This window comes from Tessaracoccus bendigoensis DSM 12906 (assembly GCF_900141915.1).
Taxonomy (GTDB): domain Bacteria; phylum Actinomycetota; class Actinomycetes; order Propionibacteriales; family Propionibacteriaceae; genus Arachnia; species Arachnia bendigoensis.
Map to the genome: position 1 here is coordinate 1 of NZ_FQZG01000005.1, position 115343 is coordinate 115343.

Here is a 115343-nt window from a genome sequence, read left to right on the forward strand (position 1 = left end):
TGAGCACTAACCGGAAAATGACTTGGGGGTGGGCAGGGTCTTGCGCCCCGGGGGTGGGTTCCGGGGTGTGAGGGTTGTTAGGGGTCAGGCCATGGGTTGTAGGGAGACTTGGTAGCCGAGTGCTTGGAGGTCTCTGACGTGGTTTCGGACCTTTCGGTTACCGTCCACGCGGGTGGCGTAGTGGTCTGCTCCGAGTTCTTGGTACGGGGTTTCGGGGTTGGCCAGGAGGTGCCAGATAGAGACCAGGATCGAACGGGCGACCGCTACCAGGGCTTTGAGTTTGCCGCGGCGTTTCACAATACGGCGGTACCGTTGGCCGTAGAAGGTGTGGGTTCTACCTGCCGAGCTGGCTGCTTCACCGAGGACCCCTTTGAGGTACGGGTTACCTTTGCCGGTGCGACCGTTGGTTCGTTTCGCTCCGGATTGGATGGTACGAGGCGACAGTTTCGCCCAGGACACCAGATGGGCTGGAGTGGGGAACCGGCTCATGTCGAGGCCGATCTCAGCGATGATGGTCTGGGCGCTACGAGTGGCGATACCAGGGATCTTGCTGAGACGCTCAACAGCAGGCGAGACCACGGCATCGGGTCCGGTGCCGATGCCCGGGCCGGTGACGCCATCTCGATCGGTTCCCTGCGCTGCCGGGATCTGATCGATCAACTCGGTCAGCCGGCCGGTGATCTGGTCGATCTGACGGGTCAGGGAATCGATCTGGTTGAGCAGGATCCGGGCAAGTTCACCATGATGGGTATCGAACCGGCCGGTGAGAGCTTCGACCAGTTCAGCATGCTTGACCTTCATCCGGCCCCTGGCCAAACCAGCCAGCACCTTCGGGTCCCGCTCGCCAGCGATCAACGCTTCAATCATGTCGCGTACCGAGAGCGTGTCCATCGAACTGGCCACGGCCGATACCTTGATCAGAGCATCCTCGAGCAACTTCTCCAACCGGGCATAGTGGCGGGTGCGTTCATGGGTCAGATCGACCCGCATCCGGGAGTAGTCCCGCAGCACCCGAATCTCAGTAGGAGGCACGAACGAGGGCCTCAGCATTCCCCGCTCGGTCAGCTTCGCTAACCACACCGCGTCCAACTTGTCGGTCTTCGGACGCCCAGGAGCCTGTTTGACGTCATGGGCCCTGACCAGCTGCACATCCAACCCGGCAGCCTCCAGCAGATAGAACCAGATCCGCCAGTAATCGCTGGTGGCCTCCAAAGTGACCTTCATGACCTGCTCCTGGACCAACCGGTCACACATCTCGATCACCGCGTTGGTCGTGGCAGGCACCTCCCACACGCGATTGGATCGTTTCTGTTTGACCGGGTCAGGTACCCGTAGGCACACCATCCCCGAAGCCTTACCAACATCGACAGCAGCCACCCGCTCCAGGATCTGCTCATGATCCTCATCCGAGAACTCCTCAGGCTCCATCATCGCCGCACCCTCCCTTCCGTTGAACAGCAGCGAATCACTCAACAACGGGTGCCCAGGGGGCCAAGTCAGGTAAAAAGCTGAACTCTAACCGGCGTGCTCGTAGCAACAGTGCGCGACCCGAAGGGTCAAGGCCCAACGCCAGACTATCCGACGGGTTCCAGTCCCAAAGTGTGTCACCGGCGTCACGGGCACCCAGCCCCATTTTCACGCCCGCGCGGCGTCCACGGAAGTGGAAAGATGGACTATCCGGGGTTCGATGGGCCAGGAGCGCTCCAAATGGCCAATTCGGGCATCGAACCCGGACTAGTGCTCAACGCCAACTCAACCCGAGCGCTCCACCCGAACGGGGAAGCCCCCGGGTCGGGCGGGCCGACTACTTCTTCTTGTGGGAGATGACGCCCTCGGCGACGTCGCGCATCGACTTGCGCATGTCCATCGCAGTCTTCTGAATCCAGCGGAACGCCTCCGGCTCGGTCAGGCCGAGGTCGGTCTGGAGGATGCCCTTTGCCTGGTCGATGATCTTGCGGCTCTCGAACCGGTCTTCAAGATTGGCCAGCTCATCCTCGATCGCGGTGATCTCCTGGAAACGTCCCATTGCGATCTCGATCGCGGGCACCACGTCGGACGCGCCGAACGGCTTGACGACGTAGGCCATCGCCCCCGCGTCACGGGCCCGCTCGACCAGATCGCGCTGGCTGAAAGCGGTGAGCATCACGATAGGTGCGATGCGCTCCTCCGCGATGATCTCGGCGGCGCTGATGCCGTCCATCTTGGGCATCTTGACATCCAGGATGACCAGATCGGGGACGAGTTCCCTGGCGAGCTTGACAGCCTCTTCGCCGTCCGAGGCCTCGCCGACCACGTCATATCCCTCTTCTGTCAACAACTCGACCAGGTCGAGGCGGATCAGCGCCTCATCCTCGGCAACGAGCACGGTTGGTTTCTTGTTCATGTTATTTGGCACCTTTCCCTCGCCCCGGGAGGCGAGCTTCGCTGGTCAACCCCCGTGAATACTACCGTTCACAGGCGAGTTTGCCCACTGAGCGCGCAACCCGGTTTTATGGCTAGAATGATCCCTGCCCTGCCCGGGTGGCGGAATGGTATACGCGGACGGCTCAAACCCGTCTGGCCGAAAGGCCTTAGGGGTTCGACTCCCCTCTCGGGCACGAAAGAAGGCCGGGACCCAATGGGCCCCGGCCTTCCTGATTCAGGTCACTGATCCTCGAGGGTGTCCTTGACCTTGTGCACGCGCAGGTTGTTGGTCTTGCCAGGCACGCCCATCGGGGAGCCGGACACGATGACGATGCGCTCTCCGACCTCGATCATGCCCTTGTCACGGAGCTCGCGGTCGACGGCTTCGACCATGTCCTCCTGCTGGGTGAACTCCGGCGTGATCTGCGTGTCGACGCCCCACGTGACGGTGAGCGTCTGCCTGGTCGACTTCTCGGGAGAGAACACCAGCATGGGGATCGGGGACCGCAGACGTGCGAGCCGACGACCCGTGTCACCGGACTTGGTGAACGCCACCAGGTAGCGCGCACCGACCCGCTCGGCGACCTCGGTTGCCGCCTTGGCGAGGATGCCACCGGTGGTGTGCGGGTCCCAGTCGATGATGTGGATCTCGGCGTGGCCCTCGCGCTCGGTCTTCTCGACGATGCGCGCCATGGTGGCTACGGTCTCGACCGGGAAATCTCCGACGGAGGTCTCGCCCGACAGCATCACCGCATCGGCGCCGTCGAGGATGGCGTTTGCCACGTCGGAGGCTTCGGCGCGCGTGGGGCGCGGGTTCGTGATCATCGACTCAAGCATCTGAGTCGCGACAATGACCGGCTTCGCCCACTTGCGGGCGGCGCGGATGATGCGCTTCTGGACCAGCGGCACCTCTTCGAGGGGCAGCTCGACACCCAGGTCGCCACGGGCGACCATGAACGCGTCGAACGCATCGATGATTTCCTGCAGGTTAGCGATGGCCTGCGGCTTCTCAAGCTTCGCGATGACAGGTAGGCGACGGCCAACCTCATCCATGATCTCGTGGACCCGCTTGATGTCGTCGCCGGAACGCACGAACGAAAGGGCGATCATGTCGACGTCCTGGCCGAGCGCCCAGCGCAGGTCACGCTCGTCCTTGTCGGACAGGGCGGGCACCGAGACAGCGACACCGGGCAGGTTGATGCCCTTGTTGTTCGACACCGGGCCGGGGACGGTGACCTCACACACGACATCGGTCTCGGTCACCTCAAGCGCACGCATCCCGACTTTGCCGTCGTCGATGAGGATCTGGTCGCCGACATTCACGTCGCCCGGCAGGCCCTTGTAGGTGGTGGAGCAACGCTCCTGGTCCCCCATGATGTCGTCGACCGTGATGGTGAACCGGTCGCCACGCTCGAGGTGGATCTTGGCATCGTCGGCGAACCTGCCGAGACGGATCTTCGGACCCTGTAGGTCGGCGAACACGCCGATGGTCTTGCCGGTGAGTTCCGAGGCGGCACGCACATTCCTGAGGCGGGTGCCATGCTCGTTGTAGTCGCCGTGGCTCATGTTGAGTCGCGCGACATTCATGCCGGCGTTCACGAGTTCGACGAGGCGGTCAACTGTCTCGGCCGACGGGCCGAGTGTACAAACGATCTTTGCTCTACGCACGGCCATAGCCTACCCGAACGCGCGCGCCTACCCCATAGAGGTCGGGTTACCCGGCCCTGACCATCCCGAGCGCGTGCGCGAGATCTGCCGGGTAGGGAGATTCGAAGTGGACGAACTCCCCGCGGGTAGGGTGCGTGAACCCCAGCCCGACCGCGTGCAGCCACTGCCGCACCAGCCCCAGTTCGGCCGAAAGCCCGGGGTCGGCGCCGTAGAGCGGATCACCGACGCAGGGATGACCGATCGCAGCCATGTGCACCCGGATCTGGTGCGTGCGACCGGTTTCGAGGTGGACCTCCAGCAGCGTCGCGGCCCGGTGCGCCTCGAGCGTCTCGTAGTGCGTCACAGAGTGTCTGCCACCGTCGACGATGGCCATCTTCCAATCCGCGCTGGGGTGTCGCCCGATCGGCGCCTCGATGGTGCCGACGAACGGGTCGGGGTGGCCTTGGACGAGCGCGTGGTAGGTCTTTTCCACCACGCGGTCGCGGAAGGCCTGTTTGAGCACCGAGTAGGCGGCCTCTGACTTGGCGACAACCATCAGCCCGCTCGTGCCGACGTCAAGTCGGCTGACGATCCCCTGCCGCTCGGCGGCCCCCGAAGTCGACACCGCCACCCCCGCCGCCGCGAGATGCTCGGTTATGGACGGGCCATCCCACCCGAGGCTCGGATGGGCCGCTACTCCGACCGGTTTGTCGACCACGACGATGTCCGCGTCCTCGAAGACGATGCCGACGCCGTCGGCCAGTTTGGGCTCGACACGCTCAGGGGCCGACTCCTCGACCAGTTCGAGGAGCTCGCCACCAGTGACGCGCTGCGACCCCTTCACCACGACGACGCCGCCAAGGAAGAGCGAACCCGAGTCGATCAGCGACTCCACCCTTGACCGGCTGTAACCCGACACGCGGGCCGCTGCCACGTCGACCCGTTCCCCTGCCAGGGCGTCGGGCACGATGAAGAGGCTCAACTCTGCCCCTCCGGTCGCCTGTCGCCCACGAAGCTCATGATCACGATGATCACGGCCGCGAACGTGATGCACATGTCGGCCACGTTGAAGATAGCGAAGTTGGGCAGTTGGAACATGTCCACGACGTGACCGTGCAGCGGAGCGGGCGGCTGGAGGATCCGGTCGATCAAATTGCCAGTAATTCCGGCCATCAGCAGGCCGAGGGCGATCGAATGCCAAAGCCGCGTAATGCGGGGCAACGCATAACCGAGGCATGCGAGCAGCGCGATGATCGCGAAACTGGAGAAGACGACAGTCGCGTTGGCCCCCATCCCGAACGCGGCGCCGGGGTTCCGGATCAGGTTGAGCTTGAGGAGCGGGCCGAGAACCTCGACGGGCTGGCCCGGGGTCAGGTATGCGACGGAGGCCCACTTGACCAGTTGGTCGAGGCCGATGCCCAGGATTGCGATACCGCAGGCGATCAGGCCGACACCGCGGTGTCGGAAACTCAGCGTCGTTCCTCTCGTTGCTTGCACGAGACGCACAAAGTGGCCCGTGGGAACACCTGGAGGCGGCCCTTGCCGATCGGCTGGCCGCAGACCTCACAAAGGCCGTAGCCGCCCTCGTCGAAGCGGGTGATGGCGAGCCTGAGCTGTTCGGCCATCTCGCGCACGTTCGCGGCGAGGGAGACTTCCTGGTCGCGCTCGAAGTTGCTCGACCCGACGTCTGCGGGATCGCGGCCTGCGCCGTCGGTGCCCCCCCTTCAGAAGGGACTCCAACTCCGCCTCGGTGACGGCGATCCGGCGCTCGACGCGCGAGAGTTCATCTTGGAGGTCGGCGCGCTGTTCGGCAACCTCCTCGTCGGTCCACGGATCCTCCCCATCGAGGACAGGGAGGACGACCGTAGGCTGGTCGGCATTCTTGGGCGTCGACATGACTTGTTTCTTTCTCGGGTCCGGACTGTTCGCCGAAGGCTACACCAGAAACGGGCCAATGCAAGACCAGATCTGGGACAAGAGAAAAGTCGGCGCCGAAGCGCCGACTCTCCAATGGATTTCCGCCTCGGCTACGACTGATCCGCGTTCGCCAGCGCATCAAGTCGAGGGGTTTCGGAGCGCTTCTGCGCCAACTCGGGCACGCCGAGCGGTTCTGGGCGGTCCTCATTGAGCGAGCCGAGGAGACGCTGAAGTGAGCCGGTGAGGTTTTGGCGGTAGGAGCTCTCGAAGTCGCGCAGCGCATCCACCTTGTCGGTGAGTTCGCTCTGCTCGCGCTCCAGGTCGGCGAACAGATCACGTCGACGTTCCGCGGTTTCCGCGTCGAGCGCAGCGGCCCGCTCGTCTGCCTCGCGAGTGGCCTGTTCCGCGTTGATCCTCGCCTCGGACTCGACACGGTCGGCCTTGGTGCGGGCATCCGTCTTGATCTCGGTGGCGCGCTCTTCGGCTTCGTAGATCTTGCGCTCTGCCTCGGTCTGTGCCTCGTCGACAAGCGTTGTCGCCTGATCGGTCGCCATCTGAAGCAACCTTGTGACGGCCGGGGCCGCCTCCGCGCTGGCGGTGACGACCAGGTGCTCGGTTCCTGAGGCCGCCCCGGAGGTAACGTGCTCGGTGCGAACCCGGTCGAACTCGGTGCGGACCTGCTCAAGCTGGTTGCGCAGCGAATCGTTCTCGGCGGAAAGCTCACGGATACGACCCTCGGCGGCTTCCTGCGCCGCCGAAGCATTGCCGGACGATCCGATGACGCCGCTCAGCCGCTCGATCTCGGCCTTGAGCTGTTCAATCTCACGGTCTTTGCCTTCTACGGTGCTGCGCAACTCCTGGTCGTCGGTGCCCTCCGGCTGCACGGCCGTGCCCGATGCCGAGTCGAGCTCACGGTGCAGCCGCTCGCGTTCCTTATCGAACTCGTCGAAGGTCAACTCCACCTTGTCGATGAAGGAATCGACGTCTCCGACCTGGTAACCGGACTCGCCGCGACGCGTCATACGGAAGCGGATCTGACGGACCTCATCGAGGGTCAAGCTCATGTTTGCTCCAAGTTAACTGTTACTGAGTGGGTGACCGGTGGTCATGGATAGCCTAGCCGCCCCGGAGTACGCCAGAAAAAGCACCCACCCCAAGGCGCGCAGGCGACTCAGCTCTGGTTGAAGAACCCGCCGGTCGCGATGCGTTCCTTGTCCTCCGGGCCGACCACCAGGTGCTCTGGACAAAGCAGGAACACCTTCGAACTGACCCGTTCGATATTGCCCCGCATCCCGAAGATCAGCCCGGCCGCGAAGTCGACGAGGCGCTTGTCCTCACCGTCTTCCATATCCGACAGGTTCATGATGACGGGGATCCCGTCGCGGAAGTTCTCACCGATGACCCTCGCTTCGTTGTACGAGCGGGGACGCACAGAGACGATGCGGCTCAAGTCGGCAACCTCCTTCTCAGCGACAGGGACGATCTGAGGAGGTCGGCGGGCGGGAAGCTGCGCCACCGGAGGAGCCTCGCGGACAGGCTCCTCATCGACGTAGACATCGCTGGTGAGTTCGCTGTCAGCGTCGAACGATTCGTTGTCGTAGCGACCGTCCTCGACGAGCCCCATCCACGCAGCAAGCTTGCGAACGCCCACGATGCCTCCTTAATTGGTATCAGTGGAAGGTTAACCCGCCCGACCGACTTAGGAAAATGCGACGCGCCGCATCACTTCATGAAGTCGGGAACATCCAGGTCGTCGTCGTCGAACCGGGGAGCAGGCCGGGGCGCCGGTGCAGGCGCAGGGGCGGGGCGCAGGGTCGGCATCGGGCTGGCCTGAGGCACTGAGGAGTTCATCGCCTGCCTGGGCTGCGCCAGCGGGCGGGACTCCGCCGGACGCAGCTGCCGCTTCTGCGGCTGACCGCCGTCGAACCCGGCCGCGATCACCGTCACGCGGACCTCGTCTCCGAGCGCGTCGTCGATCACGGTGCCGAAGATGATGTTGGCCTCGTCGTGCGCCGCCTCCTCGATCAGTTCAGCGGCTGCCGAGACCTCGAAGAGGCCCAGGTCGGAGCCACCGGCAATCGAAAGGAGAACCCCGTGGGCGCCGTCGATGCTGGCCTCAAGCAGCGGGGAGGAGATGGCCATCTCCGCGGCGGCGCGCGCGCGGTCCTCGCCTCGCGCCGAACCGATGCCCATGAGGGCGGAGCCGGCCTGACTCATGATGGACTTGACGTCTGCGAAGTCGAGGTTGATGAGACCGGGGGTGGTGATCAGGTCGGTGATGCCCGAGACACCCTGCATCAGCACCTGGTCAGCCTGCTTGAACGCCTCGAGGATGGCGACCTGATGGTCGGTCATCTGGAGGAGCTTGTCGTTGGGGATGACGATGAGGGTGTCAACCTCTTCCCTCAACGACTCGATGCCAGATTCGGCCTGAGTGGAGCGGCGACGCCCCTCGAAGGAGAACGGGCGGGTGACGACACCGATCGTCAACGCGCCGAGCGAACGGGCGATCTTTGCGACGACAGGTGCGCCGCCGGTGCCCGTGCCACCGCCCTCACCCGCGGTGACGAACACCATGTCGGCGCCCTTGAGTGCCTCTTCGATCTCGTCGGAATGGTCCTCTGCGGCCTGACGGCCCTTCGACGGGTCCGCCCCGGCGCCGAGACCGCGGGTCAGTTCACGGCCGATGTCGAGCTTGACGTCGGCGTCGCTCATGAGGAGCGCCTGCGCATCCGTGTTGACGGCGATGAACTCGACGCCGCGGAGCCCGGCTTCAATCATGCGGTTGACCGCGTTGACGCCGCCGCCGCCGACTCCGACGACCTTGATTACCGCGAGGTAGTTCTGTGATGCGCTAGCCATGGCCGCAAGGTTATGTGAGCTTTCAAGCCCTAGTCCAACCGGCCGCGTGTTTCGGGCCGGATTGACCTAAAGCTGCACTTCAGGGTTTATGGAGGGTTCGCCGTTTAGCCTTGCTGGGGTGTCTCGGCGCCGAATTGGGGTGCATCCGTGGTGCCCGGACTCACTTCTTGGTTATCGGGCTTCTCGGAGCAGAGACGTCGTAGACGCTGGCCTCGACCGACAGCAGAGCCGCCAACACCTCCGACTTCAGCTCCGATTCCTCGGCACTGCCCCAGATCACCTGTCGACCGTCCGTCAGCTTGAACGAGATCCGGTCCACCGACGGCGCGGTGAACTCGACGACGTCGCCTCTCACAGCGTCTGGTAGGTGCGTGACCACGGTGGCGATGTCGGCGCGTAGGCGGTCGTTCGGATCGCTTGACGAAACCTGGATGACGCCGTCGCTCGCTTGCGGCGAGGATCCGAACACCACACCCTCGGCGTCGACCCACTGCACGGACCCGCTCCCCACCAACTGGTAGAGCAGGGTTCGCTCCTCGACGTTGACGATCACCGAACCGGGCAGCGCCGTCACGACGCTGACGTCGCGCACCTCAGGGAGCGTCCGCACCCGCTCCGCGATCGCGTCCCCGTCCTGTCGCAGCACAGGAACGCCGAGTTCGACGTCGGCCGCGGTGCGCACCTCGTCCGCCGTCAGGAGTTTCGCACCCGTGACCTGCACCTCCCGGGTGGCGAACACGGGCGAGAACCAGAACAGGTAGATCAGCACCCCGATGGTGAGCACCAGGCCACTGGCGATACCTGCGGTCCACAGTCGTCGTCGGCGCTGCCTCTCGCGCTTGTCTTTCAGTGCCCGGGCGAACGCCCCCGGGGGCAGAGGCTGGCTCACCTGGCGGCGTCCGGGCGCTCCTTCAGGAGCTTAGCCAGCAGCGGTCCGACGATCGTGACATCACCGCAGCCGAGTGTGATGATCAGGTCGCCAGGGCGGGCCATGTCGTTGAGTGCCGCTGGCAGGTCGTACTTCTCCTTGACGTAGACCACCTCGCGGGCGCCGTGCCTCTTCGCCGCGTCGACCACCAGCTCGCCGGTCACGCCGGGAATCGGATCCTCGCGGGCCCCGCACACATCGTTGATGACGGCGACATCGGCCAACGTCATCACCTCACCGAACTCGTCGGCGAAGTCGACGGTGCGGGTGTACAGGTGCGGCTGGAAGCAGGCGATCAGTCGGCCGGGCAGCCCTGTCGCCTCGTTGCCTGCCGCCGTCGCCCGCCTGGCCGCGGTCAGCGCCGCCCGGATCTCCGTCGGGTGGTGTGCGTAGTCGTCGTAGACACGGATGCCCGCAGTGTCGGTGATCAGCTGAAAACGACGCAGCGTGCCCTCAAAGCGGCCGAGTGCCTCAACGGCCCTGGCATGGGTCAGACCGAGCAGCCGACCCACCGCGTACGCGGCGCATGCGTTGGCCAGGTTGTGGTTGCCCGGCACCTGCAGGATGATCGGGCCCGATTCGTCCCTGAAGGTCAGGGTCGCCTCGACCCCGCCGCCGTGTGCCAGGACATCGGTGAAACGCACGTCTGCATCCTCGGCCTCGCCATAGGTGACGACGTCCTGCCCGTCAGCGATCAGTTCCTCGGCCAATGCCCGCGAGCCGTGGTCGTCGACGTTGATCACGACATGGCGCACGTGCGGCAGGGTCGCGAAACTGTGGAACCCGGCGGCGTAAGCCGATGGGGTACCCCAGTTGACGAGGTGGTCGGCCTCGATATTGGTGATTACCGCGATCTCGGTCGGGTACTGCAGAAACGACGCATCCGACTCGTCGGCCTCCACCACGAACGCATCCCCGGAGCCGATCGACGACGAGACACCGGTGGTCGACAACGGCCCACCGATCACGTAGGACGGATCTTCTCCGGCCTCGCTCAGCATCACGGCGGTCATTGCGGTCGTGGTGGTCTTGCCGTGTGTGCCCGCCACTGCGATGCCCCGTTTGCCGAGCATCAGCGCAGCGAGCGCGGCGGAGCGGTGCCAAACCCGCAGCCCACGACGACGGGCCTCCACCAACTCGACGTTGTTCTCCCTGATCGCCGAAGAGATCACGACGGTTCTGGCATCTCCGATCTGCTCGGCCGAGTGACCGACGAAGGTGCGGACGCCGGATCGGGCCAGGCCCTGCAGCGCGCGGGAATCGGACTGGTCGGAGCCGGACGTCGCCACCCCGAGCTCGGCATACAGGCGGGCGACCCCGCTCATCCCGGAACCGCCTGCCGCGATGAAGTGGATGGGGCCGACCTGATCGGCGGGGACTACCTCAATCGGTTCGAGGAGCATTCATCTTCCCTTTCTGAGCGGCCGCGAGAACCGCGTCCGCAAGCACATCCGCGGCGTCCGAGGGGTACATCCCCCGCGCAGTGGCCGACATCCGGACCAACCGCGCGGGATCCCCGAGCGCGTCGCGCACCAGTTCGGCCAGTTTATCGCCGTCCAGATCGCCATCCTCGACGAGCCATCCGGCGTCGGCGGCGATCAACTCGGCGGCGTTCCTGCCCTGTTCCCCGTTGCCCCAGGGCAGAGGCACGAAGATCACCGGAAGCCCGCTGACGGCGGTCTCCATCACCGTGCCCGCGCCGGCCCTGCCGAGCATCAGATCGGCTGCGGTGTAGGCCACCGCCATGTCTGAGACGAATGCGACCGGCACGTACCGTGCCCCGTCGGCATGCGCGATGACCACATCGGCGTCTGTGAAGTTCTTGGGTCCGAGAACGTGCAGGATCTGGACCCCTGCGGCCAGGATGCCCGGGCGGGCCTGCTCGACCGCCCTGTTGATGCTGACCGCGCCCTGGGACCCACCGCTGACCAACAGTGTCGGGCGGTCGGGGTCGAGGCCCAATTGGCGGCGGGCCTCGTCCGGCGACATCTCGGGATGGGTGATGGCGCGACGCATCGGCATTCCGATGAGTGCCCCGCCACGCATGACCGTCTCAGGAAAGGTCGTGCCGACGTAGCTGGCGAACCTCGCGCCGACCTTGTTGGCGATACCGGGCAGCTTGTTCGCCTCATGCACCACGACGGGCACCCGCATGGTCCTGGCAGCCAGGTAGGCCGGGATCGATACATAGCCACCGAACCCGACCAGGACGTCTGCCTGCGCCCGCTTCAACACCGCCCGGGCCTGCCGAACCGACCGGGTAAGGGTGAAGGGAAGCTTCAGTAGATCGAGATTCAGGGTGCGCGGTAGCGGGACCGGGTCGATCAGTTCGAGCTTCAGCCCGGCCTCGGGGATCACCCTCGTCTCGAGCCCTTTGGCCGTGCCGATGCAGACCAACTCGGCCGACCCACGCTGCGCGATGGCCTGAGCGGTGGCGATCAGTGGCGAGGTGTGCCCGGCGGTGCCTCCGCCGGCGAGTACGACGCTGGTCATCTTCAGTCCTCCCTGGTGGCTGCCATGACGCTGGTCATCCGTGGCCGCCGCCGGCTCCTCCTGGCAGCCAGATGCGCCCGTGCAGCAGGCGTATCACGTGCGAGCGCCAACAGTACCCCGGTGCCCATCAACGTGGCCAGCAACGCGGAACCGCCGTAGGAAATGAACGGCAACGGCACACCCAGCACCGGCAGAAGGTGCATCACGACAAAGATGTTGATCACGGCCTGCGTGAGGAACCAGCCCGTGATCCCCGCCGCCACGATCTTGTTGAATAGCTTGTCCGAGCGCATCGCGACGGCCAGCCCCGCCCACCCGAGCATCGCGAACAACGCGATCACCAGCAACACGCCGAACAATCCGAGTTCCTCACCGATCACCGCGAAGATGTAGTCGGTGTGTGCGCCCGTCTTCAGACCGCCGTACTTCTGCCGACTCGCCCCGAGCCCCAGCCCCCACCATCCGCCGCTGGCCAGGGCATAGAGCGCCGACATGGGCTGCGACGAGAGGTCCGTGTTGGACTGCGGGTCGAGGAAGATGGCGATCCTGCTCATCCGGTTGCCCGAGCCGTAGACCAGCAGCGCTGCACCGCCCGCGATCAGTGCCCCGATGGGCGCCATGATCCGCAGCGGGGTGCCGACGAACCACAAGATGAGCACCATGATCAGGCCGAGGATGATGCCGGTTCCGAGGTCCCGACCGGCCAGCACCAGCAGGATGATCACCCCGCCAAGCAGGACTACGGGCAGCAGGACCCTCAAGGGTTCATCCAGCCTGCCGCGCTTGCTGTGGAGCACCGCGCCGCTCCACAGGATGAGCGCCAGCTTCGCGAACTCCGACGGTTGGAACTGTATCCCGGCGATCGAGACCCAGTTCTGGTTTCCGTCGACGCTCTCGCCGATCAGCACCACCAGGAGGAGGAGGAGGACCGTGGCACCCCAGGCGAGCCAACCCAATCGCCGCAGCACGTCCGGCTTCAGACGGCTGACGATGATGGCACAGATCGTCCCGACCGCGAGGAACCTCAACTGCCGGATGACGTAGAAGTAGGGGTCGACGCCCCTGTCCAGCGCGAGCACGGACGAGGCCGACAGCACCATCATCGACCCCAGACTGACGAGCACAGCGACGCTGAAGACGATCGCCCAGTACGGGGTCATGGGCGAATCGGCGAGAGTCCGCCACTGGGACCGGATGGTCCCCCGTGCCGGGGAAGCCGTGTCGGTCGCCATGTGCGATGCCCCTTTCTACCTTGCCAGGTACCTCTTGACGGCACCGGCGAAGCTGTCTCCGCGGGCAGCGTATCCGTCCCACATGTCGAGGCTCGCACAGCCGGGTGACAGCAGAACCGTGTCGCCAGGTCGTGCCATCGAGCCCGCGAGCCCGACGACCTCGTTCATCACCTCAGTGTCGGTGCTGTCGAGCACAGTGACCGGGACATCGGGCGCGTGTCGCGCAAGCGTTTCCGCGATCAGTTGCCGGTCGACCCCGATCACGACGGCACCACGGAGCTTTTCACGGTGCGCGAGGACCAGATCGTCGAATGTGGTGCCCTTTGCCTGACCCCCGGCGATCCACACGAACGAATCGTAGGCCTGCATTGCGGAGTTCGCGGCGTGCGGGTTCGTGGCTTTTGAGTCGTCTACCCAGGTGATGCCGCCGGCCTCGGCGACCTTCTCGATGCGGTGCCCGGCCAACTGAAGCCGCCTGAGTCCCGCCGAGACGGACCCGGCGGCCACGCCGTAGCTCCGGGTGAGCGCCGCGGCTGCGACCGCATTGGCAAGGTTGTGCGGCGCGAAGGGGTGCACGTCTGACACCTTCGCCAGTTCGAGCGCCGAGTCGCGACGTTGAGGCACGAACGCGCGGTCGACGATCAGGTCGTCGACGACACCGAGCATCGAGAGGCCGGGGATGCCGGTGGTGAAGCCGATGGCCCTTGCCCCCTCGACCACGTCGGCCTTCTCGACCATCTTCTCGGTCACCGGTTCGGCGACGTTGTAGATGCAGGAGTTGGTTACTCCCTGGTAGATCTTCGCCTTGTCGGCGGCGTAGCGCTCCATCGCTGCGTCCCCCTCGTACCATTCGAGGTGGTCAGGATGGAGGTTCAGCACCACGGCCGAGTGCAGGTGCACGTTGTTCATCCAGTGCAGCTGGAAGCTGGACAATTCCACCGCGAACACGTCGTAGTCGACGTCGTCGAGGATGGCCTCGATGATCGGGCGGCCGATGTTGCCGACCGCTGCCGCCTTGCGTCCATCTGCGATCAGCATCGACTCGACCATCTGGGTGGTGGTGGTCTTGCCGTTGGTGCCGGTGATCCCGAGCCACGGGATCACCCGATCCGGCTGCATCATCCGCCACGCCAGTTCGGTCTCCCCCCAGACAGGCACCCCCTCGGCGGCGGCCTGCCGCAGGAGAGGCGCCGAGGGCCGCCAGCCGGGCGAGGTGACCACCAGGTCAGTGCCGGGCGGCAGTTGCGCCGTGGCGCCTGAGCCCAGCCGTACCGTCACGTCAAGGTGTTCGAGGAGCAGTGCCTTGTCGGCATATGCCTCCGACTCGTCGAGCACCGTGATCCTGGCACCCAGCGACATCAGTCCGTCCGCGGCTGCGAACCCAGAGATCCCGAGGCCCGCGACAACCACGTTTGCAGAAGGCCAGTCCGAGAGCCGGTTCGCGGCCGCCATCCACTGCTTCGTCACTGCCCAGTCACCCATTCCGCGTAGAAGATGCCGAGCCCGAGGGCGACGCAGAGCCCGCAGATGATCCAGAAGCGGATCACCACCGTGACCTCCTGCCAGCCGAGCAGTTCGAAGTGGTGGTGGATCGGCGACATCTTGAAGATCCGTTTGCCCTTCGTGGCCTTGAAGTAGCCGACCTGCAACGCGACGGAGCCGACCTCGATGACGAACAGGAGCCCGAGGATGACCAGCAGCAGTTCTGTGCGGGTCATGATCGACAGCCCAGCCAGGGCGGCGCCGATGGCCATCGACCCGGTGTCCCCCATGAAGATCTTGGCAGGCTTGGCGTTCCACCAGAGGAACCCGAAACAGGCCCCGGCGAACGCGATGGCGACCATCGCAAGGTCGTTCGGGTCGCGCACCTCATAACAGCGGGGCCCGGTCGTGGACAGGCGACCGCACCACTGGTTGTATTGCCAGATGTTGACGATGGTGTAGGCGGCGAAGACCAGGGTCGCGCTTCCGGAGGCCAGGCCGTCGAGGCCGTCGGTGAGGTTGACGGCGTTGGACCAGGCTGAGACGAGGAACACGATCAGGACCACGGCCAGGATAAGCGGCAGTGTGAGCCACGAAATGTCTCGCAGGAAAGAGATGGCGGGTGAGGCGGGCGTGACCCCCCGTGCGTCAGGGAAGTTCAGTGCCACGAGGCCGAAGACGGCACCGATCAGCACCTGGCCGATCAGCTTTCCCCTGGGGGTCAGCCCCAGACTGCGCTCTTTGGAGATCTTGGCCCAGTCGTCCAGGAACCCCAGGAAGCCCATCGCCACCGCGAGTCCGAGCACCAGGATCCCGGACAGCGAAGGGGTCTGCCAGCGGACCAGGTGCGTGAGTAGGTAGGAGAGCACCACAGCACCGATGATGACGAGGCCGCCCATGGTCGGGGTGCCGCGCTTCACGTAGTGGGCAGTCGGGCCGTCTTCCCGGATGAACTGGCCGTAGTGCCGCTTGGTCAAGAACTTGATCAGCATCGGGGTGCCGACCAGCGCAAGTACCAGCGACAGCCCGCCTGCCAGCAGGATGTTGATCACGACGTCTCTCCGTCCCGTGCAACCAGTTCGGCCGCAACAATTTCAAGGCCGACGCCGCGGGATCCCTTGATCAGGACGACGTCACCGGGCCCCAGACTAAGCGACGAGGCGACCTCATCCCGATTCGCCGCTCGTGCCGCATGTCCAGAAGAGGTGGCCCCGGCGACGATCTCGTCGGCGAACGAGCCCACCGCGACGACCTCGTCGACCCCGAGTTCGGCGGCGAGCACGCCGACCTCCCGGTGCAGCTGAGCAGAGGCGGAGCCGAGTTCGAGCATGTCGCCGAGGACGGCGATCACGCGGGCGTCGGGGTGCTCGATTCGGCTCCCGATGGCAAGTTCCACCGCAGTGCGCAGCCCGGCCGACATCGAGTCGGGGTTTGCGTTGTAGGCGTCATTGAGCACCAGTACCCCGCCAGGGCTGCGCGTCAGCTCCATCCGCCAGCGCGACCGGCTGGTTGCTCCCGAAAGGGCCTCCGCAACGAGGCCGAGGTCGAGCCCGGCGGCCAGCGCCGCGGCGGCGGCGGCGAGCGCGTTGGCGACCTGGTGGCGTCCGATGACCCCGAGCTTGACGGCGGCGGTGCGTTCGCCTTCCCCATCGGAGACGACCAGGGTGAAGGACGCCTGGCTGAGCGGGTTGAGGACGACATCACGGGCGGTGACCCGCAGATCGCCCCCCACGGGTTCGTGTTCGCCGAACCAGGCGATGCGGGCGCGGGTCGCGTCCGCCATCCCTGCCACCAGGGCGTCGTCGGCGTTGAGCACGGCCCAACCATGTTCTCCCACGGCGGCGACGATCTCGGACTTGGCCTCGGCCGTGGTCTCCATGTCGCCGAACTCGCCGACGTGGGCCCGCCCGATGTTGAGGCACACCCCGATGTCCAGACCGATCAACGAGGTCAACCACGCGATGTGGCCCACGCCGCGCGACCCCATCTCGGAGACCAGGTAGGCCGTGTCGTCGGCGACCCGGCACGCGGTCAGAGGGACGCCGATCTCGTTGTTCTGCGACCCCTTGGGTGCCACGGTCGGGCCGACGGCCTCGAAGACCTGCGCCATCAGGTCCTTCGTGCTGGTCTTGCCCGAACTGCCGGTGATCCCGATGCTGAGCATCCCGCGTGCGCGGGCCTCCGCTACCACTCCCCTGGCGAGCCAGCTGAGGGCGTCCACCGAGTCTGCGGCGAGGATGTGTGGGACGTCGGCGTCCGTCAGGTGCATGCCGACCACGCCCGCCGCCCCGGCCGCGACCGCGGCGGGTGCGAAAGAGTGCCCGTCGACGCGTTCACCTGGCAACGCGATGAACAAGGCACCGGGCGTCGCGTCACGGTTGTCGATGACCACGTCCGGGCCGACGTCGGCGTCGTCCCCGACGAGCTCAATCGCCGCAGGCTGCATCAGCTCGATCAGTTCGCTGATCCTACGAACGCGCATTCTTGTCCCCTTCTTCCCTGAGCCGACGCCAGGCCAGCGTCGCCTCCTCGACGTCGTCGAAGTCGACCGTGCGGTCGGCGAGAATCTGACCGCGCTCGTGCCCCTTACCGAGGATCGCCACGACGGAATCGGATGTGGCCCGACGGAGGGCCTCTTCGATGGCGGCACGCCGCCCGGCGACCTCGACGACCTCCGCGCCACCCACGCCACGGGCGCCCGCAAGGGTCTGCGCGCGGATCGCGGCCGGGTCCTCGGTGCGGGGGTTGTCGTCGGTGATGATCGTTACCCTGCTGCCCCGCGCGGCGGCCGCGCCCATGCCTTCGCGCTTCTCTGGGTCCCGGTCGCCCCCGCAGCCTAGAACCGAGATGACGGGGCCGACGTCGGAGAGTGATCCGACGGCGGCCTCCACCGCCTGCGGGGTGTGGGCGAAGTCGACCACGACCGTCGGTGCGTCGTCACCGAGGTGGACCCGCTGCATGCGGCCAGGCACCTGGGCAACGGCCAGCCCCCGCAGCGCGGCGTCAGTCGGCACGCCCACGGCCTCAAGCATCGCCAGGGCGACGACGGCGTCGACCATGTTGTATTCGCCCGGCATACCGATCCGCAGTTCCAGCGACTCTCCGCCACGTGCCACCACAGCACGGCCGCCGAACGCGCCGTCGGCCCGGTAACCGGACGGCCGGTAGTCGACGCCGGGGGCGGTACCGACCGTGACGAGCCTGGACCGCCCGTGCGCGAGCACCCGGCCCGCCAACTCGGCCCCGTGCTGGTCATCTACCCAGATCACGCTGACGGCGGAGCGGCCCGGTTCGAACAAGCGCGCCTTGGCCTCGAAGTAGTCCTCCATCGACTTGTGGAAGTCGAGGTGGTCACGGCCCAGGTTGAGGAACCCGACCACATCGAAACCGATCGCGTCGACCCGGCCGAGCGCGAGCGCGTGCGAACTGACCTCTAGTGCCACCGCCCCGGCGCCGCGTCGCTGCATCACGGCCAGCAGAGACTGGAGGTCGGGCGACTCGGGTGTGGTGACGGTGGTGCGCGAGGAGCGCAGTTCTTCAGCGTCGAGCCTGAACCCGATCGTGCCAATGGTGCCGGTGTGCACGTCGGCCGCCATCAGCCCGCTCTGCAGTAACGCGACGGTGGTCGTCTTGCCATTGGTGCCGGTGACGCCGAGCATCGTCATCTGCCTGCCCGGCTCCCCGAAGAGGCGGGCCGACACAGTGGCCATCGCGGAGCGGACGTCGAGGGCCGCCACGACCGGCACCAGCGAAGCGCCGATGAGTTCGCGCCCGGCATCGTCAGTCAGGATGGCAGCCGCCCCGGCTTCGACGGCCGCCTCCGAGAACGCGGCGCCGTGCGCCCGGCTCCCGGGCAGCGCGACGTAGAGCCAACCCGGTTCGACGCTGCGGGAGTCGAGGGTGATACCCGAGACGGCAACCCGGCTGTCAGTGTCGCCCACGAGACCGAGCCCCGCCACCAGGGATCCGAGGGTCGCCGGGGGCAGGCTGCTGGGTCGAAGCGGAGATTCCATTACTCGAACGTTAGCGGCAGATCGGGTGCCTCGGTTGTGGACGGGGCCACGTTGTAACGGGGAAGTGCCAGCCGCAGGACGTCGTTGACGACGGGAAGGGCCAGCTGACTACCGAGGTTACCGTTGGTGGGTTCGTCGAGGACCACGTAGACAAGAATCTGCGGATCCTCCGCCGGCGCAACGCCGACATAGGAGGAGGTGTAGCCGTTGTAGCACTTGCACTCGGGATCGAAACGCTGCGCGGTTCCCGACTTGCCGATGGAGCGGTAGCCGTCGATGGCGCGCTTCTCGCTCAGGGTGACCACCGACTCCATCATCTCGACGACCGAACTCGACGCCTCCTCCGAGATCACCCGGCGCGAGACCGGTGTCGGTAGTTCCACCTCGGTGCCGTCTGCCCTGGTGGCCGACTTCAGGATGGTCGGCTGGTGGTAGGTGCCGCCGTTGACCACAGCCGCGACCGCCGCGGCCATCTGGACGGCGTTGACGCTGAGGCCCTGCCCGAATGCGATCTGGTCGCGGGTGTAGTCGGCCATGTCCGGGCCGGGCAACTGCCCGGAAGACTCGCCGGGCAGACCGATGCCGGTCTTGGCCCCCAGCCCGAATGAGGACAGGTACTTGTTCAATTCAGCCTTGTCCAACTGCCTGGCCAGTTCGATGGTGCCGATGTTGGACGACTTCGCGATGATTCCGCGGGCCGTCAGTTGGATGGTGCCGTGGGAGAACGAGTCTCGGACCGATCCGCCACCGGAAGCGATGCTGGGCGGAACGACCACCTCGGTGTCGGGGGTGACGAGCCCCTGGTCCGCAAGCGCGGCCATAGTCAGGACCTTCTGCACCGAACCGGGTTCGTAGGCCTCGGTTACCGCCCGGTTGCCCAGGTCGTCGGCGGCGGCCTTGCTGGTGTCGGCCGAATCGAAGCTGGGCCCATTGGCTAATGCGAGTACCTCACCGGTGTTGACGTTCATCACGATCAACTTGCCGGTGCTGGCACCCGCATTCGTCATGCCTTGGGCCAACGCCTGCTCCGCCATCCACTGCAGGTCGGAGTCGATCGTGGTCTGGTACGAGACGCCGTCGACCGCGGGTTCCATGATCGAGGTGCCCAGTGGGATTCGCCCGTAAGTGGAGGCATCGTAGACCTGCTTGCCGGGCGTGCCGGTCAATTCGTCGTCAAGCGCATACTCAAGGCCGGAGGCGCCCTCTCCCTCGGCGTTGACGAAGCCGATCACGTTGGAGGCGACGGTGCGGTTCGGGTAGGCCCGTACCGGGTCGCTGGTGCCGTAGACGCCGTACCAGGGCCGCTTTCCATCGCCGTCGAAACCGAGTTTCAGGTCCGCCTGGAGTTCGGTGAAGGTGTTGGCGCTGACCCGGCGCGCAACGACCGCGTACCTGGATTGCTTGCCGGTCTTCTCTGAATCCGCGTCGGCGATGAGCGCGAGGTAGGTCTCCTTCTTCCCACCGAGGTGTTTGACCAACAGATCGGCGACGGCCTCGGGAGCAGCCGCGGCCTCCGCCTGCTTCCTCTTCGACATGGGATAGCGTTCGTCGGCGCCGTTGGTCCGGATGATCATCGGGTCGATCGAGACCAGCATCGCCGGCTCCGTCGTGGCCATCACGACACCGAAACGGTCGGTGATATCGCCACGCGTCGCGGGCAGTTCCTTTGTGGACTGCATCTTCTCCGCGGCCTTGGCCGCATAGGCCTGCGAGTCGAAGCCCTGCAACTGGACGGCGCGCACGCCGGCGGTGCCGAGCAGCAGGGCCACCACCAGCGTGAACACCCGGATCCGGACGCTCATGCGCCCCATGGGGAGCGGGATGGTGCGCTTGTACCTGCGAGGTGTCCCCGGTGCTCCCGGCTTCCCCTGGGTTGAACCCGGTCCTGGCCGCGCGGCGGGGCGTTTCGTCGACGCGGAGCCTGATGACGAGCGTGGGCCGGACGGTCCCCGCGATGTGGGCTGCCGGGGCGGCTCCTGCCGGGTCACGGCTGGCCTTGCCCCGGCGCCGCGGCCGAGAGGTCATCCGGCAGTGCCTCCTCGGCCGCCGGGTCTGCCGGTGCGGCGACCGCGGCCGCCGCATCCGCGGAGGGCGTCGCCGTCGGTATCGCACCGGTCAGGAACGGCAGCTCGTCACCCACGACCGGGGTCGGGACCCCGGTGACGGTGCCGTCGGACAGGTTGATGAATGCCGGATACGGGTTGGGCACCATGCCGAGCCCCGTGGCTCGCAGGGCCAGCGCGCTGGCGCTGGAGACCTGCTGCAGCTCGGACTCGAGCGCCGCCGACTTGTAGCCGAGTTGCGTGGCCTCCCGCCGCAGGTCGGAGAGTTCGTTGGACTGGGTCCCGACCGAAGTCGTAACGATCAACACGGCGGCGAGCCCGACGGCGATGAGCACGCCCACGAAGACGATGAACCCGAAGGTGGACAGCGACGCCTTGGGGCTCGGGACCAGCGTCAGCCGTGGCGGCTTCCTGGTCTGCGCCTCGGTCGTCGTGACGGGTACGGCGCTCATGCGGCCTCCTTGATCCGTTCGGCGGCGCGCAGGCGCGCAGATGCGGCCCGCGGGTTTGTGGCGATCTCCTGCTCGTCTGGCCGTTCGGCTCCCCTTGTCAGGAGCCGGAACGAGGCCTTGAGGTCGTCCGGTACGACGGGCAGGTCTCGGGGAGCCCGGTCGCTGGCCGCGCGGGTAAGGGCGCGCTTCACTGGGCGGTCCTCGAGGGAATGGTAGCTGAGAACCGCTATCCGGCCACCCATGCTCAGCGCATCGAGCGCGGCGGGCAGGACGCCCTCAAGTGCCGCCAGCTCCCGGTTGACCTCGATCCGCAGCGCCTGGAAGGTGCGCTTGGCCGGGTGGCCCCCGGTGTGCCGTGCAGCCGCCGGGATGGCTGCTGAGATGACTTCGACGAGCCGGGCGGAGTTCTCGAACGGCGCTATTTCGCGGGCCGAGACGATCGCCCTGGCAATCCGGTCGGCGAAGCGCTCTTCGCCGTACCACTTGAGAAGATTCGCCAGTTCCCTGACCGGATAGGTGTTCAGGACATCGGCGGCGGTCGGTCCCCCGGTCGGATTCATCCTCATGTCCAGCGGCGCGTCGACACGGTATGCGAAGCCACGCTCCGTGCGGTCGATCTGCAGCGATGAGAGGCCCAGGTCGAGCAGGACCGCCTCGACGCTGGCGATCCCGAGGTCGTCCAGCACGTCTGGCAGTTCGTCATAGACGGCATGCACGAGCCTCGCTCGCTCCATGAGTGGCCCGAGCCGCTGCTCGGCGACCCGGTGAGCGTCAGGGTCACGGTCGATACCGATCAGCCTGGCCTCCGGGCATGCTTTCAGGATCGCGATGGAGTGACCGGCCAGCCCCAACGTGGCGTCGACGAAGATCGCGCCCGGTCGGGAGAGAGCCGGGCGCAACAGTTCGACGATCCGGTCGAGCATGACCGGATCGTGAACGTCGGCAAACCCCTGCGTCACTGATTTCGACCCTTCTTGTTCTCTATCACCGCTTGTCACCCGGAGATTCCCTTCCGGATCGGACCTGACATCGGGGAAGTGAAGTCAGGGCCGGGCCGGCCGGGTATCACCGGGTGGAGTTCACAGCCCCGCGAGAGCCGTGAACTCGTTGTCCATCTCCGAGAAGCCCTCTTCGCTGCTCTCGGAATACTTCTCCCACGCTGCGGCGTCCCAGATCTCGGCGCGGTCGCCCGCCCCGATAACCACGACGTCGCGGTCCAGACCGGCGTACGAGCGCAGGTTCGCCGGGATCGTCACCCTGCCCTGCCGGTCCGGAATCTCATCGCTGGCGCCCGCCATCAGCATGCGCTGATAGTCGCGGACCTCTTTGACCGTGCTCGGTGCACTGAGCAGAGAGGTCATCTTCGCCTCGAAGGTCGCTCTCGGGTAGACGGCCAGCGCCCGGTCCTGGGTCTTCGTCACGACCAGACCCTCGGCAAGTGCCTCGCGGAACTTGGCCGGAAGGATCAGGCGGCCCTTCTCGTCCAGCTTCGGCTGATATGTCCCCAGGAACATTGATCAGGCACCTCCTTCCTCCCTCAGTCACCCACTTTGCCCCACCGAGCACCACATTACCCCACTTCACTCCACTCACCAGCCATTTTCGCCCCTCTCGCGACACGCTCCACCCATTCGGCCAGGCCGGGGCCCCGGCAATGCAATTGGGCGCGGTCCGAACACGGGTTCGGCCCACTTGTAGGCTTGGCGTCGCCGCACATCTCCCAAGATCCAAGGAGCCCAGGTGATCCAACACGCCACCCCCTCACTGCCAGAGGTGTCCCAGCTCGCCAACCGCATGTCAGAAGAGATGGGCCGCGTCATCGTCGGCAAACCGACACAGATCCGGATGGCGGTGACCGTTCTGCTTGCAGAGGGGCACCTGCTCATCGAGGACGTGCCGGGTGTAGGCAAGACGGTGTTGGCCAGGGCGCTCGGGCGGGTGATCGCGGGCGAGGTCAAACGCATCCAGTTCACCCCTGACCTGTTGCCGAGCGACGTGACCGGCGTGTCCGTCTTCAATCAGTCGACCCGCGAGTTCGAGTTCAAACAGGGCGGCATCTTCGCCCACATCGTCCTGGGCGACGAGATCAACCGGGCCTCACCGAAGACCCAGTCCGCATTGCTGGAGGCCATGGCGGAGAACCAGGTTTCGGCAGATGGGCACACCTACCGGCTCTCCCGCCCGTTCATGGTGATCGCAACGCAGAACCCGATCGAGATGGAAGGCACCTATCCCCTCCCTGAGGCACAGCGTGACCGCTTCATGGCCAGGATCACGATGGGGTACCCGGCCAGGCAGTCCGAGGTGGCGATGCTGACCGCACAGGCCGGTGGCGACCAGTTGAACACGGTCCAACCGGTGACCGACGCGGCCACGGTCGAGGCCGCGATCAAGGCCATCCGCGCCGTCTATGTGGCCCCGGTGATCAACGACTACATAGTGGCCATCTCCGAGGCCACCAGGACCCATCCCGATCTGCGTCTGGGCGCCAGCCCCCGAGCATCGCTGCACCTGATGCGTGCATCAAGGGTCGTAGCCGCACTCGCGGGGCGCGACTACGTGATCCCCGAGGACGTCGGCTCGCTCGCCGTCGAGGTGCTCGCGCACCGGGTGCTGCCCACGGTGGAGGCCCAGGTCGCGCACCGGGAACCGGCCGGCATCATCGCCTCGATCGTTGCGTCGGTCCCGACCCCGGCGCGGGGGTAGGGCACGTTGCGGGGAGGTGCACGGCTTACGGGCCGAGGCATAGCGCTACTCATCATCGGTGGTGTGGCGGCAGTGGCGGCCGCCGCCATCGGTGAGATCGACCTGCTGGCTCTCGCGTTGGCGATCACGGTGCTGCCGCTGCTTTCGTTCCTCTACCTGGTGCTCGTACCGCCACGGTTGCGGCATCAGCGCTCGCTCGAGCCTTCGACCATGCCAGTCGGTGAAACCTCCCGCGTCGTGCTGCGGGCAGTCAACGACGCTCCGGCGCAGGCAAGCCCACTGCGGATCAGCGACGCCGCCGATCAGGCGGTGGGCGGCGGTGCCTCCTTCGTGATCGCCCGAGGCTTCGGCCGTTGGCAGCAGGGGGTCAGCTACAGCGTGGTCGCCGACTCGCGCGGCCGTTTCCAGATCGGGCCGCTGACGGCCAAGGCCACCGATCCGCTCGCCATGGCGAGCCGCACCGTCACGTCCGCCGGTTCGGATTCCACGCTGCGGGTCACACCGAAGGTGTGGGAACTGAACGAACTTCCCTCAGGAGCCGGGTTGGGGGCCGCAGGCGACGCCACCCCGCAACGGATCGGACAGGCAGGCGCCGATGACGTGCTGGTCCGCGAACACCGGCACGGCGACGACATGCGCAGGGTGCACTGGAAAATGTCCGCCAAGCGCGACGACCTGATGGTGCGACTCGAGGAACACCCCTGGGACCCGTCGAGCACCCTCATCGTCGACACCCGTCTCTCGGCGCACGCCGATCACGGCCCGCGCGGTTCACTCGAGTGGGCCGTCTCGGCGGTGGCCTCCGTCGCGAGGTTGCTGCTGGTAGGCCGGTACCGGCTCTCGATCGTTGCTCCATCTGGCACCGTCTTCGAGTCCGGCCATGCCGTCGGCCCGCTCGCGAGGCAGGCGATGCTCAACGCCCTCACGGACCTGGCTTCCTCCGAACACACCTGGCTGGGTGAGGCCTTCAACGATCCGGAAGCCGTCTCGTCGGCTGCCTCGGTGGTAGCGGTCACCGGCCTACTGTCGGCGGCAGATGCGGCCGCGCTGAGCGCGGCCGGCGCGTCGGCCCGCAGCAAGATCGCGCTCGTGCCGGACGCCCCGACCTGGGGAACACCGTCCGCCGAACACGAGGACGCCTGCCTCCTGCTCGCCAAACACGGCTGGACGGTTGCCACCTACGCACAGGGCGAAACCGTGCCCGAGGCCTGGGGCCGGGTGAACGCATGAAATTCACACACCATCCGTTCTCCAGCCTGCTGATCGCAGTGGCCGTCTGGCTCTCGCTGCTTCCGCTGGCCCCACTCATCGAGCCCTTGGCCTACAGCATCGAAAGCGTGCCACTGCTCGCGGCCGCGGCGCTGATCGGGCTGATCCTCGCCCGGATGCGCGCTCCCCGCGTCCTGACCCTGGTGGCGCAGGTGATCGCCCTGCTCGGGGTCCTCCTCTGGCGGGGGCTGACCCTCGCCGGGCCGGGCGACCCGGCCGGGTCACTCAGGACGCTGACGCTCGACGGGATAGAAGCCATCCGGTCGCAGGCCGCACCGCTGACCGCGACACCCGGGACAATCTGGCTCTGCCTGCTCCTGGTCACGCTGCTCATCATCGTGGTCGAACTGCTTGTCAACGTCCTGGAACAACCGGGCTGGTCGATCGCGCCGCTCTCGTTGTCGTTCGGGATCTCCGCCGTGATCCTGCGCGACGACCTACCCCTCTTCGACCTCGTCCCCGTGATCGGCGCCTACACGATCGTGCTCCTGAGCGTCGCGGGGGTGGGCCCGACCACCGGCCGGGCCTCGCGGCAGAGCCCGTTCCATATTTCGAGGGTCATGACCGGTCTCGGGTTGGCCTCCATCGCCGTGGCGGTCTCACTGTTGGTCAGCCCGCTGGTCCCCCTTGGCCCCAAGCAGCCGTGGAACTCGGGCACGGACGGGCCGATCCAACTCAGCGACCCACTGGTGCGGCTCGACCAGGACCTGCGACGTCCAGCCGACACACCGGTGTTGACGTACCGGCCGAGCACCGGTGAGCCGACCTACCTCCGCACCGTCGCGCTTTCGAGCGTCACGGCCGACGGTGCCCGGTTGGTGCCCATGCAGTTGAACAGGTTCGGGCTGCGTGACCTCGATGCCCCTCCCGGCACCGAAGTGACGGTGGAGACACAGATGGCCGACGTGCCTTCCGAGTACCTGCCGGTGCCGTTCGCCGTCACCGACATCGATGCGGCCGGGCTATGGTCGTATGATCCTGCGACCCTGACCGTCGTGGCGGCAGGCGAAGACCGCACCGAGCAGACCCGCAACCTCAGTTACACGGCCCAGGCGGTCATGCCCAACCCGTCGAGGGAACAGATCGAGGCAGCGGAGGCCGGAAGCGGGCTCGACCCCGTATTGTCGGAGGTGCCCTCGGAACTCTCTCCTGAGGTCGCCACCCTCACCGCCGATGTCGTCGGGGACGCGGTGACCGCGGGGCAGCAGGCGCTCGCGATCCAGTCGTTCCTGCGCTCCGACGAGTTCACCTACTCGCTGGACGCGCCGAGTTCGGCCGGCAGTTCCGTCATCGACGCCTTCCTACTGTCCGACCGGTCCGGTTACTGCATCCACTTCGCCACGGCCATGGTCACGATGGCCCGGATCCAGGGCATTCCCGCCCGGATGGCGGTCGGATTCACGCCCGGCGATTCGCTGGAGGACGGCAGCTTCGAGGTGACCTCGCACGACGCGCACGCGTGGCCGGAACTGTTCCTCGACGGCCTCGGCTGGGTGCCGTTCGAACCGACTCCCGCTTTCGCGGGCAATCCCGGATACACCGACCCGGCCGCCCAGCCTTCCGCCGAGCCGTCCCAGGAACCCTCTCCGTCTGTGCCTCCGGCGTCGTCGCAACCGACGGTCGCCCCACCCAGCCCGACGGCAACCCCCACCGCCCCTGCCACATCCTCCGGGGGAGGCGGCGCCGGGCTCGGGATCGGCCTTGGAATCGTGTTGCTGATCGGGCTCGCCTTCGCGCCTGCCCTGGTGCGGTTGGGCCAGCGACGCGTGCGCCTGCGCGGTGGGGTGTCGTCGGCTGAGGCCGCCGACGGCGCCTGGAACGAGACGCTGGCCACCCTGCGCGACCACGGCATGACGTGGCCCGGAGGGTCCCCCGTCCCCGGGGCCTTGGCGCTTTCCGAGGATCTTCCCGACGAGGCTGCAGAGACACTGGCAGGGATCGCCCACACAGTGGAGCTCAGTCGCTACTCACGCGAAGGGGCGGTGACCGGTGGACTAGCCGGACAGGTCCGGGCCCTGCGTGGCACCCTGTGGGGTGTGGCCCCGTGGGGGCGGCGCCTCCGGGTAACCTTCGTCCCGCCGTCCGTCTTCACCCGATCGCCACGTAAGGGGACCCATGCCACATCCGATTGACTGGGCGCATAGAATGGGCTCAACAAGCACCCGAGGGAGTTGAGATGGCCCTTTCTGAGCAGGAGCGCAAGCTGCTGGAGCAGCTTGAGGCGTCCCTTATGGCCGACGACCCTGGTCTAGCCGAGAAACTGAGCGGATCTACCGAGGTGCGCGTGCACCGCAGGCGAGCCGCGCTCGCCGGGTTGTGCTTCGTCATCGGCGTCGTGGTGCTCGTGGCTGGCGTGACCGTGCATCCGGTGGTCAGCGTCGTGGGCTTCCTCATCATGTTGGCCGCCGCACTCTTGGGCATCAACTCGTGGCGAAGGGTCGGCGACGACGGTGGCCAGCCGAGCAAGCCCCACCCGGCCCCGCCGAAGCCGAACCCGCCACCCTCGTCGGGCAGCGATTTCATGGAGAAGTTGGAGGAACGCTGGCGTCGGCGCCAGGACGGCGATAACTGAACCTGATTCGCCGGTCTGGGCCCGCTGGCGTTACCAGCGCTAAGTCCCCGACACCATCGCTAAGTCCCCGATACCAGCGCTAAGTCCCCGACACCAACGAAATGCCGCGTCACCAGCGAAATACGGCAGGTATCCAGACATATCACTGGTAACCGCGAAAACTGCTGGTGACGACCAAGGCCACCGACACCTCCCATCGGTCCCTCCCCAGATCCGGTCAGGCTGACGTGGCTTCACCCCGCAGCGGTGAGCATCTCGCCACGCCGCGTCAACCGAGCCCGCTGCACCGCCTGCGGGCCGAACCGAAGCACCGCCGCGTCGATCGCCTCCTCAGCGTCCTCCCAACCATGGGACGGCTCATCCAGCACGGGCTGCCGATACGTCTGCGACTTCGGCACCAGCTTCTCGGCCCGGACCCCGACCCGTCGGATCCGGGCTCGTTGCAGCCCAAGCTTCTCGAACAGCCTGAGCGCCTCGGCGTAGATGTCGTTGGTGCGGTCGGTGTAGGCCTTCAGCGTCCCGGTGCGGGTGATCGTCGTGAAGTCGGCGAACCTTACCGAAAGGGTCACGGTCTTACCGACCATCTCCTGCGCCCGCATCCGGCCGGCAGTGCGGTCTGCCATCCGCAGGATCTCGGTGACCACCAATGCCGGATCATCGGTGTCGCGGCTGAAGGTCTCCTGCGATCCGACACTGTGCTCTGAGGGCTCCTTCGCGAGCACCGAACGGTCGTCGCGACCCCAGGCGAGGTCGAACAGCAGCGCACCCTGCCCGTCGCCGAGTGCCCGCTGCAACGTAGGTCTCGATGTGTTGGCGAGGTCTCGAACCGTCGTGAGACCCAACCGGTGCAGCCTACCGGCGGTCGCCTCCCCCACCCCCCAGATCGCCTCCACCGGAAGCGGATGCAGGAAGGCGATGACTTCCTCCTCCTGCACCCTGACGAGCCCGTCGGGCTTGGCCTGCTTGGAGGCGAGCTTGGCGATGAACTTGCTGGGGCCGATGCCGACCGAGCAGGCGATGCCCTGCTCGTCCATCACCTGGGCCCGGAGCTCCTCCCCGACCACGACCGGGTCGCCGCCCAGGCGCCGCAGCGCCGTGGTCAGATCGATGAACGCCTCGTCGATGGAAGCCATCTCCACCCGGTCGGTCATGGTGTCGAAGATCTCAGCGACCCCCACCGAGACGGCTGAGTAATGGTCGAAATCCGGAGTCACCACCGCCGCCTGGGGACACAACCGCCGCGCCCTGCTCGAAGGCATGCCCGCGGTGATCCCGAACCGTCTGGCCGGATAGTTCGCCGACAACACCACCCCCCTGCTGGAACCGCCGACGAACATGGGCACTTCCCGCAGTTCAGGGTGGCGCGCCATCTCGACCGACGCGTAGAAGGCGTCCATGTCCACGTGTGCGATCACCGTCACGGCCTCACCTCCCTGCGCTCCCGGGGCTGGAGTGCCACAGCTTGCGCGGTGCTTCCGCAGCTCCGGTGCCAGCGGGCTTGATGTCGGAGTAGGGCGACTGTTTGAAACCGCTGGCATGCACCAGCACTCGCCGCTGCCCCATTCCGCCTGCACGGGTGTGGTTCTGCGGGTCTGGTGGCGGCTCGAAACCCTCGGGTGCGGGCTCCCCCTCCTCCGGCTCGGCAGCAGGATCCTGAACGGACCGACTCGGCTCCTTCCAGGCACCGACCAGACAATAGCCTTCTGGCACATCGTCGAGGATCGCGGTTACGTCCGCGACGGCCTCATCCTCGGTAGCACCCTGGTTTAGGGCGGCCCGCCACGCCTCATCCAAGATGCCCAGATCCCAGGCTCCGGTGGCGCGGATCGAGATACCCCGCGGCCCGGTACGCCGGATCTTGCCCCGGACCAGCAGCATCCAGGATGAGAACACGGTGGATGCGTACGGCCCCTGCACGTCCTCGAAGAAGGTGGTGTCGACGGGGCCGGTCGAGTCATCGAGAGTCAGGAAGATCACACGCCGCCCAGAACGCACCGGTGGGGTCTGCGTCGCGACCTTTACTCCTGCGACCAACACGTCGGCCTGGTTGCGGTGCTGCAACAGGACCCGGGAACTGGATGCACCGAGCGCGCGCAGCAGCGGCAGGTAGCGGCCCATGATGTGCTGGCTGGCGTCGAGCCCGAGGATCTCCAATTCGGCCTTGAGTCGTTCTTCGTCGTCCATTTCGGGCAGCCCGGTGACCCTGACGTCGGAGGTCGGTTCGTCGCCGTCCTCCTCGAAGTCGAGCGCGACCTGCACGGCCAGCGCGCGACGGTCGACCTGACAGCTCTGGGCGCGGGCGAGGTCGGCCGGGTCGTCCGTCGACACCTGACGTCTGCGCCCCTTCGCGCGCGCCGCGACCCGTTCGTCGGCCCTGCTCGCCCGGTGCAGGTCGGCGAGCGCGAGCAGCAGGTCGCGTCTGGTCACCCGGCCGTGCCGGGCGACGGAGGTGCTTCCTCCGATGCCGTAGATCCGGTCGAAGGCCCCGGCGAGGATGAGTCGCTCGACGACGGGCTCACTCACCCGGGCCCTTGCCCAGAAGTCGCTGAGCGAAACAAACGGTGCGCCCGCGACGATCCGCTCAATCTCGGCCTCCGAAATGCCCTTCACGTCTGCCAGGGACAACCGGATGCCCCAGCCGTCGACGTGCGGCAGCCCGTCCGTCGCCGACGGTGCCCCCATCGCGAAGTGTTCCGGCAGCCGCAGCTCTTCCTCGTCCATTTCCAGCCGTTCGGCACGGTACTGGCCAGAGCTGCGGTTGACGTCGAGCCCCAGCACCGCGATCTCCATCCGCCTGGCTTCCTCCAGCAGCAGCCGCTTCGGATACATGCCGGGGTCGTGCGTCAGGATGCCGGAGAGGAAGTGGGCCGGGTAATGACGCTTCAGCCAGGCCGACTGGTAGGTGGGTAGCGCGAAGGCCGCCGCGTGTGCCTTGCAGAACCCGAAGGAGGCGAACGATTCGAGGATGAACCAGATCTGTTCGACCAGAGGCTCGGCATAGCCCCGTTCGTCCGCCTTACGTGCGAACCAGTCCTTCACCCTGGCCTGGCCGTCACGGTCACCCAGCGCGCGGCGCACCTCGTCACCCTGTGCGAGGCTGCATCCTGTGACGGTGGCGATGATCTCGATGAGCTGTTCGTGGAAGACGACCACCCCGTAGGTCTGCTCGAGCGCCGGGATGAGGCTCTCGTGCAGATAGCTGGGCTGCGTCCAGCCTTGTCGACCTTCAAGGAACGGGGTGACCATGTCGGATTTGACCGGCCCGGGTCGGAACAAGGAGATGTCGACGATCAGGTCGTGGAAGTTCTCGGGCCCGAACTTGCCGACCAGTTCCCGCTGGCCGGGCGACTCGATCTGGAAGCAGCCGAGCGTGGCGCGGTGCGCGATCATGTCGTAGACGGCCGCGTCGTCGAACGGAGCGAGCGCGTCGATGTCCGGGGTTGGGCCCTCGGCCCCGGTTCGGCCGATCTCACCCAACGCATGTGCCATCGCCGACTGCATCCGGATGCCGAGCACGTCGAGCTTCAGCAGACCGAGGTCTTCCACGTCGTCCTTGTCGAACTGGCTCATCGGATACCCGCTGAAGCTGGCTTCCAGGGGGGTGCGCTGCCCGAGCGACGAGTCGCTCAGAATGACGCCGCAGGGGTGCAACGCGATATGACGAGGCAACCCGTCGAGCGACTCGACCAGACCGAACAGCAGTTCGAGGCGCTGCTCCCCCAGCCCAGCGGCACGCAGTTCGGGCAGGTCGCGCAGCGCGGCGCGGGCATCACGGGCCCGGATGTGCGGAAACGCCTTGGCCATCGCGTCGATCTCTACGGGGGGCAGGCTGAGCGCGGCGCCGACGTCGCGGACGGCATGGCGGACCCGGTACGTCTCGATCATGGCGACGCAGGCGACCCGCTGCCCGCCGAAGGTCGCCAGAATCTTGTCGTAGACCTCGGTGCGGCGGGCCGATTCGACGTCCAGATCGATGTCGGGCAACGCCTGCCTGAGCGGGGAGAGGAAGCGCTCCATGATGAGGCCGTAGCGGATCGGGTCGACCCCTGAGACGCCGAGCGCGTAGTTGACCAGGCTACCCGCGCCAGAGCCGCGGGCGGCGCAACGGATACCCAGGCCCCGGATGAGGCCGACGACATCGGCGACGGTGAGGAAATACGACTCGAACCCAAGCCTGCCGATCACGGCCAGTTCTTCGTCGAGCCGGTCGAACACCTCGCGGCCGGGGGACGCGTAGCGCTCGGAGACACCCGCCTCGCAGCGGGCCCGCAGCACCGACGGCGCCGCCTCGGGCGTGGTGCCGAGCGTTTCGAACTCCGGCAGCCGGATCTCACCCAGCCCGATGTCGCCGATCGGATCGAGCCGACAGCGCAGCGCGAGGCCGCGGGTGTCGCGCAGCAGGGAATCGGCGTCGGGTCGTCCCGCCAGCCGTGCCGCTTCTGCTGCTGCGACGCGCATGGCTTCGCCCGATTTGAGGTGGCCCTCGGCGTTACGCCGGTCGATGTTTCGCACGTCGAGCGGCACGAGGCGGCGCGCCGCGTCGAGCACGTCGACGGTGGCGCCCTGGCCTCGCTTGGCCATCCGCACCATGTTGGTCAGCACCACCGGCACCCCCATCGCGTCGGCCAGGTGGATGATGCCGCCGGCCTGGTGGGCTGAGGCGGGGCCGCGGCCGCCGGTGTGCTGGTTGGTGGCGGCCAGTACCAGGCCGGGCCCCAACTCGGAGCGCCACCGGCGGACTGCGCTCCTCGCGTCGTCGGGTCGACCGGCCGACACGAGCCCGCCGACCTCGGAATCCGCGCCGAGCAGGACGAACGCGTCGCGGCCTGCGCAGTGCTGCGCGATGGTTTCAAGCGTGACCACCGGGTCGGAGCGTTCACCGTTCAACTGGGCGGCGGTGATCAGGGCACACAGCACCCCCCACCCCGCACGCGAGGAGGCCAACACGACGGCGCGGGGCAGCCGTTCGTCGCGCAGCTGGCCCCCGCGGGCCGCGGCCGGGCGACGCGCGGTGCGCCACCCGTCCGGCCGGACGGCGAGGTCGACGCCGACGATGGGCGCGATTCCGGTCCGTAGGCACGACTTCGCGAACCGGACGGCGCCGTAGAGGCCGCCGCGGTCGGTGATCGCCAGCGAGTCCATGCCGTGCGCTAGCGCCTCGGCCACCAACTCACCCGGGTGGGAGGCGCCGTACTGGAAGGAATAGCCGGAGGCGACCCTGAGGTGCGTGAACGGCTCCATTACCCGGCCTCCGCCAGGATTTCCTCGCGTCTACGCAGCCAGCCGACGGCATCACCCATGAAGCCCTGGGCATCACGGATCAGATCGGCGGCGCCACGTTCGGAGACGAGGGCACCGGCCTGCACCGCGGCCACCGTCGGCGCCACGGCCGAGAAGAAGTCGGCCCACTCGGCGAGTTCGGGGGCAGCCGAGGTGAGCAGCCTCCAGACGTCGGAGCGCCCCCGCGCCCGGCCGGGAGCCGCCGCGATCACCGCGAGAGCCGCCTGTTGGGCCGACTGGTAGGCGCCGACGAAGCGGGCTGCGGGAGGCTCAGCCAATTCGGCCTCCAAAATCAGCCGTCGGCTGTAGGTGAGGTCGATCATCAGTCGAGCACCGCCTGGAGCACCCAGTCTTCGGCGTTGACGGTGCGGGCCAGTTCGTAGACCCCGCGCTGCCTGCCGTTGCCGGCCTCGACACGCCACACTTCTCGTTCGGCCAGCGGATCGGGCTCGACATCGTCGACGGCATCTCCGCGCAGTGCGCGGGCCTGACTCCCCGACCACCAGGGTGTGGCGCGGCTCCAGCGGCCCTGGATCTCCTTGACCAGCAGCAGCCGGTCGCGCCAGATGAACTGGCGTGGCTCTTCGGTGAAGAGCACGTGGATGGGTTCGTCATAGGTGCGCACGGTGGCCTCCGAGATCGTCCGACTACTTTGAAAACTGCTCATTCGACCCGTGCGCCGCGGCGGGTCGGCCGCGACGGGTGGACCGTGAGCCCCGGACCGGCGCAGGGGTCGAATCCACGCCGGGCCGGGGCGGCCCACCACCGAAATGCCTGTTCAAACCAGAGCTTCCGAACTAATCGAACAGGCGTTCGGACAAGAACCACTATATGCCTTCCCTCCGACAAGACGTCAAGCCCTATCCTTGGCGCCATGCTGATCATCCGGGGGGCCACGCTGGCGGGCGTCGCGGCCGCCGCACGGTTGGCGAGGTTGGGCCACGAAGTGACCCTCGTCACCGACGGCGACCAGGTAGGAGGGGCGGGGGCGCTCCCCGACGTGATCGCCGTCCCGGCCGCTTGGCGGGACGTGTTCAAGAAGTCCGGCGGCCACCTGCAGGCTGAACTGAACCGCGTCCACGTCGAGTTGGTCGAGGCCTTGCCGCGCGAATACGTCCTGGCGGACGGGTCGACCCTCCTCCTGCCGGGCGAGCGAGGTGCCCAGTACCGCGCGGTCGCCGAACGGTTCGGCGAGGCCGAGGCAGCCCGCTGGCGCGCTCTGGTCGACGACCTGGATGACCTGTGGCACGCGTACCGCCGCCACGCCCTCGAGGGCATCGCCCCGGTGGCCGATGCCCGGGACCGCGCCGCGCTGTGGCTCGACGTCACCGTCGGGCAGTTGGCAGAGCGGGTCGACGACCGTCTGGCGCCCATCGTGCTCGAGGCGGGCGGGTCGCCCGCCGCACCCGCCGTCGAAGCGCTCTCGCTGAGCGCCGAACGCAGGTTCGGGCGTTGGCGGTTGGTCGACGGGGATGGCGGTGCGCTGCCCGGCTCGCTGCTGCTCGACCTGCTGGCCCGCCGTATCGAGGAGCGTGGCGTCAGGCTGGTCGAGCGGTGCGAAAGCTCCCCCGACCTGGACGCGACCCTGCCCGACCGGCCGCTGCGTGCCGTCAGCGCGGAGGACTGGTTGACGCGGGTCCCGATCGTCGGTTCTGACGGCGTCGTGCGCGCCTCGGCCTGTTCACCGGCCGGCCCGGCCCCCTGGGCCGAGTTGGGCAGCGCGGCGCTTGCGGTCTACGAGTTGCACGAGCGGCTGACCGGCGAGGACTGCCGCCCCACCAACGTCGCCTTCAAGCTGCCCCGGCTCGCCTGACGCGCTCGGCGCAGGTGAGACTTTGAGCACTATTCCGGGTTCGTTTGCCGATTTGACGCCCAGTTACGGCGTGTCGCGGATCGAGTCCGGGATAGTGCTCAACGCCCACCCGACCCAGGCCCCACCTTCGGACGCGACAACCAACGCCACGCAATGAGCCCGACGGCGACGGCGACGATCCCGATCACCAGGGTGTCCGGCACCGCCGCACCGACCTCCCTCAACCAACCTTCCAGCCGGTACTGCCCGGTCGCGCCGAGCAGGCCGCCCATCCCGGAGGTCGCGTCGGTGAGCAGGAACAACAACCCGACGGCGACGAACAGCAGGCCCGCGACCATCCCGACCACCGACGTGCTGAACGGGCCGACCCTTAGCGGACGGGGCTTCAGCCGCTCCCCCAAGCTGAGCCGGTCCCACAGCAGGGAAAGTGCCAACAGAGGCACGACCATGCCAGCCCCGAAAGCGGCCAGTAGCAGAGCACCGTAGAGCGGGCTGCCGCCGGTCGCGGCGACGGTCAGGACGGCGCCGAGAAGGGGCCCCGTGCAGGCGCCCGCGAGCCCGTAGGTCGCCCCGAGCAACACCGCGCCGAGCGCCGAGCGCGGGTCGCCGCGTTGCCGCAGCCCCGGCACCGGGAGCCGGATCCCGAGCGCGGTGACCAGCCCGAACACGATCAGGATCGAGCCACCAACCAGCGACAGCGTCTGACGGTGCACCGTCACCAGCGACCCGAGTGCCCCCGCGCCCAGGCCGAGCGGCACCAGGGTGAGCAGCAGACCAAGATAGAACAGGGCCGTCCGGCCGAGCAGCCGGGCGCGGTTGCCGTCGAAGGCGTAGGCAAAGAAGGCAGGCAGAAGGAGCGCGGCGCACGGGCTGAGGATCGCCGCGACGCCGCCGAGGAACGCCCCGGCGTAACCGATCAACATCAGCCTTGCAGCGCGGCCTGCTGCTCGATCAACTGCTGAAAATACTCAAGTGGCTGGGCACCTGACAGGAACTGCGAGCCGACCACGAAGGACGGCGTCGAGCTCAGCCCGAAGCCCTGCGCCTCCTGGGAGTCGGCCTCGACTGCCTCCGCATGAACGGGGTCGGCCCAGTCCTGCTTGAACCGGTCGACGTCGAGCCCGAGGTCGGCGACGATGCCCAGCACCAGTTCGTCGGGGACATCCGGGTGCCCGTCGTTGGGCAGCGCAACGTATAGCTCGTGCGCGAACTCGAAGAACTTGCCCTGCACGCCCGCGGCACGTGCCGCCGTGGCGGCCTTGATGGATTCGTCACCGAAGATCGCGAGGTCACGGAACTCGACGCGCAGCGTGCCGTCGTCGATGAGGGGTTGCAGGTACGGGAGGGTCTCCTCCGCGAACACCGAGCAGAAGGGGCAGCGGTAGTCGGCCCACTCCGTCAGGACCACCTTGGCGTCGGTTCGCCCCATCGCCAGCGGATCGCCCTCCTGGCGCCGCGGCAGGTCCTCAAGAAAGAAGCGTTCCTGCTCCAACTGCTCGGCCGACTTGGCCGCCGAGGTATCGATGACGGCGGCCGGTTCGCTCGAGTTGTCCTTGGCACCCGGATCGGCCTGCGAGGAACCCCTCTGCAGCTGTGCAATCACCCCGATGAGGACGACGACCAGCGCGAGCAGTGCGACGATCGCGACCTTGTACCCGTTCCTGGTGGTGTTCGCGGGTGCGGTGGGCATGGGAATCAACTCAATCTGGCTAGGCATTGTTTCCTCCCACTCTGCCCTACCGCCTGACGCCGCCCCAAACCGGGGTCTACATGGGCAGGTGCCCGTCGTTCCGGTGTGCGCGGGCAACCGGAGACCCGGTCGTCGGATGTCCCCCCGTCAGAGGGCGCAGCGAGCCGACCATGGAACTGGGATCGTGCACGGCTCGACAGACCCCGACGCCTGGGTGGGTGGTTTCAAACGCTGTCACCGGCGAGGATGTGCCGGGCGGGGAGATCCAACCGCACGAGGCCCTCCGAAAATCGACCACTGGCCGATACTCAGCGCCAGACACACCAGAATCGACCACTGGCCGATTTTCGCGAGGCGGGCGAGGCCCGCAAGCCCCCTCACCCGACAAGCACTGGCCGATACTCAGCGCCAGACACACCAGAATCGACCACTGGCCGATTTTCGCGAGGCGACCGGAGGCCCGGACACGAGCGCGAACTGGGAGCGACCGGAGGCCCGGACACGAGCGCGAACTGGGAGCGACCGGAGGCTCGGACACGAGCGCGAACTGGGAGCGACCGGAGGCTGAGGGCGGCCGGAGGCTGGAAGCGGGCATGACCCCAGCGCGAGCCAAGCGCCCAGACGACCTCGGTATCGCCCCCACTTTCAAAAGGGACCGGTTCCGGGCGTTCACCGAGAAGTAGTAAGCTTGACTGTCTGTCTCAACCGAGGATGAGTGGTTTTGAGTAATTCGCGCGCTGACCTGAATCGCGAGATCGCCCTGGAACAGGCCCACGTGGACCGGGTTTACGACAACCTCAACGTGGCAACCGCCAGCGCAAAGTCACTGGCCGAATCCGGGCGTGAGATCTACGTCTCCGACCGCACCAGTTGGACGCGGGAGGAGGACAGCACCGCACTGTTCGAGCGCGACGCATTCGCCTATCAGGCGGCCAGACGACTCGCGATCCTCGACGCCGAGCACGAGGGGCTGGTGTTCGGCCGCATCGACCTGGCCGACGACGATGCGCGCTACATCGGGCGCATCGGCGTGCGCGACCGCGACTACGAACCCCTCGTGATCGACTGGCGGGCGCCCGCCGCCGAACCCTTCTACCGTGCCACCCCCACCGCACCGATGGGTGCGATCCGCCGTCGTGTGCTGCGCTGCCGCGACGACAAGGTCATCGGCCTTGAGGACGACCTGCTGGATTCGACCAGGGCGACGAACCTCCCCATCATCGGCGAGGGAGCCCTGATGGCTTCCCTCACGCGTGCCCGCGGCCGCACGATGCGCGACATCGTCGCCACCATCCAGGCGGAGCAGGACGAGGCAATCCGAGCCCCCTACCAGGGTGTGACGATCATCGCGGGCGGCCCAGGCACCGGAAAGACGGTCGTAGCGCTGCACCGTGCCGCTTACCTCCTCTACACCAACCGTGCGCGGCTCGAACGCGGCGGAGTGCTGGTCGTCGGCCCCACGAACGTGTTCATGAACTACATCGAGCGGGTGCTGCCCAGCCTCGGTGAGGAATCGGTGACCTTGAAGGCGATCGGCAGCGTCGCCAGCGACACCTTGGGCATGTCGAGCGAGCGGATGGACAACGCCGAGGCCGCCACCGTCAAAGGCAGCCTCGCCATGGTGAAGCTGCTGGGCGCCCTGGTTCGCACGCCGCTCAATGACCACCCGGAGGCACTTCGGGTGCGGGTCACGGTCAAGGGAGAGGTCCTCACCCTCGACGCCGACGCCCTGGCCAGGATCCGAGACCAGGTGCTGAGCCAGACGAAGCTGAACCGGGGTCACGACCTGGCGTTCAACCTGGTGGTGTCCGCGCTCAAGGCAAAGCTCCCCGAGGATGTCGAGATCTCGCCCGTGGAGCTCGACGAACAGGTCAGGGAGCACCCGAGCCTCACCCGCTTCATGGCCTCCTGGTGGCCAGCGCTCAGCGCGACCAGGGTTCTGGCGCGGCTCTCAGACCCCCGACTCACCCACCGGCTAGCGACGCAGTTCACGCCGCAGCAACGGGAATCGCTCTCCGGGTCCTACGCGTGGCTGCGCGGCTCCGAGTCCGACGCGGACACTGGGCGCGGCTGGTCGATCGCCGACATCGCACTCCTGGACGAACTCGTCCACATCCTCGGACCGGTGCCCGACGAGAAGGACCGGGAACTCGACCTTTTCGCCGAAGGCGAGGTCGCCGAGGTGCTGACCACCGCCGACCTGCTGCGCCTCGAACGCAGCAAGGACCCGGCGGAGGATCCCCAGTCGACCTACGCACACATCCTCGTCGACGAAGGCCAGGACGTCACCCCGATGCAGTGGCGGATGCTGCGACGCCGCGGGCCGCAGTCGTCGTGGACCATCGTCGGCGACCCGGCCCAGAGTTCGTATCCATTCCAGGACCAGACGACCAGTGCGCTGGACGAGCTGATCGGGAGGGCGAAACGCCGCACGTTCACCCTCTCGACCAACTACCGCTCCCCGAGCGAGGTGTTCGACCTGGCCGCCCGGGTCATCACCAAGGTCTATCCGGACGCCGAACTGCCCCGGGCCGTCCGCTCCACCGGCATCGAACCACTGCTCACCGGCACCGACTCCGCGGGGCTGCCCGGGGCGCTTCGCAAGATCCTGTTGGATCTGGCCGGCACCGTAAACGGCACGATCGGAATCATCACTCCGCCTTCCCGGCTACGGGATATCCAGTTGCTGGTGCTGGGCGACGAGCGGCTCCGTGAGTTCGAGGACCGGCTGATCGTGGTCACCGCCCTTCAGGCGAAGGGCCTCGAGTACGACGGCGTGGTGGTCGTCTCCCCGGACGAGATCGTCGCCGAGGCACCCGGCGGGGCGCGCGTCCTCTACGTGGCCCTCACCAGGGCCACGCAACGGCTGGTGACGCTCGACGTCGAGACCAGTCAGTGGCGCGGCCTGCTGGACTGAGTGGCCTCAGCCTCCATCTCGTCCTTGAGTTGCGCAAGCACCTCACGGGTCGCCTTCGACCGGTTCTGCGTGAAGAACTGCAGACCGGGCGCACCCGCGGCGAGCAGGTCGCGGCACATCTGGAGGGCTGCTCCCAGCCCGATCTCCCGTACCTCCTCCTTCGACCCGGCGGCACGCAGCCGCGCGACGAAGTCGGCTGGCAGGGGCCGACCCGAAAGGTCCGCGAAGCGTTCGATCTGAGTGATCACGGTCAGCGGCATGATGCCAGGGATGATCGGGACGTGGCAGCCGCGCCCGTGCATCCTGTCCAGCAGTTCTGCGTAGCGCTCAGCGTCGAAGAACAACTGCGAGATGGCGAACTGCGCCCCTGCCTCGACCTTGTCCTCGAGGATCGCGGCATCAAGTTCCGGATCGTTGTTCGCCTCATGGGGGTTGGGGAACGCGGCCACACCGACGCAGAAATCGCCTTGCTCCTTGATGAAGCGGACCAGATGCGTCGCGTTGCGAAGCCCGTCGGGGTGCGGCACCCAGTCGCCACCACCCGGCATGTCGCCACGGATCGCCAGGATGTTGGTGACCCCCACCTCACGGTAGGCGTCCAATGCGGCAGCGATCTCGGCCTTCGACTGGTCGACGCACGTCAGATGCCCAACCGTCAGAGGACCGCCCGAGGCCGCGATCCGTCTCGTGGCCCTGATCGTGCGATCGCGCCGCGATCCGTTGGCACCGTAGGTGACCGACACGAAGTCGGGCGCCAACGGCGACAGCGCGTCGACGGCGCGCCACAGGATCGGCTCATCCTCCTCGGAGCGTGGGGGGAAGAACTCGAACGAGAAGAGGGGCCCTTGGGCCGAACCGAGCAACTCGGCGACGGTCCCGGAGCGTGAATCGGGATGAAGCATGCCCCCACAATAGGGAATCGTTGCAGGGGTACGACTAAACTGCCCACGTGAGACGCCCGCTAGACCCGACGACCCCGCTTGGCGACGATTTCCTGTCTGCGGTCGGCGAAACCATCGAATCCTTCCTGACCTCCCAGAGCCCCCTCATCGACGAGGTGGGGGTGCCGGAACTGCTGCGAGTCGCGAGACTCACCACCTCCGGCGGTAAGCGCCTGCGCCCCGCGTTCTGCTACTGGAGCCAGGTGGCGGCGTCAGGCATCCCCGACGATGACACCGCGCTGCTCGCCGTAGCGTCCTCGCTGGATCTGCTCCACGTCAGTGCCCTTGTCCATGACGACCTGATCGACGATGCGGACACCAGGCGGGGCGAACCCGCTGCCCACAAGCGCTTCGAGCGTTACCACCACGCCTCGGGAGGCAGCGGGGACCCGGCCGCCTTCGGTGTCTCGTCCGCGATCCTGCTCGGCGATCTGCTGCTGATGTGGAGCCTCGAACTCGCGGAGACCTCCCTCGCCAGGAACCTCCAGAGCGCCAGGTGGCTGCTCAACGCAATGCGGGCAGAGGTGACCGCAGGGCAGTTCCTTGACGTCAGCGCCCAGTACCGCGTCACCGGCGCCGCGTCGGTGGCGGAGGAACTCGATGTCGCACGGCGCGTCCTCGAGTTCAAGTCGGCCAGGTACTCGATCAGGAGGCCCGCGCAGATCGGTGCCGCGCTCGGCGGCGCCGACGACGTCCTGCTGGGTGCTCTCGGTGAGTTCGGCTCCGTGATCGGGCGCGCGTTCCAACTACGAGACGACGTCCTTGGCGTCTACGGCGACCCGACGGTCACCGGCAAACCGTATGGCGGCGACATCCACGAAGGAAAACGCACCGTGTTGGTGCTCTCCGCCTTGGCCAACGGATCGCCCCGCGAAACCGCCGAGCTTGCTGCGCTACTGGGCGCGTCAGGCCTGACCGACGGCGACATCGACCGGGCGGCCGAGCTGATCGAACAGACCGGCGCGAAGGCCGGGGTGGAGTCGATCATCGAGGAAAACCTCAACCATGCAGAGCGGGTACTCGAAACCACGCCGATGACCGGAGAGGGACGAACCGCCCTGGCCACCCTGGCGCACAAGAGCGTCAAGCGTGCCAGCTGAGTTGGCCGGACTCACCACGGCACAGGTCGACGAGCGGATCGCAGCCGGCCAGGTGAACACGCTGCCGTCGCGTTCGGGACGCTCGACGCGCGACATCATCCGAGCCAACGTCCTGACCAGGGTCAACGCGATCCTCTTCACGCTGTTCGTCTGCGTGGCCGTCACCGGTCACCTCATCCAGGGGGTCTTCGGTCTCCTGATTGTGATCAACTCCGCGATCGGGATCGTGCAGGAGTTGCGGGCCAAGCGCACCCTCGACACCCTCGCGGTCATCGGGGAGGCGCACCCCAGGGTGATCCGCGACGGCCACTCCCGGCAGATCGTCCGCGACGGCGTCGTGCTGGACGACTTGATCCAGGTCGCCCCAGGCGAGCAGATCGTGGTCGACGGAAGGGTCCTGACCGCCGACTACCTTGAGGTCGATGAATCACTGCTCACCGGCGAGGCCGACGCGGTTCTGAAGGAACCGGGCGACGAGGTCCTCTCGGGCTCCTTCGTGGTATCCGGCAACGGCACCTACCGGGCGGAAAAGGTCGGGGCGGAAGCCTATGCGGCGCAGCTGACCGCTCAGGCCGCCAAGTTCACGCTCGTTTCCTCGGAACTGCGCCAGGGAATCAACAAGATCCTGAGATTCGTCACCTTCGTCCTCATCCCCGTCGGCGTCCTCAACGTGATCGTGCAGTTCTCGCAGCCTGACGCGACGTGGCAGGAGTCGATCCTGCGCACCGTTTCGGCGCTCGTGCCGATGGTCCCCGAGGGGCTCGTGCTGCTGACCTCCATGGCGTTCGCCCTCGGCGTGATCAGGCTTGGCCGACGCAACTGCCTGGTGCAGGAACTGCCGGCGATCGAAGGACTCGCCCGGGTGAGCGTGGTCTGTACCGACAAGACCGGCACGCTCACCGCGAACGCGTTGACCCTCAGCGAGGTCATCCCTCTGGACGACACCGACCCGGTGCCTGCACTCGCCCAGCTGGCTGCGTCCGATCCGACCCCCAACGCATCCATGCAGGCGATCGACGCCAAGGTGCCGGCCCTGGACGAACCGTGGCAGCTGCGGTCCAGAGCCCCCTTCACCTCCGCGAAGAAGTGGTCAGGGGCCACCTTCGAACGCCACGGCACCTGGCTGCTGGGAGCCCCCGACGTGCTGGCTGACGGCGAGATCGCCGCCAAGGCCGAGGCGATCGGCGCCTCCGGGCGGAGGGTGCTGCTGCTGGCAGAGGGGTCGGTGCCCGTCGACGACCCTCAGGCACCTGGTGAAGTGACCCCCAGGGCGCTGCTGGTGCTCGATCAGGTCCTCCGGCCAGATGCCGCCGAGACCCTGCGCTACTTCGGGGAACAGAATGTCGCTGTCAAGGTCATCTCCGGCGACAACGCGGCCTCCGTCGGCGCCGTCACCCGCTCATTGGGCGTCGACGCCGAGCTGGTGGTCGATGCGCGCGAACTGGCGCCAGGGCCCGGGTTTGTCGACGCCGTCAACGACGGGGCGGTGTTCGGGCGGGTCACCCCGGAGCAGAAGCGTCAGATGGTCGACGCGTTGCAGGTCCGGGGCCACACGGTCGCGATGACCGGCGACGGCGTCAACGACGTGCTCGCGCTCAAAGATGCGGATCTGGGCGTAGCGATGGGCTCCGGGTCGTCGGCCACCCGCGCGGTCGCGCAGATCGTGCTGCTCGATGACCGGTTCGGATCGCTCCCGCACGTGGTTGCGGAGGGCCGTCGCGTCATCGGCAACATCGAGCGGGTCGCGAAGTTGTTCCTGACCAAGACCATCTACGCCGCGCTCCTGGCCCTCAGCGCTGGGATCCTCGGGCTACCCAACCCGTTCATGCCTCTTCAGATGACGGTGGTCGGCTGGTTCACCATCGGCATCCCTGCCTTCCTGATGAGCCTCGCCCCCAACAGGGAACGGGCCCGCCCCGGCTTTGTCCGCCGGACGCTGGCGGTCGCCGTCCCCGGAGGGGTGATCGTCGCCGCTGCCGCGCTCACCACCTACATCGCGACGCGCGGGCTCGACGAGGTGAGCGACACCGTCCAGATTCAGGCCTCCACCGCCACCCTGATCGCGCTGATCATGACGGCGACCTGGATGTTGAGCGTGGTGGCCCGGCCGTACGTGTGGTGGCGGGTCGTTCTCGTGTGCGTGGCCTACGCGTTCTACTTCGCCGTCTTCGCGTTGCCGTTCGCCCACCGGTGGCTGATGCTGGATCTCACAAACCTGCACACCGTCACGATCGGGGTGCTGGTCGGGCTGGCAGGCATGGCCGCCATCGAGGTGCTGTGGTGGGTCACAGCGATCGTGCGCGGCGAACTGCCCCGCCTCTGGGCCCAGCCGCAGCCGTAGATACACCGGTCCCGTCGGGAAGCGCATGGCGACTCGCCGGTGCACGAGGAGGTGATCCGGCGACAGCGCGCATACAATCTAAGCGCAGACGGGCTGGCACGGCCTCCTTCCCCGACCGTGTATGGAGTGGTATGAACAGCACTTTCGACCCGCTGGTCGGCCAGGTGCTCGACGACCGCTACGAGATCGTGGCGAAAGTGGCACGAGGCGGAATGGCGACGGTCTATCGCGCGCGCGACCTGAGGTTGGCGCGCGTGGTGGCGGTCAAGGTGATGCGCAGCGACCTTGGCGAGGACGACGAATTCGCCGCGAAATTCGACCGGGAGGCCCGTTCGGCGGCGGTCCTGAGCCATCCGAACGTGGTGAGCATCTTCGACCAGGGCAGTTCACATGGGCAGCCCTACATCGTCATGGAGTTCATCGAGGGCTTGACTCTGCGCCGCGTGATCAGCTCCGAGGCTCCCCTGGCTCCTGCCCGGGCCCTCGAACTCTTCGAACAGATCGCGGCGGCGTTGGCCGCCGCCCACGAGGCCGGTGTGGTCCACCGCGACATCAAGCCCGAAAACGTGATCCTCACGGATCGTGGCCAGGTGAAGGTGGCCGACTTCGGGTTGGCCAGGCAGGTCGGGTCGCCGCAGATGACCGCGACCGGGGTACTGGTGGGTACCGCCAGTTACCTTCCGCCCGAACTTGTCACGCATGCCCGACCCGACGGCCGCAGCGATGTGTACTCAGCCGGGGTGGTCCTGTTTGAGATGCTGACCGGCAAGAAACCTCACACCGGCGAGAACAATTACCAGATCGCCTACCGACACGTGAACGTCGACATCGAGAAGCCTTCCGAGAGGTTGCGCGAGCTCGGGAAGGGCAACGAACGGCCGATCCCCGACTATCTGGACACGCTGGTACTGGCGGCCACCCGTCGCGACCCCAGGGCCAGGATCGCCGACGGGCAGGAGCTGCTCGCCGCCGTGAGGAAGGTGCGCGGCGAGATGGCCCGCAACTCCAGTGGCGACAACCCTGAGCTGGCCGCTTCCCTGCTCCCGGACAGCCCTTCCGAAGGACTCACCGAGCGGTTACGGCCCGCAACCCGCCCCCGTCCCGTCTCCGGCCCTACCCCCGAGACCGTGATCGTGTCGCGTTCCGAGTGGGGCGTCGCCGACGCCTCAGCACAAACCCCGATCCCACCACCTGAGCCGGTCGCACCCCGGACGGCCACCTCCCAGTCGCCGACGAGCCAGCGGACCCCCGTCTTCCCACCTCTTCACATCTCGCACGACCCGGTGCACCAGCGCCGCAGAGGAGTCATCGCAGTCCTGCTGGTCGTGCTGCTCACCATCGGCGCAGGGTTCGGCTCGTGGTGGTGGATGTCGGGCCGCTACACCACGGTGCCCGCGGTCGCGGGCATGAACGAGACCAAGGCGCGGGAGGCTGCCTCGGCCAACGCGCTGCGGGTCGAGACCCGTGATGAGTACTCGGAGACCGTCCCCGTCGGGGTCGTCATCGACACCGATCCCCGCTCCGGCGAACGGCTGGTGCGCGACTCGCAGTTCACTCTCATCATGTCGCTCGGGCCAGAGCGATACCCGGCCCCGCAGCTCGTCGGCCTCACCAGGGAGGAGGCCGAGCAGGCCATCACGGACGGGCACCTGAGCCTCGGGGAGGTCACCGAGGACTGGTCAGAGGACCAGCCGGCCGGGACTGTGTTGTCGGCCTCGGAAGAGGAGGGCGCGCAGTTGAAACCGGACACCGCGATCGACCTGACCGTCTCGAAGGGCAGAGAGCCCATCCGTATCCCCGACCTGACCGACGCGACGACCGCCGCCGCCACCGAAGAGTTGAAGGGGCTCGGGTTCGAGGTCACGGTAAAGGAGGAGAACTCCACCACAGTCGCGAAGGGCGACGTCATCCGACAGGACCCGGCCGACGGCACCGCCTACCGCGGCGACACCGTCACGATCGTGAGTTCGCTCGGCCCGGTGATGGTGACCATCCCGGGGGTGTGGGGCAAGGGCACCGACGATGCCAGGAAGCTGCTGGAGGACCTCGACCTGAAGGTCGAGATCCGCAACGACTCCGGATTCGGTCTGCCGCTCAACCTGGCTAAATCGACCGATCCGGCCGAAGGCACCCAGGTCGCGGTCGGGAGCACCGTGACCCTCATCATCGTCTGATCCACGGATCAGACGAGCAAGCCACCGATCACCGCTCCGGCCTCGACGCAGTCGGCTCCGCTGACATCCAGATGAGTCACCGCCCGAAGCGACGTCGGCCCAAGAACGCTGATCAGCACGCCGGCCGCCTTCAACCGTTCTGCGACCGCGGGGGCCTCCGGCGTCGCGATCAGCACGATGTTGCTTTCTGGTTCCCGCACCGCCCCGGGACGCACCGCATTGATCGCAGCAGCGAGCGCGCGCGCCGAGGCGTGGTCCTCTGCGACCCGTGACACGTTGTGTCGCAGCGCGTATGAGCCGGCCATGGCCAGCATCCCTGCCTGACGCCACCCGGCGCCCAGCCGCTTGCGCTGCACGCGGGCGCGGGCGATGTCGTCTGCAGCGCCGACTAGCACCGAGCCGACCGGAGCCCCAAGCCCCTTTGACAGGCACAGGCTGACGGTGTCGAACAGCGCCCCGTAGTCGCTGAAGGGGCGGCCAGTCACCGCGGACGCGTTGGCCAGGCGTGCACCGTCGAGGTGGGTGCACACGTCGACCGCGCGGGCCCCTTCGCTGACCGCGACCAACTGGTCGAACTCCTGGACGGTGCCGCCACCGAAGTTGTGGGTGTCCTCAACCGCGACGCACGCCGTCTCCACCAGGTAGGGACCACACCCGACGGCCAACATGGCCAGCGCGTCGGCGGCGACCAGCCTCCCATCCTCGGAGGTCCAGGTGCGCATCGTGACGCCGTGCAGCGCCCCGTGGGCACCCATCTCCGCGCGCGCGATGTGCGCATAGCCGTCGCACAGCACCTCACGACCGGGCGGGGTGTGCAGCCAGACGCCGAGCAGGTTGGTCAGCGATCCGCTGACGCAGAACAGGCCGGCTTCCTTCCCGAACGTCTCTGCCGCCTCGGCCTCCAGCGCGACGACGCTCGGGTCCTCGCCGTAGACGTCGTCCCCGACCGCCGCGGCGGTCATCGCCGCGATCATCGCCGCGCCCGGTCGGGTGACCGTGTCGCTGCGGAGATCGATCACAGTTCCTTGGCCTTGAACTGCTGCACGGGGTTGTCCCGGTTGAGCCGCCCCGACCGGAGCCGACGAGCCACAGTGAAGGCCAGTTCGAGCGACTGGTTCCGGTTGAGCCTCGGATCGCACACCGTCTCGTAGCGGCTTTCAAGGTCGGCTTCGCTCAGATTGGCCAGGCCACCCACGCATTCGGTGACATCGTCGCCTGTCAGTTCGACGTGGAGCCCACCAGGCCAGGTGCCGAGCTGCTCGTGGACGTCGAAGAAGCCGTCGACCTCCTCGGCCACATCGGCGAACGAGCGCGTCTTGTAACCGTTGGTCGCCTCGAAGGTGTTCCCGTGCATTGGGTCGCACACCCAGGCGACCTTGCGTCCGGTGCCCTCCACCCCGGCGATGACCGCTGGCAGCGCCTCACGGACGCGGCGTGCCCCCATCCTGGTGATGAAGGTGAGCCTGCCGGGGATGCGGTCGGGGTCCAGCGCTTCGGCAAGGGCGATCGCCTGTTCCGCTGTGGTGGCGGGGCCGAGTTTCACGCCGAGCGGGTTCTGCACGCGACGCAGCAGCTCGACGTGTGCACCGTCGAGCTGACGGGTCCGCTCACCGATCCACAGCATGTGACCGGAGCAGCCGTAGAGTTCCTGCGAGCGGGAGTCGACGCGGGTCAGCGCACGCTCGTACTCGAGCAGCAGCGCCTCATGCGAGGCGTAGAAGTCGACGGTGTTCAGGGACTCGTCGTGCACGCCGCAGGCGACCATGAAGGCCAGCGCACGGTCGATCTCGGAGGCGAGTTCCTCGTACTCCTTGACCACCTCGGAGTCGCGCACGAACTGGGCGTTCCAGGAATGGACGCCACGCAGGTTCGCGAAACCACCCTTCACGAAGGCCCGCACCAGGTTCAGCGTCGCAGCCGAGGAATGGTAGACGTCCAGCAGCCGCTGCGGGTCGTGTGCGCGGGAGGCCGCTTCAAACTCGAAACCGTTTATGGCGTCTCCCCGGTAGGCGGGCAGCGTGACGTCGCCCCGGGTCTCGGTGTCCTTTGAGCGGGGCTTGGCGTACTGGCCCGCGATCCGGCCGACCTTGACCACCGGCACCTGCGCCGCGTAGGTCATCACGACCGCCATCGAGAGCTGAACGAGCAGTTTGCGCTTGATGTTGTCGGCGGTTACGGCGTCGAACGTCTCGGCGCAGTCGCCGCCCTGGAGCAGGAAGGCACGCCCGGCCGCGACGTCTGCGAGCTTGTCGCGCAGGTCGTCACACTCCCCCGCGAACACCAACGGCGGCAGCCTCTCGAGCGAGTCGACGATGCGGTCCAGGGCCGCCTGGTCCGGGTAGCTGGGCTGCTGTACAAAGGGCAGAGCGCGCAGATTTTCCCGGGAGATGATGCTCGACATGAGCGTTAGGCTACCTCAACGGGCAACGGCACCGTCGACGTCACCCGGGCGGTGGACGGCCTCAGTCCCCCGGTTCGTGGAACCCGTTGTCGATCGCGTAGAGCGTCAACTCCACCCGGTTGTGCAGTTGGAGTTTCCGCAACACGTTCTGCACATGGTTCTGCACCGTGCGGTGCGAGACGAACAACTCGTCGGCGATCTCACGGTAGGCCATGCCCTTCGCGACGCGCCGCAGCACCTCGATCTCGCGTGTGGTCAGCACCGGCCCCTCTTCATTGTGTGAACGGGCGACGTTGACCATCCGTCGGAACTCGCCGAGCACCAACCCGGCAAGGCCCGGGGTGAACACGGCATCCCCGACCGCCGTACGCTGCACGCCCTCGATCAGTTCCTCCTTGGATGCGGATTTGACGAGGTAGCCCTTCGCGCCCGCCTTCATGGCACGGAGCACATCCTCGCGTTCGCCGGAAGCAGACATCACGAGCACGTGCATGTCCGGGAACTCGCCGAGGAGCACCTCGATGCAGGTGGCACCGTCCGGCTCCGGGATCTGCAGATCCATCACGACGATCTCCGGCCTGGTGGCCCTGGCTCTGGCGAGGCATTCGGTGCCGTTCTTGGCGACGGCGACGATCTCGAATCCGACCTCCGTGAGGTCCTCGCTGAGGGCATCGATCCACATCGGGTGATCGTCGACCAACATCACACGCCTACGCTCCGTCATCGGATTCCTCCTGGTGTTCAGCCTCGATCGGGAATCGCAGTTCCCATTCGGCACCCGCCCCGGGCGACGACTTGAGGATCGCCGAGCCCCCGAGGTCGTTCATCCTTCCGACGATCGAGTCCCTGATCCCGAAGCGACCGTTGTCCGCAGCCTCCTGCACCTGTGCGGCGCTCATTCCCACGCCGTTGTCGCGGACCCACAAGATCACCTCGTCATCGCGCTCCTGGTCGACGAGGATCCAGACCTGGGCGTCCGCCCCGGCATGCTTCTCGACGTTCTTGAGGATCTCGACAAGCGTGCTTTCGACTTCGTCCACAAGGCTCTGCGACGCCATCACATGGCTGGCCATCGTCGAGACGGTCACCCTGGCGGACCCGTACTTCTCGAGCGCCGAAACCATATTGAGCAGTTCGGTCGATTCCACGTCACCCACCTCCCGATCCTGCAGATGGATCCGCAACTGCGCCTCCGATTCCCTGGCTAGGGCGGCGAGGCGGACCCCACGGGGCCCGAGGGACGGCCCCTCCCTCTCGACCAGCGCGAGCACCTGCAACGCGCCGTCATGCACGATCCGGGACAGCCGTTCCCGTTCGGCCAGCGCGGCCGAGCGCAGCCGGACCTGCTCCTGCTCTTCGAGTGCGGTACGAAACTGCGTCACCAGCATGGTCAGACACACCGTGAACAGGATCGTCACAAAGGCCGCACCGACACGCTCCATGGCGAAATGCTGAGGCGCGACGAGCAGCGCAGCCGAAGTGGTCAGCGCAAACGACACCCCCCACCTGTAGGGCAGGAAGACCGCCGCATACGCGCCGCACCCGCCTGCCCAGTAGCCGGCCAGCGACAACGGCGCACCTCCCGGGGGCACCACGGCGACCGTCAGCAAGATGATGGCGACCGTGACTGCCAGGTCCGCCATGAAGAGAGGTTTCGTCCGCCGGGCAGGTTTGCGCATCTGCAATGAGACATAGATCTGCCAGAAGGCAAGCACCGCCGAGGCGGCCCAGACGATTCCGGGGTGCGTGGAGCGCGGGGCGACGATGAAGACGTTGACGGCGATCGCGTGCAGTCCCAGGAGACTACGCGCAACCTCGCACACCCCATAGACCCGCCCGAAGGCGTCTCCGGACGGCCTGCTCCCGAGGGTGGATCGCAACCAGTGCATGACGCCGCGCTGACGTTGTGTTTCAGCCTCTTGCACGCTCAGGCCGTGGCTCGACGACCGGGGGCTCGCCGCCACCCGGCCTTGCCAGTTCGGACGCGGAGGCTTCCTCCAACGTCAGCGATCCGGACTTGATGCGTGACGCGTAGACGTCGACGTAGTCCTGCCCGGTCAGCCGCTGGATTGCGGCCATGGTCTCATCGGTGACCCACCGCAGCACCTTGCTGTTGCCCGGGTTGTCGAAGTACTGCGAGAAGTCGAGCGGCTCACCGATCACCACCACTGGACGTCTGGCCCACGGCAGCCCGAAGGGTCCCTTGAGAGAGGTTGTCCCGGAGACCCCGACCGGGATCACGGGCACCCCGTTCGCCAGCGCCATCCGCGCCATGCCGGTCTTGCCTTTGTAGAGCCGCCCGTCCGGCGACCGCGTGCCTTCGGGGAAGATGGCGATCACATGCCCATCGGCTAGGACGTCGGAGATGGCCTGCAGCGCGTCGACCGAGGCGCGGCCACCGCTGCGGTCCATCGGGACCATCTTGACGGTCTTCAGGAACCAGGCGACGATCTTGTTCCCGATGCCGCCTTTGCCGCTGAAAAGTTCCGCCTTCGCCGGGAAGGTGATGGGACGCGGCATCATGGCGGGCACGACGAGCGAGTCGAGCGCATCGATGTGGTTGCTGGCGAGGATTGCGCCGCCTTCACGGGGGAAGTTCTCTTCACCGAACACCAGCGCGCCGTACCCGAACCGCACCATCGGACGGAAGATCGTGAACTTGAAGAAGCGATACCACCACATGGGCGGCAGTCTATCCCGACAGGGAGTCCGCGCTTATCCTTCACCCATGACAGTGTCTTCCTTGTCCCGCGCGCCCGAGATCTGGCCGGAGGCCCGCACGCTCCGCGTCGGCACCGGAACGGTGGGGGTCGTGATGAGCCATGGCTTCACCGGCTCCGTCCAGTCAATCGCACCGTGGGCACACGCGTTGGCGGAACCTTCCGCCGACTGGCCGGGTGCGCGCGTCATCGCGCCGAGGCTCCCCGGCCACGGTACAACGTGGCGGGACCTGTCCCGCACCCGGTGGTGGGACTGGTACGCGGCCGTCGAGGACGCCTACCTCGAGCTTGCCGATGAGGTCGAGCACCTCTTCGTCGCCGGGTTGTCGATGGGTGGCGCACTGGCGCTCCGGCTCGCCGAGCAGCGGTCAGTTACCGGTGTGCTTCTGGTGAACCCGGCGATTGCAACCCGCGACAAGCGGGTCGCTCCCGCGAGCCTGATCCACCGCGTGCTGCCTCCGCAGAAGGGCATCTCCTCAGACATCGCCCGCGAGGGCGTCGAGGAACTCGGGTATCCACGGTTCTCGGTGACGAGCCTGGCCACGATGACGCAGCTGTGGCGCGACGTGCGGTCATCGCTCAAGAGCGTGTCTGCCCCGGTCCTGCTGATGTGCTCACGCGAGGACCACGTCGTCGACGACCTGAGTGGCCAACTGATCCGCCGATCGGTCCGCGACGTGCGCACGGTCGATCTTGAGCGGAGCTACCACGTGGCGACGTTGGACCACGACGCCGGGTTGATCGCGTCCAAATCGCGCGACTTCGTGAAAGAACTCAGCCAATGACGCGGCGTGCGCCGGTGAAGGGCATCGAGTCGAGGCTGGTGACCCGGACCCCGGCGCGGGGGTTGGCGGCGTCGACGATCTTGCCGTTGCCGATGTAGAGACCGACATGGCTGACAGGGCTGTAGTAGAACACCAGGTCGCCTGGCTGAAGATCCGACTTTGCGACCTTGTAGCCCACGGAGGCGTACTGCTCGCGCGAGGAACGGGTGATGTTGATCCCCACCTGCCGGTATGCCCAGCTGGTGAGCCCGGAGCAGTCGAAGGTGTTCGGGCCGGAGGTGCCCCACACGTAGCTGCTGCCGACCTTGCCGAGGGCGGCGTCGACGACCTGCTGCGCGCGGCCTGACCCTGAGGCCGACTGGGACGGCGAGGTCGGTGCGACCTCAGGTGCCGGCGTGGCCGAACTGGCCACGGACGTGTCCGTTTCAGAACGGCTGGCTTCCTGCGCGGCTGCCGCCTGCTCGGCTGCGGCCTGGGCGGCCGCCTCCCTGGCGATGCGCTCGGCCTCGATCGCGGCGAGGCGCGCCTGCTCTTCGGCCGAGAGGCGGTCGTAGACGGCCTGAGCCTGCTGCTCCAGCTTGTCGTAGTCCTCCGCAAGCGCAACCTTCGCTGCGGTGTCCTTGTCGAGTTCTTCCTGCGCCTTCGCAGCATCCTCACGCAAAGTGGTGAGCGCAGCCTGGTCGAGCTGAAGCTGCTGGATGCCTGCGTTCGAGCGATCGGCCTCCGCCTGAAGCACACCGAGCCCGCTCAGGAAGCTGCCTGCGTCGCTGCTGGTCAGGAGCTGCGCCGTCAGCGAGAACGAGTCGGTCTGTAGCTGCACCGCACCGACGTCGCCGAGCTGGGCTGACAGCTTCGCCACGCGATCCTCCTGCTTGGCGACGTCCTCCCCCAGAGTCTTCAGCTTCTGCGAGTTCTGGTCGGCGCGGTCGTGCGCCTCGATGATGTCCTGGTCGACGGCGGAGCTTTCCTGGTGGATCCGGTCGAGTTCCTTGCGCGCCTGCTCGACCGCATCGGGGTCTGCATGGGCGACAACAGCCCCTGCAAAGACCGACGAGATCGCCACTGTGGCGGCGAGAACGATTCGGGCTCGATTCACTACAACTCCAGGGACGACGGAAATTCCTGAGAGAATCTTATGACGGTTGCCGCCGATTTCCAAGAAGACCCGAGAACCGTGCAGGATCGGATGATCCGCTGCCCCGACCCCAGGACTCCTGACGGGGTGGGAGCTTCGACGAATGGTCTGAGCGGGAATCCAGCCTTCGGGAGGCAACCCGAGCGCCCGAGGAGCCGCTCGGCCGTCTACGCGATCCGAATCGACCATTCATGAATTGCCTCAGGTGTCTCGCGGGCGCCCGCGGCGGCGCCGGACTGGGTGACCGTAAGGCCTGCCGCTCTCGTCCATCGAGCTGCCGGGTGGTGCTGTTGGTGGGCGCAGACACCAGCGATTGGTGGCCGATACCAACGGTATCGCTGGACACCAGCCGTATAACGCTGGTGACGAGCCTTTCCGCAGGTATCGACGTCAGAAGGCTGGTGTCGAGCCCTTCCGCAGGTATCGCGGCGGCGCCGGGCTGGGTGACTGCAAGGCCTGCCCCGATCATCCATCGAGCTGCCGGGTGGCGGTGATGGTCGGCGCGGACACCAGCGGTTTGTGGCCGATACCAGCAGTATCGCTGGACACCAGCTGTATACCGCTGGTAACCAGCCCTTCCATAGGTATCGACGGCGGAACGCTGGTGTCGAACCTTCCACTGGTATCGGCGGCACATCGCTGGTGTCGAGTCTTTCCGTTGGTGTCGCGGCGGCGCCGGACTGGGTGACTGTGAGGCCTGCCGCTCTCGTCCATCGAGCTGCCGGGTGGCGGTGATGGTCGGCGCGGACACCAGCGGTTTGTGGCCGATACCAACGGTATCGCTGGACACCAGCTGTATCCCGCTGGTGACGAGCCCTTCCACAGGTATCGACGTCAGAAGGCTGGTGACGGGCCTTTCCGCAGGTATCTACGTCAGAAGGTTGGTGACGGGCATGCGGCCAGCGACCGGGTGTCACCACGGCGTGTGCCTCGAGACGACGCTGGTGCTGTTGATCGGCGCGGACACCAGCGATTTGTGGCCGATACCAGCAGTATCGCTGGACACCAGCCGTATACCGCTGGTGACCAGCCCTTCCACAGGTGTCGACGCCGGAACGCTGGTGACGGGCCTTTCCGCAGGTATCGACGTCAGAAGGCTGGTGTCGACGTCAGAAGGCTGGTGTCGACGTCAGAAGGCTGGTCTCGACGGCATATCCCTGGTGACGACGGTGGATCGCTGGTGTCGAGCCTTCCCTCTGGCGTCGTGGCGGCGCTGGACTCCTCGTCGAGGGAGCGCCGACGCCGTCATCCCGTCCGTTCGGCCGGCACCTCCAGCCTGAGCGGCGGGAGCAGGCCCGCGTCGGAGAGAACCTCCAGCGCCCGCACCTCGGGTTCCACCAGTTCGATGCTCGGTGGCCCGAGCAGGACCGAGACGACGCAATCGGCGCAGGCCGGGCCCTTCGCCCGGCAGGTGCGGCAGTCCACATGTAGCGATGTCATGGGATGCAGTCTCGTCGAGCCCTCTGACACATTCCCCGCACGGGGTCCTGTCTGAGGCGTGGCGTAGCGTGCCTGCCATGTCGAACACCACCGCCGCACAGCCGAGTTTCGAAGATCTTGGCAGGCCACTGACGGATGTCACCTTCGTGGTTGTCGACCTCGAAACGACCGGCGGCGGGTCCGACTCCGAGATCACGGAGATCGGCGCCGTGAAAGTGCAGGGCGGCCGGGTCCTCGGCGAGTTCCAGACCCTGGTGCGTCCCGGTTCGCCCATCCCGGCGATGATCCAGGTACTCACCGGCATCACGAATCAGATGGTCGCCACATCGCCGACTATCGACTCGGTGCTGCCTGCTTTTGCGGAGTTCGCGGCCGGATCGGTGTTGGTGGCACACAACGCCCGCTTCGATGCCGGGTTCCTCAAGCGTGGTTTCGAGCAGATCGGCCTGACCTGGCCGGGGCCAACCGTCGTCGACACGGTCGCACTGGCCCGATGCGCATTGCTGCGCGATGAGGTTCCCAACTGCAAACTTGGCACGCTCGCCCGCTACTTTCGGGCCACCACCGAGCCGAACCACCGTGCCCTTAGCGATGCGCGCGCCACGGTCGATGTCCTGCACGCCCTGCTGGAACGCGTCGGCAACCTGGGTGTGGGCACGTTGGAGGATCTGACGGAGTTCACGCTGCAGGTCTCCCCCGACCGGCGCGCGAAACGCGCGTGGGCACAAGACGCCCCCGGGTCGGCGGGTGTGTACTACTTCGTGTCCGACTCCGAGGGCCCAGACGGGCCGCAGCGGGAAGTGCTCTACGTGGGCAAGTCGAACAACCTCAGACGCAGGCTCCGTTCATATTTCTCGGCTTCTGAGAAGCGCAGCCGCATCCACGAAATGGTGCGCGTCGCGACAGGGGTCGAGTTCGTCGAGTGCGCCACAGACCTGGAAGCCGAGGTCCGTGAGCTGCGGATGATCGAATCCCTGGCCCCGCGCTACAACCGGAGGTCGAAGAACCAGCGGAAGCTGTGGTGGCTCAAACTCACCGACGAGCCGTTTCCTCGGTTGTCCGTGGTGTCCCGGCTGGGCAGCTCCACCCGGTTCTTCGGCCCGTTTCACAGCCGCGGCGCCGCCGAAGAGGCGGCGCTGACAATCTATGACGCCTACCGACTGCGTCGTTGCTCTACCAGGTTGTCCGCTCGAAGGCCGAGCCCCTCATGCGCACTCGGCGAGATGGGACGATGCCTGGCCCCCTGCGAATTGGGCGCTGGAGCCGAGGGCTACGGGGCTGCGGCGGCGGCTCTGACAGAGGGGTGGGACGGCGATGTGAGACCCGTGCTGCGCAGCGCCCAGGGGAGGATGCGGAAACTCATCGGAGCGCAGCGCTACGAGGAGGCAGGAGAACTGTCCGAGAGGTTGGGCACCTACTACCGCACCTCTCTACGATTCCACCGGATCAGGTCCCTGGCCAGGTGCCCCCAACTGGTCGCGGCTGCCCCGTCGGCACGAGGCTGGGAGATCCACGTGATCCGCTACGGGCGGCTGGCCGCTTCCACGGCCGCACCTGGCAATTCGGCGCGCACCGCGTCGGAGGCTGCGGTGGCCGCCGCCGAAACCGTGCTGGAGCCGGGCAACGGGTTGCCCGCGGCCAGCATCGAGGAGGCCGAACGGGTCGCGGCCTGGCTCGAGCTTCCGGGCGTGCGACTCATCGACACCGACGGCGACTGGGCCTGGCCGGTGCACTCTGGGGTTCCCGAAGGTTCGTTCCCGAGGGAGTTGTTAGGGCCCCGTCCACTCACGCACGAGACCTCCTGAACCGCGGGAGCCGCCAACCCGTCTCCGGATAGGCGGCTCCTCAGCCACGGGGCGATCAGGCCAGTGTCACCGAATCGATGACCACCGCGTCGACCGGACGGTCGCGCCGATCGGTGGGCGTGGCGGCGATTGCATCGACCACCTTCTGGCTCGCGGGGTCTACCACCTCACCGAAGATGGTGTGGCGGCGGTTCAGGTGCGGCGTGGGGCCGACGGTGATGAAGAACTGGGATCCGTTGGTCGCCGGTCCACGGTTGGCCATCGCGAGGAGGTACGGCCGGTTGAAGGAGAGCTCCGGATGGAACTCATCGGCGAAGGTGTAGCCCGGTTCCCCGGTGCCGTCGCCCAACCGGTCACCACCCTGGATCATGAACCCGGAGATGACGCGGTGAAACGCGACGCCGTCATAGAAGTTGCCGGTCGTCTTCTCGCCGGTGACGGGGTCGCGGTACTCCTTGGTGCCGCCGGCGAGGCCGACGAAGTTCTCGACGGTCTTCGGCGCCTGATCCTCGAACAGTTCGATGACGATGTCGCCGCGGTTGGTGTGCAGTGTCGCAGTGCTCACGGATGTCCTTATCTAGCGTTGGGGAACCCTTCCTTGCAACCAGTGTGGCAGATGGATCTCAGGGGCAGCGGCCCCACCAGGGTCGCTACCGGCCGCCAATCGGCCCGTTTTCGCCTTCGCCACTTGATGGAACCCGACAAACCGGTAGCGTTGAAAGTGCTCGATTACGAGCCACAACCTACGGGAGGAACTTGTGAAGAAGTCACAAGAGCTGACGAAGGCCGCCGCGGAGACCGTCTCCGCCGCCGCCGAGTACTCAACGGCCGCACTCAAAGAAGGCCTGGACAGGGCCCAGGACCTGCTGGCGGAGGCCCAGAAGCAGGCCGCCCCCATGCTTCACGACGCCAAGGTCCGCACGGCCGACCTGGCCTCGAGGAAGCTGGACGATTTCGAGCCGCACATCAAGGAGACATTCGAGAAGGTCTCCCCTGCAGTCGACGCCGCGATGGACAAGGTCACCGATGACCTGCTCCCCAAGCTGCAGGACGCCCTCCACACCGCGGCCGGGCACGTCGTGGCGGAGGTGGAGGAGCCGAAGAAGAAGAGCAAGCTTCGTAAGGTGGGCAAGTTCCTCGCGATCAGCGCCCTCGTCGCAGGGGCGGTCGCCGCGGTGCGTCACTTCCTCGCTCCCAAGGACGACGGCTGGACCGCCCATGAGCCTTCCAAGGCATATGTCAACAACAACGACACCTTCTCCAACGCCGCCAAGTTCGCATCGGACATGGATGCGGCCACCGATGACGACGGCAACGACGAGGTGATCGTCTCGGCGGAAGAGGTTGACGATCAGGTCGACATGACGTCGGAGGGTGCGCCTGCGCCCCACGTGACCTACGTCACCGAATCGGATGCCTCCGGCTACGGTGAGGGGTCATACGTGGGCACCGAACCGCCGGAGGGCTATTCCATCAAGGGCAACGAGCGTTCCAAGAAGTACCACCTGCCCGGCACCGGTGGTTATGAGCGAACGATCGCCGAGGTGTGGTTCACGTCGGAAGAGGCTGCTGAGGCCGCCGGTTTCACCAAGGCTCAGCGTTAAGGAACCACTTCCCTAACCGAGTTCCCTTTGGAGGTCACCGGCCCATGTCCCTGGGCCGGTGACCTCCACCGATTCCAGCCCCTGCCAGGCTGCCGCCTCATACAGCAGCGGCGCCACCCGGCGGGCCAGGGCGCCGCGTCGCGCCACCGCATCAGGTTCGATGTGGGCGTGCTGGACCCGCAGCACCCCAGCGGCGCGGTCGCTCTTGAGATCGACGCGCCCGACGATGCGATCGTCGACGAGGACCGGCATCACGTAGTAGCCGTGGACCCGCTGCGCAGCGGGCGTGTAGATCGAGATCCGGTAGCGGAACCCGAAGAGGCGTTCGGCCCGGGGCCGGTGCCAGACGAGCGGGTCGAATGGCGACAACAGTGCCGCGGCCTCGACCGCCCTCGGTATGCGGGTGCCGACAGCCAGGAAAGCGGGCCTGTCCCAACCGTCGACGACGACCGGTTCCAGCTCTCCGTTTGCAACCAACCGGTCGACGGCCGCCTTGGCGGTGGCCATCCTGAGCCGCGGGTAGTCGGCCAGGTCGTCCAACGTCGCCACACCGTAGGTGGCAGCGGCTCTGCGGACCAATTCCAGGACCGCGTCGTCACGGGGCATGGACGTCCGCGCCTCCGGGGGCAGGACGTCGTCTGCCACGGCCAGTCGGCGTTCGAAGCGCCTGCGCCCGACGACGACAAGTTCGCCCCGCCGGAACAGCCAAGTCGCCGCCCAGTGGACATCGTTCCTGTTCCACCAGCCACCTCCCGTTGACACGTTCTGCGGATGCTCGAGTTCACGCACACACAACGGCCCGCGCTCAGCAAACTCACCCAGCACATCCGCGATCAGCGCGGCGTGCTCGGCACCCCAGGCCACGAACCCCGGCCTCATCGGCTGCTCACGATGCCACGCCCACAGCGGCCAGTCCGACACCGGTAGCACCGCGGCCTCATGGGCCACGTACTCGGTGTAGGCACCGAGCCCGGCGCCGTGGTCGTGCCTCAGGAGCCGGTCCAGTTCGGCGCGGTCGTAGGGCCCGATCCTCGCCAGGAGGGGCAGGTAGTGGCTTCGCTCGAAGACGTTGACCGAGTCGAGTTGCAGCACCCCCATCCTGGAGATGGTCCGGCGAAGCGCCGCCGCACCCGGCCGGGCTGGGCGCGCCCGGCCCAGCCCCTGAGCCGTGACGGCCACCCGCCTGGCCTGTTCAAGGCTGAGTCGTCGTGGCATGGGCCCAACAATAGGCAGGTTGTCCACAGATCCGGGCAGGTGCACGCAGTCGCTCGCGGGGCCAACTACTCTCTGCGCATGGTGACAGTCGTCCCGATCGCGTTGGCGGTCGCCTCCGCGCTGACCTGGCTCCTGGTGGTACCCGGGATCCGGATCGACGACGACGAGGCGCCCGATCTCAGCCGACTGGTGTCGTGGCGCTCGACGGTAGTGGTCGGCGCTGCAACGCTGCTCATGGCACAGGTGCTACGGGCAACACCCGTCGACCACTGGTGGCTCTGGGCGCCCTACCTCTGGTTGGGCGTGCCGCTCGTGGCCGTCGACCTGTGCACCACCTTCCTTCCGGCCCGACTCAACCACCTGACGCTCGGCGCCATGGCCGTGGCAGCGATCCCGATGACGCTCACGCAGCCGCGCCTCGGATTGTGGGCTGTGATCGGCGCAGCCGCGGTGTATGGGGTCTTCTACCTGGTCTGGAGGCTGGGGCTGGGGATCGGTTTCGGCGACGTCCGGTTGGCCGCCCTGATCGGGGCCGTATCGGGGCCGTCAGGCGCGCAAGGGGTCGCTGTTGCGGTCTTTGCAGGTACCGCTCTCGGGGCCGTCCATGCGCTCGCCCACCACGTCTGGGCATGCCGGGACGCGCGTCGCCCACGACACTTCGCATACGGCCCCGCGCTGTACGCAGGGCCCGTCCTCGCCGTCGGGTTGGGCGCTATCGCCGGGTAGCGGCGACCCAGGTTCCGAGGGTGTGCCCCGCCCGCCCTGAGTCGATGGCATTCTGGGCGTCGCGTAGCGGTTCACGCATCTGCTCAACCAGATCCTGCACCGTCGAGATGCCACGGTAGGCGAGCAACGCGGCCGCGGCGTTGAGGACGACGATGTCACGCACCGCCCCACGTTCACCTCCGACAACGTCTCGGACGACCTGCGCGTTGTGCGCCGCATCGCCCCCCGTCAGGTCATGGAAGGCGGCCGGCTGGAGCCCCAGGTCGGTCGGGTCGAGGACCGTGCGATGCACCCGCCCTTCTGAAATCAGCCACACGTCGGATGGCGATGTGGTGGTCAGCTCGTCGAGCCCGTCGAAGCCGCGGAACACCATGCCGCGGGTGCCTCGGTCGGCGAGCACTCGGGCGACGACCGGCGCGATGTCGTCGTTGGCCACGCCGAGCGCCATCGCCCGGGGCCGGGCCGGGTTGGCCAGCGGGCCCAGGAAGTTGAAGGTGGTCTGGATCCCCAACTGCTTGCGCACCCCTGCGACGGTCTTCATCGCCGGGTGGTAATGCTGCGCGAACAGGAAGACGATCCCGACCTCGTCGAGGATTGCGGCCTGCTTGTCGGGTTCCACGTCGAGCCGCACGCCGATCGATTCGAGGGTGTCGGCGGTGCCTGCCATTGAGGAGGCGGCACGCGAGCCGTGCTTGACGACTTTTGCCCCTGCTGCGGCCGCGACGATGGCTGCCATCGTGGACACGTTGACGGTGTTTGCCCGGTCGCCGCCTGTCCCGACGATGTCGACCGCGTCAGGGTCAAGACTGATGGGCATCGCTTTGGCGAGCATCGCGTCGGCCAGGCCCGCAATCTCGTCCTCCGTCTCCCCCTTCGCGCGCAGCGCCGTCAGCATCGCGGAGATCTGCACCTCGGAGGCCCGGCCGGAGAGAATCTCCGTGAGCGCCCAGTTGGCGGCACTCGCCTCAAGCCCCTCCCGCCGGATCAGCCCGGTCAGGATGTCGGGCCATGAGTACCCCGACATCAAGCCACCTGGGCCAGGCGCGCCCTGATCAGGTTCGCCACCTGCTGCGGCAGGGTGACCGGATCGATCGGGAACGGGGCGACCGCCTCGGCACGCGCCCAGGTGGCGAGCCAGGCGTCCGCCTCACGGCTGACGAGCAGCAGCACCGGCGGGCAGTCGACGTACTCGTCCTTGACCTGGTAGGCCATCCCGAACCCGCCCGACGGCTGCGCGTTGCCGTCGAAGATCATCAGCGTGTACTGCGTGCCCGCATCCAGTGTGCGCAGCAGCGCACCCTGGGTGGCCACCTCGGACACCTCGATCTCGGGCAGGTCGGAGGCCACCTTGCGGCCGAGGGCGAGCCGGACGGACTCGCGCACGATCCGATCATCGGAGAAAAGCAGCACCTTCACGGGAGCTTCAGACATCTGCGGTCATTCCTTTGCGTTGTCGCTGTCGACCGGGGGTCGAGGTTGCTTGCTGGTGTCATCGTAGCCGGGTCGGCCGCTCCTGGCCTGCGCGGCCTCCTCACGGTCCAACTGCCGGTCGATGCGCTTCGCCTCCCTGTTGGACTCCCTGATCCACTGGATGAAGATCGTGCCCATCGCCGCGAACATCGTCAGATCCCCGGTGGCCCACAACAGTCCACCTGCCCAGTTCTGGTCCGACATTGGAGACAACCCCCAGCTCCGGTCGAACGCCACGTACCAGTCCTCCGCTATCAGTCGGGTGGAGCCCATGATCGTCACACCGAGGAACGCGTGGAACGGCATCGTCAGCATGAACAGCAGGATCCGGATCGGGTAGGGCATCTTGATCGGCACGGGGTCCACCCCCAGCAGGGGGAAGAAGAACAGGCACCCGACAGTCACCAGGTACAGGTGCAGCATGTCGTGGAAGAAGTCGTTGCGCAGCGTCAGCTCGTACCAGCCCGTCATGTACAGGAGGAACGGGCTGGCCACCATCAAACCGGTCGTCAGGGGCGGAAACAGCAGCACCTTCGCGAACCCTGAGTGGAGAACCTTCAGCAGAAGGCCACGGGGACGCTTCGGCAAGGTGCGCAGCGCGAGAGTCACCGGCGCCCCGAACACGAGGAACACAGGCGCGATCATGTTGAGCAGCATGTGCTGGACCATGTGGGACCAGAACAGAACCGTGTCGTAGACGCCGAGGAAGCTGAAGGTGGCCACGGCGATCGATCCGAGGCCCAACCCGACGAAGGAGATGGTCCGCATCACCGGCCACGAGTCGCCCCTGGCCTTCAGCCGATGCACCCCCCAGAGGTACAACCCGCCGACGACCAGCAACGCCAACACCGCCACAAGCGGGAAGTCCCATGCCGTCAGGTACCGCCACCCCCGGAGCGGGACGATGTCATCATCCGGGTTCGCATGCATCGGAAACGCGGCCATCACCCCTGCAAACATGTGGCGCATTATCGCACTGGCACACAAACGATTGACAGGGGGGTGTCTCCAAGTTTCGCCTCCGGCGTGACCACAGGCGATTTTGCCGCAATAATGAGCCCGTGGCCACGAATCATGAAACCCTCACAGCACCGTCGGAGCTGCCAAGCGGCGCCCTGCACAAGGTGCCGTCCGCGCGATTGAACAAGCCCACGGGGCGCCCCGACACACTTTCGGTCGGCGTCATCGTGTGGCTGGCGAGCGAGCTCATGTTCTTCGGCGCGGTCTTCGCCGCCTACTTCTGGACGCGCAGCATCACGGGCGACGCCGCCGCCGCGGCGGGCACCCCGTCGATGTGGGAGACGAACAGCGCCCACCTCGATGTCACCTTCGCGAGCATCAACACCGCGATCCTGGTCCTGAGCTCCATCACCTGTCAGCTTGCGGTCAACGCAGGCGAGGCAAGGCGGGTCACCGGCTCCTGGTTAAACCCATTGAAGTGGGGGCTACGGCAGGGCTTCATGGTCACGATCGTGTTGGGTTCGGTGTTCGTGGCCGGGCAGGTGTGGGAGTACTTCACCTTGTTCAACGAGGGATACACCATCCAGACAAACCAGTACTGGTCGCTGTTCTTCCTCGCCACCGGTTTCCACGGCCTGCACGTCGTGGGTGGCGTCGTCGCCATGTGGTACGTCCTGGCCCGGTCGTTCATGACCCGTACCCACACCCACGAGCAGACTGTGGCCGCCCACGTCGTGTCCTACTACTGGCACTTCGTCGACGTGATCTGGATCCTGCTGTTCGGCGTCTTGTACTTCCTCCGCTAACCCTCGACCTGGAGACAGACTCGTGAAACTCCTCACCAAGTTCCGGCGGCATTCGCTCGCCCGGCCGGCTCTGCTGATCCTGGCGCTCGTCGTCGTCGGGTTGGGATACGCCGGGGTCAACCCGCAACGTTCCTCAGCCGAGACCGAGACAACGCAGCAGGTGGAACAGGGCAAGGCGCTGTTCGACCTGACCTGCTCGTCGTGCCATGGGCTCGGCGCCGAAGGAACTTCTCAGGGCCCCACGCTGATCGGCGTCGGGGCTGCCGCCGTCGACTTCCAGATGGGCACCGGGCGCATGCCCGCAGCGCGTCGGGAGGCCCAATTGCCAGTCCGCGAGGTCAACTACTCCCAGGAGCAGATCGAGGCGGTCGCCGCCTATGTCGCCTCCCTGGGTGCAGGGCCCGCGATCCCGAGCTCCGAACAGTACTCCCCGGAAGGGCTGAGCGACGACGAGATCGCCCGCGGCGGCAGCCTGTTCCGGGCCAACTGCTCCGCATGCCATGGCATCACCGGTGGTGGCGGCGCCATGCCTAACGGCAAGTTCGCACCGTCCCTGGTCGACACCTCGTCGAGGCACATCTACGAAGCGATGCGCACCGGCCCCCAACAGATGCCCACCTTCTCAAAGGACGTCATGCCCGATCAGAGTGTCCGGGAGATCATCGGGTACCTCGAAGACGCCAACGGGCAGCCCAACCACGGCGGGCTAACCATGGGCGACGCCGGCCCCGTGTCCGAGGGGCTGTGGGTCTTCATCATCGGTATCGGCGGCCTCTCCGTCGTTGCCACCTGGATCGCAAAGAAGGGGGCACGCGCACGATGAGCCACGACAACCTGCCTGTCAAGGACCCTGATCTGAGCCACGTGGTGGCCGATCCGGGCATTGAGGAGCACATCGAACGTTTCACGGACGCGGACAAGGGCGCGGGTAACCGCGCCTACACCGCCGTCCTGCTGATGCTGGCCGCGGTCCCGGTGCTCGCCATCGCGTTCGTGGTGATCTATTTCGCGGTGCCACGCGACGCCTACATCGATTTCGGTTGGCTGCACGCCAGCGCCATGAACGTCGGCCTCGGCGCAACGGGCGGGCTCGCGGTCCTATTGATCGGCGTCGCCGCCATCCAGTGGGCCCGCGCACTCATGGGCGATCATGAGTCCGTGGAGGAGCGCCACAGCGTGGCCTCGAACGCGGACGACCGTGCGCTGATCGCGCAGCAGTTCGCAGACGGTGTCGAGCAGTCCGGAGTCAAACGCCGACCGCTGCTGCTGGGGGCAATCGGCGGGGCACTCGGATTCAGCGTGATCCCTGCGGTGGTGCTGTTCGCCGACATGGGGCCGCACCCCGTGAAGAAGGTGCGGAGAGAGACCATCGAGACCACGATCTGGGCAGAGGAGGTCCTCCTGCTCAACGACGTCAACTGGCTCCCGCTCCGCCCCGAGATGCTCGAAGTGGGCCAACTGGTCAACGCGCAGCCCGAAACCCTGCTCGAACTGCACGGCACCGAGTACATGATCGAGAAGGCGAAGTCCCCGATCGTCGTCGTGCGGATGGATCCCGAGTCGATCCGCATCCCGGAATCCCGCCGGGACTGGCAGGTCTCCGGCATCCTTGCCTATTCGAAGATTTGCACACACGTCGGCTGCCCAATCTCGCTGTGGGAGCGCCAGACGCACCACCTGCTCTGCCCCTGCCACCAGTCGACGTTCGACCTCGGCGACAGCGGCCTGGTGGTCTTCGGACCCGCGGCCCGCGCACTCCCCCAGTTGCCCATCAGGGTCAACGAAGACGGCTACCTGGTCGCGCAGAGCGACTTCACCGTCCCCGTCGGCCCCAGCTTCTTCGAGCGCGACTCGCGCAACGACTTCGTGAAAGGTGACAACTGATGGCTAGACCCACCAGCGTCGTCGACTCGTCACCCGACGTCGAGGCCCGCGAGGCCGATTCGACCAACTCGTCCCAGACCGGTGGTGTCCTAGGGTGGGCCGACGACCGCCTCGGGCTGGCCAAACTCGGGCGCAGCGGCCTCCTGCGCAAGGTCTTTCCTGACCACTGGTCGTTCCTACTCGGCGAGATCGCGCTCTACTCATTCATCGTGCTCCTACTGACCGGCGTGTTCCTGACAATCTGGTTCAAGCCGTCCATGGCCGAGATTGAGTACGACGGCTCCTATCAACTGTTGAAGGGCCTGCCGGTCTCGGAGGCGTTCGCTTCGACGCTGAACATCAGCTTCGACGTGCGTGGCGGCCTCCTAGTGCGCCAGATCCACCACTGGGCGGCGCTGCTGTTCGTGGCCGCAGCCTTCGTCCACATGCTGCGAGTGTTCTTCACGGGGGCATTCCGTAAGCCCCGTGAGGTCAACTGGTTGATCGGCATCGGCCTGATGTCGATGTCCCTGATCGCTGGGTTCGCAGGCTACTCGCTGCCGGACGATCTGCTTTCGGGCACCGGGCTCCGGTTCGTTGACGGCCTGATTCGCTCCGTCCCCATCATCGGAACCTGGGCCGAGTTCTTCGTCTTCGGCGGCGAGTTCCCCGGCTCGATCCTGATCCCCCGGCTTTACATGGTGCACATCCTGCTGGTCCCGGGTCTGTTGCTCGGTCTGGTCGCGGCGCACCTGGCGTTGGTGTTCTACTACAAGCACACGCAGTACCCCGGCCCCGGGCGCTCGGACAACAACGTGGTCGGATACCCGCTTTTCCCCGTCTACATGGCAAAGGCCGGCGGCTTCTTCTTCATCGTGTTCGGTTTCCTGGTTCTCATGGGGGGCCTTTTCCAGATCAATCCGGTGTGGCTGTACGGCCCCTACGACCCGGCGAAGGTAACCGCAGGCTCCCAGCCCGACTGGTACATGGGCTGGGTCGAGGGCGCGATCCGTATCATGCCCAACCTCGAGTCCCACTGGGGTCCGACCACCTGGTCGTGGGCCATCTTCCTGCCCGGCGTCGGTTTGATGGGGCTCCTGTTCGGAGCCTTGGCGGTGTGGCCGTTCGTTGAGGCCTGGTTGACGGGCGACAAACGGGAACACCATGTCCTTGACCGGCCCCGCAACGCTCCGACCCGTACCGCGCTGGGCGTCGCGGGCATCACCTGCTACGCCATGTTCTGGCTCGCCGGTGGCAACGACATCATCGCCACCCGATTCCACCTGAGCCTGAATGCGATCACGGTATTCATGCGGGTCGCGGTGTTCGTCGCACCGGTGATCGCTTTCATCGTCACCAAACGCATCTGCCTCAGCCTCCAGCGGTCCGACCGCGAACGCACGCTGCACGGCTCCGAGGACGGCGTGATCGTCCGCTCCCCTGAGGGTGGCTACTCGGAGGCCCACGTGGCGTTGTCGCAGGATGAGGCGTTCGCCCTCACCCAGCACCTACAACATGAACCGCTTGCGGTGTCCTCCGACACCGACGATGCCGGTGTGGCCAAGAAGCAACAGGTCGGCCGGGTACGTGCGGCCCTTTCCCGCTGGTTCCTCGGTGCGGACGTGCAGAAGCCGACGGTCCGTGAGATCGAGCACGCGGATCACCATGGCGAGCTTCCCGAGGTCGAATCGTCCGATGACGGAAAGCCGCAACTGCACTGAGTTGCAACCAACGGGTGAGGGCCCAGCCGATCGGCTGGGCCCTCACCCGTTGAGTCGGCTCCTCCACTGATTGCGCCGGGGCACACCGGCGGAGCGACCCCGCCGCGATACTGCCGTACGCTGTTGCCCGTGCATTTCCTTGACCAGCGACCCAGCTATGACCTGACCTACAACGACGTGTTCATGGTTCCGAGCCGATCGAACGTAGCCTCCAGGCTCGATGTCGACCTGACGTCGGCCGACGGTCTGGCGACCCCGACGCCGCTCGTGGCGGCCAACATGACGGCCGTGTCGGGTCGCCGGATGGCCGAGACCATGGCCCGCCGGGGCGGTCTCGCGATCTACCCACAGGACATCCCATCTGAGGTGGTGGCGGCGTCCATCGGCAAGGTGAAGGCCGCCAGCCCCGTGTTCGACATCGCGGTGACGGTCTCACCAGACACCACCGTCGGCGAGACCTTGCTGCTTATCAGCAAACGCTCACACGGTGTGGCCGTCGTCATCGACGACGACCGCCACGTGCTTGGGCTGGTGTCCCCGCAGGATGCCTCTAGCTCCGACCGATTCGCGCAGGCCAAGGATGTGATGGCCAGCGACGTGACACGGGTCACTTCTGACACCGCACCTGCCGACGTGTTCGCTCTGCTCTCAGAGCAGCATCAGGAGATCGCCGTGGCGGTAGACCCCGCTGGCCGCCTGGTGGGTGTTATGACGATGAAGGGAGCGCTGCGCAGCGGCATCTACTCACCTGCGCTCGACGACCAGGGTCGACTTCGGGCCGGGGTCGCCGTCGGCATCAACGGGGACATTCAGGCAAAGGTCCATGCCGCCCTCAACGCACAAGCCGATGTGATCGTGATGGACACCGCGCACGGCCACCAGGAGAAGATGATCTCCGCACTCGGCCGCGCGCGCGAGGCACGGGACGCGTTCACCGCCGAGACGGGTCGTCACGTGCTCATCGTGGCTGGCAACGTCGTCACGGCTACCGGTTGTGACGACCTGATCGACGCGGGAGCCGACATCCTAAAGGTGGGCGTCGGACCAGGTGCGATGTGTACCACCCGCATGCAGACCGGCGTGGGCCGACCCCAGTTCTCTGCGGTGCTCGAATGCGCAGAGGCCGCCAGGGAACGTGGAAAGGCCGTGTGGGCCGACGGGGGCGTAAGGCACCCCCGCGACGTCGCCCTCGCCCTGGCAGCGGGTGCAGGGTCCGTGATGATCGGCTCATGGTTCGCAGGCACACACGAGTCGACCGGTGACCAGCTCACAGACCATCAGGGTCGCAGCTACAAGGAGTCCTTCGGGATGGCCTCGGCGCGCGCGGTGCGGCAACGCACCCGGGAGCAGTCGGCCTACCAGCGCGCCCGCGCAGCGATGTTCGAGGAAGGCATCTCATCCTCACGGATGTACCTAGACCCACGCCGCCCCGGCGTGGAGGACCTGATCGACTGGATCACCTCCGGCGTGCGCTCGTCGTGCACCTACGCCGGTGCCCGGAGCCTTCCTGAGTTCGCGGACCGCGCCGTCGTGGGCGTCCAGTCCGGGTCCGGTTTCGAGGAAGGTCGCCCACTCGACCAGAGCTGGTAGACCGGTGTTGTCACGCTGGTTGTCCGGCTTCTTCGGGTTGAACGACGACTTCGTCCGGCCGGTCCCCGGCCGTTCGTGGCGCACCGACTGGATCATTGCAGCGGTGCTCTCGCTCGTCTCGGTGGCGACCCTGATGTACATGCGTGATCTCAGCTCCGAGATGCTCGACTACCTGCCCGTGGTGCCCTCGTGCGTCGCCATTCTCGTCGCCGGGGTGTTGATCACCTTTCGCCGCAGGTTCCCCATCGGGGTGCTGTTGCTCGCTAGCGGTGCCCACTTCGTCATCGTCGGGGTGGCCCTTCCCGCGGTCGCGTCAATCGGCGGCATGCAGGTGCTCTACTTCCTCGGCATCTACACGGCCATGGCCTATGCCCGCAACCGGCAGTCGTTGGCCCTGGGCGTGGGGCTGGTGTTGTTCGCCATGGTCGTCTGGCTGGTCGCGGCGGACAGTTACGCCCGAGCAACCGCACCGGACGAGTTCCAGCCGACACTCTGGTACTACTTCGGCACGACCGTGCTGAACTTCGCCTACTTCGGGGCCGCGATCTGGCTCGGTCGCCAGGCCTGGCTACAGGCGAAGGCCGCCTCCGAACTCGCCACCAGCCGCGATCTCGTCCGCGACCAGGGCGCCCGACTCGCTGAGCAGGCGGTGGTGGCCGAACGGCTTCGCATCGCGAGGGATCTGCATGATTCGGTGGCCCACCACATCTCCCTCATCGGCGTCCAGACTGCTGCCGCCCGGCGCACCATGGGCTCGCACCCCGAGGTTGCGGCGCAGGCGATGCTGGAGGTCGAATCCATGTCGCGGGAAGCCGTCTCCGAGCTACGCGGCATGCTCGGCTCACTGCGTGATGTGCCGGATGAAGGCAACGGGGCCCGCACGATCGACGGCCTCGCCGCACTCGCGGATGAGTCAAGTGTCAATGGGCTTCTGGTCAGCTACCAACTTGTCGGTGAGCCCGCAGAGGCCCAGACGATCACCCCGATGCAGGCCGGCCAACTTCTCCGGATCGCTCAGGAGGCCGTCACCAACATCCGGCGGCACTCGACCGCCTCCGAGGCCCGCATCGTCGTGCGCCTGGGCAGGTCGATCGAGATGGAGATCACCGACAACGGACGCCCGGTCCTGAGCGCCCCCGGGACAGGGCTTGGCCAGGTCGGAATCCGGGAACGGGTCGCCGCGCTCGGTGGGACTGTTGAATTGGGCCCGCGCAGCACCGTCGGCTACCGGGTCCGCGTCACCCTGCCCAGGAGGATCGAATCATGATCCGGGTCGCGCTAGTCGACGACCAGGTACTCATCCGCCGGGCCTTCTCCCTCATGCTGAGTATCGAGGAGGACATCGAACTGGTCGGGGAGGCCGGTGACGGCGATGAGGCGATCGCGCTGGTCGCCGCCGAGGGACCGGAAATCGTGCTCATGGACATCGAGATGCCTCGCCGTAACGGCCTGGATGCCACCCGGATCATCCGTGCGTCCGGGAGCACCCAGGTGATCATCCTGACCACCTTCGACCGCGACGACTACCTGTTCGAAGCACTGGAGGCCGGGGCCGCAGGCTTCCTTCTGAAGAACAGCGAGCCTGAGCGATTGCTGGAGGCGATCCGGACCGTGGCTGAGGGCGGTGCGCTGCTCGCTCCCGAGGTGACCCGGCGGGTGATCACACAGGCCCTGCATGGGCACCGGGCAGGATCAACCGATCAGGCTGTGGAGAGACTCACCGAACGTGAGTTCGATGTGCTCCGGGAGGTGGCCGCGGGGCTCAGCAACGCAGAGATCGCCGCTCGACTGGTCGTCAGCGAAGCCACGGTCAAGACCCATGTCTCAAGTATGCTCGGCAAGCTCGGTGTCCGGGACCGGGTGCAGGCCGTGATCTACGCGTACGAGAACGGGCTCGTCGTCCGCTGAGCCCCGGACCCGGGCCCGCTATCCGAGCAGCACCAAGACGACCAGGCACGAATCGGTGACTGTGCACCGTCGCCATTCGGATGCTCTCATCCGATCGGATGAGGTCGACCCGTCAACGTTGGCCCTTGTGACCGATGCGTTCCCGGGGCCTTTCCGACATGCTGGATGTCATGTTGGACATTGACTCCGTTACCCGAAGATTCGGCGATCTGACCGCCCTCGACAACGTCTCGTTCTCGGTGCCCGACGGCGCCTTCACGGGCTTCGTGGGAGGCAACGGCGCAGGCAAGACCACCACCATGCGCATCATCATGGGCGTTCTCGCCGCATCGTCAGGAGAGGTGCGATGGAACGGACAGCCGTTGACGCAGTGCGACCGCTCCGAGTTCGGCTACATGCCAGAAGAGCGCGGACTCTACCCAAAGCAACCGATCCTCCCGCAGCTCACCTATCTCGGCGAGTTGCACGGGTTGTCCTCCCGCGACGCCAGGCGGGCCGCGACCGTTCTGCTCACCAGGTTCGGGCTCGGTGATCGTCTCAAGGACAAGCTTGAGAAGCTCTCTCTCGGTAACCAGCAGCGGGTGCAGATCGCGGGCGCCCTCATCGCCTCACCGAAAGCCCTGATCCTCGACGAACCGTTCAGCGGGCTCGACCCAGACGCCGTCGATGAGATGTTCTCGTTGTTGGCCGAGTTCACCAAACGGGGCGTTCCGGTTCTGTTCTCCTCGCATCAACTCGACCTCGTCGAACGACTTTGCGACCAGATCGTGATCCTCCGCAAGGGTGAAGTCGTCGCGAAGGGCTCCGTCGAGCAACTCCGAGACTCGGGCGAGACCCACCACCGCATCGTTGCCCGGGACGACCTCGGCTGGTTGCGGGACAGGACCGGTGTCACGGTCATCGACCTGGACGGGCCCAGGGCCGAGGTGGCCCTCGCCGATGAGGCCGTGGCGCAGGCGGTGCTGGCCGAGGCACTGGGGCGCGGTCCGGTTCACGACTTCGGACCTATCGTCCGACCACTCAGCGACTACTACAGGGAGGTGACCCGATGACGCACCAGCCCATCCCCGAAAGAAGGGTCAAGGCCGCCTGGTTGATCGTCGCGCGCCGCGAGATCATTGCCCAGCTCACCGACAAGGCGTTCTGGATTGGAACGCTCAGCACCCTGGCCATCATCGTGCTGAGTTTCCTGGTCGTCGGCCTCATGGGCGGAGAGACCTCACCGTCCAAGGTGGCCGTGTCGACGGACACAGCCGAGGCAGTGGTGACGCAGGCCACCAGGACTGGCGGGAACGTCGCCGCTGTCCGGGTCGATGATGACCTACTCCGCACCACGGTCGAGGACGGCGAGGCCGACGCAGCCCTGTCCTACACAGAGTCCGACGGTTGGCTCCTGGCCGTCAAGAACCTGAGCGACGCCCCAGACCTCGCAGAGGCGGTGCGCACGGTACAGATCGAGAGCAATTCGGTCGCCTTGGGCGTTGACGCCGGGGAGGTCCTGGCGGGAACCACTTTGACCACGGTGCCGCTGGATGGCGACGATGGCACCGCGCTCGCCATCATCGTCGCCACGTTCGCGTTCTCGATCCTGTTCATGCTCGCGGCGGTGACCTACGGCATGCAGATCGCCCAGTCCGTCGTCACCGAGAAGGAGTCAAGAATTGTCGAGATCCTGGCTGCCGCGGTTCCGATCCGTTCGCTCCTGATCGGGAAGGTGGTGGGCAACACGTTGATGGCCCTCAGCCAGGTAATCCTGCTGGTGACCGTTTCCCTCGTCGGGTTGAGTTTCACGCCATACAAGCCGTTGATCGCCCTCGTCGCCCCGGTCGCCGGTTGGTTCGTCCTGTTCTTCCTCGTCGGCTTCGCGGCCCTGGCCTGCCTGTGGGCGGCCGCCGGTGCCATGGCCACACGGGTGCAGGATCTGAGCCAGACGACCACCCCCCTGATGATGGTCGTGATGGCGGCCTATATGACAGGCCTTTTCGCCAGGGGGACGGTGGCCGAGGTGCTCTCGTATGTGCCGATCACCTCCACCGTGATCATGCCTGGACGGCTACTCAGCGGTGAGGCGGACTGGGTGAACGCCCTGCTTGCACTGTTCGTTGCGGCGGCGTTCATGGGTCTGGCGATCTGGATCGGAGCGTTGGTCTACCGGCGCAGCCTGATGCAGACCAACTCCGTCATGTCGTACAGGCAGCTGTTCAGCAGGACGGACTGAGAGCCGACTGCGCTGGCCCCACCGCATGTTCACGATAAGAGCCCACCCCCGTCGGGGGTGGGCTCTTATCACAGGAATCGAGAGGCGATCAGTGCTTGTAATCGCCCCGGTAGAACTGAAGTAGCCAACCGGAGCATGCCCAGACGCCGATCACGATACCGATGATCGAGATCCACGCCTGGTGCAGCGCTGGGCCGAGGGCGATCACCGCGAGAGTGACGGCGCACCAGAAGGGCCACATGCTGCTGGGCGCGAAAAACCCCACGTCACCCGCCGCTTCGACAACCTCGGCATCAGGGCGGTCCTCGGGCCGGGGGTCGAAGCTCCGCGCGGTCAGCGCGAGGTACCCGGCGATCATTCCACCGAGTAGGCCCGCAAATCCGAGCACAAACGTGCCCGCGATCTCATGCGACATCACCCAGTAGACGGGCGTGACGATCAGAAAGAAGATGAAGATGAACCAGAAGACCCACTTCTCCGGCTTCACTTGTGGGCCCCTTCCACTTCGTTGTAGTCATTCCGCCCGAGTAGTTCACCGGGATCGGCCTGATGGTCGTCGTTTACGAGCTCAGGCCGTGCCAGGTCCAGGGCCGGGCTGTTGGACCGCACCCGCGGCAGCTTCTCGAAGTTGTGCCGCGGCGGCGGGCACGAGGTGGCCCATTCGAGCGAACGCCCCCAGCCCCACGGGTCGTTGACCTGGACGCTGGGCGACTTGCGGGTGATCCAGACGTTCCACAGGAAGGGCAACATGCTAACCCCGAGCAGGAACGCGCCGAATGTCGAGACCTGGTTGAGGAAGGTGAATCCTGTCCAGGCGCCGTAGTCGGCGATCCGTCGCTGCATGCCCTCAACACCCAGCCAGTGCTGCACCAGGAACGTGGTGTGGAATCCGATGAAGAGGGTCCAGAAGTGGATCTTGCCCCAGGTCTCGTTGAGCATCTTCCCGGTGAACTTCGGCCACCAGTAGTAGAAGCCGGCGAACATGGCGAACACCACCGTACCGAAGAGCACGTAGTGGAAATGGGCCACGACGAAGTACGTGTCGGAGACGGGGAAGTTGAGGGCCGGTGAAGCGAGGATGATGCCGGTGAGGCCACCGAAGAGGAACGTCACGAGGAACCCGATGGCGAACGTCATGGACGTGTTGAGAGTCAATGACCCACGCCACAAGGTACCGATCCAGTTGAAGAACTTCACACCTGTCGGCACCGCAATCATGAAGGTCATGAACGAGAAGAAGGGAAGATTGACGGCACCGGTGACGAACATGTGGTGTGCCCACACCGAGATCGAGAGGGCACCAATGGCCAACGTCGCGAAGACCAGACCGTAATACCCGAACACCGGCTTGCGGCTGAAGGCGCTGAGCACCTCGGTGATGATGCCGAAGAACGGCAGCGCGATGACGTAGACCTCCGGGTGCCCGAAGAACCAGAACAGGTGCTGCCACAGGATCGCACCGCCCGAGGCCGGGTCGAGCACGTTGCTGCCGAGCACCCTGTCCGCCGCGAGAACCAACAGACCCGCCGCGAGGACCGGGAAGCAGATCAGGATCATCATCGACGTGACGAGGATGTTCCAGGAGAAAATCGGCATCCGGAACATCGTGAGGCCGGGCGCGCGCATTGTGATGATGGTGGTGACGAAGTTCACCGCTCCGAGGATGGACGAAAGACCCAACAGATAGAGCCCCATGATCCAGAGATCGTGGCCGACGCCCGGTGAGTGGATCGAGTTCGACAATGGCGCGTAGGCGAACCACCCGAAGCTGGCGGCGCCGCCCGGGCTGGCGAACCCTGCGCAGGCCATGATCGAGCCGAACAGGTAAAGCCAGTACGCGAAGGAATTGAGCCGAGGGAACGCGACGTCAGGGGCGCCGAGTTGCAGCGGCAGGATGGCATTGGCGAAGCCCGAGAACATCGGGGTGGCGAACATGAGCAGCATGATCGTGCCGTGCATGGTGAAGAACTGATTGAACGTCTCAAAGTTCATGAAGTCCATGCCGGGGTTGGCCAGCTCCGCCCGGATCCCAAGGGCCAGCAGACCACCGAGACCGAAGAAGACAAACGCGGTCACGAAGTACATGTTGCCGATGACCTTGTGGTCGGTGGTGGTCAGGTACTTCATGGCCTTCTGGCCGAAGGACACATGTGTCCGGGTGCCCGTCTCCTCGACGAGCCGCGTGCGTGCCGCTACGGATGCGCTACTCATCACTTGTGCTCCTCAGGTGCTGCGGTTGGCAGGACGGCCTGCAGCGCGTCTTCCAGCTTGAGTTCTCCTGCTCCGCCGTTGGCGGCAAGTTCCCTGACCCGCTCGGCGTATTCCTCCTCAGAAACGACGTGCACGGTGAACAGCATCATGGCGTGCTTCTCGCCGCACAATTCTGCACACTTGCCGTCGAAGGTGCCCAGCCGGTTCGGCGTGGCATCGAAGGAGTTCGGGTGTCCCGGGATCACGTCGAGCTTGAAGTAGAAAGCCGGGACCCAGAACGAATGGATCACGTCCGCGGATTCGAGATTGAACCGGACGCGCTGATTGATCGGGAGGTACAGGTCGGGCAACGACTCGACGGTACCCACGACGTGCGCATTGGTACCGATCGCCGGGTTGTCCTCCTCCATGTAGTTGAAGGTCCAGGACCATTTCTGCCCGATCACGTTGATGACCGTGTCCGGCTCCTCCTCCTGCTGGATCATGGCGTCCTGGGCCTTGACCGTGTAGAAGAACAGAACGCCGATGATCAGGAACGGGACCAGCGTGTAGAGGAGCTCGAGCGGCAGGTGGTAGGCCGTCTGGCGTGGCGCCGGCGCATCGCCTTCCTTGCGTCGGTACCGCACGACGGCCCAGCCGATGAGGCCCCAGACCAGCGCCCCGATCACAAAGGATGCGATCCAGGCACCGACCCAGAGGTTGCCGACATTCGGTGCCTCCGCTGTGGCCGCCTCCGGTAGGCCGAACCGGGCCCCCTGCCCGGAGCACGCCGTCAGGGCGGCAAGCGTCAGGGGGGTGGCGACCAGTAGACCAGCGCGGGTCCTTCGCCGACGTGATGGCGCAGATTCGCGACTCACAAGTTGCCCTTCCGATCAGGTGTCTTACCAGCCCACCAACTCAGGAAGGAGCGATGGGCACCGCTGCTGGAGCCACCTTAACGCAAAAAGCCACCCCGGTGGAGCGTCTCCAACCGGGGTGGCGTACCATCGGGCCGTTTCGGCTCAGTGGAAGGAATCTCCGCAGGCGCAGGAGCCCTGCGCATTGGGGTTGTCGATAGTGAACCCCTGCTTCTCGATCGTGTCCACGAAGTCGATGCTCGCGCCACCCAGGTAGGGCGCGCTCATCTTGTCTGTGACGACGCTGACCCCGTCGTAGTCGGTGACGACGTCACCGTCCAGCGCACGGTCGTCGAAGTACAACTGGTAGCGCAGACCCGAGCAGCCACCCGGCTGGACGGCGATGCGCAGCGACAGGTCCTCGCGGCCCTCGGCAGCGAGCAGGGAACGCACCTTCTGCACGGCGATGTCGGTCAGGACGACGCCGACGGCGGTCTGGGTATCAGTCACGTTGGGCTCCATGTTTCAAGTGGATCGTGTAAAAGCAACACGTCGCAGTCTACGCCGCCGCACGTGGTTTCCCCAGCCGCGCCATTTCGTCCAGAGCGAACCTCACCAGATCCAGGTGCGCGCGACATGCGCCGCCACCTCGCCGAGGCGCCGAGGTTCCGCATTCCCGTCCCCGGCCCCCCGCAGCAGCGGGTATGCGGCCTCGAAACCGGCGAGCCGCAACTCCCTCGACGACACGAAGTTGCGCCCGACGATCCCGATCACGGGACGGAGCGCCTCGGTTGCCAAGGCTGCGACCCGTTTGACCACGGGACCACCGAGGGCATGGAAATCCAGCGACTCAGCCCCTGTCACGACCAGGTCTGCTCGCGCAATCGTCGAAGCCAACCCGAAGCGGTCGGCGAGGAAGCCGAGAGGATCGGCGACCACCCCACCGATCCCTTGGATGAGGAGCCCCAGACCACCTGCGGCGCCCGAACCGGGGGCCGGAGCCAGACCCAGTTCCGCGGCCCAACGTTCGGCCTCCAGGTCCGCGGCCAGAACCTGCGCGAGGTCGGCACCCTTTGCCCTGAGTTCTATCGATGCATGGCCTGCCAGCCCGGTGAGTTCACGGTCGACCTGCGACTCCTGCACGAGTGCCACGACACGCCGACCGGCACAGGCACGGCGCAACGCTTCGAGCGCACCTCGCGGATCTGGGCCGAGAGCACCGCGCCCCAGGTCGTCGCACTCGATGGTCGTCAGGTCGAGCACGATCGACGGGGCGTCCACGGCCAGGGCCTCGACAAGTTCTCCGGGAGTGCGCGGCGAGGCGACGTGGAACTCCGGGGCGCTGGCGGCCAACCCCTCGCGCAGTGGGCGGCCGATGACGCCCAGTTGCACCACGGCCACCTCGGCACCCTGGCCCGCGAAGGCGGCCGCGATCGCCTCCGACGCCCCGGCCGGGCTGAGGCCGGCCAGAGCATCAGAGGCGACGACGACCCTCACAGGCCGGTCGACTCCGCGTCGGCTTCGTTGAGTTCGTCTTCGGCGTCTGGGATGAGGCCGTAGTACTCGGTGGTGGAGCGCAGCAGTTCACGCACCTCCTCCAGTTTCACGTCGATGTCCGGCAGCACCAGGTCGGACTCGGCGATCATGTCCGCCGGGACCTCGACGCCTACCCGACGAATTCCTTCACCGAGAGCCGCGAGCGCCGCGATCATCCCCGGCTCGTCACCGGCTTCCACCCTCTCCTCGAACACCCGGTCGAGTTCGTTGAGCTCGAGGAGATCCTCCGGCTGCAGAACCCACTGCCCTTGCCCCATGATCCGCACAATCATGACTGCGACCCCTGAGCCGGCCAGTCGCCGGCGTCGGCGGCCTGGGACGGGTTGGCCCCGGCTTGGAGTTCGGGGCGAGCCGCAGCGGCTCCCCCGGTCAGCTGGGCCTTCATGGCCGCCAGTTCACTCTCGATGCTGTTATCGGACGCCAACATGTCCAACTCGTGGGTGATGTCGTCGGTGACAGTTCCGGTCGGGTCGTCGAGCGCCCCGGAGGCCAGTAGTTCGTCCACCGCGGACGCCCGGGCCTGCAACTCCAGCGTCTTGTCCTCGGCACGCTGGATGGCCATACCGACGTCGCTCATCTCCTCGGAGATGCCGGTGAATGCTTCGTTGATGCGGGTCTGCGCCTCCGCCGCGGAATAGGAAGCCTTGATGGTCTCCTTGCGGGTCCGGAACGCATCCACCTTGGCCTGAAGCCTGGCGCTCGCGCGCACCAACTTCTCTTCCTCGGCCTGGAGTTGGGCGTGCTGTGCCTGCAGGTCATTGAGCTGGGTCTGGAGCCCCGCCTTGCGGGTGAGCGCCTCCCGCGCGAGGTCTTCGCGGTTGGACTCGAGCGCACGCTGGGCGGCGTTCTGCATCCGCTCGACCTCGGAGTTGAGCTTGTTCGCCTGTAGTTCGACCCGCTTTCGGCTCGTGGCTACGTCTGCCACGCCTCGACGCACGTTCTGCAGCAGTTCCAACTGCTTCTGATACGAGTAGTCGAGCGTCTCCCGAGGGTCTTCGTACTTGTCGAGGACCTTGTTCGTCTTCGATTTGAAGACGAGGGATATGCGTTCAAAGATGCTAGCCACGAGGTTTCCTTTCAGGAACGTGCGGTGTCCGGGTCAACGTTAGCGCGGCGTGGGGCGACCCGAGGGCTGCGGCGCCCCCCAGATAGCCCTGAGATTATCCCGAGGCGACGGGGTAGAATGTGGCACCTGACCCCCTGCCGCAAAGGAACCAGACTACCGTGGGACTCTTCCGTCCGTACGAGCGCAACGAGAGCGCCGCGACCAGCGACCAGATCGCGACCCTTACCCCCAAAGGCCAGAAGGCCGCAGCCAAGGCCGACTCGAAGGAGGCCAGATCGGCGGCCGGTCCTGTCGAGGCCCCCACCCCGGTGGAGCCCGCCGACGACAAGATCCAGGTGACTCGCAGCAAGACCGAGCCCACCCGGTCACGGCGGCAGGCAGAGGCAGACCGCATGGAGAGGCTCCATCCGACCCTCACGCCACGACAGCAGCGTAAGGCGTCGTCCAAGGCCCGTCGGGCGGCCCGCATGGAGGCCATGGACAAGATTGAGAACTCTGCGGAGCGCTCCTTCGCGCGTGACTATCTGGACACGCGTTGGACCGTAAACGAGTTCATGCTTCCCGCGTTCATCCTGCTGATGGCCGCCACCATGGCCACGATGACAAACGTCATGCTCTCCAGCTACATCCTGTTGGGCATGTGGCTCATCATCGCAATGGTCATCGTCAACACATTCCTCATCTGGCGAGGGTTCAAGAAGGAGTTCACGAGGAGATTCCCCAACTCCTCCCTCAAGGGGCTGCTTTCCTACATCCTCAACCGATCCATCATGCTGCGCCGTTTCCGCCAGCCGGGTCCGCGCATCAAGCGCGGTGATCCGGTCTGATGAGTTACCGCTGGCAGCCAGGGTCGGGCACATACGACCTGCGGGCGCTCGAGGATGACGGGCTGCTGGGCACGTTCGACTCACAGGCGGCGGCGGAGGAATGGCTCGCACTCAACTACGACGACCTGCATCTGCAAGGCGTCATGGATGTGAGCCTCCTCGAGGAGGACCGCCTCGTGTACGGCCCGATGCCCCTGACCCCCTGAGCTCACCCGGCCAGGGGTCCGGGACCAACCGGGCGTCTGCGATCCTGGACGATCAGTACCGATCCGAACGCGACGATCCCGATCCCTGCCAGCATCGCAAAGGGCGCCTGCCCACGAGCCACCGCGATCCGATCCTCATAGCGCTGAACCTTGCCGCCCTCCTCGTTCGTGAGGCTGGAGTACTGGCAGGAATCCCCCGGCCCCATCTCCACGCCTCGACACGATGTGGACGGCGCCACGAAGGACACGATCCCCCATAGGCTCACTGCGATCCCGGCAACCACGAAGGCCCAGAGCCCGATGCGCTTGATCATGCGGGCCAACGTAGCGCCCCGAGGCGCCAAGGCCAATCGGATCACCGGATCCATGGCAGTGCCGGAGCAGAAACCGATCTGTGTCGACGCCGGGGAATTGGGGGTTGTGGACCTCGCCCGGTTGAGGGGCTGAACCTCCCCTGGGCCAGTAGTGTGGGTCGGGTGAGCCGAACCCCTGTGAACCTGAGTATCGCCAAATCCCTGCCTAAGACCGCCGACGCACTCGTCGTCGGTCTCGTGACCATCAAACAGGACGAGACCGCCGTTGTGGGCGTCTCCGCGGACCTCGACAAGGCCTATGTGGCCACCTATGGATGCACGGTCATGGCCATGGCCACCGCGCTCGGGGCGGGCGCCTCCGCCGAGGCGGTCACGGTGCTACCTGCAGTGGGCGGCACACGCGTGGTCGTGGTCGGCCTTGAGGACGCCGATGTGACGCCCGAGCGGTTGCGGCGCGCCGCCGGTAACGGCCTTCGCACCCTCATCGGCATGGACGACGCTGACCGTTGGGAGGTCGCGGTGTCCCTCGAAGCCATCGACCCCGAACTGGTCAAGGCCACAGCAGAAGGGGCCATTCTCGGCTCCTACCGCTTTGACAAGGTCACATCAACCCAGAGCGAGGCTCCTGTTGCATCGATCACCCTGATCGCCGCCAGCGTTTCCGGGGATCAGAAGGCGGCCATCGTTGCGGCTGAGACAACCGCCTCCGCGGTGTGCCAGGCCCGGGACTGGACCAACACTCCCCCCAACCTGCTCTACCCCGAGACATTCGCCGAATCCGCCCGGGCCCACGTCCGCGACGCCAGGATCGCCGTCGAGATCCTCGACGAGAAGGCCCTTGAGCGCGGCGGCTACGGTGGCCTGCTCGCCGTCGGAGGGGGTTCCGCCAGGGGCCCACGCCTCGTCCGCCTCTCCTACTCCCCGCGCGGAGCTTCGCGGCATCTCGCATTGGTGGGCAAGGGCATCACCTTCGATTCGGGTGGCCTCGACATCAAACCGGCAGGGCAGATGGCTGGCATGAAGTGCGACATGTCCGGGGCCGCGGCGGTCATCGCCTCGATCAGGGCGATCGCCGACCTGGGCTTGAAGGTCAAGGTGACCGCCTACGCCGCGATGGCGGAGAACATGCCTTCGGGAAGTGCGTACCGTTCGAGCGACGTCCTGACGATGTTCGACGGTCAGACGGTCGAGAACGCCAACACAGACGCCGAGGGTCGACTCGTGATGGCCGATGCGATCGGGCGCGCCGGCCAGGACAAGCCGGACCTGATCGTCGACATCGCCACCCTGACAGGTGCGTGCATGGTTGCCCTCGGCCTGCGCACCGCCGGCCTGATCACCAACGGTGAAGCGACGTCAGACCTCCTGCTGGACTCCGCCGAGGCAGCCGGCGAGGATTTCTGGGAACTGCCGCTGAACGATCACACGCGCTCACTCCTCAAGTCCAACGTCGCCGACATGCGCTCCGGTTCACCCCAGAGATGGGGCGGGGCCCTTGTGGCGGGCGCGTTCCTCGAGCGATTCGTACCTTCCGGGGTGGCGTGGGCGCACCTGGACATCGCAGGCCCGGCCGACAATGTCGACGAGCCGTACGGCTACGTGCCGAAGGGCGGGACAGGCATGGGCGTCAGGACGCTGATCGCCCTGGCCACTCAACTGGCCGAGAACGACTAGTCGCCCCGCGACGCACGCTTGGCGCGGAGCCCGTACTCACGCATCCGTTTGGGGTACGGGACCACACCGGCGTCGTAGCAGGGGATGGAGTGGTCGTCGGCGAACTTGTAGCCGAACTCCGCGCTCGGCAGCCCTCTCCTGGTCGACTCACCGTCGTAGGCGACCAGCAGGATCGACGGCGGATTGAACGAGGTGGGTTGCTCGACCCACGCTTCGACTCCCCTCCGTGTGTCCACGAAGGCCAAGAGATGGTCGCGCACCGCATCGGGTACGAGCTCGGCCTCCTTAGCCAGCTGCACCTGCTTCTTACGACGGCCGAACCAACCCACGGCCCCATTATGTCCGATAGGCCCCACCCGCCTCCACTGGAGCGCTTTCACGGGCACCGCGTCACTGTTCTGAGACACTGTCTTCCATGAACCGTGACTTCGACCTTGCGATCCTCGGTGCCGGCTCGGCCGGCTACGCGTGCGCCCTGCGCGCCGCCCAGCTAGGGCTGAGCGTCGCACTGATTGATGAAGGTCCACTCGGCGGCACCTGCCTGCACCGAGGTTGCATCCCCACCAAGGCTTGGCTTCAGGCTGCGAAGGTACGCCGGACGGTCGCGAAAGCCAGCGCGTTCGGCGTCGATGCGCAACTCGGTGGCGTTGAGGCGGGCCAAGTCGGCAGGTACGCGGACGGGGTGGTCAAGTCGCTACACAAGGGGCTCACCGGCCTGATCTCCTCGCGTGGCATCACCGTCATCCCTGAACGTGGTGTCCTGACAGCAGACGACGGACGTGGGCCAGGTATCGAGACGGGCGGAAGGACACACCGCGCCGGGGCAGTGGTAATCGCAACCGGGGCCTCTCCGATCACGCTCGGGCTGCCCATCGACGGTGAGCGCATCATGACCAGCGACCAGGCCCTCCGCATCACGTCTCTCCCCACCAGGGCCGTGGTGCTGGGTGGTGGCGTCATCGGTGTGGAGTTCGCGTCAATGTGGGTGGACCTCGGGGTAGCGGTGACCCTGATCGAGGCGACCGACCGTCTGCTACCCGCCGAGGAGCCGGGGCATTCCAGGATCCTGGCAAAGGAACTCGCAAAGCGTGGCGTCGACATCCGCCTGGGTACCGCGGTCACGGGTGCCGTGGCCACCGGAGACTGCGTAACAGTATCCGTCGAAGACGGGGAAATCGACACCGATCTCCTGCTCGTCGCGGTGGGTCGGCGTCCGGCCAGCGCTGGGATCGGGCTGGAGGAGGCAGGCATCGCCATCGCCTCCACCGGTCACGTCGTGGTCGACGACCGGCTCCAGACCTCGGCGCGCGGAGTGTTCGCAGCCGGGGATCTCGTCTCAGGGCCGCAGTTGGCCCACCGCGGATATGCCCACGGCATGTACCTGGCAGAGCTCATCGCCCAGCTGCAGGGTCGCTCGGATTCGACCCCTGCCCTGCCCCGCGACAGCGACATCGCCCGGGTCACCTACTCAAGCCCTCAGGTCGCCTCTGTCGGCCTGACCGCGGCTCAGGCGGGCCCGGACGCAGAAGTGGTCGACTACCACCTGACCGGAAATGGTCGGGCACAGATCCTGCGCGCACCGGGTGAAAGGGAGACGGGAGTGGCCAGGCTCGTCCGCCGCGCCGGCGGCGAGATCGTCGGCGTCCACCTGGTAGGCGAGGATGTCTCGGAGCTGATCTCCGAGGGTGCGCTTCTGGTCGGCTGGCAGGCCACGCCCGAGGATGTGGCGGGGATCGTGCACCCCCATCCGAGCCTCAGCGAGTCGATTGCGGAGGCTAACTGGGCTTTGACCGGACGGGCTCTGCACATGCACTCCTGATTGGCATATAGGCTGGACCTGTTCAAGCGGTAAGCGAAGGAGCCATACTCACATGTCAACCGAAGTCACCCTCCCAGCACTGGGCGAATCCGTCACGGAGGGCACCATTTCCCGCTGGTTGAAGGCGGTCGGAGACATTGTCGAGGCCGACGAGCCGTTGCTCGAGGTCTCCACCGACAAGGTCGACACCGAGATTCCCAGCCCCGTTGCGGGCACCCTCCTCGAGATCCGGTTCAACGAGGATGACGTCGCCGAGGTCGGCGCCGTGCTCGCGATCGTCGGTGATGCGAGCGAGTCCGACGGTGCGGCCCCCGCACCCACACAGACCCCCGTCCCAGCCGAGGCTCCCCCCGTCCCTGCTCCCGCCCCCGCGGCACCGCCTGCGCCTGCGGCATCACCTGCACCTGCGGCACCGCCAGCCCCCACCGGACCGGCGACCGGCGTCGAAGTGACGCTCCCCGCGCTGGGCGAATCCGTCACTGAGGGCACGATCTCGCGGTGGCTCAAGGAGGTCGGCGACACCGTGGAAGCCGACGAGCCGTTGCTCGAGGTCTCCACCGACAAGGTCGACACCGAGATCCCCTCACCGTCTGCGGGCACCCTGCTTGAGATCCGGTTCAAGGAAGACGATGTCGCCGAGGTCGGCGCCGTTCTCGCCATCGTCGGCGACGCGGCTGCTGCCCCAGCCGCGACTCCTGCCCCGGCACCCACTCCTGCCCCAGCCGCGACGCCTGCCCCGGCACCCACGCCTGCCCCGGCACCCACGCCTGCCCCGGCACCCACGCCTGCCCCAGCCGCGACTCCGGCACCAGCACCGACGCCTGCCCCCACACCGGCTGCCGCTCCTGTCCACTCACCCGCGGTGGCCGACGCCGTCGCGCGCCGAGCGGCAGAGGCGTCTGGCGACGGCACCTACGTCACGCCACTTGTCCGCAAGCTTGCCAAGGAACACGGCGTCGACCTCACCAGCGTCAAGGGCACCGGTGTGGGTGGGCGCATCCGCAAGCAGGACATCCTCGACGCGGCCGCCGCAGCCAAGCAGGCCCCGGCCGCGCCCGCGGCACCGGCGGCGGCCCCGACCCAGCAGGCGGCTCCGACGAAGCCGGCGTCAACTCCCTCGGCTGCCGCCCAGGCTGTTAGAGGCACCACGGAGAAGCTGTCGCGGTTGCGCAAGACGATCGCGGCGCGCATGGTCGAATCCCTGCAGGTCTCGGCCCAACTCACGGCAACCGTCGAGGTCGACGTCACCGCTATCAGCCATCTGAGGGCGCAGGCGAAGGACGACTTCAAGCGCCGCGAGGGTGCCTCGCTGTCCTATCTGCCCTTCATCACCATGGCTGCGGTGGAGGCGCTCAAGCAGTTCCCGATCGTCAACGCCACCATCGACACCGATGCAGGCACCGTCACATATGCCGACGCTGAGAACGTCGGGATCGCCGTCGACACGGAGAGGGGCCTGCTGGTTCCCGTGATCAAGGCGGCAGGCGATCTGAACCTTGCCGGCCTGGCGAAGAAGATCGGCGACCTGGCCGCCCGGACCCGCACGAACAAGGTCGCCCCTGACGAGTTGTCCGGCGGCACGTTCACCATCACGAACTACGGTTCGGCGGGCACGCTGTTCGACACGCCGATCGTCAACCAGCCCCAGGTCGCCATCCTGGGCACTGGTGCACTCGTCAAGCGCCCCGTGGTCGTGGAAGACCGGTTCGGTGCCGAAACGATCGCGGTGCGGCACATGATGTACCTGTCGATGAGCTACGACCACCGCCTCATCGACGGCGCCCTCGCGGCCCGATTCCTGTCGGCGGTCAAGGCACGGCTGGAAGAGGGCGACTTCGCCAGCGAACTCGGCCTCTGACGGTGACGGAAACGGCCCCGGGTGCTCCGGCCCCGGGGCCGTTTCCGCGTCTCAGGACCGCGTCCGAGCCGGGGCGCCTCGCGTCAGATCTGGTTTGATGAGCCCGTGATCATCGGGATGGGCACCATCGTCAACGTGGCAACGGTGAGCGTCGGTGCACTCCTCGGCATTGTCCTGGGAAACCGGATGCCAGAACGCACCAAGGAGACGATCACCTCGGTCCTTGGCCTGTTCACCCTCGTGATCGGCGGCCTTTCGGTGGTGTCGCTCACCTCCGAGGCCCTGACCGAGGCGGTCGGATCGGCCGCCATGATCGTGGTGCTCATCTCGTTGCTGGTCGGTGCCCTGATCGGCTCTGCGCTGAGGATCGAGGATCGACTCGAGCAAGGCGCCACCTGGCTGCGCGGCCGGTTCGCTGGCACCGGGTCGGAGGCACGCTTCGTCGACGGCCTTGTCACCTCGACTCTGGTGTTCTGCGTCGGCCCGCTCGCATTCCTGGGTTCGATCTCAGACGGCCTGGGGCGCGGCGCGGAACAGTTGTATGTGAAGGCCGTCCTTGACGGGTTCGCCGCCATGGCGTTCGCATCCACTCTCGGCTGGGGCGTGCTGGCCTCCGCGGGTGCCGTCGCCGTGATCCAGGGATCACTCACCGCCGTCGGCTATTTCGCCGGGGACGTGCTCACCGCGGCCCAGGTCGACGCGCTCACCGCTGCGGGCGGTGTCATTCTTCTAGGTCTCGGCCTGCGCCTGCTCAACGTCAAGCAGATCCCCGTCGGCGACCTGCTCCCCGCGCTGTTCCTCGCCCCCGCCCTTGTCCCGCTCGCGGCCCTCTTCCAGGGGTAGCATCGGCTGGGTGCTGAGCTTCGAGTACCGCGGCCTTGGCCCGGAACCCCACTACTGCGACTACCAGGAGACGTGGGACTACCAACGGGAGGTCCACGCGGCGGTGGCCGGCGGCCTGCGGGGCGACCACGTGATCTATGTTGAGCACTCCCCCGTCTACACCGCTGGCCGACGCACCAGGGAGTCTGACTACCCGGTCGACGGCACGCCGGTCATCCCGGTCGACAGGGGCGGGGAGATCACCTACCACGGCCCCGGCCAACTGGTCGGCTACCCCATCCTCAGGCTGGCTGACGGCGTCGGGGTAGTCGACTACGTCCGCGCACTTGAGGCGGGCGTGATCTCACTCCTCGCCGGTTACGGCCTCCCATCCGGTCGCGTGGTCGGCCGGACGGGCGTCTGGCTCGGCGCGTCGGAAGGACGGCCCGAACGCAAGATCTGCGCAATCGGGGTACGGGTGGCGAGTCGAACCACGATGCACGGCTTCGCGCTCAACGTGCAGAGCTCCGCCGAACGGTTCGGCAACATCGTGCCTTGTGGCATCTCCGACGCCGGGGTGACCTCAATCGTGGAGGAGTTGCCCGGCCGCTGGGAGGTAGCCGAGGTCGCCAGGGATCTGGAACCGCACCTCATCTGTGCCCTCGCTCCGCTGCGGGCCCGGCCGGACCGAAAGGTAGACTCGACCGGGTGACAGCAGTTCAGCCCGATGGCCGACGCCTCTTGCGCGTCGAGGCGAAGAATGCCCAGACACCGATCGAACGGAAACCAACCTGGATCAAGACGACGGCCAGGATGGGTCCGAACTACCAGGACCTGCAACAGATCGTGGCTTCGGGAGATCTGCACACCGTGTGCCAGGAAGCCGGCTGTCCCAACATCTACGAATGCTGGGAAGACCGCGAATCGACCTTCCTGATCGGCGGCGACAAGTGCACCAGACGGTGCGACTTCTGCCAGATCGAATCCGCCAAGCCCGACGGCTATGACCCGGCCGAGCCGATGCGGGTCGCCGCGTCCGTCAGGCAGATGGGGCTGCGCTACGCCACGATCACCGGCGTCTGCCGGGATGACCTCGCCGACGAGGGAGCCTGGCTCTATGCCGAGACGATCCGTCAGATCCACGGCGTCAATCCCGGAGTCGGTGTCGAGATGCTCGCCCCAGACTTCTCCGGCAAGGCGGAGCTGCTTCAGCAACTCTTCGACGCCCGACCGGAGGTGTTCGCCCACAACGTGGAGACGGTACCGCGGATCTTCAAGCGCATCCGGCCCGGATTCCGCTACGAACGGAGCCTCGAGGTGCTGACCATGTCCCGGGCCGCGGGATTGGTCACCAAGTCGAACCTGATCCTCGGTATGGGCGAGACCAGGGAAGAGATCTCGCAGGCGCTCCAAGATCTCCACGAGGCCGGCACCGAACTGATCACCGTCACGCAGTACCTGCGCCCGAACGCGACGCTGCACCCCATCGACCGGTGGGTCCCACCGGAGGAGTTCGACGAGCTGGCGCAAGAGGCACGGGAGATCGGATATTCTGGAGTGCTGTCCGGCCCTCTCGTGCGTTCGTCGTACCGAGCGGGGCGCCTGTACCGCACGGCGATGGACGCCCGTAAGAAGAACCGAACCGAGAAATAAGCGAGCTATGGCAAAGTCCGAACGCGCGAAGGCCCTAGAGGCCAAGCAGAAGGCCGAGTTGCGCGCCCTCAAGGAGCGCAAGAAGAACTCGACCGATCCAGCCGACTGGGGCCGCTGGCGCCAGGTCATCGAGACCTACAAGGTCACCTCGAAGTACGACAAGGCACTGCCGTGGCTGATGGCCGGATCGTTCGTGGTTCCTACCGCGGTGGTCCTGACACTCGGCCTGGTCTTCGGTGGCACCGGCGCCTTCCAGATCGTGATGTGGGTGGTCCTCGCCCTGTCGTTCGGCTTCCTCGCCGCCATGGCGGTCTTCGCCTGGCGTGCCCGCAGCGCGATGTACAAGCGTTTCGAGGGGCAGGCAGGTTCAGGCGAGGTCGCCCTGCAGATGCTGTCGAAGAAGTGGACCTCCGACCCGGTCATCGCCGTCACGAAGAACATGGATGTGGTTCACCGGACCATCGGACCCAACGGCCTGATCCTGATCGGCGAGGGTGAGCCCGGTCGGCTGCGCCCGTTGCTGGCCAGCGAGAAGCGCAAGCACGAGCAGGTCGCCTACGGCGTATCGGTCATCGTCATCCAGATGGGCGACAAGGAGGGCCAAGTCCCCCTCGACAAGCTGACGTCGCACATCAAGAAGCTGCCCAAGTCGCTGACCGACGACAAGATCACCGAGGTCAAGCAGCGCCTCCGTGCGCTCGACGCGATGCGTCCGAAGGCCCCGATTCCGAAGGGTCCGGTGTCGATGAAGGGCGCCCGCTCCGCCATGCGCGGCCGCTGATCCGTGGCGAACCTGGTCAACCTGGAGTCTGTCACACACGGCTTCGGCACCCGGATCCTGCTCGACGGTGTCTCGCTGGGGCTCGGCGCCGGTGACGTGATCGGTGTGGTCGGGCGCAACGGCGACGGCAAGACGACCCTGCTGCGGATCCTCACCGGTGATCTGACCCCCGACCTGGGGCGCGTCACGATCGCCAACAACGCCTCGATCGGTGTCCTCACGCAGGCCACCGTCGGCGACGATTCACTCACCGTCCGCGACTGGATCGTCGCAGGCGAACCCGACCATGTGTGGGCGGCGGAGGCCGGCAGCCGCGGTCTCGTCGAGGCTCTACTTCCCGGGATCGACCTCGAACGTCGGCTCGACACCCTCTCCGGAGGCGAGAGGCGACGGGTTGGGCTGGTGGCGGTGCTACTCGGCCACCACGACCTGATCGTGCTCGACGAGCCGACCAACCATCTCGATGTCGAAGCGATCGCGTTCCTCGCCGACTTCCTTCAGGATCGGATCCGCGCAGGGCTGGCGATGCTGGTGGTCAGCCACGACCGCTGGTTCCTGGACGCCGTCTGTAACCGGATCTGGGAGGTACATGACGGGATCGTGGACGCCTATGAGGGCGGCTACGCGGCCTACGTGCTCGCCAGGGTCGAGCGGCAACGTCAGGCGGCCTCCAACGAATCCCGGCGGAAGAACCTGGCCCGCAAGGAGCTCGCCTGGCTGCGCAGGGGCGCCCCCGCGCGCACCTCCAAGCCGAAGTTCCGCATCGAGGCCGCCAACGTGCTGATCGCCGACGAGCCCGAACCTCGGGACAGGCTCGCTCTTCAGCAGTTCTCGGTCACCAGGCTCGGCAAGGACGTTTTCGACCTGACCGATGTCACCTACCGGGTGGCGGGGCGCACGCTGCTCGACCGGCTCACCTGGTCCATCGGGCCAGGCGAGCGCATCGGCCTCGTCGGGGTCAACGGAGCGGGCAAGACCTCGCTGCTCGACCTGCTCGCTGGGCTCCGGCCGCCAAGCGGAGGAAAGATCAAGCGTGGCAAGACGTTGCGCCTCGGCTACCTGTCACAGACGGTCGGCGAGTTGGACGACGAGGACCGCGTCCTCGCCTCGGTCAAGCGGCTCCGGGAGGAGACGAAGCTCGCCACCGGTCGCGATGCGAGCGCATCGTCCCTGCTCGAAGAGTTCGGGTTCACCGGTGACAAGCTGGTCGCCCGGATCGGTGACCTGTCGGGCGGTGAGCGGCGCAGGCTCCAGTTCCTCCGGTTGCTGCTGAGCGAGCCCAACGTCCTGATCCTCGACGAACCGACCAACGACCTGGACATCGACACGCTCAACGTGATCGAGGACTATCTGGATGGTTGGCCGGGCACCCTGATACTGGTCAGCCACGACCGCTATTTCCTGGAACGGGTCACCGACGTCTCGTACGCCCTGATGGGCGACGGGTCCTGCGTCCTGCTTCCCGGCGGCGTCGAGGAGTACCTGGCGCGCCGACGCGAGACGGCCGACGACGTAGGACCGGCCACGCAGAGCGGCCCGGCCCCCAGGTCGGATGCCGCAAACGAGCGCCAGCGGAAGAAGGACCTGACCCGCATCGAGGGCCAACTCGACAAGGTCGAAGCGGAGATCGGGAGGTTGCACACCGCCATGGCGGCAGCCGCTTCCGACTTCGAGCGGTTGGCGAGCCTGGACAACGATCTGCGCGGGGCCGAGTCTCGGAAGGATGAGCTCGAACAGGCCTGGCTGGAGGCCGCCGACTAGAGCCCACCGGCCTGTCAGTTCCGGTCGTCGGGGTGGGTTCCCGTGCGTTGGCCGTTCTCAAGGGTGGCGATGTCGGCCATGTCCTGCACGCTCAGTTCGAAGTTGTCGACGTCAAGGTTCTCGCTGAGGCGCCGGGGATTGGTCGACTTCGGGATCAACGTGCCGCCGAGTTGCAGATGCCACCGGATGATCACCTGGGCAGGCGTTACCTCCAAACGGCTCGCGATACGCCCGATCACCGGGTCGTTGAGCAGGCGCCCCCGCCCCAGCGGGCTCCACGCCTGGGTAACGATCCCGTGGCGCGCATGGAACGCCCGCAGGTCGTGCTGCGGGAGCCAGGGGTGCGATTCGACCTGGTTGATCGCCGGCACCACGCCGGTCTCTTCGATCAGTCGTTCAAGATGGTTCCGGGCGAAGTTCGAGACCCCGATCGTGCGCACCCTGCCCTGTCCCTGCAACTCGATCAGCACCCGCCACACATCGACGTACTGATTCCTCTTCGGGCGCGGCCAGTGGATCATGTAGACATCGATCCCGGTCCCCAGCGCCTTGGTCGAAGCGTCAAACGCACGCAGCACCGCCTCGGGATCCTGGCTCTCCTCACCCCAGAACTTGGACGTGACGGTGAGCGCCGCCCGGTTCACCTGTCTCAGGGCGGCACCGACTTCGTTCTCGTTCTGGTAGAACTCGGCTCCGTCGAGCAGGCGGTAGCCGGCCTCGAATCCGGCGCGGACCACCGCCTCGGTTTCCCTCGGTGCGACCTTGTAGAGCCCGAAACCGAGTGCGGGTAGGAGGTGTCCGTCATTGAGTCTCAGATCTGCGACCATGACCCGATTCTCTCAGGTCAGGGACGACCCCGCCCAAGGAGCTGGGAGGAATCCCTCGAAAGGCGGCTCAGGAGTCTGAGGGTCCGGCGAAAACCTGAACCGGGTCGGCCCGGAACGACACCGCGACCATGAGTGCCAGCGCGACGACCAGCCAGCCGAGGCCGACGCGTTCGAACTGGGTGATCGCGACCCAGGCTAGGTAGCCACCCTGCCCAATGGCGAGAGCCACCCGCAGGCTGGCCGGCCGGTCCGGGCGCTGAACGAACCAGGCGGCAGCGCTGAGCACCAACATCACCGCCCACAAGACCAGCACCATCGCCATCTCAACTCCAATTGCCCGCTCTGCCAGAAGAAATTTGAGGGCCACCTTGCGGCGGCCCTCAAATTTCCACTCCAACCGCCTTCGACTTCGGGGGGATGGCCTCCGGCAGCGTACTCATGAGCCTGATCGGCCCAGTGAGACGACCGTTCATTCGTCTCACTATTCACCGAATCTCGCAGGGGGTCGAGATCCGATACGCATACTCTGCCCTGAGCGCGAGGGACCCACCAGGGTCCCTTCGGCCTGTTTCGCAGTACTTTGGTCCTGCCCTGAACCCTGGGGTGTCTACAATGCCCCCAACCTGCAATACTTTCCGCCATGGGGTTGAAACGGCGGTCTGTCGGGGGCGCAGCGCCTCCCGGTGAGACGCCTGCCCCCAGATCCGGCGCCCACCACGGTTGGGACCTCCTGGCCGCCTCGCCTGTGTTGTTCCTCGCCATCTACATCGCACTCATGTCCGATCCGGACACCCGTTGGCAAATCATGGCCCTCGAACTCAGCATCTGCGTCGCAGCCGCCTTGAGCACCCGATGGACGGTGGCAGGCTCGGTCGCCACCGGCGTCCTCCTCATGCTCCTCGCGCTGACAACCGACGGCCAGACCAGGATGAGCGCGTTCGCCTGTGTCGCCCCCATCATCGTGGCCGGTGGCCAGGGCCGCTGGCGGCTCACCGTCGGGCTGACCGCCTGGTACCTGACGGTGTTGGCGGTACTCGAGGCCCCGGACCTTCAGCCCCTGAACCTGATGCATGCGGCGATGACCTGGTCGCTGGTCCTGTGCATCGCAGTGGTCCTGGCCGCCGGGCTCGACCGGATCCGGACCCAGCGCATCGCGTCCGAACAGCGGCGAGAGGCCGAACTCCTAGAGCAGCGCAGGGCCATCGCCCGTGAACTCCACGACACGATCGCCCACACCGCCACGCTGACGCTACTGAGGGCCACCACCGCACGCGAGCATCTCGACGACAAGCCCCTGATGACTGCCGACCTCGACTTCATGGCTGCGGCCTGCAAACAGATGACGGTGGACCTGCGGAAGCTGCTGGCCGCCATCCGCGGCCCGGTGGACCAGCCCATCGCGGACGAGCCGCAAGTCTCCCCCAGGGCCGCGTTGGCCACCGCCAAAGTGACGCTGGAGCGGGCCGGTTTCCGGCCGGCGATCCTACCAGACGGCTCGCTCGACGATCTGCCTCCCGCAACCCGGCAGGCGCTGGTGCGCACTATCACCGAGGCCGCGGCCAACATCGCGAGGCACGGCGACCCGTCCAAACCTTGTTCGCTGCTGCTTGAGCGCACCGGTCAAGGTGTCGAGTTCGTCGCCACCAACACCGTGTGCGGGGCGAGGTTCCGTCACGGCAACGGGTTCGGCCTGTTGGGCCTTGGCGAGCGGATCCGATCCCTCGGCGGTGAACTCAACGTCTCCAACAATGCGCCGAACTGGGTCCTGCACGCGCGCATCCCCTTCGGGCAGAACACAGAAGCCGCACTGCAGTGACCACGACTCCCGAGGATCAGATCCGAGTTCTCATCGCCGACGACGATGCCATCGTCCGTGCGGCGCTGCGCGCCCACCTTTCGTCGAGCCCCGAGATCCTCGTTACCGCAGAGGCCACCACCGGGCGCGAGGCCCTTGAACTGCTCGCCTCGGGGCTGGAGGTGGACGTAGTGCTGATGGACGTGCGCATGCCCGAACAGGATGGCCTCTCGGCCTCCGCAGCCATCGGCAACCTGAGCGGCAAGGCACCTCGCGTCCTGCTCGTCACCTCTTTCGACACCGACGACATCGTGGTCGAGGCGCTGCGGGCCAGGTCGAACGGCCTGATCCTCAAGTCCTCGGGGGCGGAAGCCATGGTGGATGCCGTGCGGGCGGTCCACCGCGGCACCACGGTCTTCTCCGAGGGCCCGCTCTCGCGGCTCGCGGATGCCCAGCAGTCGCAGCCCCCGGCCGATATCCGCCTCACCCCACGCGAGCTCGACACGCTGAATCTCCTGTGCCAGGCGATGTCGAACGCCGAGATCGCCAAGGAACTCCACCTCTCGGAGTCGCGCGTCAAGGCGCACGTCTCGGCCATCATGACCAGGCTCGGCGTCGACAGCCGGCTACGCGTCGTGGTGCGCGCCTTCGAGCTGGGGCTCGTCACTTTGGACCGTCCGTAATGCAGCAGTATCAATCCCTGAAAGGTGAACCATCATGATCACTCGACTCGTCGTAGGCGCCTTGGCGCTCACCGCGTTCCTGCCCGCACCCAATCTGTCCGTGACCCCCGACGACACCGCGACCCCGTCGCTGACGCTGTGCAGGTTGCTCCCCTGGCTGCCCTCCTGCCGGATCTTCTACGAATAGGCCGACCGCCGAAGGGAACTGTCCTGACCGGAGGCTAGCTTGGGGACATGTACCGCACCCTTGCCGTCTCCGGATACCGGTCGCTGCGTGACCTGACCGTGCCACTTGGCCGTGTCACGGTCGTCACCGGCGCAAACGGCTCAGGCAAATCAAGCCTGTACCGTGCCCTACGCCTGCTGGCGGGTTGCGCCCTCGGTGACGCGATCGGATCGTTGGCAGGTGAGGGTGGTCTCGGGTCCGTGCTCTGGGCCGGGCCGGAATCCCTCAAGGGGGCCCGCCGGACGGGGCTGGTCCAGGGCACGACCCGCAGTGGCCCCATCTCGCTCAGGCTCGGGATCGGTGCCGACGGGTATTCCTATCTTGTTGATCTCGGGCTACCCGTCCCCAGCGCTTCCGCATTCAGCCGCGATCCGGAGATCAAACGCGAAGCCCTCTGGGCCGGTCCTGTCATGCGCAGCGGCACGCTCATCGCCCGACGCCGTCGGTCGCTGGTGGAGGTCCGTGACGGCGATGGCCCACTGGAGGGGTTGCCTTTCAGCCTCGGCCCCCACCAGTCGATGCTGTCAGACGTCCCGGAGGCGAGGGCGCTGCGCGACGAACTCTCCGCCTGGCGTTTCTACGACGCCCTACGAACAGATGCGGCAGCACCCGCCCGCCAGCCCCGCGTGGGTACCCGTACCGGGGCCATGGCAGGCGACGGTGCGGACGTCGCCGCCGCCCTGCAGACGATCATCGAACGGGGAAGCGAGCCCATCGACCGGCACGTCGACGACGCGTTCCCAGGCAGTCGGCTCTACATCACAACAACTGCTGGGCTGTTCGACGTCGCCCTCGAACAACCCGGCATGCTGCGCCCTCTGCTGGGCGCCGAACTCTCGGACGGCACGCTGCGGTACCTGATGTGGTTGGCGGCCCTGCTGGCCCCGACGCGACCGCCGCTGATGGCCGTCAACGAACCGGAGAACAGCCTTCACCCGTCACTCCTCGCCCCCCTCGGCAGGCTGATCGCATCCTCGGTGCGCGACACTCAGGTCGTCGTGGTCACGCACTCGCAGCCACTGGTCGACGCTGTCGCCGACGCCCTCCCAGCAGAGGACTTCCAACTCGTGGAGTTGGAGAAGGACACGGGTGAGACCATCGTCGCCGGGCAGGGGCTCCTGTCAAAGCCTGTCTGGGAATGGGGGCGACGTTGAACGCGACTCAGCGCCGTCGGCTCACCACGACGGTTCCCAACAGGAGGTCGTCGAGGGCACGACGTTCGGTGCCCAACACCAGGGCAGGGAGCACGAGGCACTTCAACGCGGTCCGGACGATCGGGCGCCACCAGCCGAGCGGCTCACCGTCCAACCGGATGATGCCGATGCGGGCGATCAGCTGGCCAAACGATCCGCCGGTGAGGATGGTGAGGATGCTGGCTTCCACGAAGAACACCGCGAGGATCATGAACGACTTCCAGCCCGAGCCCGTCAACACTTCCATGCCGAACAGCGCAATGGCAACGATCATGCTGGCCGCCCAGTCGCCGATGAGTGCACCGACCCGTGCCCTCCAAGGCGCGAGCGACCCGGGCCCGGAAACGGGCAGCCCGATGCTCTGCCCTGGGTACGGCTCAGCCTCTGTCGTCACAACCGGCAGCGTAGCAGGAGGCTCTGTTTCCAGATCTTCTCGCCTTGTAACGTGGCTGAAACGAACACGCAACTGCGGGGCAACGCCCCCCGCATAGCGTGAACTCCCAAGAACACTCCACTTACGAAGGGTCACCCCATGTTCAAAGGCGCAGAAGATCTCCTGGCCTACATCGCATCAGAGGGCATCGAGACCGTCGACGTCCGCTTCTGTGATCTTCCCGGCGTGATGCAGCACTTCACCGTCCCTGCTTCGTCGTTCGGGATGGAGGTGTTCGAGGACGGCCTGGGATTCGACGGGTCGTCGATCACGGGATTCCAGAAGATCCACGAGTCGGACATGTCGTTGCTGCCCGACCCGACCACCGCCTACGTCGATCCGTTTCGGAAGTCGAAGACCCTAAACGTCAACTTCTTCGTGCACGATCCACTGACGAAGGAGCCCTACTCGCGTGATCCGCGCAACATCGCCCGCAAGGCAATGGCGTTCCTGGAGTCGACCGGCATCGGCGACACCGCCTTCTTCGCCCCTGAGGCCGAGTTCTACGTCTTCGACGACATCCGCTTCGACACGTCGGCGAACGCCTCGTACTACCACATCGACTCCGAGGCCGGAGCGTGGAACTCGGGCCGGGTCGAGGACGGCGGCAACCGCGGCTACAAGGTCAAGTACAAGGGCGGCTACTTCCCCGTCGCACCCGTCGACCACTTCGGAGATCTCCGCGACGACATCGTCCGCCACATGGAAAACGCCGGCCTCGAGGTCGAGCGGGCGCACCACGAGGTCGGCACCGCGGGCCAGGCCGAGATCAACTGGCGCTTCGACACGCTACTCAAGGCCGCCGACGACGTGATGAAGTTCAAGTACCTCGTCAAGAACACCGCATGGGAGGCCGGCAAGACCGCGACCTTCATGCCGAAGCCCATCTTCGGCGACAACGGTTCGGGCATGCACTGCCACCAGTCGATCTGGAACGACGGCGTGCCGCTGTTCTACGACGAGAACGGCTACGCCGGGCTCTCCGACATGGCCCGTTACTACATCGGCGGCCTGCTGAAGCACGCCCCCGCGTTGCTGGCGTTCACCAATCCCTCGGTGAACTCCTTCCACCGGCTCGTGCCTGGCTTCGAGGCACCGGTCAACCTGGTGTACTCGCAGCGCAACCGCTCGGCCTGCATCCGCATCCCGATCACCGGCTCGAACCCGAAGGCCAAGCGCATCGAGTTCCGCTGCCCCGACCCGTCGTCGAACCCGTACCTCGCGTTCGCCGCGATGTTGCTGGCTGGCATCGACGGGATCCAGAACCGGATCGAGCCGATGGCCCCGATCGACAAGGATCTCTACGAGCTGCCCCCGGATGAGCACGCCGAGGTCCCGACGGTGCCGGGCAACCTGGGTGCCGTGCTCGACGCCCTCGAGGCCGACCACGAGTTCCTGCTCGTCGGCGACGTGTTCACGCCCGATCTGATCGAGACCTGGATCGAGCTCAAGCGAGACGAGATCCAGGCCATCGCGATGCGACCGCACCCGCACGAGTTCGAGCTCTACTACGCCATCTGACCGACGTCGCAACCCTGAAAGGGCCCTTGACCTGCATGTTTGCAGTGTCGGGGGCCCTTTCGCAGCGCTGTCGGCTTCAAGTGGTCCCCCATCGAGCTGCTGCACTTGAACCTGTCGCTGACAGATGCCCGGAAACCCCAAGATGGCTGACCATGCCGACTCACTCGTCGAGTTCGTCGCGCCCTACCGCTCCGGGTCGTCGTCCAGTGGGCCGTCCTTGGGGCTGTGAGTGCGGTAGCAGCGGCGCCCGACCCGCTCCGCGAAAGCATCGAGTGCATCGATGACGTCCTGGGCGATCCAGACGCGGTTGCGCCTGTTGCCGTTCGTGCGCTGCAAGATCTCCGCCTCTTCCAGTTGCTCCACCGATCGTTGAGCAGCAGACAGGGCGACCCCCGTCGTGGATTCGACGTAAGCGACGTTGACGGCGGGCTGGTTCAGCAAGTGCGGTAGGACCCGCCGTGCCGCGGAGCCTCGACGTGCAATCAGCCTCTCGTTCCACCTCTCGAAGATGTTCTCCAGGTCGTCCACCAGGACACGCCCGTTTCCGATCGCACGGAACGAGGCGTTGATGAACTGATGGACTATGGTCTCGGTGTATCCCTCGCGGTAGTCGGTGAGCGCCTGGAAGTAGCCCGAGGTGTCGGTCAGCAAGCCCGCCGAGACTGGGACGGTCAGCCTCCGGGTGACCCCGGATTGACGCAGCATCGCGTGGACTAGGGTCCGCCCGACGCGACCATTGCCGTCATTGAACGGGTGGATCGTCTCGAACTGCGCATGAGCGAGGGCGGCCTGGACCAGGACAGGCAGGTCGACGCGATGCACAAACCTGATCAGGTCATCGAGAGCCGCTGGGACTCTCGTGTGGTGAGGTGGTACGAACGATGCCGTGTGCGGGCTCAGCGCGTTGCTGCCGATCCACACCTGCTGGTCGCGCAACTGTCCAGGGGATGCGTACACGTGGCGGTCCAACAGTGCTTGATGCGCGGCGAGGAGCGTGTCGACGCTGATGTCGCCGGCTAACGCGATGGCCCGTTGCATGGCGTTGACGTTTGCCGTCACCAGTTGGGCATTCGGACCGGCCTTCGCCTCGATGGCTGCCAGCGCGAGCTCACGCGCACCGGCGGTCACGCCTTCAATCTCCGAAGACGACGCCGACTCCGTCCGCAACAGCACCGACGCCAGAGGCGCCAGCTCCGTTGCCGCGTCTTCACCCTCACGAGCAGCTCGACGCTCCGCGATAGCCGTGACCTCGGCATCGAAGCGGGTGATCTCCCGCACCACGTCCTCGGCCTCGGCCTGGAGTCCTGCGTCTACCTGTAGCGTGCAGTCAGCGATGGCCACCGGAACGGCCGCCTCGTACGGTCCACGAGCCGAGAGTTGCTTGCGACGCGAGGCAGCGTGTTCCGGTTCGCGGTGCCAGGGATGTGCCTCCCAGCCGACCACGAACTCGGGATGCAGTCCGCCTCGTTCTTGGTTCACACCGGCACGCTACACCACTTTAGCGAAATAAAGTGGTGTAAGGCTCTGGCGACAACAAGGATAGCCATCAGCCAGCCGACTCACGGACAACCCTGATCGCGTGACCCTGGCCCTCTCAAGACCGGCACTGGATGTCCATATCCAGATGTCGGCGGTGTCAGATCGCCCGATCCGATGCACCCAGCCGTGGCATGGTTCTGGCCAGGCTCCTAGACTGCCTCCATGGTTCACGGGATGGTGGTCGAAGACGGCGGAGCGACACTCAAGGAGTATGACGAGGCATTCCTCGGCGACGGCGGGGTCGTGGTCGACGTCGTCTACTCCGACCTCAACTACAAGGACGCGCTCGCCGTCACCGGGCGACCCGGTGTGGTGCGCACCACTCCCCTGATCGCCGGCATCGACCTCGTCGGCACCGTCGCCGAGACGGACGATCCACGCTGGAGCCCAGGCGACTGGATCGTGCTGAACGGCGCGGGCCTGTCGGAGACGAAGCACGGCGGCTACACCACCCGCGCCCGGATCGACGCCAAGCTCGCGGTCGCCATCCCCGACGGGCTCTCCCCCGAATCCGTAGCGGCGCTGGGCACCGCCGGTTACACCGCCGCGCTGTCCGTCCTGCGGATCGTCAGCGAGGGGGTCTCGCCCGGAGACGGCCCGGTGCTCGTGACGGGCGCCACCGGCGGGGTCGGCTCGATCGCCACCATGCTCCTGGCGACCGCCGGGTTCGAGGTCGCTGCCTCGACCGGCAGGGTCGACCGGTTCGGCGACTACCTGTCCAGCCTCGGTGCGACCCAGATCGTGGCCCGCGAGGAGCTTGAGGGTCGCGGCAAGCCGCTCCAGAAGGCCCAGTACGCGGGAGTGGTCGACTCCGTGGGCGGCGAGGTCCTGGCCAACGCCATCGCACGCACGCTTCCCAACGGCACCGTCACGGCCTGCGGGCTGGCCGGGTCGGCGGCGCTGCCAGCCACCGTCATGCCCTTCATCCTGCGGGGGGTCACCCTGGCAGGCATCGACTCGGTATGGGCCTCGCTTGAGGACCGCGCCGACGCGTGGCGGCTGCTCTCAAAGGGCATCGACCCCCAGCAACTCGACCTGATGACCTCCCGCATCCCGCTCGAAGGTGTGATCGCCGCCGGCGAGCAACTCCTGACCGGCGGCCTGCACGGCCGGACCTTGGTCGAGATCTCCTGACCGTCAGCTTGTCGGCCTGAGCTTTCGTACGCCAACCCGTCCGACGCTCTCCACCGCCTGACGCGCGGATCGGCCAGCCCGGCTAAGCTTTGCCACATGTCCCCGTCGACTCAGCGCCTGACGCGCAGGATGGCCGCAGGAGTGCTGCTCTGGCTGCTGATCCCCGCGGGCGCCCAGGTGGGAATCGCCATCTACGACGCGCTACATCCCGGCGCCGGTGCCCTCGACCCGAACTCGGCTCCCCCTTCGCTGCTGTCCGGCGTCATCGGGCTGGTGATCGGTGCGGTGGCCGCGATCGCGATCAGCCTGTGGCTCAGGCTCGGGATGATCTGGTTCGGGATCGCCCTGCTGGTGGCGGCGCTGCTCGGCCTCGTCGCGTTGCTACTGCCGAGTGTCGTCGTGATCTATGCGATGCTCCTGCTACCACCCATCATCGGGGCGCTGGCGCAGTGGCGCTTCGATGAACGGCGCAAGAACTGACGCTCAGACGACCCGGTAGGGGTTCTGCGGCGCCTGCTCGATCACCCCTGCCTCGGTGAGGAAATCCCCCATCCGCGCGAAGGCCTCGATATCGATGCCGACATCGACCTTCCCGTCACGCAACCACAGCTCGCTGGTTGCCTTCAGCACCGCCGCGGCAGCCTCGCGCTGCCCGGGATCGGAAAGCGCGGGCACCTGCTTGGCGGTCGCGTCGAGGGCCGCCTCGGGGTCGTCGATGACGGCCTGCTCGGCCTCCGCCATCCCATCAGCAAGGGCACGCAGGGTGGCATCCGCCACCGTATCGCCCTTGGTGATCAGGCTCGGCCCGACGAGACGCGGTTCATTGTCGTCCATCACCGGGATGGCCAGCGGGCTGCCTCCCCGCGAGGCGAGCTGCACCAGTTCGTTGTTCCGGAATCCGGCGATGAAGTCGACCTTCTCGGTCTCAAGTGCGCTGATAGCGGTGTAGCCGATGTCGACCAACTCGACATCGTCGACGGTGAGGCCCGCCTGGTGGATCGCGCACAACGCCGCGAAGTAGCTTGAACCGTAGTGGCCGGGGATGCCGAGGCTGTGGCCTGCCAGGACCTCCAGCGGGTTGGACGGCAGCGCGACGGTGCCGTCGAGGCCGAGGATCTGGACGGGGTAGGTCTGGTAACTGGTCGCGAAGCTGCGGATGTCCTGCCCGCCCGCCGCCGCGACCATGGCCTCATCCGCCGAGGCGAACACCACCGCCTCGTCACCACGAAGCAGCGCACCGAACACATCCTCCTGCTCCCCGTGGTGCCGGATGGTCACGTCGACGCCGTGGTCCTTGAAGATGCCGCGGTCCACGCCGAGGTAGAAGGCGCTGAACTGGACATTCGGGATGTAGGTGAGCCCGACGGTCAGCTGGCCGCCCGTGGCCGCCGGGTCGGCGCGGCCGCAGGCCCCGAGGCCAAGCGCCGAGCCTGCGACGAGGCTTCCGAGCAGGAACGATCTTCTGGCAATCATGAGGCTTCTCCTTGGAGACGGTTGTTGGCTGCCCTTTCGAGCAGCGTGATCAGGCCGTAGAGGGACATCGCAGCCAGCGAGATCCATGCCACGACGGCGAAGACGCCCGCGGTGTCGGCGGCGTCACGGGAAAGGGTCAACAGGGTTCCGAGGCCGGAGCCGCCCATCACGAACTCGCCGACCACCGCGCCCGTCATCGAGAGCACCACGCCGCCGCGGACGCCGGCGAGGATCGCGGGGGCCGCCATCGGGAACTCGATGTGGATGAGCCGCTGCCAGCCGCTGGCGCCGTCGAGCATGGCATTCTCGACCACCCGCATGTCCAGTGCCCGGAGGCCGACGACCGTCGTGGTGACCATCGGGAAGAACGCGACGATGGCGCACAGAACCGCGATCGGGAGGGTGCCGTAACCGATCCAGAGCACCAGCAGGGGCGCGATCGCGACCAGTGGAATGGTTTGCGAGATGGCGACGAACGGCTCGATGATGGCGGCCAGCAGGCGCGAATGAGCCACCACCACGCTGAGCGGGATGGCGACCACGATGGCGATTCCGGCGCCGAAGAGCGCGGCGAGCAGCGTCGGCGTCAGGTAACGGAAGGCGATCCCGAGCCGCACCTGATCGGCCATCCGGCCGAGCACCTGTCCCGGGCTCGGCAACAGATAGTCGTCGATCCACCCGGTGGCGGTGACTGCCCACCACATGAGCATGAGAGCCACGAACACCAACGTCGCCGGAACCCACCGGCCCGGCAGTTGACGGGTGCGGGCGGGGTAGGCCGACCAGAGCCCAAGATGGGCGATGGGGTGACGCTGACCCATGGAACCTGTCCCCGCTTCCGACTCTGGTTCCGGGGTAGCCGACGGCACGGCCGCAAGAATCGGCGCGCACAAATGGCGCACCACGGCCGTGGCGCGTGCTCCTCCCATCCAGACTCTGAGGAACCACTGATCGATATCGATCAGTAGCTCCCTGACTGTCGGTCTCGGAATTTCACCGGGTCAGCCCTTTGGCCCTGCTGGGCCTCGGGGGTCGCGGACTGTCACCGCCGGTTCGGAATTACACCGACCCCGGAACACGTTTCTGCGGTCACCCTAGCACGCCGCCCCCGGCCTCCCCCAGTATGGTCGGGACGTGCATCTCGATCATCGCCACACGCTGGCAGCCTGCTACGTCGGCTATGTGACCCAGGCGATAGTGAACAACCTCGGCCCGCTGCTGTTCATCATCTGGCACACAAGCTTCGGGGTCTCCTTCTCGGCGCTGGGCGGCATCGTAGCCGTCAACTTCGGTCTCCAATTGGTGGTCGATCTCGTCTCACCGAAGGTGATCGACAAGGTCGGCTACCGGGTCTCGATGGTGGTGGCGCACCTTGCCGCGGCCCTCGGGCTCGTCGCCATGGGGATCCTGCCTTTTGCCCTCTCCAACCCACTCACCGGCCTGATCCTGGCCATGTGCATCTGCGCGTTCGGCGGTGGCTTACTGGAGGTGCTGGTCAGCCCGGTGGTGGAGGCCTGCCCGACAGAGAACAAGGCCTTCCACATGAGCCTGCTGCATTCGTTCTACTGCTGGGGCCACGTCGCCGTCGTCGGGCTGAGCACCGTCGGGTTCCTACTGCTCGGAGAGGGTCGTTGGCCATGGCTCTGCTTCGCCTGGGCCCTGGTTCCGGCACTCAACGCCGTCCTGCTGTGGCGTGTGCCCTACTACAGCCTCGTCGAGGATGGCAGGCCGATGCGCTACCTCGACCTGGCGCGACACGGCCGGTTCTGGCTGCTCGTCGGCCTCATGCTGACGGCAGGGGCATCCGAGCAGGCCATGAGCCAGTGGGCGAGCGCCTACGCGCAGGCAGGTCTGGGGCTCAGCAAGACCGCCGGAGACCTCCTCGGCCCGATGCTCTTCGCCGTCGCGATGGGCACCGCCCGGGTCACCAACGGCTCGCGGGCCACCGTCAAGAACGTCGGCTCCATCATGACCGGGACGCTGATCGCCTGCGTGGCCGCCTATGCGCTGGCGTCATTAAGCCCCTGGCCGTGGCTGGGTTTGGCGGGAATGGCGCTGGGCGGGTTCTCGGTCGGCATGCTGTGGCCGGGTACCTTCACCCTCGGCTCTGCAGCGTTCCCTCGTGGCGGCACCGCCCTGTTCGCGCTGCTTGCTCTCGGCGGCGACGCCGGCTGCGCCATCGGCCCTGCGCTGGTAGGTGCCGCCTCCGATGCCTTCGGCTCGATCCCGCAGGGCATGGCTCTCGGCATGATGTTCCCGGTGCTGATGCTGATCGGGCTGTCGGTGCTGCGCCGCAGACCGGCCTGAACGCCTGGACGCGGCAGCGGCCATCTCAGCTCCAGAACAGGTCCTCGACGACCCCCTGCGCCCGACGCAGCAGCCGCAGTGTCTCGTTCTCGAGCCGTGAGGCCTCCCCGGTCGGATACCCGAGCACCACGGCGACCGCGGCCAACTCGCGTGCATCAGAGGGCAACGTGTCGCTGGCCCTGCCCCTCACAAGCATCACGGCGTCCCGCAGCTCACTGGCCCGCCGCCACGCCCCGGCCAACCGCGAACGCTGCCCCTCCTGGATGACCCCGAGCCGCGTCAACTCCTCCAGCGCGCGCAGGGTCGAAGGGGTGCGCAGCTCAGGGAGGGCGGCAGCGTGCTGCAGCTGCAGCATCTGCACCGTCCACTCCACATCGGAGAGCCCACCCGGTCCGAGTTTCAGGTGCCGTTCCCTGTCGACCCCGCGCGGGATCCGCTCCTTCTCCATCCTGGCCTTCAGCCTGCGGATGTCGGCAACCTGCTCGGGACGAAGCCCTCCCGCCGGGTAGCGGAACCGGTCGGCGGCGCTGAGCACCTCGGCCGCCAGGCCCAGGTTCCCGGCCCCTGGCCGGGCCCGCACCAGCATCTGCGCCTCCCAGGTGGAGGCCCAGGACTCGTAGTAGACGCCGTAGGAACCGACGGTGCGCACCTGCGGCCCGCCCTTGCCCTCCGGCCGCAGATCGGTGTCGATGATCAGCGCTGGGTCGGGCCCGGGCTTGCCGATGATCTCCACCGCACGTCGCACGAGCGCGGTCGCCTTGGAGATTGCTTCCGGGTCGACACCGTCAGGGACGACGAACATGCAGTCGGCATCCGAGGAGTAGTTCATCTCCCAGCCGCCCCAGCGGCCCACCGCGATCACCCCCACCTCGGGGGCCGAGATCTCGGAGCGCGCCAGGAAGAGCCCGGCATCGATGGTGGCAGAGGCTAGGTCGCTGAGCGCGGTTCCGACCGTGCCGAGATCGGCGAGCCCGAGCACGTCGGCCAGCGCGATGCGGCACAGCTCGGTGCGTCGGAGGGAACGCACCGAGGCGATGGAACTGTCGACGCTCTCATGGCGCGACGCCGCCCGCTGCATGGCCGTGGTCAACTCGGCCGCCGAACGCGGCCGCAGCTCCTCGTTGGAAGACAGCATCCGGATCATGTCGGGAGCACGACCAAGCAGGTCGACGATGTAACGGCTCGACGAGGCGATGCGGGCAAGCCTGTGGGCCATGTTCGCGTCGTCCCGCAAGGCCCGCAGATACCAGGAAACGCTGCCGAGCGCCTCCGACAACTGGCGGAATGCGAGCAGGCCGAAGTCCGGGTTCGGCCCCTCCGCGAACCAGCCCAGCATCGCGGGCAGCAGTTGGCGTTGGATCTCGGCCGCCCGGGTGGTGCCGCGGGTCAGCGCCTGGATGTGACCGAGCGCCGAGCGTGCATCCTTGAACCCCATTGCCAGCATCCGGTCCCGGGCCGCGTCTGTGGTCAGCTTCAGGCCGTCAGTTGGAACGGCACTGACGGCCTCCAACAGGGGCGAGAAGAAGATTCTCTGCTGCAACTGCCTGACCCGCAGGGTGGAGTCGCGCCAGCCCTTGACCAAGCCGTCGGGGTCGCTCCGCACCGAGCGGGCGATCTGCCCCAATGCCGACGCGTCATCGTCGGGCAACAGGTGGCTGCGGCGCAGCCGTCGGAGCTGGACCCGGTGCTCGAGGAGCCGCTGAAAACGGTACGCCTGTTCCATCTCGGCACCATCGGCCCGGCCGATGTAGCCACACTCCACCAGTTGGTGTAGCCCGCCGAACGTACCGCGCACTCTCAGCCGCTCATCGGCGCGACCGTGTACCAGTTGGAGCAGTTGGACGGAGAACTCGGTGTCGCGCAGCCCGCCCTTGCCGAGCTTGATGTCGTGGTTCGCCTGCTTGGCGGGAATCAGCGAGATGACCCTCTCGCGCATGGCGCGGGCCTCGCGGACGAACCCAGGCCGCTCCGCGGCCTGCCACACCAGTGGCCAGACCATGTCCACGAACCCCTGACCCAGATCAGGGTCACCCGCCGCAGGCCGCGCCTTGAGCATGGCCTGGAACTCCCAGTTCCTCGCCCACTTCTCGTAGTAGACGCGGGCGCTCTCGAGCGTGCGCACCAGCGGGCCGGCCTTGCCCTCTGGGCGTAGCCCCGCATCCAGCGGGAAGATGCTGCCCTCTTGGGTGTGGGCGGAGCAGATCCGCGCCTGCGCCGCGGCGACCCTCGTGCCGATGGCCAGCGCCTGATCCAACCCGGTCCCGTCGACCGGTTCCGCGATGTAGACGACATCCACATCGGAGATGTAGTTGAGCTCCCGGGCCCCGGTCTTTCCCATCGCGAGGATCGCGATGCGCACCTGCTCGGAGCCCGCAACCTCTGCGCGGGCGTAGCAGAGGGAGACCTCGAGGATTGCGTCGGCGACATTCGAAAGTTCGGCGGCGATGTCATCGACGATGGCGACCGGATCGTCCGCGCCGAGGTCGCGGCCCGCCACCTCGATGAGGGCCACCCGGTTGGCGAGGCGCAGCGCATCGGTGTCGCCTTCGATGACACCCTCGCGCAGGCCGACCCGCCCGGCGAAGAACGCCAGCCAGCCGTCGCGGCCCCGCGGCCTCGGAGTGGCCTGCAGCACGCGGGCCTCCTCGGGGTGCCTGACGAGCGTCTGCGCCAGCACCGACGACCCGCCGAGGACCAGCAGCAGGCGTCTGAGCCATCCCGCGTCCCCGATGACCTCGTCGAAGACCGCGTCGACAGAGAGGCGCTCCAGGCAGTCAAGCGCCTGGTCACGGTCGGCCACCGACTCGAACAGGGCGAGATCCACGGGCGGCGGGCCACCGATTCGCTCCTGCCAGCGTTCCCAGATGCGCGCTGCCGAGGACGCGGACTCGAAGCCGCGTCGGGCGAACTCGGCGGTGGGCGACTGGTACCTGGTCACGAGGTCAGGCTAGCGCCCGGCCGCTACCCTTGGACCCATCATGTTCAAGCCTTCACCCAGGGTCGTCGCCGCCTTGCGGGAGCGAGTCTCTCAGGCCGCGCTCGACGCCGAACTCGCCAGGAAACGTCCCGATCTGACGGGGCTCCTGCTGACGGCGGCTGCCGATGCAGCGCCTCTGGGCCGGGACCTGACCGCGGCCGTCTGCCGGGCTGGCTGCGGCCTTCTCGGGCAACGCCACCCGGGTGCGAGTATCGAGGTTCGGGTGCCGCCCTATGCCGCTGTGCAGATCGGTTTCGGATCGGGGCCACAGCACACGCGCGGAACGCCGCCGAACGTCGTGGAGATGACCCCCGAAACGTTCATCGACCTGGCCCTCGGACGGCTCGCCTGGGAGGATGCGACGGTGCGGGCCAGCGGGGTGCACGCCGACGAGGTCGCGCGCGCCTTCCCGCTCACATCACGCGGATGTGACGCTCAAGTTCCCACGGCGTGACCTGGCGTCGGTAGGCGGCGAACTCGTCGAGTTTGTTGCGCAGGAAGTAGCCGTAGACATGCTCGCCGAGCGTGTCTGCCACGAGTTCGGACTCCTCCATCAGATGGATGGCCTCGTCCAGGTTGTGGGGCAGTTCACGGATCCCGAGCGCCTTGCGCTCCCGGCCGCTGAGCCGCCAAGCCTCCTGCTCCAACTCCGGGGGCAGCGGGTACTCCTCCTCTATGCCCTTGAGGCCCGCGTTAAGCATCACGGCGTAGGCGAGGTACGGGTTGACCGCGGGATCGACTGCGCGGTATTCGACGCGGGCCGATGAGGTCTTCCCGGGCGTGAACTGCGGGATCCGCACCAGCGCCGAACGATCGGCGCGCCCCCAGCAGGCGAACTGCGGGGCCTCGGAGCCGCTGACCAGCCGCTTGTACGAGTTGACCCACTGGTTCGTGACCGCGGTGATCTCGGGTGCGTGCCTGAGCAGGCCAGCGACGAAGTGCTTGGCGGTCCTCGACAGGTTGTAGGGGTCGCTGGCGTCGTAGAACGCGTTGGTGTCGCCTTCGAACAGCGACATATGGGTGTGCATGCCGCTGCCAGCGAAGTCCGAGAAGGGCTTCGGCATGAAGGTGGCGTGGATCCCCTGACTGACTGCGACCTCGCGAACCACGACGCGGAACGTCGTCACGTTGTCGGCCATGGTCAAGGCATCCGCGTAACGCAGGTCGATCTCGTGCTGGCCGGGCGCCGCCTCGTGGTGGCTGAACTCGACGGAGATACCCATCTGCTCCAGCATCGTGATGGCATCCCGACGGAAGTCGGTGCCGTCGCCAAGTGTGGTGTGGTCGAAGTAACCACCGTCGTCGAGCGGCTCCGGCGGCTGTAGGTGGCGCAGCAGGAAAAACTCGATCTCGGGGTGGATGTAGAACGTGAAGCCCATGTCGCTGGCCTTCTGCATCGCGCGCTTCAGCACGAATCTGGGGTCGGCGAAACTGGGTGACCCGTCGGGCAGTTTGATGTCGCAGAACATGCGCGCGGTGGAACGGCCGCCCTGTCGCCACGGCAGCACCTGGTATGTGGAGGGGTCTGGATGTGCCACGAGGTCGGATTCGTAGATCCGGGAGAACCCTTCGATGGCGGAGCCGTCGAAGCCGACGCCCTCGGCGATGGCCCCCTCCACCTCCGCGGGGGCGATGGCCACGGACTTCAGCGTCCCCAGCACGTCGGTGAACCAGAGCCTCACGAATCGGATACCGCGCTCCTCCATGGAGCGTAGGACGAACTCAGTCTGCCTATCCATGCGCGCCAGTTTGCCCGCCGGATGTTACAGCCGCGTGACGAACCGTCGAGCGGAACTACCCGACCTGCGATCTTCGACGGTTGCCAGCGGTTACCAACGGGGGCCGTGGTCGCGTCGGGCCTTGAGCACTATCGCGGGTTCGATCCCAATTTGAACGTGAAAACGGATCGTTTCGGCAATCGACCTCCGGATAGTGCTCAACGTCAAGACCGGCCGAGCGGTACGTCGTGACGGCGTCGGGTGGGTTTGGCCGTTACCAGCGACCGTCGACGGTCATCAGCGGTTCGTCGCAGTTACCAGCGGTTCGTCGCGGACACCTGCCTAATGGCGCGTCACCTGCCGTATTCCTCTGGTGTCCAGCTATTTCGCTGGTGTCGGGGCAACTTCGCTGGTGTCCAGCTATTTCGCTGGTGTCGGGGGGCGCTGTCGGATGGAGGTGTCGGGATCCTGGGTCGTTGGGGGCCTGGGTCCTTGGGGGCCGTGGTCGCGTCGGGCCTTGAGCACTATCGCGGGTTCGATCCCAATTTGAACGTGAAAACGGGTCGTCTCGGCAATCGACTTCCGGATAGTGCTCAACGTCAAGACCGCGCCGAGCGGTTCGTCGTGACCGCGTCGTCGGGTGGGATTGGCCGTTACCAGCGATCTTCGACGATCACCAGCGGTTCGTCGCAATTACCAGCCGTTCGTCGCAGTTGCCAGCCGTTCGTCGCAGTTGCCAGCCGTTCGTCGCAGACACCAACGGTTCGTCGCGGACACCTGCGGTTCGTCGCGGACACCTGCCTAATGGCGCGTCACCTGCCGTATTCCTCTGGTGTCCAGCTATTTCGCTGGTGTCGGGGAAACTCCGCTGGTGTCCAGCTATTTCGCTGGTGTCCGCGCCCACGGAGCCCGACGCATAGTTGGACACCAGGCTCCAGATCAAGAAGCGCTTCGGCAGCGACCTAGACTGATCCGCATGGCACGGCCGGGCTGGTACGCAGATCCCACGGCGCCCGACGGTCGGCGCTACTGGGACGGTCAACGCTGGATGGACACGTCCGCCCCGCGGAAGCCGTCCAACACCTGGCTGTGGCTAGGGATCACCCTGGTGGTGGTGGCCAGCCTCGTCGTCGGCCTGATCCTGTGGCCGAGTGGCGGCAACGTGTTCGGCGCCACCCCCGAAGACCCCCGAAGCTCCAAGCCGACGGGCAAACAGTGGGACGAGCGGGTCCCGAGCGAGACGCCGTCGCCGACCCCGGTCGAGACCGGCTTCGGTGAATCCATCACTTGCCCGTACGCCGACTCCACGCCCAACAGCGAGGTGGTCGACGGCCGCCTGAGCGCAGGCGGGCTGTCGATCGAGGCTCCCGGCGGCAAGTGGGTCGAGCAGCCCGCCTGGATCTCCTGGATGTGGGACGACAACTCGATGATCCGCTCGATCGCGCCAGGCTGGATCAGCAACGTCAACCTCGGCCACATCCGCGTCTCCGACGGGTTCTCCTCCTCGCTGCCCCGGGCCGCGGAGGAGTTCATGAGCTGCATGGCCAGTTCAGGCATGTTCGACGGCTTCGAGCGACGTGAACGCCTGCGAAGTGAGGACTACAACGTCGACGGCAGGATCGGGTGGCGCCTCACCTCCAACATCTACGTCACCAACCAACTGTTTCAGGGCATCGAGGGCGACACCGTCGACCTGGTGCTCATCCCCACCGACGACAAGAACCGGATCGCGGTCTATGTGACCTGCGCAACCATCGACCTGGCCGACAACCAGGCCGAGGCGCAGCGCATGCTGGAGAGCCTCCGCTGGGACGGCTGAGTAGACTTGATCGTCGTGAACCCCATCGTCCCCCACACCGTCACCGCCATGCGTGATGTTCCGCGCTCGATCGAGCGCCCGCACTACGTAGGCAAACCCGCCCCGCAGCCCTACACCGGTTCCGATGTGCAGAGCGACGACGTGATCGAGCGGATGCGGGTGGCCGGTCGGATCGGGCACAACGCGATGATGGAGGCTTCGAAGGCGATCGCGCCGGGAGTCACCACCGACGAGCTCGACCGGGTCGCGCACGAATACATGCTCGACCACGGCGCCTACCCGTCCTCGCTCGGCTACCGGGGCTTCCCCAAGTCGATCTGCACGTCGGTCAACGAAGTCATCTGTCACGGGATCCCCGACCTGCGGCCACTCGAGGACGGCGACCTCGTCAAGATCGACTGCACCGCGTTCAAGGACGGGGTACACGGCGACAACTGTGCCACCTTCTTCTGCGGCGACGTCGACGAGGAGTCACGGCTCCTGGCCGAACGCACAAGGGAGGCGATGAACCGCGCCATCCGGGCGGTGAAACCGGGTCGTCCGATCTCGGTGATCGGGCGCGTCATCGAGTCCTACGCGAAACGGTTCGGCTACGGCGTGGTGCGCGACTACACCGGCCACGGGGTCCACACGTCCTTCCATTCCGGGCTGGTGATCTTCCACTACGACGAGCCGCGCCTGAGCACGGCCATCCAGCCGGGGATGACGTTCACGATCGAGCCGATGTTGACTCTCGGCACGCATGAGACCGAGGTCTGGGACGACGACTGGACGGTCGTCACCGCCGACGGTTCGAGGTGCGCCCAGTTCGAGCAGACCCTGGTCGTCACGCGTGACGGCGCGGAGATCCTGACGGCACCTTGAACGGTGGCTGACTTCCCATCGCCCGCCGCTTCGGAATGGCCGAAGGGTTGGCGATAAGGTATGCCGGTGTTTTCCGCCCCACGCCACGTTTCGAGCCACCTCACGATCGAGGTCGTCAGCACCGCCGATCTCATCTTCTCCGTCGCTGTCAGCGATGAATATCCGGAGATCGACGAGACCCTCACCTTCCGCGTCGGCGATGTCGAACTGGAGGCCGAGGAGGTGGTCGCGCCGACCGGTGCCCGACTGCACCGGATCAGGGAGACGCCCGTCGGCCTTCTCGATGTCGACTACCGGGCCACGGTGTCGGCCCCAGCACCTCCGGCGCCGCTTCTCGGCATCGACGAGATCGCTTACACACGACCTTCCCGCTACTGCGATTCGGACCGGTTGGCCAACCTCAGCGCAACCCACTTCGCGGGCCTGACAGGCCTTGAGCTGGTCGCCGCCACCCGCGACTGGGTCAACACCAAGATCGCCTACCTGATCGGTTCGAGTCGGAGCATCGACGGGGCACTCGACACCTACCTGAACCGCTCTGGCGTGTGCCGCGACTTCGCCCACCTTGTGATCGCCTTCCTGCGTGGCCTGAACCTGCCCGCGCGTTTCGTGTCGGTATACGCGCCCGGGTTGAGCCCGATGGACTTCCACGCCGCGGCCGAGGCCTACGTCGACGGCGCATGGCGGCTCATCGACGCCACCGGTTTGGCTCCGCGGGATTCGATGGTGCGGATCTGCACCGGGCGGGACGCGTCCGACACGGCATTCATGACCACGCTGGGAGGGTTCACGAACCTGAAGTGGATGCAGGTCAGTGCCTGGGTCGACGGCCAACTGCCCGAGGACGATGGCCTCCGGCAGGTCGCGCTCAGGTGAGGGGATCTGCCCACTGCAGCCGCAGTCGGCTGGCCTCTGGCAGCGACTCCCCCTCCATCGGGATGACGTCGACGCCGACGCTCAGCTCAGAGGTTGGCGCTTCCGTTTCAACCAACCCCCGCAGAGGGCTGACGTCGGCGAAATCGCGTCCCCATGCCGTCACGAGGTAGCGGGAGTCGGCGAACTGGCCGTTGGTGGGGTCGATGTCGATCCAGGCCCCGTTGGGTGCCAGCACCGAGATCCAGGCATGTGAGGCGTCAGAGCCTTCCAGCTTCTCCCGACCGGCAGGCGCGACGGTCTCCAGGTACCCCGAGACGTAGCGCGCCGGAATACCCAGGCCGCGCAGGACCGCGATACCGACGTGCGCGAAGTCCTGACAGACGCCGGCACGGAGGGCGAGCACCTCGTCGACCGTGGTGCGCGTCGACGTCACACCGGGCCGGTAGTCGAAGTCGCGCCAGATGCCACGCGTCAGCTCACCGAGAGCCTGCCCGAAACCGAGTTCTGCAGCGATGATCGTGTCGGCGTAGTCCATGACCTCAGCCGTGGGGACGACGTGGTGGCTCGGCAGCCCGAAGACGGCCCTTTCCATCCGTAGCGCCGGGTTGTCGGCGATGACCCGTTGGGCGCTGGAGAGGCTCCACCGGTCGAGCGACTCGACGTCGACGGGCGGCCATTCTACGTCGATGACGGATTCCTTCACGACGCTGAAACGGGTGTGGGGAAAGTGGATCTCGAAGTATTGGCTGTGATTGCCGAAGATGTCGATGTGTCTGGTCAGAAGCAACGGGGCCGGTTCGATTGCGACGGCGTGGGCGACTACGCGCTGGCTCCCGGTGTCGCGCGGTGCAAGGACCCCACGCTGATGGCTTCTCGTTACCGCCGACGGATACGTGTACTCCGTCTTGTGTCGGACGAAGTAGCGGCGCGCGGTCAGGTTCTCCTGGCGTTGTCTCACCGTCGACCCCCTGCCGGGGTCCAGCCGGTGACGACCGCGCGACGCGTGCCGACCCGGGTGAGGTGGGTCCGGGCCAGTTCGTCTGCGATGCCCCGCACCGCGACGCGGTGCCCTGCGAGTGCGGCCGCGAGACGGGCCCGGTCCTCATCGAATGCGGCGGCCACGTCCATGTCGCTGACGGTACGCGCCAGCCTTTCCACCCGGTCCGAGAGGGTATCGTCCCCGATCAGGAGCAGATCCCCGCGTAGCCGGTCGAGTTGGAACGCGACAGATCGCGGATTGGCGGCGTCGGCGACCAGGAGGTGGGTGACGGCCGCGCCGGGCCGCCGTCGAGCTGCGCCGGAGGCGGCGAGGCGCCGCTTGGTGATCAGCGACTCCCCGATCTCCGCTACGGCATCGGCGAGTTGCTGTTCCACGACTGCCGCCCGCTCCCTGCCGAGGGTGTGTTCGAGCAGCGCCAGCGTGCGCTGCGCACGCTCGATGCGCATGCCCGCGTCGATGAAGGCCCAGGTGGCATCCCTGGTGAGGCTTTCGGCGTTGATCCCCGCGAGTGCCAGGGTCGAGGCGACCATCGCGTCGAGCGCCCCGGCCAGGTCGCGTCGGCTCTTCGCCCCCTCTACAAGCTCGTCGAGTCGCCCGAGGACGTGCCAGATGTCATCCGACATCAGGTCGGGCACTTCGTGCGCGGCTGCGCTCAACCTTCGGACGGAGTGGGCCAGGGACCCCCTCAGCTCACCGTCGGTGACCGCCGAGCGAATCCGTTCCCGGGCCGATGTGGCTTCACCGCTGCCCAAGTCGACCGCGAGGATCCTTTCTGCCGCTTCCAGCACCGCCGTGAGCACCTGTGCCCCGCGCGTGCCTGGGCGGTGCCCGTGATCCTGCGCGAGGTCGAGGGCGCGGCGCAACAGCCGGGCACTGCTGTCTGCCCGCTCGGCGTACCTGCCGAGCCACACCAGGTTGTCGGCGATCCTCGGCGCGACCTGGCTGGGCCGCGACGCCGTGAGCGAGTCGGCGTCGTAGGTCGACTGCCAGGTCTCGGCCGCGTCGTCGGGATCCATCACCCAAACGTCCTTTGACAGTGTGAACTGGCCCCGTCCGAGCAGGAATCCGTCGTCGGTGGCCACCCGCGCCAGACCGCCGGGAAGAAGCTGGTAGCCTCCCTCGGTCTGGACCCCGAACGTCCGCAGTGCCAACCGACGTGGAACGAGGCCATCTCCGGTCACGACGGGCGCGGTGGAGAGCGGGAGGGGCTCTTGTGCGCACCATGCCCATGGCCGGGCCTTGATGCGGGCCGAGAGTTCGGCCCGCTGCGCGGCGGTCAACTCCCAGCCGGGGATCGCCGTCGGACCGGGGCCCCTGTCGATGGGTTTGATGAGCAACCCTTGGAGGTTGGCGAGGGCATGGCTCAAGGAAACTGCGTCGCCGCACCACCAGGTGGTCGCCGACGGCAGGATGAGATCCTCGCCGAGGAGTTGCCGCGTGAGGGTCGGCAGGAGCCCAACGATGGCTGGGTTCTCCAACACCCCGGCCCCGAGCGGGTTGACGTTTACGACGTTGCCAAGCCTGGTGGCCTCCAGAAGACCCGCGACCCCGGCGCCCGGATCGCCCCGGAACTCGAGAGGGTCGCCCGACCCTGAATCGACGCGGCGCAGGATCACATCGACCAGCCCCCGACCGTCCGGTGAGTCGATCCAGACCTGCCCGTCACGGATGACTAGGTCTTCGGCCTCGACGAGCGCGTAGCCGAGCAGGGTGGCGATGAAGCCCTGCTCGTAGGCGGTCGGAGCTTTGGCGCCGGACCACAGCAGCACGCCTTTGGGGGTGTGTCCGCGACGCGGTGCCAGTTGTTGGAGCGTGGCCCGCATGGCGGCAAAGTACGAACGGAGTCGTGCCGGTCTGGCGTTCAGGTGGAGTTCGCCCATGACGCGGGAGGTGAGTCGCCTGTTTGCCATGGCGTACCCGGCGCCTGCGGGGGCCTCGGTGCGGTCGCCCAGCACCGTCCAGGCGCCGGACGGGTCACGCCCGAGGTCGCACGCCACCAGGGGCAGCCAGTCCTCACGGGGCGTGGGGATCCCTGAGGCCGGTGGGAGGAATCCCTGGTGCCCCCATACGATCTGGGGCGGGACCGCGCCCGAGGCGAGCAGGCGTTGCTCGCCGTAGATGTCGGCCAGCAGCATCCCGAGCACTCTGGCCCGCTGCGCAAGACCGGCAGCCAGCCTCTCCCACTCCGCGGAGGTGAGGATGAGCGGGAGCGGGTCGATGCTCCAGTTCCGGCCGTGCGCACCGTAGAGGATGCCCTCGTCTCGCACGAGGAGGGCCAGCTCCGCGCGCGCCGCGGCCAGGCCGTCGGCACCCAGCTCCGAGATCGCATCGGCCAGCAGGACCTGTTCGGGCCTGAGCCCGGTCGCGGCCGTCAGCTCGTCTCGCCCATCGATCTTGGCGCGATAGGCGGCCAGTGCGGTACTCGCAGTCGCCTCGGCAGTCACGGCGGCCAGCCTAGCGCTTCGCGTCATCTGCCAACCCCCGCTAGAATCGGTCGCGGACGAGACGGCCAGATGATCGCGGCTGGAGACAGCTGAGGAAAGTCCGGACTCCGAAGAGCAGGGTGGTGGGTAACGCCCACCCGGGGTGACCCGCGGGAAAGTGCCACAGAAAACAAACCGCCTGGCGACAGGTAAGGGTGAAACGGTGGTGTAAGAGACCACCAGCACCCCAGGTGACTGGGGTGGCTAGGTAAACCCCACCCGGAGCAAGACCAAGAAGGTCGACCCCAGGGTCGGCCGCGGACGCCGCTTGAGCGCTGCTCGCGCGAGGCGTCCGGGTAGGTTGCATGAGCGCGTCGGCAACGGCGGGCCTCAGATAGATGATCATCCGTCGACAGAATCCGGCTTACCGGCCGTCTCGTCCCCCACTCGGCCCCGAAAATCGACCAGTGGTCGATTCTGGCTGGTCT

104 protein-coding genes, 1 tRNA gene, 1 other RNA gene and 1 riboswitch are annotated in these 115343 nt (G+C 66.7%); of the genes, 47 read left to right on the top strand and 59 right to left on the bottom strand.

The annotated features are described in order from the left end of the window. Window positions 1-84: 84 nt before the first annotated feature. Entirely contained in the window at window positions 85-1473 is a 1389-nt protein-coding gene (locus BUC15_RS01115) for an IS110 family RNA-guided transposase (protein WP_217652067.1), read from the bottom strand. A gap of 331 nt (window positions 1474-1804) precedes the next feature. Continuing rightward, window positions 1805-2383 (bottom strand): ANTAR domain-containing response regulator, encoded by a 579-nt coding sequence (locus BUC15_RS01120; protein WP_084189258.1) that lies wholly within the window; start codon window positions 2381-2383, stop codon window positions 1805-1807. Window positions 2384-2514: 131 nt separating this feature from the next. Here BUC15_RS01120 and BUC15_RS01125 point away from each other — a divergent pair. After that, window positions 2515-2597: transfer RNA gene (locus BUC15_RS01125), tRNA-Leu, on the top strand. Window positions 2598-2643: 46 nt separating this feature from the next. On the opposite strand, the gene pyk is transcribed toward BUC15_RS01125, so the two are convergent. The 19 genes from pyk to mraZ form a co-directional block, all read right to left on the bottom strand. Then, window positions 2644-4071: a pyruvate kinase gene (gene pyk, locus BUC15_RS01130; protein ID WP_073185817.1), complete on the bottom strand. Its 1428-nt coding sequence runs from the start codon at window positions 4069-4071 to the stop codon at window positions 2644-2646. Between the two features lie 46 nt (window positions 4072-4117). Further along, window positions 4118-5032 (bottom strand): RluA family pseudouridine synthase, encoded by a 915-nt coding sequence (locus BUC15_RS01135; protein WP_073185633.1) that lies wholly within the window; start codon window positions 5030-5032, stop codon window positions 4118-4120. Then, on the bottom strand, window positions 5029-5547 hold the full coding sequence (gene lspA, locus BUC15_RS01140) for a signal peptidase II (protein ID WP_073185645.1): 519 nt from the start codon (window positions 5545-5547) through the stop codon (window positions 5029-5031). The genes BUC15_RS01135 and lspA overlap by 4 nt, the downstream gene beginning before the upstream one ends. After that, complete coding sequence (locus tag BUC15_RS21045) at window positions 5520-5675, bottom strand: TraR/DksA family transcriptional regulator (RefSeq protein ID WP_342741704.1); 156 nt, start codon at window positions 5673-5675, stop codon at window positions 5520-5522. The genes lspA and BUC15_RS21045 overlap by 28 nt, the downstream gene beginning before the upstream one ends. A 402-nt stretch (window positions 5676-6077) precedes the next feature. Further along, window positions 6078-7031: a DivIVA domain-containing protein gene (locus BUC15_RS01150; RefSeq protein WP_073185647.1), complete on the bottom strand. Its 954-nt coding sequence runs from the start codon at window positions 7029-7031 to the stop codon at window positions 6078-6080. A gap of 107 nt (window positions 7032-7138) precedes the next feature. Further along, on the bottom strand, window positions 7139-7591 hold the full coding sequence (locus tag BUC15_RS01155) for a cell division protein SepF (RefSeq protein WP_425443322.1): 453 nt from the start codon (window positions 7589-7591) through the stop codon (window positions 7139-7141). Window positions 7592-7689: 98 nt separating this feature from the next. Next, complete coding sequence (ftsZ, locus tag BUC15_RS01160) at window positions 7690-8829, bottom strand: cell division protein FtsZ (protein WP_073185651.1); 1140 nt, start codon at window positions 8827-8829, stop codon at window positions 7690-7692. Between the two features lie 160 nt (window positions 8830-8989). After that, window positions 8990-9718 carry a cell division protein FtsQ/DivIB gene (locus tag BUC15_RS01165; protein WP_073185653.1) on the bottom strand — a complete coding sequence of 243 codons (729 nt, stop codon included), beginning with the start codon at window positions 9716-9718 and terminating at the stop codon, window positions 8990-8992. After that, window positions 9715-11160 (bottom strand): UDP-N-acetylmuramate--L-alanine ligase, encoded by a 1446-nt coding sequence (gene murC / locus BUC15_RS01170; RefSeq protein WP_073185655.1) that lies wholly within the window; start codon window positions 11158-11160, stop codon window positions 9715-9717. The genes BUC15_RS01165 and murC overlap by 4 nt, the downstream gene beginning before the upstream one ends. Then, on the bottom strand, window positions 11141-12250 hold the full coding sequence (gene murG, locus BUC15_RS01175) for an undecaprenyldiphospho-muramoylpentapeptide beta-N-acetylglucosaminyltransferase (RefSeq protein WP_073185657.1): 1110 nt from the start codon (window positions 12248-12250) through the stop codon (window positions 11141-11143). Before murG ends, murC begins: the two co-directional genes overlap by 20 nt. A gap of 2 nt (window positions 12251-12252) precedes the next feature. Beyond that, window positions 12253-13482 carry a putative lipid II flippase FtsW gene (ftsW, locus tag BUC15_RS01180; RefSeq protein WP_084189259.1) on the bottom strand — a complete coding sequence of 410 codons (1230 nt, stop codon included), beginning with the start codon at window positions 13480-13482 and terminating at the stop codon, window positions 12253-12255. A gap of 15 nt (window positions 13483-13497) precedes the next feature. Then, complete coding sequence (gene murD, locus BUC15_RS01185) at window positions 13498-14964, bottom strand: UDP-N-acetylmuramoyl-L-alanine--D-glutamate ligase (protein ID WP_073185660.1); 1467 nt, start codon at window positions 14962-14964, stop codon at window positions 13498-13500. Then, window positions 14946-16016 carry a phospho-N-acetylmuramoyl-pentapeptide-transferase gene (gene mraY / locus BUC15_RS01190; protein ID WP_073185662.1) on the bottom strand — a complete coding sequence of 357 codons (1071 nt, stop codon included), beginning with the start codon at window positions 16014-16016 and terminating at the stop codon, window positions 14946-14948. The genes murD and mraY overlap by 19 nt, the downstream gene beginning before the upstream one ends. Beyond that, a complete protein-coding gene (locus BUC15_RS01195; protein ID WP_073185664.1) occupies window positions 16013-17446 on the bottom strand; it encodes a UDP-N-acetylmuramoyl-tripeptide--D-alanyl-D-alanine ligase in 1434 nt (477 codons plus the stop codon). The genes mraY and BUC15_RS01195 overlap by 4 nt, the downstream gene beginning before the upstream one ends. Further along, window positions 17433-18977 (bottom strand): UDP-N-acetylmuramoyl-L-alanyl-D-glutamate--2,6-diaminopimelate ligase, encoded by a 1545-nt coding sequence (locus BUC15_RS01200; RefSeq protein ID WP_084189260.1) that lies wholly within the window; start codon window positions 18975-18977, stop codon window positions 17433-17435. Before BUC15_RS01200 ends, BUC15_RS01195 begins: the two co-directional genes overlap by 14 nt. Further along, complete coding sequence (locus BUC15_RS01205) at window positions 18977-20788, bottom strand: peptidoglycan D,D-transpeptidase FtsI family protein (protein ID WP_073185666.1); 1812 nt, start codon at window positions 20786-20788, stop codon at window positions 18977-18979. Before BUC15_RS01205 ends, BUC15_RS01200 begins: the two co-directional genes overlap by 1 nt. Window positions 20789-20961: 173 nt before the next feature. Further along, window positions 20962-21492 carry a cell division protein FtsL gene (gene ftsL, locus BUC15_RS01210; RefSeq protein ID WP_073185668.1) on the bottom strand — a complete coding sequence of 177 codons (531 nt, stop codon included), beginning with the start codon at window positions 21490-21492 and terminating at the stop codon, window positions 20962-20964. Continuing rightward, window positions 21489-22451, bottom strand: coding sequence for a 16S rRNA (cytosine(1402)-N(4))-methyltransferase RsmH (gene rsmH / locus BUC15_RS01215; protein ID WP_281249243.1), 963 nt, complete (start codon window positions 22449-22451; stop codon window positions 21489-21491). The genes ftsL and rsmH overlap by 4 nt, the downstream gene beginning before the upstream one ends. Before the next feature lie 120 nt (window positions 22452-22571). Continuing rightward, a complete protein-coding gene (gene mraZ / locus BUC15_RS01220) occupies window positions 22572-23006 on the bottom strand; it encodes a division/cell wall cluster transcriptional repressor MraZ (RefSeq protein WP_073185670.1) in 435 nt (144 codons plus the stop codon). A gap of 280 nt (window positions 23007-23286) precedes the next feature. Between mraZ and BUC15_RS01225 the strand changes: the two genes are divergently transcribed. The 4 genes from BUC15_RS01225 to BUC15_RS01240 all read left to right on the top strand — a co-directional run bounded on the left by BUC15_RS01225 (window position 23287) and on the right by BUC15_RS01240 (window position 28039). After that, window positions 23287-24198, top strand: coding sequence for an AAA family ATPase (locus tag BUC15_RS01225; RefSeq protein WP_084189272.1), 912 nt, complete (start codon window positions 23287-23289; stop codon window positions 24196-24198). A 63-nt stretch (window positions 24199-24261) separates the two neighbouring features. After that, window positions 24262-25428: a DUF58 domain-containing protein gene (locus BUC15_RS01230; RefSeq protein ID WP_139280044.1), complete on the top strand. Its 1167-nt coding sequence runs from the start codon at window positions 24262-24264 to the stop codon at window positions 25426-25428. Continuing rightward, the gene (locus tag BUC15_RS01235) at window positions 25425-27599 is read left to right on the top strand and encodes a transglutaminase TgpA family protein (RefSeq protein WP_073185676.1); all 2175 of its coding nucleotides are present in this window, start codon (window positions 25425-25427) and stop codon (window positions 27597-27599) included. Before BUC15_RS01230 ends, BUC15_RS01235 begins: the two co-directional genes overlap by 4 nt. A 44-nt stretch (window positions 27600-27643) precedes the next feature. Further along, entirely contained in the window at window positions 27644-28039 is a 396-nt protein-coding gene (locus BUC15_RS01240) for a DUF3040 domain-containing protein (RefSeq protein WP_073185678.1), read from the top strand. 233 nt (window positions 28040-28272) lie between these two features. Here BUC15_RS01240 and dinB read toward each other — a convergent pair whose 3' ends face one another. From dinB to BUC15_RS18950, 4 genes are read right to left on the bottom strand one after another with little or no spacing between them, the layout of a single operon-like run. Then, a complete protein-coding gene (dinB, locus tag BUC15_RS01245) occupies window positions 28273-29460 on the bottom strand; it encodes a DNA polymerase IV (protein WP_245787846.1) in 1188 nt (395 codons plus the stop codon). Between the two features lie 4 nt (window positions 29461-29464). Continuing rightward, window positions 29465-33280: a DNA polymerase III subunit alpha gene (locus BUC15_RS01250; RefSeq protein WP_073185680.1), complete on the bottom strand. Its 3816-nt coding sequence runs from the start codon at window positions 33278-33280 to the stop codon at window positions 29465-29467. Continuing rightward, entirely contained in the window at window positions 33280-33642 is a 363-nt protein-coding gene (locus BUC15_RS01255; protein ID WP_084189262.1) for an SAV_6107 family HEPN domain-containing protein, read from the bottom strand. The genes BUC15_RS01250 and BUC15_RS01255 overlap by 1 nt, the downstream gene beginning before the upstream one ends. Next, a complete protein-coding gene (locus BUC15_RS18950; protein ID WP_342741706.1) occupies window positions 33642-33986 on the bottom strand; it encodes a DUF6504 family protein in 345 nt (114 codons plus the stop codon). Before BUC15_RS18950 ends, BUC15_RS01255 begins: the two co-directional genes overlap by 1 nt. A 207-nt stretch (window positions 33987-34193) precedes the next feature. Here BUC15_RS18950 and BUC15_RS01260 point away from each other — a divergent pair, with 207 nt between their 5' ends. Continuing rightward, window positions 34194-35132 carry a phytoene desaturase family protein gene (locus tag BUC15_RS01260; protein ID WP_073185682.1) on the top strand — a complete coding sequence of 313 codons (939 nt, stop codon included), beginning with the start codon at window positions 34194-34196 and terminating at the stop codon, window positions 35130-35132. 98 nt (window positions 35133-35230) lie between these two features. Here BUC15_RS01260 and BUC15_RS01265 read toward each other — a convergent pair whose 3' ends face one another. Further along, window positions 35231-36055 carry a cytochrome c biogenesis CcdA family protein gene (locus BUC15_RS01265; RefSeq protein WP_073185684.1) on the bottom strand — a complete coding sequence of 275 codons (825 nt, stop codon included), beginning with the start codon at window positions 36053-36055 and terminating at the stop codon, window positions 35231-35233. Beyond that, window positions 36055-36849, bottom strand: a complete 795-nt coding sequence (locus BUC15_RS01270; protein ID WP_084189263.1) for a DsbA family protein — start codon at window positions 36847-36849, stop codon at window positions 36055-36057. The genes BUC15_RS01265 and BUC15_RS01270 overlap by 1 nt, the downstream gene beginning before the upstream one ends. Window positions 36850-37543: 694 nt before the next feature. Between BUC15_RS01270 and BUC15_RS01275 the strand changes: the two genes are divergently transcribed. Next, window positions 37544-39739 (top strand): HelD family protein, encoded by a 2196-nt coding sequence (locus BUC15_RS01275; RefSeq protein WP_073185688.1) that lies wholly within the window; start codon window positions 37544-37546, stop codon window positions 39737-39739. On the opposite strand, the gene BUC15_RS01280 is transcribed toward BUC15_RS01275, so the two are convergent. Then, window positions 39715-40641, bottom strand: coding sequence for a methylenetetrahydrofolate reductase (locus BUC15_RS01280; RefSeq protein ID WP_073185689.1), 927 nt, complete (start codon window positions 40639-40641; stop codon window positions 39715-39717). The two genes, BUC15_RS01275 and BUC15_RS01280, sit on opposite strands and share 25 nt — an antisense overlap. Before the next feature lie 47 nt (window positions 40642-40688). Here BUC15_RS01280 and BUC15_RS01285 point away from each other — a divergent pair, with 47 nt between their 5' ends. The 3 genes from BUC15_RS01285 (at window position 40689) to pknB (ending at window position 46295) form a co-directional block, all read left to right on the top strand. Further along, on the top strand, window positions 40689-41780 hold the full coding sequence (locus BUC15_RS01285) for a polyprenyl synthetase family protein (RefSeq protein ID WP_073185690.1): 1092 nt from the start codon (window positions 40689-40691) through the stop codon (window positions 41778-41780). Next, a complete protein-coding gene (locus tag BUC15_RS01290; RefSeq protein ID WP_073185691.1) occupies window positions 41770-44121 on the top strand; it encodes an HAD-IC family P-type ATPase in 2352 nt (783 codons plus the stop codon). Before BUC15_RS01285 ends, BUC15_RS01290 begins: the two co-directional genes overlap by 11 nt. A 131-nt stretch (window positions 44122-44252) precedes the next feature. Beyond that, on the top strand, window positions 44253-46295 hold the full coding sequence (pknB, locus tag BUC15_RS01295) for a Stk1 family PASTA domain-containing Ser/Thr kinase (protein WP_073185692.1): 2043 nt from the start codon (window positions 44253-44255) through the stop codon (window positions 46293-46295). 8 nt (window positions 46296-46303) lie between these two features. Here pknB and BUC15_RS01300 read toward each other — a convergent pair whose 3' ends face one another. From BUC15_RS01300 to BUC15_RS01320, 5 genes are all read right to left on the bottom strand, one after another. Next, a complete protein-coding gene (locus tag BUC15_RS01300) occupies window positions 46304-47314 on the bottom strand; it encodes a threonine aldolase family protein (RefSeq protein ID WP_073185693.1) in 1011 nt (336 codons plus the stop codon). After that, entirely contained in the window at window positions 47311-48696 is a 1386-nt protein-coding gene (locus BUC15_RS01305; RefSeq protein ID WP_073185694.1) for a class II 3-deoxy-7-phosphoheptulonate synthase, read from the bottom strand. Before BUC15_RS01305 ends, BUC15_RS01300 begins: the two co-directional genes overlap by 4 nt. 61 nt (window positions 48697-48757) lie before the next feature. After that, window positions 48758-49420, bottom strand: a complete 663-nt coding sequence (locus BUC15_RS01310) for a response regulator (protein WP_073185695.1) — start codon at window positions 49418-49420, stop codon at window positions 48758-48760. Beyond that, window positions 49407-50585, bottom strand: a complete 1179-nt coding sequence (locus tag BUC15_RS01315) for an ATP-binding protein (RefSeq protein ID WP_073185696.1) — start codon at window positions 50583-50585, stop codon at window positions 49407-49409. Before BUC15_RS01315 ends, BUC15_RS01310 begins: the two co-directional genes overlap by 14 nt. Window positions 50586-50607: 22 nt before the next feature. Then, window positions 50608-51378, bottom strand: coding sequence for a lysophospholipid acyltransferase family protein (locus BUC15_RS01320; protein WP_073185697.1), 771 nt, complete (start codon window positions 51376-51378; stop codon window positions 50608-50610). Window positions 51379-51424: 46 nt separating this feature from the next. Here BUC15_RS01320 and BUC15_RS01325 point away from each other — a divergent pair, with 46 nt between their 5' ends. After that, window positions 51425-52201 (top strand): alpha/beta hydrolase, encoded by a 777-nt coding sequence (locus BUC15_RS01325; protein ID WP_175558213.1) that lies wholly within the window; start codon window positions 51425-51427, stop codon window positions 52199-52201. Here BUC15_RS01325 and BUC15_RS01330 read toward each other — a convergent pair. Continuing rightward, window positions 52191-53297, bottom strand: coding sequence for a C40 family peptidase (locus BUC15_RS01330; RefSeq protein ID WP_073185699.1), 1107 nt, complete (start codon window positions 53295-53297; stop codon window positions 52191-52193). The genes BUC15_RS01325 and BUC15_RS01330 overlap by 11 nt on opposite strands. A 1284-nt stretch (window positions 53298-54581) precedes the next feature. Beyond that, entirely contained in the window at window positions 54582-54776 is a 195-nt protein-coding gene (locus tag BUC15_RS01335) for a hypothetical protein (protein ID WP_073185702.1), read from the bottom strand. Between the two features lie 77 nt (window positions 54777-54853). On the opposite strand from BUC15_RS01335, the gene BUC15_RS01340 reads away from it, so the two are divergent. Next, window positions 54854-56581, top strand: a complete 1728-nt coding sequence (locus BUC15_RS01340; protein ID WP_073185704.1) for a DEDD exonuclease domain-containing protein — start codon at window positions 54854-54856, stop codon at window positions 56579-56581. Between the two features lie 55 nt (window positions 56582-56636). Here BUC15_RS01340 and BUC15_RS01345 read toward each other — a convergent pair whose 3' ends face one another. Continuing rightward, window positions 56637-57146 carry a peptidylprolyl isomerase gene (locus BUC15_RS01345; RefSeq protein ID WP_217652069.1) on the bottom strand — a complete coding sequence of 170 codons (510 nt, stop codon included), beginning with the start codon at window positions 57144-57146 and terminating at the stop codon, window positions 56637-56639. Window positions 57147-57339: 193 nt separating this feature from the next. Here BUC15_RS01345 and BUC15_RS21050 point away from each other — a divergent pair, with 193 nt between their 5' ends. Next, on the top strand, window positions 57340-58185 hold the full coding sequence (locus BUC15_RS21050; RefSeq protein ID WP_073185709.1) for a sunset domain-containing protein: 846 nt from the start codon (window positions 57340-57342) through the stop codon (window positions 58183-58185). A gap of 12 nt (window positions 58186-58197) precedes the next feature. On the opposite strand, the gene BUC15_RS01355 is transcribed toward BUC15_RS21050, so the two are convergent. Next, complete coding sequence (locus BUC15_RS01355) at window positions 58198-59400, bottom strand: winged helix-turn-helix domain-containing protein (protein WP_073185711.1); 1203 nt, start codon at window positions 59398-59400, stop codon at window positions 58198-58200. 78 nt (window positions 59401-59478) lie between these two features. On the opposite strand from BUC15_RS01355, the gene BUC15_RS01360 reads away from it, so the two are divergent. Continuing rightward, on the top strand, window positions 59479-60126 hold the full coding sequence (locus BUC15_RS01360; RefSeq protein ID WP_139280046.1) for a prepilin peptidase: 648 nt from the start codon (window positions 59479-59481) through the stop codon (window positions 60124-60126). Here BUC15_RS01360 and trpD read toward each other — a convergent pair. Genes trpD through BUC15_RS01375 form a run of 3 tightly spaced genes read right to left on the bottom strand, consistent with a single transcriptional unit; the run spans window position 60113 to window position 62556 of the window. After that, entirely contained in the window at window positions 60113-61150 is a 1038-nt protein-coding gene (gene trpD, locus BUC15_RS01365; RefSeq protein ID WP_073185715.1) for an anthranilate phosphoribosyltransferase, read from the bottom strand. The two genes, BUC15_RS01360 and trpD, sit on opposite strands and share 14 nt — an antisense overlap. Next, the gene (locus BUC15_RS01370) at window positions 61150-61557 is read right to left on the bottom strand and encodes a response regulator (RefSeq protein ID WP_073185718.1); all 408 of its coding nucleotides are present in this window, start codon (window positions 61555-61557) and stop codon (window positions 61150-61152) included. Before BUC15_RS01370 ends, trpD begins: the two co-directional genes overlap by 1 nt. Window positions 61558-61563: 6 nt before the next feature. Then, complete coding sequence (locus tag BUC15_RS01375) at window positions 61564-62556, bottom strand: cytochrome c oxidase assembly protein (RefSeq protein ID WP_073185720.1); 993 nt, start codon at window positions 62554-62556, stop codon at window positions 61564-61566. Window positions 62557-62657: 101 nt separating this feature from the next. On the opposite strand from BUC15_RS01375, the gene ctaE reads away from it, so the two are divergent. The 9 genes from ctaE to BUC15_RS01420 all read left to right on the top strand — a co-directional run bounded on the left by ctaE (window position 62658) and on the right by BUC15_RS01420 (window position 72662). Further along, entirely contained in the window at window positions 62658-63362 is a 705-nt protein-coding gene (ctaE, locus tag BUC15_RS01380) for an aa3-type cytochrome oxidase subunit III (protein ID WP_073185722.1), read from the top strand. A 22-nt stretch (window positions 63363-63384) separates the two neighbouring features. Then, entirely contained in the window at window positions 63385-64185 is an 801-nt protein-coding gene (qcrC, locus tag BUC15_RS01385) for a cytochrome bc1 complex diheme cytochrome c subunit (protein ID WP_073185724.1), read from the top strand. Further along, the gene (qcrA, locus tag BUC15_RS01390) at window positions 64182-65246 is read left to right on the top strand and encodes a cytochrome bc1 complex Rieske iron-sulfur subunit (protein ID WP_073185726.1); all 1065 of its coding nucleotides are present in this window, start codon (window positions 64182-64184) and stop codon (window positions 65244-65246) included. Before qcrC ends, qcrA begins: the two co-directional genes overlap by 4 nt. After that, a complete protein-coding gene (gene qcrB / locus BUC15_RS01395; RefSeq protein ID WP_073185728.1) occupies window positions 65246-66946 on the top strand; it encodes a cytochrome bc1 complex cytochrome b subunit in 1701 nt (566 codons plus the stop codon). The genes qcrA and qcrB overlap by 1 nt, the downstream gene beginning before the upstream one ends. A gap of 129 nt (window positions 66947-67075) precedes the next feature. Beyond that, window positions 67076-68536 carry a GuaB1 family IMP dehydrogenase-related protein gene (locus BUC15_RS01400; RefSeq protein ID WP_073185730.1) on the top strand — a complete coding sequence of 487 codons (1461 nt, stop codon included), beginning with the start codon at window positions 67076-67078 and terminating at the stop codon, window positions 68534-68536. A gap of 4 nt (window positions 68537-68540) precedes the next feature. Further along, window positions 68541-69803 carry a sensor histidine kinase gene (locus BUC15_RS01405; protein ID WP_073185733.1) on the top strand — a complete coding sequence of 421 codons (1263 nt, stop codon included), beginning with the start codon at window positions 68541-68543 and terminating at the stop codon, window positions 69801-69803. Further along, complete coding sequence (locus BUC15_RS01410; RefSeq protein ID WP_073185735.1) at window positions 69800-70444, top strand: response regulator; 645 nt, start codon at window positions 69800-69802, stop codon at window positions 70442-70444. Before BUC15_RS01405 ends, BUC15_RS01410 begins: the two co-directional genes overlap by 4 nt. 170 nt (window positions 70445-70614) lie before the next feature. Then, on the top strand, window positions 70615-71496 hold the full coding sequence (locus BUC15_RS01415; protein WP_073185823.1) for an ABC transporter ATP-binding protein: 882 nt from the start codon (window positions 70615-70617) through the stop codon (window positions 71494-71496). Further along, window positions 71493-72662: an ABC transporter permease gene (locus tag BUC15_RS01420; protein ID WP_073185737.1), complete on the top strand. Its 1170-nt coding sequence runs from the start codon at window positions 71493-71495 to the stop codon at window positions 72660-72662. Before BUC15_RS01415 ends, BUC15_RS01420 begins: the two co-directional genes overlap by 4 nt. A gap of 88 nt (window positions 72663-72750) precedes the next feature. On the opposite strand, the gene ctaF is transcribed toward BUC15_RS01420, so the two are convergent. From ctaF to BUC15_RS01455, 7 genes are all read right to left on the bottom strand, one after another. Continuing rightward, window positions 72751-73149 (bottom strand): aa3-type cytochrome oxidase subunit IV, encoded by a 399-nt coding sequence (gene ctaF / locus BUC15_RS01425; RefSeq protein ID WP_073185739.1) that lies wholly within the window; start codon window positions 73147-73149, stop codon window positions 72751-72753. Next, on the bottom strand, window positions 73146-74810 hold the full coding sequence (ctaD, locus tag BUC15_RS01430) for an aa3-type cytochrome oxidase subunit I (RefSeq protein WP_483887634.1): 1665 nt from the start codon (window positions 74808-74810) through the stop codon (window positions 73146-73148). Before ctaD ends, ctaF begins: the two co-directional genes overlap by 4 nt. Window positions 74811-74872: 62 nt before the next feature. Further along, window positions 74873-75730, bottom strand: coding sequence for an aa3-type cytochrome oxidase subunit II (gene ctaC, locus BUC15_RS01435; protein WP_245787847.1), 858 nt, complete (start codon window positions 75728-75730; stop codon window positions 74873-74875). Between the two features lie 144 nt (window positions 75731-75874). Further along, window positions 75875-76231 (bottom strand): HesB/IscA family protein, encoded by a 357-nt coding sequence (locus tag BUC15_RS01440; protein ID WP_073185744.1) that lies wholly within the window; start codon window positions 76229-76231, stop codon window positions 75875-75877. Window positions 76232-76321: 90 nt separating this feature from the next. Then, window positions 76322-77206: a glycerate kinase gene (locus tag BUC15_RS01445; RefSeq protein WP_073185746.1), complete on the bottom strand. Its 885-nt coding sequence runs from the start codon at window positions 77204-77206 to the stop codon at window positions 76322-76324. Then, complete coding sequence (pspAA, locus tag BUC15_RS01450; RefSeq protein WP_073185749.1) at window positions 77203-77538, bottom strand: PspA-associated protein PspAA; 336 nt, start codon at window positions 77536-77538, stop codon at window positions 77203-77205. The genes BUC15_RS01445 and pspAA overlap by 4 nt, the downstream gene beginning before the upstream one ends. Next, window positions 77535-78332 (bottom strand): PspA/IM30 family protein, encoded by a 798-nt coding sequence (locus tag BUC15_RS01455; RefSeq protein ID WP_073185751.1) that lies wholly within the window; start codon window positions 78330-78332, stop codon window positions 77535-77537. Before BUC15_RS01455 ends, pspAA begins: the two co-directional genes overlap by 4 nt. Before the next feature lie 158 nt (window positions 78333-78490). Between BUC15_RS01455 and BUC15_RS01460 the strand changes: the two genes are divergently transcribed. Then, window positions 78491-79159 (top strand): DUF3043 domain-containing protein, encoded by a 669-nt coding sequence (locus BUC15_RS01460; protein WP_073185754.1) that lies wholly within the window; start codon window positions 78491-78493, stop codon window positions 79157-79159. Further along, window positions 79159-79365 (top strand): hypothetical protein, encoded by a 207-nt coding sequence (locus BUC15_RS01465; protein WP_073185756.1) that lies wholly within the window; start codon window positions 79159-79161, stop codon window positions 79363-79365. Before BUC15_RS01460 ends, BUC15_RS01465 begins: the two co-directional genes overlap by 1 nt. A 2-nt stretch (window positions 79366-79367) precedes the next feature. On the opposite strand, the gene BUC15_RS01470 is transcribed toward BUC15_RS01465, so the two are convergent. Further along, window positions 79368-79679, bottom strand: a complete 312-nt coding sequence (locus BUC15_RS01470) for a hypothetical protein (RefSeq protein ID WP_073185825.1) — start codon at window positions 79677-79679, stop codon at window positions 79368-79370. A 162-nt stretch (window positions 79680-79841) separates the two neighbouring features. On the opposite strand from BUC15_RS01470, the gene BUC15_RS01475 reads away from it, so the two are divergent. After that, a complete protein-coding gene (locus BUC15_RS01475) occupies window positions 79842-81353 on the top strand; it encodes a leucyl aminopeptidase (protein ID WP_084189276.1) in 1512 nt (503 codons plus the stop codon). Here the strand turns inward: BUC15_RS01475 and BUC15_RS01480 are convergent. After that, window positions 81350-81682, bottom strand: coding sequence for a hypothetical protein (locus BUC15_RS01480; protein ID WP_073185760.1), 333 nt, complete (start codon window positions 81680-81682; stop codon window positions 81350-81352). The genes BUC15_RS01475 and BUC15_RS01480 overlap by 4 nt on opposite strands. 86 nt (window positions 81683-81768) lie before the next feature. Between BUC15_RS01480 and BUC15_RS01485 the strand changes: the two genes are divergently transcribed. The 7 genes from BUC15_RS01485 (at window position 81769) to BUC15_RS01515 (ending at window position 90047) form a co-directional block, all read left to right on the top strand. Further along, window positions 81769-83172, top strand: a complete 1404-nt coding sequence (locus BUC15_RS01485) for an FAD-dependent oxidoreductase (protein WP_073185763.1) — start codon at window positions 81769-81771, stop codon at window positions 83170-83172. 52 nt (window positions 83173-83224) lie between these two features. Then, window positions 83225-85030 carry a 2-oxoglutarate dehydrogenase, E2 component, dihydrolipoamide succinyltransferase gene (sucB, locus tag BUC15_RS01490; RefSeq protein ID WP_073185765.1) on the top strand — a complete coding sequence of 602 codons (1806 nt, stop codon included), beginning with the start codon at window positions 83225-83227 and terminating at the stop codon, window positions 85028-85030. A gap of 105 nt (window positions 85031-85135) precedes the next feature. Next, entirely contained in the window at window positions 85136-85873 is a 738-nt protein-coding gene (locus BUC15_RS01495) for a DUF554 domain-containing protein (protein WP_139280047.1), read from the top strand. After that, on the top strand, window positions 85842-86564 hold the full coding sequence (lipB, locus tag BUC15_RS01500) for a lipoyl(octanoyl) transferase LipB (protein WP_084189268.1): 723 nt from the start codon (window positions 85842-85844) through the stop codon (window positions 86562-86564). The genes BUC15_RS01495 and lipB overlap by 32 nt, the downstream gene beginning before the upstream one ends. Further along, a complete protein-coding gene (lipA, locus tag BUC15_RS01505) occupies window positions 86561-87505 on the top strand; it encodes a lipoyl synthase (protein WP_073185767.1) in 945 nt (314 codons plus the stop codon). The genes lipB and lipA overlap by 4 nt, the downstream gene beginning before the upstream one ends. 7 nt (window positions 87506-87512) lie before the next feature. Continuing rightward, window positions 87513-88286, top strand: a complete 774-nt coding sequence (locus BUC15_RS01510) for a DUF4191 domain-containing protein (protein ID WP_073185769.1) — start codon at window positions 87513-87515, stop codon at window positions 88284-88286. A 3-nt stretch (window positions 88287-88289) separates the two neighbouring features. Beyond that, window positions 88290-90047 carry an ABC-F family ATP-binding cassette domain-containing protein gene (locus tag BUC15_RS01515; protein ID WP_073185771.1) on the top strand — a complete coding sequence of 586 codons (1758 nt, stop codon included), beginning with the start codon at window positions 88290-88292 and terminating at the stop codon, window positions 90045-90047. 14 nt (window positions 90048-90061) lie between these two features. On the opposite strand, the gene BUC15_RS01520 is transcribed toward BUC15_RS01515, so the two are convergent. Beyond that, window positions 90062-90874, bottom strand: coding sequence for an aldo/keto reductase (locus BUC15_RS01520; protein ID WP_073185773.1), 813 nt, complete (start codon window positions 90872-90874; stop codon window positions 90062-90064). 67 nt (window positions 90875-90941) lie between these two features. Further along, window positions 90942-91196, bottom strand: a complete 255-nt coding sequence (locus tag BUC15_RS01525; protein ID WP_073185775.1) for a hypothetical protein — start codon at window positions 91194-91196, stop codon at window positions 90942-90944. Between BUC15_RS01525 and BUC15_RS21160 the strand changes: the two genes are divergently transcribed. The 5 genes from BUC15_RS21160 to BUC15_RS01540 all read left to right on the top strand — a co-directional run bounded on the left by BUC15_RS21160 (window position 91131) and on the right by BUC15_RS01540 (window position 94732). Next, window positions 91131-91316: a DUF2946 family protein gene (locus BUC15_RS21160; RefSeq protein WP_425443323.1), complete on the top strand. Its 186-nt coding sequence runs from the start codon at window positions 91131-91133 to the stop codon at window positions 91314-91316. The genes BUC15_RS01525 and BUC15_RS21160 overlap by 66 nt on opposite strands. Window positions 91317-91514: 198 nt before the next feature. Further along, window positions 91515-92690 carry a sensor histidine kinase gene (locus tag BUC15_RS01530; RefSeq protein WP_084189269.1) on the top strand — a complete coding sequence of 392 codons (1176 nt, stop codon included), beginning with the start codon at window positions 91515-91517 and terminating at the stop codon, window positions 92688-92690. Continuing rightward, the gene (locus tag BUC15_RS01535) at window positions 92687-93352 is read left to right on the top strand and encodes a response regulator (RefSeq protein WP_073185779.1); all 666 of its coding nucleotides are present in this window, start codon (window positions 92687-92689) and stop codon (window positions 93350-93352) included. The genes BUC15_RS01530 and BUC15_RS01535 overlap by 4 nt, the downstream gene beginning before the upstream one ends. A 34-nt stretch (window positions 93353-93386) precedes the next feature. Then, window positions 93387-93539 (top strand): hypothetical protein, encoded by a 153-nt coding sequence (locus BUC15_RS19745; RefSeq protein ID WP_175558215.1) that lies wholly within the window; start codon window positions 93387-93389, stop codon window positions 93537-93539. Window positions 93540-93586: 47 nt separating this feature from the next. Then, complete coding sequence (locus BUC15_RS01540; RefSeq protein WP_073185781.1) at window positions 93587-94732, top strand: AAA family ATPase; 1146 nt, start codon at window positions 93587-93589, stop codon at window positions 94730-94732. Between the two features lie 7 nt (window positions 94733-94739). Here BUC15_RS01540 and BUC15_RS01545 read toward each other — a convergent pair whose 3' ends face one another. Next, window positions 94740-95165 carry an RDD family protein gene (locus tag BUC15_RS01545; RefSeq protein WP_073185783.1) on the bottom strand — a complete coding sequence of 142 codons (426 nt, stop codon included), beginning with the start codon at window positions 95163-95165 and terminating at the stop codon, window positions 94740-94742. Window positions 95166-95303: 138 nt separating this feature from the next. Between BUC15_RS01545 and glnA the strand changes: the two genes are divergently transcribed. Then, complete coding sequence (gene glnA, locus BUC15_RS01550) at window positions 95304-96725, top strand: type I glutamate--ammonia ligase (RefSeq protein WP_073185785.1); 1422 nt, start codon at window positions 95304-95306, stop codon at window positions 96723-96725. Between the two features lie 183 nt (window positions 96726-96908). On the opposite strand, the gene BUC15_RS01555 is transcribed toward glnA, so the two are convergent. Further along, complete coding sequence (locus tag BUC15_RS01555) at window positions 96909-98204, bottom strand: Fic family protein (RefSeq protein ID WP_217652070.1); 1296 nt, start codon at window positions 98202-98204, stop codon at window positions 96909-96911. A gap of 222 nt (window positions 98205-98426) precedes the next feature. Here BUC15_RS01555 and BUC15_RS01560 point away from each other — a divergent pair, with 222 nt between their 5' ends. Both BUC15_RS01560 and BUC15_RS01565 read left to right on the top strand, forming a co-directional pair. After that, on the top strand, window positions 98427-99398 hold the full coding sequence (locus BUC15_RS01560; protein ID WP_073185787.1) for an MDR family oxidoreductase: 972 nt from the start codon (window positions 98427-98429) through the stop codon (window positions 99396-99398). A 96-nt stretch (window positions 99399-99494) separates the two neighbouring features. After that, window positions 99495-99878 carry a hypothetical protein gene (locus tag BUC15_RS01565; protein WP_139280048.1) on the top strand — a complete coding sequence of 128 codons (384 nt, stop codon included), beginning with the start codon at window positions 99495-99497 and terminating at the stop codon, window positions 99876-99878. Between the two features lie 3 nt (window positions 99879-99881). Here BUC15_RS01565 and BUC15_RS01570 read toward each other — a convergent pair whose 3' ends face one another. Together BUC15_RS01570 and BUC15_RS01575 are read right to left on the bottom strand one after the other, a co-directional pair. Beyond that, window positions 99882-100871, bottom strand: a complete 990-nt coding sequence (locus BUC15_RS01570; RefSeq protein WP_073185791.1) for an ABC transporter substrate-binding protein — start codon at window positions 100869-100871, stop codon at window positions 99882-99884. After that, window positions 100868-101692: an ABC transporter permease gene (locus BUC15_RS01575; protein ID WP_084189271.1), complete on the bottom strand. Its 825-nt coding sequence runs from the start codon at window positions 101690-101692 to the stop codon at window positions 100868-100870. The genes BUC15_RS01570 and BUC15_RS01575 overlap by 4 nt, the downstream gene beginning before the upstream one ends. Before the next feature lie 92 nt (window positions 101693-101784). Continuing rightward, window positions 101785-101953: riboswitch (FMN riboswitch) on the bottom strand. 52 nt (window positions 101954-102005) lie between these two features. Here BUC15_RS01575 and BUC15_RS01580 point away from each other — a divergent pair. Then, window positions 102006-103178 (top strand): MFS transporter, encoded by a 1173-nt coding sequence (locus BUC15_RS01580; protein ID WP_073185793.1) that lies wholly within the window; start codon window positions 102006-102008, stop codon window positions 103176-103178. Window positions 103179-103203: 25 nt separating this feature from the next. On the opposite strand, the gene BUC15_RS01585 is transcribed toward BUC15_RS01580, so the two are convergent. Next, on the bottom strand, window positions 103204-106116 hold the full coding sequence (locus BUC15_RS01585) for a bifunctional [glutamine synthetase] adenylyltransferase/[glutamine synthetase]-adenylyl-L-tyrosine phosphorylase (RefSeq protein WP_073185796.1): 2913 nt from the start codon (window positions 106114-106116) through the stop codon (window positions 103204-103206). 40 nt (window positions 106117-106156) lie between these two features. On the opposite strand from BUC15_RS01585, the gene BUC15_RS01590 reads away from it, so the two are divergent. After that, complete coding sequence (locus BUC15_RS01590; protein ID WP_073185798.1) at window positions 106157-106609, top strand: sterol carrier family protein; 453 nt, start codon at window positions 106157-106159, stop codon at window positions 106607-106609. Here the strand turns inward: BUC15_RS01590 and BUC15_RS01595 are convergent. Then, a complete protein-coding gene (locus tag BUC15_RS01595; protein WP_073185800.1) occupies window positions 106569-107861 on the bottom strand; it encodes a glutamine synthetase family protein in 1293 nt (430 codons plus the stop codon). The genes BUC15_RS01590 and BUC15_RS01595 overlap by 41 nt on opposite strands. A 988-nt stretch (window positions 107862-108849) precedes the next feature. Between BUC15_RS01595 and BUC15_RS01600 the strand changes: the two genes are divergently transcribed. The 3 genes from BUC15_RS01600 (at window position 108850) to BUC15_RS01610 (ending at window position 111432) form a co-directional block, all read left to right on the top strand. Then, entirely contained in the window at window positions 108850-109692 is an 843-nt protein-coding gene (locus tag BUC15_RS01600) for a DUF2510 domain-containing protein (RefSeq protein WP_073185802.1), read from the top strand. Between the two features lie 48 nt (window positions 109693-109740). After that, window positions 109741-110556 carry a type I methionyl aminopeptidase gene (map, locus tag BUC15_RS01605; RefSeq protein WP_073185830.1) on the top strand — a complete coding sequence of 272 codons (816 nt, stop codon included), beginning with the start codon at window positions 109741-109743 and terminating at the stop codon, window positions 110554-110556. A gap of 66 nt (window positions 110557-110622) precedes the next feature. Next, complete coding sequence (locus BUC15_RS01610) at window positions 110623-111432, top strand: transglutaminase-like domain-containing protein (protein ID WP_217652072.1); 810 nt, start codon at window positions 110623-110625, stop codon at window positions 111430-111432. Here the strand turns inward: BUC15_RS01610 and BUC15_RS01615 are convergent. Next, complete coding sequence (locus BUC15_RS01615) at window positions 111425-112390, bottom strand: transglutaminase family protein (RefSeq protein WP_073185815.1); 966 nt, start codon at window positions 112388-112390, stop codon at window positions 111425-111427. The genes BUC15_RS01610 and BUC15_RS01615 overlap by 8 nt on opposite strands. Next, on the bottom strand, window positions 112387-114876 hold the full coding sequence (locus BUC15_RS19260; RefSeq protein ID WP_175558217.1) for a circularly permuted type 2 ATP-grasp protein: 2490 nt from the start codon (window positions 114874-114876) through the stop codon (window positions 112387-112389). Before BUC15_RS19260 ends, BUC15_RS01615 begins: the two co-directional genes overlap by 4 nt. 57 nt (window positions 114877-114933) lie before the next feature. Between BUC15_RS19260 and rnpB the strand changes: the two genes are divergently transcribed. Beyond that, an RNA gene (rnpB, locus tag BUC15_RS01630) (RNase P RNA component class A) lies at window positions 114934-115298 on the top strand. The last annotated feature ends 45 nt before the right edge of the window (window positions 115299-115343 follow it).

Bases quoted from the DNA above. Each gene is read 5' to 3' on its own strand.
- BUC15_RS01225 (WP_084189272.1), top strand. From the start codon at position 23,287: ATGTCAGAAGAGATGGGCCGCGTCATCGTCGGCAAACCGACACAGATC.
- BUC15_RS01265 (WP_073185684.1), bottom strand. From the start codon at position 36,055: ATGTTGATCGGTTACGCCGGGGCGTTCCTCGGCGGCGTCGCGGCGATC.
- BUC15_RS01525 (WP_073185775.1), bottom strand. From the start codon at position 91,196: ATGGCGATGGTGCTGGTCTTGTGGGCGGTGATGTTGGTGCTCAGCGCT.
- BUC15_RS01255 (WP_084189262.1), bottom strand. From the start codon at position 33,642: ATGATCGACCTCACCTACAGCCGACGGCTGATTTTGGAGGCCGAATTG.
- BUC15_RS01150 (WP_073185647.1), bottom strand. From the start codon at position 7,031: ATGAGCTTGACCCTCGATGAGGTCCGTCAGATCCGCTTCCGTATGACG.
- BUC15_RS01575 (WP_084189271.1), bottom strand. From the start codon at position 101,692: ATGGGTCAGCGTCACCCCATCGCCCATCTTGGGCTCTGGTCGGCCTAC.
- BUC15_RS01155 (WP_425443322.1), bottom strand. From the start codon at position 7,591: ATGGGGCTCGTCGAGGACGGTCGCTACGACAACGAATCGTTCGACGCT.
- BUC15_RS01410 (WP_073185735.1), top strand. From the start codon at position 69,800: ATGATCCGGGTCGCGCTAGTCGACGACCAGGTACTCATCCGCCGGGCC.
- glnA (WP_073185785.1), top strand. From the start codon at position 95,304: ATGTTCAAAGGCGCAGAAGATCTCCTGGCCTACATCGCATCAGAGGGC.
- murD (WP_073185660.1), bottom strand. From the start codon at position 14,964: ATGGGTGACTGGGCAGTGACGAAGCAGTGGATGGCGGCCGCGAACCGG.
- murC (WP_073185655.1), bottom strand. From the start codon at position 11,160: ATGCTCCTCGAACCGATTGAGGTAGTCCCCGCCGATCAGGTCGGCCCC.
- pknB (WP_073185692.1), top strand. From the start codon at position 44,253: ATGAACAGCACTTTCGACCCGCTGGTCGGCCAGGTGCTCGACGACCGC.
- sucB (WP_073185765.1), top strand. From the start codon at position 83,225: ATGTCAACCGAAGTCACCCTCCCAGCACTGGGCGAATCCGTCACGGAG.
- BUC15_RS01560 (WP_073185787.1), top strand. From the start codon at position 98,427: ATGGTTCACGGGATGGTGGTCGAAGACGGCGGAGCGACACTCAAGGAG.
- trpD (WP_073185715.1), bottom strand. From the start codon at position 61,150: ATGTCGGGGTACTCATGGCCCGACATCCTGACCGGGCTGATCCGGCGG.
- BUC15_RS01200 (WP_084189260.1), bottom strand. From the start codon at position 18,977: ATGGAATCTCCGCTTCGACCCAGCAGCCTGCCCCCGGCGACCCTCGGA.
- BUC15_RS01470 (WP_073185825.1), bottom strand. From the start codon at position 79,679: ATGATCAAGCGCATCGGGCTCTGGGCCTTCGTGGTTGCCGGGATCGCA.
- murG (WP_073185657.1), bottom strand. From the start codon at position 12,250: ATGACCAGCGTCGTACTCGCCGGCGGAGGCACCGCCGGGCACACCTCG.
- BUC15_RS01520 (WP_073185773.1), bottom strand. From the start codon at position 90,874: ATGGTCGCAGATCTGAGACTCAATGACGGACACCTCCTACCCGCACTC.
- BUC15_RS01485 (WP_073185763.1), top strand. From the start codon at position 81,769: ATGAACCGTGACTTCGACCTTGCGATCCTCGGTGCCGGCTCGGCCGGC.
- BUC15_RS01260 (WP_073185682.1), top strand. From the start codon at position 34,194: ATGCTGATCATCCGGGGGGCCACGCTGGCGGGCGTCGCGGCCGCCGCA.
- BUC15_RS01310 (WP_073185695.1), bottom strand. From the start codon at position 49,420: ATGACGGAGCGTAGGCGTGTGATGTTGGTCGACGATCACCCGATGTGG.
- BUC15_RS01195 (WP_073185664.1), bottom strand. From the start codon at position 17,446: ATGCGCGTTCGTAGGATCAGCGAACTGATCGAGCTGATGCAGCCTGCG.
- BUC15_RS01440 (WP_073185744.1), bottom strand. From the start codon at position 76,231: ATGGAGCCCAACGTGACTGATACCCAGACCGCCGTCGGCGTCGTCCTG.
- BUC15_RS01600 (WP_073185802.1), top strand. From the start codon at position 108,850: ATGGCACGGCCGGGCTGGTACGCAGATCCCACGGCGCCCGACGGTCGG.
- BUC15_RS01370 (WP_073185718.1), bottom strand. From the start codon at position 61,557: ATGTCTGAAGCTCCCGTGAAGGTGCTGCTTTTCTCCGATGATCGGATC.
- BUC15_RS01420 (WP_073185737.1), top strand. From the start codon at position 71,493: ATGACGCACCAGCCCATCCCCGAAAGAAGGGTCAAGGCCGCCTGGTTG.
- BUC15_RS01540 (WP_073185781.1), top strand. From the start codon at position 93,587: ATGTACCGCACCCTTGCCGTCTCCGGATACCGGTCGCTGCGTGACCTG.
- BUC15_RS01235 (WP_073185676.1), top strand. From the start codon at position 25,425: ATGAAATTCACACACCATCCGTTCTCCAGCCTGCTGATCGCAGTGGCC.
- BUC15_RS01335 (WP_073185702.1), bottom strand. From the start codon at position 54,776: ATGACATCGCTACATGTGGACTGCCGCACCTGCCGGGCGAAGGGCCCG.
- BUC15_RS01595 (WP_073185800.1), bottom strand. From the start codon at position 107,861: ATGGAGGAGCGCGGTATCCGATTCGTGAGGCTCTGGTTCACCGACGTG.
- BUC15_RS01375 (WP_073185720.1), bottom strand. From the start codon at position 62,556: ATGTTTGCAGGGGTGATGGCCGCGTTTCCGATGCATGCGAACCCGGAT.
- BUC15_RS21045 (WP_342741704.1), bottom strand. From the start codon at position 5,675: ATGGCCGAACAGCTCAGGCTCGCCATCACCCGCTTCGACGAGGGCGGC.
- BUC15_RS01570 (WP_073185791.1), bottom strand. From the start codon at position 100,871: ATGATTGCCAGAAGATCGTTCCTGCTCGGAAGCCTCGTCGCAGGCTCG.
- ftsW (WP_084189259.1), bottom strand. From the start codon at position 13,482: ATGGCGACCGACACGGCTTCCCCGGCACGGGGGACCATCCGGTCCCAG.
- mraZ (WP_073185670.1), bottom strand. From the start codon at position 23,006: ATGTTCCTGGGGACATATCAGCCGAAGCTGGACGAGAAGGGCCGCCTG.
- BUC15_RS01315 (WP_073185696.1), bottom strand. From the start codon at position 50,585: ATGCACTGGTTGCGATCCACCCTCGGGAGCAGGCCGTCCGGAGACGCC.
- BUC15_RS01240 (WP_073185678.1), top strand. From the start codon at position 27,644: ATGGCCCTTTCTGAGCAGGAGCGCAAGCTGCTGGAGCAGCTTGAGGCG.
- BUC15_RS01325 (WP_175558213.1), top strand. From the start codon at position 51,425: ATGACAGTGTCTTCCTTGTCCCGCGCGCCCGAGATCTGGCCGGAGGCC.
- BUC15_RS01280 (WP_073185689.1), bottom strand. From the start codon at position 40,641: ATGCTTCATCCCGATTCACGCTCCGGGACCGTCGCCGAGTTGCTCGGT.
- BUC15_RS01530 (WP_084189269.1), top strand. From the start codon at position 91,515: ATGGGGTTGAAACGGCGGTCTGTCGGGGGCGCAGCGCCTCCCGGTGAG.
- BUC15_RS01205 (WP_073185666.1), bottom strand. From the start codon at position 20,788: ATGGGGCGCATGAGCGTCCGGATCCGGGTGTTCACGCTGGTGGTGGCC.
- BUC15_RS01250 (WP_073185680.1), bottom strand. From the start codon at position 33,280: ATGGAGCCGTTCACGCACCTCAGGGTCGCCTCCGGCTATTCCTTCCAG.
- ftsL (WP_073185668.1), bottom strand. From the start codon at position 21,492: ATGAGCGCCGTACCCGTCACGACGACCGAGGCGCAGACCAGGAAGCCG.
- BUC15_RS18950 (WP_342741706.1), bottom strand. From the start codon at position 33,986: ATGAGCAGTTTTCAAAGTAGTCGGACGATCTCGGAGGCCACCGTGCGC.
- BUC15_RS01415 (WP_073185823.1), top strand. From the start codon at position 70,615: ATGTTGGACATTGACTCCGTTACCCGAAGATTCGGCGATCTGACCGCC.
- BUC15_RS01120 (WP_084189258.1), bottom strand. From the start codon at position 2,383: ATGAACAAGAAACCAACCGTGCTCGTTGCCGAGGATGAGGCGCTGATC.
- BUC15_RS01465 (WP_073185756.1), top strand. From the start codon at position 79,159: ATGAGTTACCGCTGGCAGCCAGGGTCGGGCACATACGACCTGCGGGCG.
- BUC15_RS01360 (WP_139280046.1), top strand. From the start codon at position 59,479: ATGGTGACAGTCGTCCCGATCGCGTTGGCGGTCGCCTCCGCGCTGACC.
- BUC15_RS01510 (WP_073185769.1), top strand. From the start codon at position 87,513: ATGGCAAAGTCCGAACGCGCGAAGGCCCTAGAGGCCAAGCAGAAGGCC.
- pspAA (WP_073185749.1), bottom strand. From the start codon at position 77,538: ATGATTGTGCGGATCATGGGGCAAGGGCAGTGGGTTCTGCAGCCGGAG.
- BUC15_RS01590 (WP_073185798.1), top strand. From the start codon at position 106,157: ATGTTCAAGCCTTCACCCAGGGTCGTCGCCGCCTTGCGGGAGCGAGTC.
- BUC15_RS01340 (WP_073185704.1), top strand. From the start codon at position 54,854: ATGTCGAACACCACCGCCGCACAGCCGAGTTTCGAAGATCTTGGCAGG.
- BUC15_RS01305 (WP_073185694.1), bottom strand. From the start codon at position 48,696: ATGTCGAGCATCATCTCCCGGGAAAATCTGCGCGCTCTGCCCTTTGTA.
- map (WP_073185830.1), top strand. From the start codon at position 109,741: ATGCGTGATGTTCCGCGCTCGATCGAGCGCCCGCACTACGTAGGCAAA.
- BUC15_RS01320 (WP_073185697.1), bottom strand. From the start codon at position 51,378: ATGTGGTGGTATCGCTTCTTCAAGTTCACGATCTTCCGTCCGATGGTG.
- BUC15_RS19745 (WP_175558215.1), top strand. From the start codon at position 93,387: ATGATCACTCGACTCGTCGTAGGCGCCTTGGCGCTCACCGCGTTCCTG.
- qcrB (WP_073185728.1), top strand. From the start codon at position 65,246: ATGGCTAGACCCACCAGCGTCGTCGACTCGTCACCCGACGTCGAGGCC.
- ftsZ (WP_073185651.1), bottom strand. From the start codon at position 8,829: ATGGCTAGCGCATCACAGAACTACCTCGCGGTAATCAAGGTCGTCGGA.
- qcrA (WP_073185726.1), top strand. From the start codon at position 64,182: ATGAGCCACGACAACCTGCCTGTCAAGGACCCTGATCTGAGCCACGTG.
- BUC15_RS01565 (WP_139280048.1), top strand. From the start codon at position 99,495: ATGTCCCCGTCGACTCAGCGCCTGACGCGCAGGATGGCCGCAGGAGTG.
- BUC15_RS01270 (WP_084189263.1), bottom strand. From the start codon at position 36,849: ATGCCTAGCCAGATTGAGTTGATTCCCATGCCCACCGCACCCGCGAAC.
- BUC15_RS01355 (WP_073185711.1), bottom strand. From the start codon at position 59,400: ATGCCACGACGACTCAGCCTTGAACAGGCCAGGCGGGTGGCCGTCACG.